We start from the raw sequence: 114513 nt of genomic DNA, 5'->3' as shown, positions 1-114513 counted from the left end.
AGGAGGCGGCGATCGCGACCGTGGTCGGTGATTTTCGCAAGGCGCTGCCTGCTGCGGAAATCTATGTCTACGACAACAATTCGCGCGACCGGACCGCGGCTGTCGCCCGTGAGTCCGGGGCGACCGTGCGCAGCGAACGGCGGCAAGGCAAAGGGCATGTGGTGCGGCGCATGTTCGCCGACGTCGACGCGGACGTCTACGTGCTGGTGGATGGGGACGCCACCTACGACGCGCCGAGCGCGCCGCGCATGATCGAGCGGCTGGTGCATGAGCATCTCGACATGGTGGTGGGGCTGCGAGTCGATCAGGTCCAAGCCGCCTATCGCCGGGGCCACCGCACCGGCAACTGGATGTTGACCAGCTTCCTGTCCTCGGTGTTCGGCCAGGCCTTCAAGGACATTCTGTCCGGCTATCGGGTGTTCTCGCGCCGTTTCGTCAAGTCCTTCCCGGTGCTGTCGGATGGTTTCGAGATCGAAACCGAATTGACGGTCCACGCCCTCGAACTGGCGCTGCCTGTTGCGGAGGTCGAGACGCCCTATTTCGCTCGCCCCGAGGGCTCGTTCAGCAAGCTGAATACTTGGCGCGACGGTTTTCGGATTCTCGGTACCATCCTCAAACTCTACCGCTCGGAAAAGCCGCTGCGATTCTTCACCGCCATCGGCATTTTCCTGGCATTGGTGTCGGTCGGGCTCGCGATCCCGATCTTCATCACCTATCTCGAACAAGGAGTCGTTCCCCGCCTGCCGACCGCGGTGTTGTCGACCGGCCTCATGATCGTGGCGATCCTTTCAGTCTCCTCGGGGCTCGTGCTCGACACCGTGACGCGGGGGCGACGCGAAATGAAGCTGCTTGCCTATCTCTCGCAGCCGCCCGTCAACAAGTCCTGATGCGTTTCGGTTCATTTGGGGCGTGTGGGGCAATGGACCGCACGCGCTGCGGATGCTAAGGCGCGTTCGCATGAATGATTTGTCCCTGACCATCGCGCCGGAAGACCCGAAGGACGCCCAGGCGATCGAACGCTTGCTCGAACGCACCTTTGGCCCCGGCCGTTTCGTGCTTAGCGCCTACCGTCTGCGCGAGCATGTCGACCATTTGCTCGATCTCTCCTTCACCGCCCGTATCGGCACGCTCCTGGTCGGGTCGGTGCGGCAATTACCGATCTGCGTCGGCGATACCAAGGCTCTGCTGCTTGGGCCGCTCACCGTCGAGCCGCCGTTTCGCGGCCGCGGTGTCGGGCGCGCGCTGCTCGAGCGCGCGCTCAAGGAGGCGAAGGCCAAAGGCCATGGCCTTGTGCTGCTGGTGGGCGACGAGCCCTACTACAGCCAGGTTGGCTTCAGGAAAGTGCCGAAGGGCAGGGCGACCATGCCGGGACCGGTCGACTACGATCGGCTCTTGGTCGCCGAACTCGCCGATAATGCCTTTGAGGGCGTCTCCGGGGCGATCCGCCCCGACTGGGATTTTGCGAAATAGTGCGAGGCCCGCTTGCCGTCTGACGGTTTCAACGCCCCTCGCGCAGCCAGGTCGCGGCGAACGCGCCGAGCAGCAACAAGAGCCCGATCAGCCCGGCAAAGATCGGCAGCACGCCGACGCCTTTGACGACGCTGGCATCGCGCATCCGTACACCCATCCAGCCTTCGCCATGGAAAACGCCGGACGAATGCACGCCCACGATGCGCGGCAACTCGACGCTTGACCCGTCCGCGACGCGCCTCGCATCGCCGCCCGTCGCTTGCGCGAGCGGCTTCAGCGTATCGGTCGTGGAGGTGACTTCCGAGAATTCCTTGGGATTGGTGGGGCCGACATTGATCAGCGCCTTCAGCGTGCCATCCGTCGCCTGCCACAGCCCAAGCTCGCTCGCCGGCAGCGTCGCGCGCCATTGGCCCGGTTCGCCCTCGCTGAGCGTCAACTCCTTGGTGGCGCCGGACGGGGAGGTCACGGTGACAGGCGAGACGCTGTCGGCCATGGTCTGGCGGATCACTTCAAGATCGTGACCTTGAACCTTCAGGCGCAGTGCTTCTTCGTCGAGATCCGGCTGCTTCATTAGCCAATGCGACATGCGCCGCAACAGATCGAGATGAGGGCCGCCCTCCTCGTAGCCGCGCGCCCATAGCCAGATATGGTCGGTCAGCAGCAGCGCGACACGTCCCTCGCCGTAATGCGACAGGAGGAGCAGCGGCTTTCCGTCGGCCCCGGTCATGACCGGCGCCGTGGTTGCATTGCGCGTATCGACCGTGCGGAAGAAGCGGCTCCAATGCGGCGGCTCGCTCGCCGACCCTTCAAGCCCGCGCGTCACCGGATGACGTTTGCCGGCATCGGAGAGGTGCGCGTAGAACGGCTTTTCGGTGACGCCAACGGGCTCCGCCGGCAACACCGAATCCAGCGGCGTGCGCCAGATGCTGGTGTTGGAGGCGTAGTCGGGACCCGCCGAGACCAGCACCGCGCCGCCCGAGCGCACATAGCGCGCGATATTGTCGAAATAGGCGACCGGCAGCACGCCTTGCCGCGCGTAGCGATCGAAGATGATCAACTGGAATTCGTTGATCTTCTGCTGGAACAATTCGCGGGTCGGGAAGGCGATCAGCGACAATTCATTGATCGGCGTGCCATCCTGCTTTTCGGGCGGGCGCAGAATGGTGAAATGCACGAGATCGACACTGGCGTCCGATTTCAAGAGGTTGCGCCAGGTGCGCTCGCCCGAATGCGGCTCGCCGGAGACGAGCAGCACCCGCAACTTGTCGCGCACGCCGTCGATCGCAACCACCGCGCGGTTGTTCACGGGCGTGAGCTCGTTCTCCAGCGGCGAGGCCTCGATCTCGACGATGTTCGGCCCCTCATGCTTGATGTCGACGTCGACGCTCGAGGTCTGGCCGCTCTGCAAGGTGCGCTCGCTGATAGTTTCGCCATCGCGGCGGATCGTGACCTTGGCGCGCTCGCCGGTCACGCCCTGGTCGTCGAGCCGGTACGTGATGGTCTGCGTTTGCCCGACGATGCCGAAGCGTGGCGCGGCGGTCACGGCGATGCGGCGGTCGCGTTCGTTCTTCGCTCCAGTGACCAGGGCGTGGACGGGGGCCTGAAAGCCCAGCGCGCTGGCATTGGCGGGAATGTCGTGCACGCGCCCGTCGGTGACCAGGAACGCGCCGGCGACGCGATCGACCGGAACGTCCGACAGCGCCGAGGACAGTGCGCCGAACAGATGGGTACCGTCCGTCTCGCCGTCTGCCTGTCCGGCTTCGACGACGCGGACCTCCAGCCCCTTGATCTTCTTCAAGGCGTCGACGAGTTCGGTGCGGGCCTGTTCGGTCTGCTTGTTACGGTCGCCGAAATTCTGGCTGGGACTCTTGTCGACCACGACCGCGACCACCGAGCTCAGCGGTTCGCGGTCCTGGCGGGTGAATGACGGGTTGGCGAGCGCCAGCACGATGAGCGCAAGCGCCGCAACGCGCACCGCCGCGCCCCGCGCACGTGCGACCAGAAGCACCGCCGCCACCACGACGATCGCGCCGATCGCGATCCAGAGCACGAGCGAGGGAACAAGCGGCGTAAACGCGATACCGTAGTTCATAATGCTAACCTATCCGTATCGTCATGCCCGGGCTCGTCCCGGGCATCCACGTCTTTCGCGCCGTGCGTCAAGGCGTGGACGGCCGGGCCAAGCCCGGCCATGACGGCGTCAACCCGGGGAACGATGAAATTCATCACGCGCATCTCACTGTCCGAGTCGCTCGATCAGCGCCGGCGCGTGCACCTGGTCGGCCTTGTAATTGCCGGTCAGGGTGTACATCACGATGTTGACGCCGGCGCGGAAGGCGAATTCGCGCTGCTTCGGCTCACCCGGTGTCAGCGGCAGCATCGGCTGCCCGTCCGGCCGGATCGCCCAGGCGCCGGCAAGATCGTTCGAGGTGATGATGATCGGCGAGACGCCGTCACCGCCGCGCGCCGGACGCGACGCGGCATCCTCGTCCTCGTCATGCGGCAAGGCCTCGACCCAGGTCTGCCCGTTGGTAAAGCGTCCCGGAAAGTCGCGCAGCAGGTAGAACGTCTTAGTGAGCACATGCTCGCGCGGCACCGGCTCGAGCTCGGGCACATCGAGCGAGGAGAGAATGTCGCGCAGCGCCTGCATGCCCGGCGTCTGCGAGGCGCCGTTCTCGCCCGGCGGCGCGTCGATCGCATCGCGGGTGTCAAACAACACCGTGCCGCCCTGCTTCATATAGGCGTCGATCTTGTTGAGCGCGTCCTGCGGCGGCTTGGGCGCGCCGGGCACGATCGGCCAATAGATCAACGGGAAGAAAGCCAATTCATCGTGCGCAGGATCGACGCCGATGGGATCTCCAGCCTCGAGCGCGGTGCGCTGCGCGAGAAAAAGCGTGAGCCCGGCCATGCCGGCCTTTACGATGGAGTCCACGTCGGCATTGCCGGTGACGACATAGGCAAGCCGCGTCTGCGACACCGCCTTCATTGCGAAATCGTCGGCGCTTTCGGCGCGGATTGCCGACGGCATCAGCGTTCCCGCAAGAATCAGGCCGACGGCCAGCACTGTAGCGGCTGCGCGCCGCCGCACCAGGGCGGCCAGGCCGCCGCCGAGCAGGGCAACGATGATCGCGTCGAGCAGGAACAGAGCGAGCGAGGCCGAGAGCAAAATGCCCCGAAGGTCGCGCGGCTCGGCATTGGTGTAGGTGGCGCGCTGGGCATGCAACGGCGAGGTATCGAGCGCCGCGATGCGGTCGGCCGCGGCGAGCGTGTTCACCGCCAGCGGCCCTTCCGCCGGGCCGTAGAAGCCGGGAGGATGGTCCGGCGTCGCGCGGTCACGGTAATCGGCCGCCAGCGGCTTGGCCGTCGATGGCGGCGGGCCGAGCACGCCAAAGCCGTCGAGCGTGTGCAGCGGTGCCACGGTCTCCTTGCTGCCCTGGCTGGCGACGCCGGCGCCCGGAGTAGACGTATAGCCGGACATATCGACGATCCGCCTCAGCATCTCGACAAAGGTCCCCGACATCGGCAGGTCCGACCAGCGCATGTCGGCACTGACATGGAAAAGGCTGATGATGCCCTTGCCGCGGTGCTCGCCGGTGACGAGCGGGGTGCCATCCTCCAGCGAAGCCCAACTCTTGGTCGCGAGCACCGCGTCGGGTTCGGCCAGCACCTGACGGCTGACGGTGACGTCCTTGGGCACCGGAAGGCCGGCGAAAGGACCGTCGCCGGCGAAAGCCGTGAGGTGCTGGGGCTTCTCCCAGGTGAGGCTGCCGCCAAGCGTGCGGCCGCCGCGGCGCAGTTTGACCGGCACCAGATCGTCATCGCCTTGCGCAAGGCGAGGACCGGCGAAGCGCACCAGCACGCCGCCCTGATCGATCCAGGCGTTGAGGCGATCGCGCAGCTCCGGCGAGAGCGAGCCGACATCGGCCATGATGATCATCGGCACCTTCTGGTCGAGAAACTGCCCGATCGCCTGCTGCGGCGCGACGCCGCGATCGCCCAGCCGCACGTCGGCGAAGGGCGACAGCGCCCGGGCGAGATAGAAGGTCGGCGCTAACAGCGGCTGCGCGGTCTCGCTGGTCGCGCCGCTGACGATGCCAATCGCGCGGCGACGCCAACGCTTGTCGAGCAATTGCACCGCGCCTGCGGAGCGTTCACCGGCGATTTCGAGCCGCGCGATGTCGTTGCGCAATTCGACCGGAAGATCGAATGCGGCTTCGGTCTCGGGGGATTGGGGCGCAAAGGAGAAGCGTGCGTCGCCAATTGGCGAACCCTTGGAATCGAGCGCGCGCACGACACCGCTTGCGATGCCGGTATCGGTGCGCAGCACCTTCACCGTCATCTTGGCGGCGGCGTTTTCAGCGTCGGCGAGCGCAAGCGGCGATGGCGTGCCGCCCTGATAGATGGTCAAGGTGCGATCGGCGATGACTTTGCCCAGGCCTTCGACGAACTCCGCTCCGCGGCCGGTGTCGACGCCATCAGTCAGCCAGGCGATCTCCACGTCACCGGTTCCCTTGAGGAAACGATCGATCGCGGCGAGGGTGTCCACCCGTTCGACCGCATAGGGTTTCGGCGCAAGCTGCCGCAGCGCCACGCGCGCGGCGCCCGCCGGCATCAAGGTGATGTCGCGTGCGGGATCCGAGAGCGGCGCGAGCGCAACGCCGCGCCGGTCGTTATCGGCCTTGGCGATCAATTCATCGGCGGCCCTGATCCTCGCGTCCCAGCTCGATGCTGCGCTCCAGCCGTCATCCAGCAGGATCAGAAGCGGCGCCTTGCTGCCGGCAAGCCCGGCCTGCGGATTCCACACGGGACCCGCGGCCGCAAAAATCACCAGCGCGGCGGCGGCGAGTCGCAGTGCGGTCAGCCACCACGGTGTACGCGACGGCGTCTCTTCGCGAGGTGCAATGTCGAACAGCAGCCGGGTCGGCGGAAATTCGATGCGCCGGGGCCGCGGCGGCGTCACCCGCAGCACCCACCACAACACAGGCAGACTCAACAGGCCCGCGAGCAGCAGTGGCTCGGTAAAGGAGAGGGGCAGGCCAAACATCATGCACTCAGCCCCGCTTTAACATTGCTGCGCAAGCTGCCCTTGCCCACGGTCATGCCGTTGTGCAGGAACAGCAAGAGCTCGGCCGCCGAGCGATCGGTGGTGTGGGTCGAGAACAGCCAATCGAGCCGGCTGGTCTCGGCGCGAATCTGATCGCGGTGCAGCGCTACCCGTTCGACATAGTCGTTCATCCAGCTTTCCGCGCGTCCGGCGGTAATGACGCCGTGGCCTTCCGGTTCGACGAACTCGATGCGTCCGGAATAAGGGAAGCTTTCCTCTGCGGGATCGACGATCTGGACCAGCGCGCCATGCGCGCCCGAGGCCGACAGGCCCGCCAGCGTGTTGCGGATATCGGCGATCGGCGACCAGAAATCCGACAGCACCACGATCTCGGCGAGTGCCGATGGTACGAAAGAGGGCGGCAGGCTCATTCTCTCCGCACTGTCGTGCAGCATCGCTTGCGCCATCTTGTCGATGACGCCGCGGCTCGCGGTCGGATTCAGCAGGCCGGGAATGCCGACCCGTTCGCCGCCGGCAACCAGGAGTTCGGCAAGCGCGAAGGTGACAATCAGGGCACGTTCAAGCTTGCTGTCGCGCGCCTGTTTCGAGGCGAACGCCATGGACGGTGAGCGATCCGGCCAGATCCACACGGTGTGTGCGGCCTCCCACTCCTGCTCGCGGACATAGAGATGATCGTCGCGCGCGGACCTTCGCCAGTCGACATTTTGCGACGGCTCGCCGGAGATGAAGCGGCGATACTGCCAGAAGTTTTCACCGGTCCCGGCGCGACGCCGGCCGTGCAATCCATGAATCACATTGGCCGCGATGCGGCGGGCCTCAAGCACAAGACGCGGCAGCGATGCGGCGAGCGTTCGGCTCTCGCCATCGGCACGTCTGATTGCAGTGATCTCCCCCTTTGTCTGCTTGGTCGCTTCAGCCATCAACCAATCCGGGTCTTCAATTGCCGGATCACGTCCGGAATGGTGCGCCCCTCCGCCCGCGCCGAGAAGGTGAGTGCCATGCGGTGCTTGAGAATGGGTTCGGCGAGGTCAAGCACGTCATCGACCGAAGGCGCAAGCCGCCCGTCGAGCAGGGCGCGCGCGCGCACCGCCAGCATCAAGGATTGGCTGGCGCGCGGACCGGGCCCCCAGGCAATCAGCTTGCCGGCATCGCCGCCTTCCGGGCCTGGACGCGCTGAACGCACCAGCGACAGGATCGCTTCCACGACAGAATCGCCGACGGGCAGGCGGCGCACCAGCCGCTGTGCCGCGATCAGCGCGTCCGCCGTCATGGCGCCCTTGGCCAGCGTCTCCTCGGCGCCGGTGGTCTCGAACAGAATGCGGCGTTCGGCGTCGCGGTCCGGATAATCGACGTCGATTTCCATCAGGAAGCGGTCGAGCTGGGCTTCCGGCAAGGGATAGGTGCCCTCCTGCTCCAGCGGATTTTGCGTGGCCAGCACATGGAACGGCTTGGGCAGATCGTGGCGGGCGCCCGCAACCGTAATATGCTGCTCCTGCATTGCTTGCAGCAGCGCGGATTGTGTGCGCGGACTGGCGCGGTTGATTTCATCGGCCATCAAGAGCTGCGCAAATACCGGTCCTGCGATGAAGCGGAACGACCGCTTGCCCGAATTGCTTTCGTCCAGCACCTCGGCGCCGAGAATATCCGAGGGCATCAGGTCCGGCGTGAACTGAATGCGCTTTGCATCCAGACCGAGCGTGATGCCCAAAGTTTCGACCAGCTTGGTCTTGGCGAGGCCGGGTACGCCGATCAGAAGCGCATGGCCGCCGGACAAGATCGTCACCAGCGTGTTCTCGATGACGCGTTCCTGGCCAAAAATGACGGTGGAGATCGCTTCCTTGGCGGCACGGATCTGCCCCGAAACCTGTTCGGCCGAGCGGACGATCACGTCCTCCAGCTTTTCGACACTCTCCGCCATCCGCTTCGCTCCTTCTTGACGCGGCTCGCTTGCGCGCCATGCCAACAGACCATGCTACGAACAACCTTGCGCAAAGGCCATGTGTTCGTCGAGTTAAACTATCCCCACATTAAGGGGGTTTCGAGGTATTAACGGCATCACGATGTGGCGACCTGAACCCGCACTTTCCCCGGGAACTCGCCAGCTACTTACAACGTCTGGCTTGCAGCAATCGTGCCAAATCGTGAAGTAAAAATTTCAGGGCGAACCATGGCGAAGCAAGGGCAGAGCTCAAATCGAGGCCTGGATGGCCTCACGGCTGCGGCAAACGACGCTGCCAAGGCGGTCGCCGGAAAGGGCCTGCCTCCGCTCCATCTGTGGAATCCGCCGTTCTGCGGAGATATCGACATGCGAATCGCTGCCGACGGTACGTGGTTCTACATGGCCACGCCAATCGGCAGGCCGGCGCTGGTACGGCTGTTTTCCACCATCCTCAAGCGCGAGGGGGACAAGTATTTTCTGGTGACGCCGGTCGAGAAGGTGGGCATCCGCGTCGATGACGCGCCCTTCCTTGCGGTCGAAATGGTTAAGGAAGATCACGCGGACGGGCGGCGCTTGCGCTTTCGCACCAATGTGGATGATTGGGTTGATTGCGATTCCGCGCACAGGCTGCGGTTCGAGATGTCCCGCGACGGCGGGCTCACGCCCTATCTTCACATTCGTGCCGATCTCTGGGCCAAGGTCACGCGCGCGCTCTATTACGATCTGGTTGACATGGGCGAGGAGCGCATGATCGATGGTCGGCCGATGTTCGGGGTGGAATCCGCAGGCGAATTTTTCCCGATGGCCGATGCGGAACAGGTGAGGGCGGCGCTTTGAACGAGCCGATGCTGAAGACAACTCCGGTCGAGCTCAGCTCGACGGAGTTTTTCAACCGGGTGCGCGCGCGGCTTAGCTTCGACGTTCCTCGAAGCCTCGTCGACCCGAATATCATTCCGCAAAGCGGTGATGCCGGTACCGACCACATGCTCAAGGTCATCGCGCGCGAGCAGCCGATCCGGCCGGCGGCGGTGTTGATCCCGATCGTCGATCGCCCCGAGCCGACTGTGCTGCTGACGCAGCGCTCGCCAAACCTGGCCGACCACGCCGGCCAGATCTCGTTTCCGGGCGGCAAGATCGACGCGATCGATGCATCCCCCCGCGATACCGCGCTGCGCGAGGCGGAAGAAGAGGTCGGGCTCGACCGCAGCTTCATCGATCCGCTCGGCTATCTCGAGGTCTACGGCACGAGCTTCGGATTTCGCATCCTGCCGACGGTGGCGCGCGTAAAACCCGGTTTTGCGCTCACCATCAACCATGCGGAGGTCGACGACGCCTTCGAGGTGCCGCTGTCCTTCCTGATGAATCCCAAGAATCATCAGCTTCACAGTAAGGAATTCCGCGGCGTGGAGCGCACTTACTACGCCATGCCGTTCGCCGAGCGGTATATATGGGGCGCCACCGCGGGCATCCTGCGGGTGCTCTACGAGCGGATCTATTTGCCATGATCCGGCAGGCAGCGACCGAGATAGGGATTTTCCTCATTCCCTTCGCGGTCTATGCGCTGTTTCTGATCGCCACCCGCTCCGGCCTGCTGGTTCCGGCCTTGTGGCCACTTCACCTTGTGGCGAGACTCGTGCTTGGATCATTGCTTCTGGTCATTCTAAGCTTCATCATGCTTGCTAATTTTTCCGGCGCGCCGCCAAATTCCACCTACATCCCCGCCCATATCGAGAACGGCAAATTGGTCCCCGGAGTGGAGAAATGAGTCCTGCTCGGGTGCTGGACGCGCCCTGGCTCAAATCCGGTCCCGCTGTCCGCGTGCTGGGCCTCTTGAACGGTGATGGCGAGGAAGCGCGCGTGGTCGGCGGCGCAGTGCGTAACGCGCTGCTCGGCATTCCGACCGGCGATATCGATATCGCGACCACGGCCCTGCCGAACGAGGTGATCCGCCGCGCCAAGGCGGCCGGCATCAAGAGCGTGCCGACGGGGATCGAGCACGGCACGGTGACGCTGGTGGTGGATGCGCATCCCTTCGAGATCACCACGCTGCGCGAGGACACCGAAACCTTCGGCCGCAAGGCCAAGGTCGCGTTCGGTCGTGACTGGGTGGGCGATGCGCACCGGCGCGATTTCACCATCAACGCGCTCTCCATCGATCTTGCGGGCGTGGTGTACGATTATGTCGGCGGATTGCCCGATATCGCCGAACGGCGGGTGCGCTTCATCGGCGATCCTGCGCAGCGGATCGAGGAGGATTACCTGCGTATCCTTCGCTTCTTCCGCATTCATGCCGCGTTCGGCGCGGGCGAGGTGGACCGCGCCGGCTATCTCGCCTGCATCGCCGCGCGCGCAGGGCTTGCCACGCTTTCGGCAGAGCGCGTGCGGATGGAGATCATGAAGCTGTTGGTCGCGGACGGTGCCGTCGGCGCGGTGACGGCGATGGCGGAGGGCGGTTTCCTGCAGGCGATATTTGGCGGCGTCGCCTATACCGGGCCGTTCGCGTCGATGATTGCCGCCGAACGTGAGCTTGGTCTGGCGGCGGATGCAATCCGTCGGCTCGCGGCGCTTGCGGTTGCCGTCACCGAGGACGCGCGGCGCCTGGCGACGCGCTTGCGCCTGAGTAGTGCCGAAGCCAAGCGGCTCGATTCCATGGGCCATCGCTGGTGGCGGCTGGCAGCGATGGACGAGGCGAGGGCGAAGCGTCGGCTCTACCGCCTGGGCGAAGAGGCGTATCGCGATCGTCTGCTGCTCGCGTGGGCGCGGGCCGGCGGCAACACCGATCCCACGCCGTGGCGGAATTTTGCAACGCTGCCGCGGCGATGGGAGGCGCCGAAATTTCCGTTGAAAGCCGCCGATTTCATCGCCCGCGGCATTGCCCAAGGTCCTGCGCTCGGACATGTGCTCACGCTGGCCGAAGATGCCTGGCTGGCCGCCGATTTTCCGCTCGATCCGGCTTCGCTTGCGTCCATCGTCGACCAGACGGTTGCCCGCCTCACCCGCGACAGGCCGTGAATTGATTTTCCCCGCGTCGTTCCGGGGCGCGAAGCGAACCCAAACCTCGAGATTCCGGGTTCGGCCGCTGCGCGCCCGCCCCGGAATGACCCTCAACCCTTACGGCCACTTCACCTCGGGAGGCATTGAGGAGAGGATGGAATCGATATTGCCGCCGGTCTTGAGCCCAAACAGCGTGCCGCGATCGTAGAGGAGATTGAACTCGACATAGCGGCCGCGCCGGATCAATTGCTCCTCACGCTCGGCGTCTGTCCACGGTGTGTTGAAGTTGGCGCGCACCAGCTGCGGATAGACTTGCAAAAAGGCGCGGCCGACGTCCTGGGTGAAGGCGAAATCGGCATCCCAGTCGCCGGAATCGTGATGATCGTAAAAGATGCCGCCGATGCCGCGTGGCTCCTTGCGATGCGGCAGGTAGAAATACTCATCACACCACTTCTTATACTTTTCGTAGGGCGCAATTCTCGCATGGGCATCGCAGGCCGATCGCATCGCGGCGTGGAACGCAATCGTGTCGGGATCCTCCTGGGTGCGCCGGCTGTTCAGTACCGGCGTGAGATCGGCGCCGCCGCCGAACCAGCTCTTGGTCGTGACGATGAAGCGCGTGTTCATGTGCACGGCGGGAATATGGGGACTGCGCATATGCGCGATCAGCGAAATGCCGGAAGCCCAGAAGCGCGGGTCCTCGGAAGCGCCGGGAATTTGGCTGCGGAATTCCGGGGCGAACTCGCCGAACACGGTCGAGCAGTGCACGCCGACCTTCTCAAACAGGCGGCCATGCATCATCGACATCACGCCGCCTCCGCCCGGAACGGCGCTGTGGTCGGTGCGCTGCCAGGGCGTGCGCACGAAACGTCCGGCGCCACCGGGAAACAGCGCGGCTGGCGCCTCGTCCTCGAGCTTTTCGAAGGCAGCGCAGATTTCGTCGCGCAGCATTTCGAACCAAGCCTTGGCGCGTGCTTTGCGCGCTTCGATATCTGATGAGTCCATCGTTCGCCTATGTCGTGAAGGATGATCTGCGCGCTCTCGATCCGATTCCAAAAGGCCTATCTGATCCCAAGGGCCTTGTGCGTTTGCAGGCTGAGCCGCCATTGCGGATGCTTAAGGCAATAGGCAATTGCGCGCGCGGTATTTTCCGCAACGTCCGGGCCGTCCATCGGCTGCAGCGAGAACCGTTCGAAGGCGAGATCGGCAAAAGCCTCCGGCTCGGCGCCGGCCTGCGGGTACACCAGCTTCAGTTCGTGGCCTTGTCGTTGCACGAGCCTCGTGCCCGCTTTCGGGCTGACGCAAATCCAGTCCAGCCCTGGCGGAGCCTCGACCGTGCCGTTGGTCTCGACGGCGATCGCGAAGGCGCGCTCATGGAGCGCCGCGATGAGGGGCGCATCCACCTGCAGCAGCGGTTCGCCTCCGGTCAACACGACGTAGCGATCCCGGTCATCTCCCTTCCATTGCGCGGCAATCATGTCGGCGAGTTCGGCCCCTGAGGCGTAGCGGCCGCCCAAAGTGCCATCCGTGCCGACGAAATCGGTGTCGCAAAATTGGCAGGTGGCGCTGGCGCGATCCTCTTCCCGGCCGCTCCAGAGATTGCAGCCGGCGAATCGGCAAAATACTGCCGCGCGTCCGGTGTGGGCGCCTTCGCCCTGCAGCGTCAGGAAGATTTCCTTGACGGCGTAACTCACTCGATCGCTCCTTACGGTTTGGAGCGGGTCTGCCGCAGCGCTTCGCCGATGGCCATTGCGGCCGCCATCGCGACATTGAGCGAGCGCAAGGTTGGCTTGATCGGGATCTTGAGCCGCGCATCCGCCTTCGCGGCGACGGTCTCCGGCACACCCGCGGTTTCGCGGCCGAACATCAGGATATCCCCCTCTCTGTAACGAAAATCGAGGTATGAGGTTGCCCCCTTGGTGGTGAACAGCAGCAGCCGGTGTCCCGCGTTACGGCGCCAGTCATCGAATTTGTCCCAGGAATCGTGGCGCATCAGCTTCACATGCTCCAGATAATCCATTCCCGCCCGGCGGAAAGTCCGATCGGATACGGCAAATCCGGCCGGCTCGATGATATGAGCGTTCACATCGAGGCACGCGCAGAGCCGAAGTATTGTTCCCGTGTTCGGGGGGATGTCGGGCTGAAAAAGCGCAATCTGCATCCGATGCTGCCTCGAGGGATTGCGCGAGCGCAATGAGCCGCGCGCGGAATTCGTGCATTGCACGCTTATGGGCCGATAGCGGGCTTGCGCTATTCCGGCAAGGGTGCCAATAGAACGATTCTGGACCGCCACTTTGGCCTGCTTGGCTGAAATCAAACGACGGTCCTCTGCCGCCGCGGGGGTCGCGGGCGCCGGCAGCCTTTCCGGCCATGTTTTGGCGTCCGGGGCGGTTCCACCGGCTGCAGGTAAGAAAGGGTGTGGAAACGTGACGACAGCGTCTTCGGCGGACCAACCGACACGCCGTGATTTCCTTTTTGTTGCAACCGGAGCGGCCGCAGCGGTCGGTACAGTGGCCACGCTCTGGCCGTTCATTGACCAGATGAATCCGGACGCATCCACGATTGCCGCCGGCGCGCCGATCGAGGTTGATCTCACCCCGATCGCCGAAGGGCAGGACATCAAGGTCTTCTGGCGCGGCAAGCCGATCTACATCATGAACCGCACCAAGAAGCAGATCGAGGAGGCGAGGAGCGTCCCGGTCGCCAGTCTCAAGGATCCGGCGACAGACGAATCCCGGATCAAGTCGGGCCATGACCAATGGCTGGTCGTGATCGGCATCTGCACCCATCTCGGCTGTATCCCGATCGCCCATGAGGGCAACTACGACGGGTTCTTCTGCCCCTGCCACGGATCGCAATACGACTCTTCGGGACGCATTCGCCAGGGGCCTGCGCCCGCCAATCTGGCGGTGCCGCCCTATCAGTTTGTCTCCGATACCAAAATCCAGATTGGCTAAGGCCTCGGACTGAGTCCGGGAGCCTGCGCCCGTCGTATTGCCCTATTCCTCAGGATCGCAACATGAGCGGACCCTCCGATTACCAGCCTAGCCATCCGGCGCTGAAGTGGATTGAACGGCGCCTGCCCATCATGGGCTTCATCCATTCCTCGTTTGTCGCCTACCCGACGCCGCGCAACCTGAACTATTGGTGGACGTTCGGCGCCATCCTCTCTTTCATGCTGGCGGCGCAGATCGTCACCGGCGTGATCCTCGCGATGCACTACACGCCAGAAGCGACGATGGCTTTCCGCTCGGTCGAACTGATCGTGCGCGACGTCAATTACGGCTGGCTGTTGCGCAACATGCATGCCGCCGGCGCATCGATGTTCTTCTTCGCGGTCTATGTCCACATGTTCCGCGGCCTCTATTACGGATCATACAAGGAGCCGCGCGAGGTGCTGTGGATCCTCGGCGTCATCATCTATCTCCTGATGATGGCCACCGGCTTCATGGGATACGTGCTGCCTTGGGGCCAGATGAGCTTCTGGGGCGCCACCGTGATCACCAACCTGTTCTCGGCCATTCCCTATGTCGGCGACAGCATCGTCACGCTGCTGTGGGGCGGCTATTCGGTCGGCAACCCGACTCTGAACCGCTTCTTCTCACTGCACTACCTGCTGCCGTTCCTGATCGCTGGCGTGGTCGTGCTGCACGTCTGGGCGCTGCATGTCGCGGGCCAGGGTAATCCGGCCGGCGTCGAGCCGAAGACCGAGAAGGACACAGTGCCGTTCACGCCTTACGCCACGATCAAGGACCTGTTCGGCGTATCCGTGTTCCTGCTGCTGTTCTCCTGGTTCATCTTTTACATGCCGAACTATCTCGGCGACGCCGACAACTACATCCCGGCCAATCCCGGCGTGACGCCCGCGCATATCGTACCCGAATGGTATTATCTGCCGTTCTACGCGATCCTGCGCTCGATCCCGAACAAGCTCGCGGGCGTCATTGCGATGTTCTCGGCGATCCTCGTGCTGGTCTTCCTGCCCTGGCTCGACACCGCCAAGACCCGCTCCTGCAAATACCGTCCGCTGGCCAAGCAGTTCTTCTGGATCTTCGTGATCGTTTGCATCCTGCTCGGCTACCTCGGCTCGCAGCCGCCGGAGGGCATCTACGTGATCGCCGGCCGCGTTCTCACTGTATGCTATTTCGCCTATTTCCTGATCTTGATGCCGCTATTGTCCCGGATCGAGAAGCCGCGGCCGCTGCCGAACTCGATTGCCGATGACGTGCTGGCCAAGACGGGCAGCAAGGTGACCCCGATGGTCTCCACCGTCATCGCCCTGATGGTTGCGGGCGGATTGTTCGCCGGCAGCGTGCAAAGCGCCCGGGCCGAGGACGAGACGCCGCCCTCGCAGAAATGGTCGTTCGCCGGCCCATTCGGCAAGTACGACCGCGCCGCGCTGCAGCGCGGCTTGAAGGTCTACAAGGAGGTCTGCTCCAACTGCCACGCGCTGTCCTATATCGCGTTCCGCAATCTCGGCGATCCCGGTGGCCCCGGCTATTCGGAGGCACAGGTCAAGGCGTTCGCGGCCGAATACAAGATCAAGGACGGCCCGAACGATCAGGGCGACATGTTCGAGCGGCCGGGCCGGCCGGCCGACTACTTTCCGTCGCCCTTCCCGAACGAGCAAGCGGCGCGTGCAGCCAACGGCGGCGCTGCGCCTCCCGACCTGTCGCTGATTGCCAAGGCGCGTTCTTATGAACGCGGATTCCCCTGGTTCATCTTCGACTTCTTCACCCAGTTCCAGGAACAGGGCCCGAACTATATCGTCGGGATCCTGACGGGATTTGAGGACACTCCGCCGGCAGGTGTCACCATTCCGGAAGGCTCGTATTACAACAAGTACTTTCCCGGGCACGCCATCAAGATGCCGAAGCCTCTCTCCGACGGCCAAGTCACCTTCGATGACGGTTCGCCCGCGACCGTCCAGCAATACGCGCACGACGTCGCAACCTTCCTGATGTGGGCGGCCGAGCCACATATGGAGGAGCGCAAGCAGCTTGGAATGCAGGTGTTCGTCTTCCTGGTCATCTTCTGCGGGTTGATGTATTTCACCAAGAAGAAGGTCTGGGCCGACGCTCACTGAACTGGCCTCCACCGAACAATGCAAAGCCCCCGATAAACCGGGGGCTTTCTCGTTTGGGGCACTGTCATCCCCGGGGCGATCCGGCAGCATCGAACCTGGAATCTCAAGATTTCCGGGTTCGCACTTCGTGCGCCCCGGAATGAAGGAGCGGGGACTGGCCAGCGCGCTTGCAGCGGCGGACAGCCGCGGTCAGAATAGTAGCAATCCCCTCAAAGAGTCCTCGGAGGAATCATGGGTACGATCATCACCTTCAAACGGCCGGATGGAAAAGAGGCATCCGGCTATCTCGCCAATGCGGCGCGCGGCAACGCACCCGGCGTGGTGGTGATACAGGAATGGTGGGGTCTCCAGGACCAAATCAAGGGCCTGTGCGATCGTTTCGCGCTGGCCGGTTTCGACGCGCTGGCGCCCGATCTCTACAAAGGCAAGGTGGTGCCGTATCACGACACGGATGCCGCGGGCAAAGAGATGAACTCGCTCGATTTCATGGACGCCACCACGCAGACGGTGCGCGGCGCCGCGCAATATCTGTCGCGCAACGGCGCCAAGGTGGGCCTGACCGGCTTCTGCCTCGGCGGCGCCGTCACCATCATTGGCGCGACCAAGATCCCGGAGCTCGCGGCGGGCGTGGTGTTCTATGGCATCCCCCCGGAGCAGGCGGCAAAGCCCGCGGACGTCAAAATTCCGTTGCAGGCGCATTTCGCCAACAGGGACGACTGGTGCACGCCGCAGGTGGTGGACGCATTCGAGAAGGCCATGAAGGCCGCCGGCAAGTCACTCGAACTGTACCGCTATGATGCCGAGCACGCCTTTGTGAACGAGCAGCGACAATCGGTGCACGACCGCGAAGCCGCCGAGCTTGCCTGGGGTCGCGCGATCGAATTTTTCAAAAAGCATCTGGGGTGAATTTCGCCGTCGTCCCGGCCAAGCGACTTGTCCGCCGTAGCTCGAAAAGCGAAGGCGGAAGCGCGAGCCGGGACCCATGCCGCGGAATCTATCGATAGGCACAATGGCCGATCGGCTTCTTCCTAGTTTCCGCCCGTGGTTATGGGCCCCCGCTTTCGCGGGGACGCCCGGAAGGGGCCGCCTGCCCTTGACGCCGCCCCGTCGCCGTGGTGTCTAGAGACCATGAGCACCGTCTTCCGCCCCTCCGGTCTTTGGTGGCCCACCCTGTAAAAGGTGGCCGGTGCGATTTCCGTAGATTTTGATCGTCGAAGGCCGCCATCGCAGTGCGGCGGCCCTTCCTCTGTCCTGTGTGGCGTTCCCTCGGCAAGTTTCGTAAGAGGATCACATGAACAGGACAGTTTTCTCGTTAGCCGAACGCAGCGAATACCGCACACGCGGCGGCCTTTTGGTCACACGCGTGGCGGAGCATTTTTCCGGCGGGGCGAGCCGGCTCGACGCGCTGATCGACTTGCTCGACCGCCGCCGCGGGGTAGTGCTGTCCTCGGGCACCACCGTGCCAGGCCGCTATGAGAGCTTTGACCTCGGCTTTTCCGATCCGCCGCTGGCGCTGGAAACCAGGGGCGTGGATTTCACACTCATCGCGCTGAACGGGCGCGGCGAAGTGCTGATCAGTTTTCTGAGCAACGCCTTGCGCGAGCGCTGTGTTGTCGTGACCGAAAAGACGCCTTCGCGCCTGGCCGGCCACATCGTCCGCGGCGCGGCGCCGGTCGAAGAAGACCAGCGCACGCGGCGCGCGAGCGTGATGTCGCTGGTTCGGGACCTCATTGCGAGCTTTGCCGCAAACGACGATCCGTTGCTCGGCCTGTTCGGCGCCTTCGCCTATGATCTCGTCTTCCAGATCGAGGATCTCGTGCAGAAGCGTCCGCGCGAGGCCGACCAGCGCGATATCGTGCTCTATGTGCCGGACCGGCTGTTGGCTTATGATCGCGCGACCGCGCATGGCGTGATCTTGAGTTACGATTTTGCCTTCGACGGCAAATCGACGGCGGGTCTGCCACGCGAGACTGCCGAAAGCGTCTACGCAAAGATCCCGCGTCAGGGATTTTCCGATCACGCGCCCGGCGAATACCAGGCCACGGTCGAGATCGCGCGCGCGGCCTTTGCGCGCGGCGATCTGTTCGAGGCCGTGCCCGGCCAGCTCTTTGGCGAGCCCTGCGAGCGTTCGCCCGCCGAAGTGTTTCAGCGGCTGTGCCGCATCAATCCATCGCCCTACGGCGCGCTGATGAATCTTGGTGAGGGTGAGTTCCTGGTTTCGGCTTCGCCGGAAATGTTCGTCCGCTCCGATGGACGGCGGGTCGAGACCTGCCCGATCTCCGGTACGATTGCGCGGGGCGTGGATGCAATCGGCGATGCCGAGCAGATCCGGCAGCTCTTGAACTCGGAGAAGGACGAGTTCGAGCTCAACATGTGCACCGATGTCGACCGCAACGACAAGGCGCGGGTCTGTGTGCCCGGTACCATCAAGGTTTTGGCGCGGCGGCAGATCGAGACCTACTCGAAACTGTTTCACACCGTCGACCACGTCGAAGGCATGCTGCGGCCTGGCTTTGATTCACTCGACGCCTTCCTCACTCACGCCTGGGCAGTGACGGTGACCGGTGCGCCCAAGCTATGGGCGATGCAGTTTGTCGAGGATCATGAGCGTTCGCCCCGGCGCTGGTACGCCGGCGCGATCGGCTGCGTCAATTTCGACGGCAGCATCAACACCGGGCTCACCATCCGCACCATCCGCATGAAGGACGGGCTGGCCGAGGTGCGGGTCGGTGCCACCTGTTTGTTTGACTCCGATCCGGCGGCCGAGGACCGCGAATGCCAGGTCAAGGCCGCGGCGCTGTTCCAGGCGCTGCGCGGCGATCCACCGAAGCCGCTGTCGAGCACGGCGCCGGATGCCACCGGAAGCGGCAAGCAGGTGCTTCTGATCGATCATGACGACAGTTTTGTGCATATGCTGGCCGACTATTTCCGTCAGGTCGGCGCCACCGTCACCGTGGTCCGGTATGTGCATGCGCGCGACATGCTGAAGCAGCGCAAATGGGATCTTTTGGTGCTGTCCCCCGGTCCGGGCCGGCCGGAGGATTTCAAGATTTCAGGCACGCTCGAGGTGGCGATCGAGAAAAAGCTGCCGGTGTTCGGCGTCTGCTTGGGCTTGCAGGCGATCGGCGAATATTTTGGCGGTCAGCTCGGCCAGCTTGCGCAGCCCGCGCATGGCCGCCCCTCTCGGGTCCAGGTGCGCGGCGGCCGGCTGATGCGGGGTCTTCCCAACGAGATCGTGATCGGCCGTTATCACTCGCTTTATGTCGAGCGCGATAGCATGCCCGAGGTGCTGACCGTTACCGCCACCACCGAGGACGGCGTTGCGATGGCGATCGAGCACAAGAGCCTACCGGTGGGCGGCGTGCAGTTTCACCCGGAGTCGCTGATGTCGCTTGGAGGCGAGATAGGCTTGCGGATCGTCGAAAACGCGTTTCGGCTGAACGAGGCGATGAATTGAGCGCGGATTGGTGTAAGAGTTCCACTCCGTCATTCCGGGGCGATGCGCAAGCATCGAACCGGAATATCGAGATTCCGGGTTCGCGCTTACACGCGCCCCGGAATGACGGCGCATGAGAAAGAGACGACAATGACCTTTGACCACGATCTGAAGGCGGCCGTTCGCACCATTCCGGACTATCCCAAGCCCGGCATCCTGTTTCGCGACATCACCACCTTGCTGGCCGATGCGCGCGCCTTCCGCCGCGCCGTCGACGAATTGGTGCATCCCTGGGCCGGATCGAAGATCGACAAGGTCGCCGGAATCGAGGCGCGCGGCTTCATCTTGGGCGGAGCGGTGGCGCATCAGCTCTCGGCAGGCTTCGTGCCGATCCGCAAGAAAGGCAAGCTGCCGCACACCACCGTGCGCATCGCCTATTCGCTGGAATACGGCATCGACGAAATGGAGATGCATGCGGACGCCGTCCATCCGGGCGAGCGCGTGATCCTGGTCGACGATCTGATCGCGACCGGCGGCACCGCGGAAGGCGCGGTCAAGCTCTTGCGCCAGATCGGGGCCAATGTCGTGGCCGCCTGCTTCATCATCGATCTGCCGGATCTCGGCGGCGCGGCAAAGCTGCGGGCGATGGACGTGCCGGTGCGTACGCTGATGGCCTTCGAGGGGCATTGAGATCGTCGACAGACGTAGGCTAAAGCATGACGAGGAAATGGAGGTTCGGTAATTGCCCCGGAGTTCACCTCTCGCTCCGGGAGGGGTGAACCGAGTCCGCGGCTCGGACCGATTCAAGAAAAATCATCATGCTTTAGCTCAGCCAACTTGCGGCTTTGCGAGTGGCGCTTTGCTGAAGACGAAATTGTTATAGTAGTCCTTCTCCTTCCAAAACCACTCGCTGTCAGCCCGCTGGTGTACGGCAGCGTCGAACGCCGACAGCGGGAGCAGGTGATGGCCGGCGACGAAGCTGCCGCTGTAGCCGAGTGACTCCAGGTAGGCGAAAACGTCCTGCACGCTTTTGCCTTCCAAGTGCCGGTTCTCGCACTCAAACAGGAGAAGCGGTGAGTGCTCGCGGAGGATGCGCTCGGCGCCCTTGAAGACATCGAGCTCCGCGCCCTCGACGTCGACCTTGAGCAGCGCGATGCGTTGGTCTGCACGAAAATAATCGTCGAGCCGGACGGTCGGGACCGAGACCGTCTCGACATTCCCGGCATCCCTGACCTTGCCGAGGAGGGATGCACTCTGCAAATGGGCTTTCGGGACGAACAGATCGGCCGTTCCGGAGCGGGAAAACACCGCCTTGGGCTCGACCTTGACTTGGTCGAGCGCAAGATTCCGGCAGAGTGCGGCAAGTGAGGCCGCAAACCAGGGCTGGGGCTCGAAGGCGACGACCAGGCCGCCTTTGCACCAGCGCGACAGCCAGAACACGAAACTCCCTTTATTCGCTCCGATATCGCAAACGATGTCGGTCGAACGAACGTGTTGTCGAATCAGATCGAACTCGAGCCTTTGGTCGAGAAAGCGCGCTTTTAATCCGCGGATCAGGAAGTGTCGGCTGTCCCGTCTCAGCCATGACAAGGGGTTTCGCACGCTGGACAATGCTTTCAACGATCCCAAAGCGACAGATACCTACGACTGCTGCAGGATCAGGCTCAATTCCAGCTCGCGGAAGCTGAAATAGTTGCGCCGGATCCATTGGTGCAGTTCGGTGGAGGAATCCTTTTCGTGCCGCAGATAGTCGGTGAACGAGAAGGTCAGCCGGTCGATATAGGTCTTCAGAAACACCGGCAAGGCGCTGATGCGCTGCACCCGCCCGGCGGTAAAGGTCTCCGGCAGTTCCCCGCGTACGATATATTCGTTGTCGACGACGATGAGGCGCGTGGCCGGAATCTGCCGAACCAGCATCTGGTGTCCGCGCGTCGAGGCGCGGTCGGTATCCGCCGCGAACAGGATGATCGGCCGCACATTGCGCCGTGCCGCCTCCTTCAGAAATCCGATCTCCTCCGACATCTTGAAGAACTCGTCGAAGGCGTGGAAACCGAGGTCGATGACCTTGGCAATGCCGTCGTCCAAAATGACGCGGTCCATTAGCTGCATCTTGCCGAAGGTATCATCGATTTCCGCCGTCTCGGTGATGCTCGGCAGGTAGTCCAGCAGCGACGGCTCTTTCAGGTTGACGTCGAAGGCAAGCACCGCCCCGTTCTTCAGCAGCAGGAACTCGCTCAAGAGGCGCGCAAGCAGGGTCTTGCCGACCTGCGGTCGGGGCGAGCAGATGATGTAGACCGGGGTTGCGGGCATTTCCCGCTATATCAGGCGAAATTCGTGCCTATTCCAGCCGATTCGGATCAGGATGCCGAAATTATTTTTCGCCCCCGCGCGCACCGACTTTGCTGCCGACAATGTCGGTTAGCTTGATGCGGTCGAACTCGCTCCAGACATTGGCGAGCCAATGGCGGACGTAGCCGCGCAGCACGAAAGAATAGTTCGCAGCCTCGTCGCGAGTGCCCTTGTTGGCGACGAATTTGAGGAACGGGACGGAGGCCACCTCGACCTGCTCGTAGGCCATTTCGTTCAGCTTCGGAATGGTCAGCTCGGTCGCGTCCTTGATGCGGTGGAAGTAGGAATTGTAGGTCGACTGGTCCCACTCGAAGAAGCTGGTGTTGTTGATGAAATTCTTCACCAGGAAGTACTTCGCGCCGCTCATGAAATTGGCGGTTTCCGCGATCTCTTCGAGCGAGGCGATCGAGGGTCCCAATATATGGAACACGGCAAAGGTGATTTGCCCGGCTTTGGCCGCGTCGAGAAAGCCGATATCGCGCAACGAGGCCAACGCGGGTGACAGGAGGCCGGCGCGCACGTCGATCACGGTGACCGAGGGGCTCACCGTATTGAGCGTATCGAAAATCTTCATCTGGTCCGCCGTCGACGTCATGTCGACGATTTCGGTGATATCGGGGTGAAACCGCTTCAGGGTGCCGCGCGGCGCCTCGGTATCGAAGGCACGCGTCGGCACGTTGTTGGCGCTGAAATAGTCAAGCACCGTCCGCGACACCGTGGTCTTGCCGACCCCGCCCTTGTCCGCACCCACCACGATCACTGCCGGCTTTGCCATGTGCCACCCTCAAAAAAGACGCCCCGATCGAGACGATCGATCCACTATTCCCGGTACCTGCTTTTGGGCGCGAACATGGCAGAAACAAGGGAGAATTCAATTCATCGCAGCGCCGTTTCTGCCATTCGCGCCGAATTTGTTGTTTAGAATATGATCCGGGCCGAAGAGCCAGGTCAGCGCGGGCGGGCAGCGGTTTATCTGAAAAGATCATGCCCCTCTAATGGGATAGAGCGGAGACAACCTGATGAAAAGTTGTCGTGTCTCAAAGGGAGCTTGCTCCGCGGCCTAATGCTGTCCCCAGGGGCCGGTTGGATTCTCGGCCGGGTCGCCCCATGGCCTGTGCGAGGGCGCAGGCCCATTCGCGGAATTGTCGGGACTTCCCCAGGGACCGGATGATGAGGCGGGCGATGGCAGGGGAGTGCCTTCGCGCTGATTCGCTTCGCCGCCTTCCGCCTCTGACGGCGTCGGCAAGGCGAGCGGGCCGATATAGTGCCCGCCGGCATATCGAACCAGCGCCTGCACCCGGGCCTCGACCGACGGGTGAGTGGCGAACAGGTCGGCAAAGCCCTCGCGCGGGTTGTCGACGCACAGTTCCATGACCGCCGAGGTCGCGCCGGGAAGCTCGCCGCGTCCCTCGATCTTGCGCAGCGCCGAGATCATCGCATCGGGATTTTTGGTCAGTTCGACCGATCCGGCATCCGCCAGATATTCCCGTGAGCGCGAGAGTGCGAGCCGGACCAGTTGCGACAACGCCCAGGCGAGCACGATCAGCACCACCGCAAGGATGATGATCAGGATGGCGCCGCCGCCCGAACTTCTTCGCTCGCTGCCGCTGCCGGAGTCCGAGGAGGAATCCGAAGACGAGCCGCGGCGGTAGCTCCAGCCATAATTGCCGAAATTGAAGAAGAGGCGGAAGAACAATTCGGCGAAAAAGCCGACCACGCCAGCGATGATCACGGCGACCACCATCATCTGCACGTCGCCGTTCCTGATGTGCGTGAGCTCGTGGCCGAGCACCGCCTCGATCTCGTCATTGTTCAGGGCATTGAGCAGGCCCGTGGTGACGGTGACGGCGTATTGCCTCTGGTTGAGCCCGGTCGCGTAGGCGTTCAGCACCTCGCTGTCGATGATCTTCAGCTTTGGCATCGGAATGCCGCGGGAGACGCAGAGATTTTCCAACAGATTGTAAAGTCGCGGCTGCTCCTTCCGCGTCACGTCCGTCCCGCCGGTGACCGCGTCGATGATGGATTGGTGGAAGAAATAGGCGATCACGATCCACAACGCCGCCGCGCCGGTGGAATAGGGCAGCGACCAGATCAGGTCGCGCAGCGCGGCACGCAGATAATAGTCGGCCGGCGCGCCGGCATAGTCGAGCACCTCGACGATCAGCGCGCCGGCATAGACGATCACATACACAAGCAGGAACAGGCCCGCGAGCAGCAGCATCGAACGGGTCTTGTTCGCGGCGATGTGCGTATAGAGGCCGTAGGCAGCCACTATCCGCCCCCGTCATTCCGGGGTGCGTCGAAGGCGCGAACCCGGAATCTCGAGATTCCGGGTTCGATGCTTCGCATCGCCCCGGAATGACACGAGTGATTTGGCATGCTCCTGCGCATCTGGGTGGATTCTTAGAACTTCACGCTCGGCGCAACCTCGACTTCCGCGCGGCTGGCGCCGAGGTCGAAAAAGTCTTTGCGCGTGAAGCCGAACATGCCGGCAAACAGCGCCGCCGGCATCTGCTGGATCCCGGTGTTGTATTCCTGGACCGCGTTGTTGAAAAAGCGCCTGCTCGCGGCGATCTTGTTTTCCAGATCCGACAACTCGCCCGCCAATTGCTGGAAGTTCGTGTTGGCCTTGAGGTCCGGATACGCTTCTGACAGCGCGATCAGCCGGCCGAGCGCGCCGGTGAGCTGGGTTTCCGCCGCAGAGACCTGGGCCGGCCCCTGCGCCGACATCGCCATGTTGCGCGCCTTGATGACCTCGTCGAGCGTGCCGCGCTCATGCGCCGCATAGCCTTTCACCGTCTCGACCAGGTTCGGGATCAGGTCGTGGCGTTGCTTCAACTGCACGTCGATATCGGCGAAGGCCTGGTCGACACGCTGCCTCAGCGCGACCAGGCGGTTATAGGCGCCGAAGGCGAACAGCACGAGAATGACGATGATGCCGAGGACGATCCAGCCGGACGACATGGAAATGGCTCCTGAAAGAACAACAAAGCGCAGCTTAACGAAATCGGGCGCGTGCAACAGCGGCGAGGTGGGTATCCCCTTGGTCGCGCGCAAGGCGGGCCGAGTTCAATGCTTAAACCACTGAATTGGTTAACTTTCGTCCATGACGGCCTCGCCCCAGCGCCAACGCCGGGCGCGCGCGTAGGCCACCTTGTCGCGGCGCGGCACCTTTGCGAGCACGAGGCCATTGGCGGCGCAAAGCTTGGCGGAGACCTCGACCTTGCTCAGCGACGGCTGCGCCAGCACGCGCGCGCGGGCGGAGATGATCGGCTTGCGCGTCACCGCGACGTAGGAAAATTTCTCGTCCTCGAAGGGCAGTTCGGCGCCTTTGACTTCCTTGTGTGCGCGCGACCGCGCCAGGCGCTGGGCAAAGTGACACCAGTCGGGAGGCGTTAGCGGGCAGGCCGAATCGTGCGGGCAGGGTGCGGCCACGTGGGCGCCGCGCGCGATCAGTTGCTGTCGCGCGCCAATGATGCGCGCGTAGCCGGCGGGGGTGCCAGGCTCGACGATGAGGAGCGTGTCGGTGGTCTTGCTCCACATCAGCCTCGTGAGTTCGTTGCGGTCCGCATCGCTGAGTTCGCCGATCACATAGCTTGCGATGACGAGGTCGGCCACGTCGGTCTGCGTAAGTCCGGTTCGCGCGTCACTTGAGGAGTAGGTCCATTCGTTCAGGCGAGGAAACTGGCGGGCCAATTCGAGCGCCAGCGCACGCAGGGTCTCGTTGCGATCGAGCAGCACGAAGCGCTCAAGCGAAGCAAACACTTCCGCCGCGGCAAAGCTCCCCGTTCCCGGTCCGGCGCCGATGTCGAGCAGTGTCCGCGGCGAAAAATCCGGCCTGATCTCCGACAATGCGTTCAGGCTCGCAACGACGGCTGCATAGGTCGCCGGCATGCGCGCCAATGCGTAGGCGAGCGCGTCGGCTTCGGTTCGGATCGTGCCCGAGCCGCCGCCGTCGCGATACGTCCTGGAGATCGCGCTGGCGCGCGCGGCCGCGTCGCTGCGCGAGAGTCCTTCGAGCTTGACGTCAAGCGCAGCCTTGAGTGCAGCGGGAAGGGTGGGAGGAAGCATGCTGTCGTCCTCGGTCATTCCGGGGCGCGCGTCAGCGCGAACCCGGAATCTCGAGATTCCGGGTTCGATGCTTCGCATCGCCCCGGGACGACCATCAAACTCCTACGCCACGTTCTGGTCGAGGATCTTCGTCGCCTGTTCGAGGTTGACCGACACGAGCTGCGAGACGCCGCGTTCTGCCATCGTCACACCATACAGGCGATTCATCCGCGCCATCGTGATCGGGTTGTGGGTGATGATGATGAAGCGCGTCTCGGTCGAGCCCGTCATCTCGTGCAAGAGGTTGCAGAAGCGCTCGACGTTGTGGTCATCGAGCGGCGCGTCGACCTCGTCCAGCACGCAGATCGGCGAGGGGTTGGTCAGGAACACTGCAAAGATCAGCGACAGGGCGGTGAGCGCCTGCTCGCCGCCGGAGAGCAGGGACAGCGACTGCGGCTTCTTGCCGGGCGGCTTGGCGATGATTTCAAGGCCCGCTTCCAGGGGATCATCGCTCTCGATCAGATGCAGCGCAGCTTCGCCGCCGCCGAACAGCTCGACGAACAGCCGCTTGAACTGGTTGTTGACGGACTCGAACGAAGCCAATAGCCGTTCGCGCGCCTCGCGATTGAGGCTCTGGATGCCCTGACGCAGCCGCTTGATGGCTTCGACCAGATCGTCACGCTCGGTGGTCAGTGCTGTATGCTGGGTTTCGACCTCGCCCAGCTCTTCTTCGGCGCGCAGGTTCACGGCGCCCAAACGCTCGCGGTCGCGGCGCAGCTTTTCGAGATTTTCCTCGATCTCGGCGAGCGGCGGCAGTTCGGCGTTGGGCTCGATCTCGGCAAGGCCGGCCACCGCCTGCGGCTCGATTTCCAGCATGTCGTGGATTTCGCGCTCGATATCGGCAAGCCGGCGCTTGGCGCCTTCCATCCGTTCTTCGGCGCGGGCGGTCGCTTCGCGCGCGGTCGACAGCGCCTCCAGCGAGACCTTCGCGGCACGGTCGGTCTCCGCCATGGCGGCTTCGGCCGCGGCGAGCGCGTCGGCGGCAACGCGGCGCTCATTCTCGGCGAATTCAATCTCGCTGATGAGTGCACTGCGCTTTTGGGCAAAGAACTCGGGCGCGTTCTCAAGCTCGGCGCGCTCGGCCGTCACCTCGGTGATGCGAGCCTCGATGGTCTCGATCTGCGAGGCGGCGCTCGCCTTGCGATTCTGCCATTCATTGCGCTCGGCGAGGATCGCCTGCACGCGGCGGTCGGCCAGCTCGGCCTCGCGTGCCAAGGCTTGTGCCTCGGCCCGCACCTGCGCGGCAAGCCGGCGATGGCCCTCGATTTCGGCGCGGACGGCGGCGAGCTTTTGCTCGGTCTCGACGCTCGGGGGCAATTCGTCGAGCGCTGCGGTGGCGTTTTGATGCGCGGCATAGGCCTCGGTGAGATCGGCTTCCAGGCGGCTGCGCGCCTCCGACAACGCCGATTTGCGCGCGGCGTGGCGGTTGATCTCGCGCTCGGCCGTCGCGTGGCGCTCGCGCGTTGCATCGGCTTCGCGCTGCGCGGCGCGCCAGGCTTCACGCGCGGCGCTCTCGGCGGCCGCGGCGGCCCGCAGTTCCGCTTCGGCCGTTTCCAGAGCCTGGCGCTTGGCAGCGGCATCGTTGCGCGCCTGCTCCAGCTCGTTCTCGATATCGACCAGCCGCGCCCGTTCCGCAAGACGCCGCGCCGCACCTGTCGGCGCATGCGCTGCTGCCACAAAGCCGTCCCAGCGCCAGACGTCACCTTCGACCGACACCAGCCGCTGGCCGACTTTGAGCTGCGATGCCAATTCCGCGCCGCGCTCCTTCGATACGACGCCGATCTGCGCCAGTCGGCGCGCCAATTCCGGCGGCGCCTGCACGCGTGCGGCGAGCGGCTCGACGCCCTCGGGTAGGACGGGGTCCTCGCCGCTCGCGCCCGCCAGCGTCCAGTGCATCGGCGCGGACGCATCGACCGGCGCGTCGAGATCGTCGCCGAGCACGGCGCCGAGCGCTTTCTCAAAACCCTTGTCGACGGTGACGCCGTCGATGATCGGCGGCCAAAGGTTTTTGGTCGCGCTGGTCACGAGCTTGGCGATGGTACGTGCCTCGGTCTCGAGGCGCTGCACCCGTTTCTCCGCCTCGGAGAGCGGGGCGCGTGAGGCCTCCAGCGTCTGCCGTGCGGCTGCATGCGCGGTTTCGCTGGCCTGTGCGGCCATTTCCGCCTGCAGACGGTTTTCCTGCGCGCTCTCCATCGCCGCGGCCAGCGTCTCCAGATCGCCGAAGCCGCCGGTCTCCACCGCGAGCTTTTCTTCCTCGCGCTGAACGTTAGCGATCTCCTGATCGAGCCGCGCCAGGCGGTCGCGATGGCTGCGCACGCTCGCCTCGAGCTGGTTGCGCTGAGCGGTGAGGTCGGCGAGCGCGGTGGTCAGCTCGGCGAACTGACGCTCCCATTCGGCGAGCGTCGCTTCGGCTTCGGCCACGCGTTCATCGACGCCGCTGCGCCGTTCGACGCGCGACTTGATCTCTTCTTTGAGTTCGGCGTCCTCGGTCTCCAGCCGCTGGAGGGCGACGTCGGCATCCGACGTCTGCTGCTGCTCGCGGGCGATGTCACCGGCAAACTGCGTGAGCCGGCGATCGAGTTCGGCGACCCGTTCCTTGGCACGCTCTTCCTCGCGGTCGAGCATGTCGCGGGCCGTCGTCAGGCGTTGCAAGCCCGCAGCCGCGCGAGCCTCGGCCTCGCGCAGGCCCGGCAGTTCGGAGGCGCGGATCGCCTGAATGCGCGCCGCCTCGGCCTGTTCGCGGGTGCGCTCGGCCATGTCGCGGACCGTAATGTCGTGATTCTGCGCGGCGTCATTGACATCGGCATGAGCCTGCAGCCAGCGCAGGTGATAGAGTGTTGCCTCCGCCTTGCGCACCTTGGCGGCGACCTCGCGGTAGCGAATCGCCTGGCGCGCCTGCTTTTTCAAGCCGTCCATCTGGCCGGCAAGCTGGCCGATCACGTCCTCGACGCGGGTGAGATTGGTTTCCGCCGCCTTCAGGCGCAGTTCCGCCTCATGCCGGCGGGCATGCAGGCCGGCGACGCCGGCGGCGTCTTCCAGCACGCGGCGGCGCTGTTCCGGTTTGGCCTGGATGATCTCGCCGATCTTGCCCTGGTGCACGAGGGCCGGCGATCGCGCGCCGGTTGCCGCATCCGCAAACAGGAGCTGCACGTCGCGGGCGCGGACATCGCGGCCGTTGATGCGATAGACGGAACCCGCCTCGCGCTCGATACGACGGGAGATTTCCAGGAGCTGGCTGTCGTTCACGGCGGCCGGCGCCGTGCGATCGGAATTGTCGATCGTCATCACCACTTCGGCGTGGTTGCGCGCCGGGCGATTGCCGGAACCGGAAAAGATCACCGCGTCCATGTCGGCGGCGCGCAGCGACTTGTGTGAGGTCTCGCCCATTGCCCAGCGCAACGCTTCGACCAGGTTCGACTTGCCGCAGCCGTTCGGACCGACCACTCCGGTGAGGCCGGGCTCGATCACAAAATCGGTGGGTTCAACGAACGACTTGAAACCGTGGAGGCGAAGACGCGTGAGTTTCATAAAGGCGGATTCTCCTTCGGCAGGAAACGAATCTCCCTGCCGGGACAATACCATAGATGGCAATCTCGGTGTGGGAGATGCGCCTGATGCGCCACTTTAAGGTGGCGACAATGGCTGCGCCGCGCCTCCAGGGCAACCGGCGGCCGAGGCTTTTCCCAAGGCTTTTGCGAGGCTTATGTGAGGCGCTAATTCCTGTGGAGGAATCACCTCACTATCAGCTCTTCAGAAGCGGATTGATCCTCTTCTCAAATTCCTCGATCGAGGCCTCGCCCTTGATCTTCTCGCCGTTGATAAAGAAGGTCGGCGTCGAGTCGACCTTCAACACCTCGCTCGCGTATTTCTGGTCCGCGGCGATCTTGTCGAGCAGTGACTGATCCTTCAGGCAATCCTCGACCTGCTGTTGGCTGAGCCCGGCCTGCTTCCCGATGCGCGTCAGGCTCTCGGTGGTGTTTTTCATCACCCAGTCGCTCTGCGACCTGAAAAGAAGGTCGGTCACGGCGAAATATTTATTGGAGTCGCCATTGGCGATGCAGCGCGACAGCATCGATCCGGCGGCGGCTTTGATGTCGAGCGGAAACTCGCGGAAGATATAGCGGATCTTGCCGGTATCGATGTATTCCGACTTGATCTTCGGAAACACCTGCTCGTTGAAGGCCGCGCAGTGCGGGCAGGTCATCGAAGCGTATTCGACGATGGTGACTTTAGCGTCCGCAGGACCCAGGGCCATGTCGGGCAGCGATTGCGGCTTGGCAACATCGGCGGCGCTTTGCGCCAGCGCATCCGAGATCAGCTCTAGCCGCGAGAAGCCGACCAGAGCGGCAAGTCCGGTCAGTGACAAGGCAGCGGTGAAAGCGCGGCGCGTGATGATCAACGGTCTGCTCCCGGATTGGCGCATCCGCGCCGAAAGGTTCCAATCAAGACGCCGTTCGCTAGCCAAAAACGGCCATTGTGGCAATGGCGCGGTTTGTGTGGAGGTCCTGACAAGAGCGTCAATTTCGCTTGATCGCGGCGCCAAGCCGGGCGAGTGCGTCCTTGAGCGCCTCGTCCTCGACCGCGGACAATGTGTCGGCGACTTTTTTTACGGCGGCCGGATCGGGCGGGCGAGGGCGCGCGGGCTGGGGTCGGCGTGACAGCGGCGCCTGTCGGAGCGCGATCCGCCCCACGGCATGCCAGCCGAAAAACCGGTTGACCCGCTCCAGGATGACGTCGGAGCGATGCTGGATCTCCAAGGCCATCGGGCCCTCCACCCGCAGCACCAGCGTCGCCGGTTCCTGTGGCTGGCCCTCGACCTGCCGCGGCCATTGCATTTTCAGTGGCTCGGCAAAGGCTGCAATGTCCGTGCCCGCGATCTCGCCCCAGCGCGTCACCAATTCGCGTGCGGCAAACCCCTGCTTGGCGTAGGCGTCGGAAAAGACGTCGCTGAGCAGGACGGAAAGCGGCTTGGCGCTGACGGGACCGGGTCTGGACATGACCTCGCTACTAGCATGCCACAAGTCCGGGGAGGAGCCGCAAACTCGGTCGTCATGGCCGGGCTTGTCTCGCCTGCCGGGCCGAAGCCCTCGGGCGAGGCGAAGGCCCGGCCATCAACGAGAGGCCGCGGCAAGCAAGAAAGGCGTGGATGCCGGGGAGAAGCCCGGGCATGACGAGGCGAGAGTTGCGCTAAAAGAGGGCTCATGAGTCCCGCTGCAGTCAGAAGAACCAAGCCTCGCGCAATCGCACCCACCGATCGCTCCGCGCTGCTGCTCGAATGGTACGATCGGCATCGGCGCAGGCTGCCCTGGCGGGCGCCGCCAGGCGCGCGGCCTGATCCGTACCGGGTCTGGCTGTCGGAAATCATGCTGCAGCAGACCACCGTCAAGGCCGTCGGGCCCTATTTTGAAAAATTCACGGCGCGCTGGCCCGATGTCGCAAGCCTGGCGCGGGCTTCTCTCGATGACGTGCTGCGGCTCTGGGCCGGACTCGGTTATTATTCCCGCGCACGCAATCTCTATGCCTGCGCGACCGCGGTGATGCGCGAGCATGACGGCGTGTTTCCGGACACGGAAGAGGGCCTGCGCTCGCTGCCGGGCATCGGGCCCTATACGGCGGCCGCGATCGCGGCGATCGCGTTCGATCGTCACACCATGCCGGTGGACGGCAATATTGAACGCGTGGTGTCCCGACTGTTCGGGGTCGAGGAAACGCTGCCCCAGGCCAAGCCGCTGATCCAGCAATTGGCGACGACGCTGCTTGGCGATGCAAGCGCCGGCGAGGCGAAGTCTCGCGCCGGCGACAGCGCGCAGGCGCTGATGGATCTTGGTGCCTCGATCTGCACGCCGAAGAAGCCGGCCTGCGCCTTATGCCCGTTGATCGAGGATTGCGCGGCACGCCTGCAAGGAGCGCAAGAGACGTTCCCGCGCAAGGCGGCCAAGAAGACCGGTGCGCTGCGTCGCGGAGCGGCCTTCGTGGTCAGGCGCGGCGAGGAGCTTCTGGTGCGCACGCGGCCCGCGAAAGGTCTGCTTGGCGGCATGACCGAAGTGCCCGGTTCCGATTGGGCGGCCGAGCAGGCGGAGAGGGCTGCGCTTGAGCAGGCGCCGGCGCTGGAGGGCGTTGCGCGTTGGCACCGTAAGGCCGGCGTCGTCACTCATGTCTTCACGCATTTTCCGCTCGAGCTCGTGGTCTATACGGCGGACGTGCCGTCGCGTACGAGCGCGCCCGACGGCATGCGCTGGGTGCCGATCGCGACCCTTGCGGATGAGGCGCTGCCGAACGTGATGCGCAAAGTAATCGCGCACGGGTTGGGCCTTTAGCTTCCAAGCTGCACGATCGGTGGCACGACGACCCGACCGGGATGGACGCCGCGGCGCGGCGCCGGTAACCTGCGCCTTTGCCAACGAGGTCGGACATGTACAAGCTCTACTACGCGCCCGGGACCTGCGCGCTCGCCTCGCACATTGCGCTCGAGGAAGTGGGCGCGGCCTACACGGCGGTGCGGATCGATTTCAAGACCAACCAGCAGAACAGCCCGGACTACCTGGCCATCAATCCCAAGGGTCGCGTGCCGGCACTTGTGACCGAGCGCGGCGTGCTCACGGAAACGCCGGCGATCCTCGCCTATATCGCGCAGAGCTTCCCGCAAGCGAAACTCGCGCCATCGGACGATCCCTTCGCGCTTGCGCAGGTGCAGGCCATCACGAGCTATTTCTGCTCCACGGTGCATGTGGCGCACGCCCACAGGATGCGCGGTTATCGTTGGGCGACGGAGGAGACGTCCTTCGCCGACATGAAGCGGATGGTGCCAAAAAGCGTCGGCGCTGCCTTTGCGCTGATCGAGCGCGAGATGCTCAGAGGTCCCTGGGTGATGGGCGAGACCTACACCATCTGCGATCCCTATCTGTTTACACTGGCCCAGTGGCTCGAGGGCGATGGCGTCGATCTCTCGACCCTGCCGAAAGTGATCGCGCACCGCCAGCGCATGACGGAGCGCGCCGCCGTGCGGAAGGCGGTGGAAGAGGAGAAGGTCTAACTCCCTTTCGTCGTCGCGGCCAAGCGAACGTAGCGAGCGCAGAGTCGGGAGGACGAGAAGGTGTGTGCTAGACCGCCTTCCGCCTCTCGCGATCCAATTCTCGTCCCGTCTCCAGCATCAACTTGCGCAGCCAGATGGATCCGGGGTCCATTTGTGCCCGGGCGGGATAGAACATGAACTGTTCGTCGAGGCCGGGATCGAGCGGCGGGGCGACGGTTACGAGCGACAATTGCCTGGCGAGTGCCGCGATCAGGCGGCGCGGCACGAAGGCAATGAGGTCGGTGCGCGCCGCGACATGCAGGGCTTCGATATAGCCGGGGACCACCAGCGCAATGTGGCGTTCGATGCCCTTTGAGCGCAGCCAGGTATCGATCAGGTCCTCGTTCTGGCCGCGAATGATCACGGCCACGTGCAGCGCGTTGAGGAAGGCGTCGCGCTGCTTGAGTTTGGTGCCGACAGGGTGGCCGCGCCGCACGGCCAGCGCGTCGGAGTCGGTATAGAGCAACTGTCGGTGAAAGCCCTTGAAGGCGTTGCCGATCGAGATCACGAGGTCGATGGTGCGGGCGAATTCGGCATGGAAGATCGCGGGTCCCCGCCACGGCACGACGTCGATCCGGACATGCGGCGCGAGCTTCGTGATCTTCCCCATGAAAGACGGCATCAGCAGTTCGACCGCGAGATCCGGCATCATCAGCCGGAACTGCCGCTCGCTGCGCGCGGCATCGAAATCCTCCGCGACGAACAGCGCGCGTACCTGCTCCAGCGTTTGCGCCAGCGGCGCGCGCAAGGCCAGCGCGCGCGGCGTCAACTCCATGCGCACGCCCGTCCGCACCAGCAGCGGATCGCCGATCAGATCGCGCAGCCGCTGCAGCGCGTGACTCGCCGCCGGTTGCGACAGGCCGATGCGCATCGCGGCGCGGCTGACATTGCCTTCCTTGAGCAGCGCATCCAGCGCCACGAGCAGATTGAGATCAAGCGCGGCTAAATTCATCGTGCGAATTTATACCATATGAATTATCGATTGGAAGAATACCGGGCGGGCGCGCACAAAGGCGGATGTCCTTTCAGACGAAGACGGAGAAACCGCCATGAGCGCGCTTGAAAACAAGAAACTGATGCAGGAGATTTTTGCCGCTGCGGGAAGTGCGGAATCAGCCGTGCGCGACCGCGCGTTGTTCATCGCAACGCTTGCCGATGACGCGACCTGGGTGGTGACGGGCCAGTATTCCTGGTCGTGTACGTTCAGCGGCAAGGGGTCGATCCTCAACGACTTGCACGGTCACGTCCGCTCGCGTCTGGTCGATCGCGCGCGGACGGTCGCGCATCGTTTCATCGCCGAGGGCGATTACGTCGTGGTCGAAGCGAAAGGCGACAACCTCACCAAGGAAGGCGTGCGTTACGATAACGACTATTGCCTGGTGTTCCGCCTCGATGGCGGCCGGATCAAGGAGGTGAGGGAATATTGCGACTCGGTCTTGACCGAGAAGGCGCTGGGGAGGTTTCCAGGGGCGCAATAGTGTGCACCGGGTTGCCCCATGTCCCGTTATTCCGGGGCGCTCGCAAAGCGAGCGAACCCGGAATCTGGAGATTGTGGCGCGAGATTCCGGGTTCTCGCTTCGGGAGCGTTCCGGAATGACGGCCTAAAACAAAATCACGCTACCTTCGTCTTCAGATGCCCGAACATGAAGTTGCGCGCCTCCTCATCCATCTCCGCCTTGAAGGTGAACTTGTCCTTCAGCGCCAGCGCGCGCGGCGCCGCAGGACGGGCCGAGATCTCGTCCACCAGCCGCTTCACGTTCGGATATTTGCTGTAAGCTTCATCGCCGAGCACGAACGGTGCCAGCCGCGCCCAGCCCCAGAACGCCATGTCGACGATGGTGTAGGTGTCGCCCACCATATAGCGGCTGGTCGCGAGATGCTCGTCGAGGAGCTTGTAATGGCGGTTCGCCTCGTACTGGTAGCGGTTGTTGGCGTAGTCCAGGTCCTTCGGCGCGAAGTGCTTGAAATGCACCGCCTGTCCCGAATAGGGGCCGAGCCCGGTGGCGATGAACATCAGCCAGGACAGCATCTGTGCGCGATTGGTCGACGAGGCGGGCGGCAGGAACTTGCCGGTCTTCTCGGCGAGGTAGAGCAGGATCGCGTTGCTGTCGAAGACGAAAATGCCGTCATCGTCGATCGCCGGCACCTTGCCGTTTGGATTGACCCTCAGGAATTCCGGCTTGAACTGCTCGCCCTTGCGGGTGTCGATGGCTACGGGCTCGTAAGGCAGCCCGGATTCTTCGAGGAACAGCGCGACCTTGTTCGGGTTCGGCGCGCCGCTGAAGTAGAATTTGAGCATCGGAAATCTCCCCTTCGCTTGTTGCCGAGAAAATCGGGCGCGCGGCTGCGTTACCGCACGCAGGCGTCTCCATGCGCAAATTCTAAGGACGGCGCAAGCGACGAGTTTGTGAACGCGCAGCGAGCCGCCAATTGCTTCAGCGCGTCATTCCGGGGCTCGCGAAGCGAGAACCCGGAATCTCGAGATTCCGCGTTCGATGCTTTCGTATCGCCCCGGAGTGACGGTGCAGATGGATGGATCTATCCGGCCGCCATCTCGGCGCGGATCTCGGCGCGTAATTCGTCGATCAGCTTCAGCCCGTTCTTGGTCTCGACATGCCAGAAGGTCCAGCCATTGCAGGCCTCCGAGCCCTGCGCGACCGCGCCGATGCGGTGGATCGAGCCGACCTTGTCGCCGAGCATGATGGCGCCGTCAGCGCGCACTAGAGCCCCATGGCGCTTCTTGGCGTCGACCAGCTTTGTGCCCGGCATGATCATGCCGCGCTCGATCAGCTCGGAGAACGCCACGCGCGGAGCCTCGCGCGCGGTCATGAAGGGGGCGAGTGTCGCTTCGGGTAGCGGCTGGACTGCGGCAATGCGCGCTTCGGCGGCCTTGGCGTAATCCGCGTCGCGCTCGAAGCCGATGTAGCGGCGCCCGAGGCGCTTTGCGACGGCACCGGTGGTGCCCGTGCCGTTGAACGGATCGAGCACGAGATCGCCGGGTCTTGAGGAGGCGAGCAGCACGCGCGCGAGCAGACCCTCGGGCTTCTGGGTCGGATGGACCTTCCTGCCGTCCTTGCCCTTCAGTCGTTCCTCACCGGTGCAGAGCGGGATCAGCCAGTCCGAACGCGCCTGTACGTCCTCATTGGCTGCCTTCAGCGCCTCATAATTGAAGGTGTAGCCCTTCGCATTCTCGTCGCGCGCCGCCCAGATCATAGTCTCGTGCGCATTGGTGAAACGGCGGCCGCGGAAATTCGGCATCGGGTTGGACTTGCGCCAGATGATGTCGTTGAGCATCCAGAAGCCCAGGTCCTGCAGGATCGTGCCGACGCGGAAGATGTTGTGATAGGAGCCGATCACCCAAAGCGTCGCCGACGGCTTCATGATGCGGCGGCAGGCGAGCAGCCAGGCGCGGGTGAAATCGTCATAGGCGGCGAAAGAGGAGAACTTGTCCCAGGCGTCATTGACGGCATCGACATGTGATTCGTCGGGGCGCTTCAGATCGCCCTTGAGCTGCAGATTGTACGGCGGGTCCGCGAATACGAGGTCGACGCTGGCCGACGGCAGTTTCGACATCTCGGCGACGCAATCGCCAACGATGACGCGGTGCTGCTCTGCGGCCCTGAAATCCTTGGCCTCAAAATTTGTGCGGGGCGCCTTTGCAGACGCCCCGCGACGCGACACAACCATGACTCAAGAACTCTGACTCAGGCGACGCTGTCGGCGACGCGGGACCAACAAACCGACTGGCGGCTACAATGGCGGGGCAAAGTAAAAATCGACTTAACCGGGAAAATTTTTCGTAAGCGCTTGTTCCTGCGCATCCTGCAGCGCAGCGCGCTTTGCGGCGAAATTCGGACGCGCTGTGGCGTCAACAACTCTGCCATTCCCTTGCTGCTTTTCGATTTTGCTCCTGAGCTGCGAGAGTGTCGCAATCGCGCAGCGTCGAATCGACGCCACTAGGCAATTTTTGCCGGGCGGGCTATTGATTGGCGTAAGGGACATTTTACGTTTGTTTCGCGCGCTGTCGAACAAGCGCCGCAAACGAGTTAAGGAAAGGCCGCCATGCGCTACGATGATTTCCGCCGCAGCGACGACATCGAGGATCGTCGCGGTGATGACGGCGGCATGATGGGTGGCGGCGGCGGCATGGGCCTGCCGATCGGCGGCGGCGGGCTCGGCATCGGCACCATCATCGTGCTCGGCCTGATCGGCTACGCCTTCGGTATCGATCCGCGGATCCTGATCGGAGGCGCCGAAATTCTCTCCGGCGGCGGTCACGCACCGACCTATCAGACCGATCGCCGCTCGGGGCCCGGCAAGACCGGTGCGCCCACCGACGAGATGGGCAGCATGATCGCCGGCATCCTGGGCGAGATCGACGATCGCTGGAGCGAAATCTTCCGGGCCAATGGGCAGAATTACGTCGGCCCCAAGATTGTGCTGTTCCGCAACGTCACCAATGGCGGCCGCTGCGGCATGGCGCAGTCTGCCATGGGGCCGTTCTATTGCCCGCCGGATCAGAAGATCTATCTCGACACGGGATTCTTCCGCGAGGTCGAGACGCGCTTTCACGGCTGCTCCGGCAACGCCTGCAAATTTACCGCAGCTTACATCATCGCGCATGAGGCCGGCCATCACGTGCAGAACCTGCTCGGCATCATCCCGCGCGTCACGCGCCTGCAGCAGCAGGTGGGCAGCAAGGCCGAAGCCAACGCGTTGCAGGTGAAGGTGGAACTGCAGGCGGACTGCCTGTCCGGCGTCTGGACGAACCGTGAGGAGAAGAAGCGTCCCGGCTTTCTTGAAGCCGGCGATATCGATGCGGCGCTGCAGACGGCATCCGCCATCGGCGACGATACGCTGCAGCGGCAGGCGACCGGGCGCGTCGTGCCTGACTCTTTCACCCACGGCAGCTCGGCCCAGCGCAAGCGCTGGTTCATGACCGGCTATCAGCAGGGCACCGTGCAGGCGTGCAACACGTTCGGCAACGCATCGCTGTAGCGTGGTGTCATTCCGGGCGGTGCAAGGCACGGAACCCGGAATCTCGAGCTTCCCCGATGCGCAATTGCGCATCGGAGGTTCGCGTTTCGCGCGCCCCCGGAACGACAGTTGAGGATTCGCAATGTCTTCCATCGATCAATCAAAGCAATTCGTCCCGCTCAACATTGCGGTGTTGACGGTCTCCGACACGCGCTCGCCGGCCGACGACAAATCCGGAACGACGCTGGCCGATCGTATTAGCGGAGCCGGCCACAAGCTCGCCGCGCGCGATATCGTCAGCGACGACGTCGATGCGATCCGCGCGGTCGTCAAGCGATGGATCGCCGACAAGGGAGTCGATGTGATCATCACGACCGGCGGCACCGGCTTCACCGGCCGTGACGTGACGCCAGACGCCATTGAGCCGCTGTTCGAAAAGAGGATGGACGGCTTCTCTATCGCCTTTCACATGCTGAGCCACGCCAAGATCGGCACCTCGACGATTCAGAGCCGCGCCACCGCGGGCGTGGCCGGCGCGACTTTCATCTTCTGCCTGCCCGGTTCGCCCGGCGCCTGCCGCGACGCCTGGGACGGCATCCTGGCGGCGCAGCTCGACTACCGCACGCGGCCCTGCAATTTCGTCGAGATCATGCCGCGCCTTGACGAGCATTTGCGCCGGCCGAAGGCGCAAGGCGCGTCGGCTTAGGCACTATCAGCGGCGCGCCGCGTAGCCTGTCAACGACAGCCACACCGCCCGCCACATGCTCCGGCACGCCTCGACTCGCAGCCTTCGCGCGCGCCGTTTGTAGAGCGCGATCAGTTCTGGGCTGACGCGCGGCATGGACTCGCGGTCGGGCGTTCTCATAGCGCGCGCTCCCAGATCTCGCCGATCAGGTTTTGCCCGAAACTGCGATGCGGCTCGCTCTTCACCAGCGCAAAGCCGGCGTCCTGATAGATCTTGCGTGCGGCGACCAAGATGCTTTGCGTCCACAGCGTGATGCTGCGATAGCCGCAGGCCCGCGCAAACGAGACGCATTCGGCGACGAGTCGCTGCCCGAGACCCAGGCCGCGCGCGCTCGGCTCGACCAGGAGCAAGCGCAGCTTCGCGACGTCATCATTGTGCCGGACCAGAAAGACCGAGCCGACAGGCCTGCCGTCGATATCCGCAATCCAGCAGCGTTCGCGCGAGGCATCGAAAGAGGTGATGAATGCGGCCGCGATCTCCGCAACCAGCGCCTCGAAGCTGGCATCGAAACCGTATTCGCTGGCGTAGAGCGCGCCGTGGCTTTGCACAACATAGCCCATGTCGCCCGGCCGCGGGTCGCGCAGGATCGCAGGCGGCAGGGCGGCGCGCTGCTCACCAAGCAGACGCTCGATCAGCCCCATCGCGCCGAGCAGCCGGTTGCGATCGTCGGCCGACAGCGTGCCCAGCATCTGGCCGACATGCTCCTGCGAGGTGCGCTCGAGTTTTGCGAAAGCTGCACGTCCCTTGCCGGTCAGGCTGAGCTGGTATTGCCGGCGGTCGGTGGCTAAGGGCTTGCGGGAGATCAGCCCGTCCTCCTCGAACTTTTGGACGATGCGGCTGAGGTAGCCGGGGTCGAGTCCGAGCTCGAGCCCGATCTGCTTGGCCGAGAGATCGCCGCGATGCGCGAGCTCGTACATCACCCGCGCCTCGCTCAGCGAGAATGGGCTCTTGAGCAGGTGCTGGTCGAGCACCTCGAGCTTGCGCGTGTAAAAGCGATTGAACGCGCGAACCGCGGCGACGTCCTGGTCGGCTTGGGCCAGAGAACTTTGGGCAGAGATCATGGTGCACCTCTCGATATTTGCCATTGTCAAATAACTGTTTGACTTTGGCAAGTATCTTTCTGGGTGCCTCACACCATGATGATGCGGCTGCGTAGCAGCGTCCGCGAAGAGCGGCCGAGTTGGCGCAACAGCCTCGCCTCGGAGCGGCCATCCGGCGCATGGCCGCCGAGCCGGTCGTAATGCTCGCGAGCGATCAGCAGTCCCTGGTCGGAGAGCGGTCCTGCGATCATACGGGCGAGAAATTTGATGCTGTCCTGCAGGCGCGGCTCGGCATAGGGCGAGCGGGCATAGCGGAACACGCCGGCGCGCGGGCGGTCGCTTGCCGAGACGCGCTGAATGAATTGCGTGGTCTCGTCGATCCAGCCCGCATCCAGCACCGCGCCCGCCCGCAGGAACATCAGCCAGGGCGAGCGGGCCTGCCGGGCGCCGGCGGCCATTGCCGCCGCGCGTGATCCCTGAAACCGCAGGAAGCGGCAGCCGGCGACGTCGGCCACCCGTTCGATTACGCCGTTGTCGGCGCGATCGACCAGCAGCACCTCGCGGACGACGCCGGCCGCGGCGCCCGGCACCAGCGCGGCAAGGGTCGCGACGGTCGGCTGTTCGACGCCCTCGGTCGGGATGATGACGCTCAGCATTGAGCTAAAGGAAACCCTCAGATACCAGAAATCCCTGCACTGTTATCACCTTGTCACATTCAAATCAGCCCCGGTGATCGCGGTTTTTGGAGTGATCCCGGTGAGGCGGAATTCGCCCGCAACGTACTCTCAAGTTGGCCCGTTACCCAGAGGCGCTCGCGAGGGTCGTGTTTTCGAGCCGCGCTTCGCGCGCAGGCGCATTGCCGCCCTGCGATCAAGGCCCTCAGGGAGAAGTCACCAAGCCATTCCGCTTAGTCGCCCGCCTCTCGCGGCGTCGATCCGCCGGCGCTGTTCGGCCACACCCAGTCGCGGATCTGCGGCATGTCTTCGCCGTGCTCGCGCACATAGCGTGAGTGCTCGATCAGCGCATCGCGGAATTGCTGCTTGACGTGAGCCGCAGCGATCGGAAGTCCCGGCACGCGCTCGATGGCTTCGATCGCGAGGTGGAAGCGGTCGAGCTGGTTTAGCACCACCATGTCGAACGGCGTGGTCGTCGTGCCTTCCTCGGCATAGCCGCGCACATGCATCCCTGCGTGATTGGTCCGGTTGTAGGTCAGGCGATGGATCAGATGGGGATAGCCGTGATAAGCGAAGATTACCGGCTTGTCGCGGGTGAAGAGACTGTCGAAATCGCGGTCGGAAAGGCCGTGGGGATGCTGGTCCTTCGGTTGCAGCGTCATCAGGTCGACGACATTGACTACGCGGATCTTCAACTCAGGGAGGGCCTTGCGCAGCAGGTCCACGGCGGCCAGCGTTTCCAATGTCGGAACGTCGCCGGCGCAGGCCATCACCACGTCGGGCTCGGCATTGGAGGCTTCCGTGCCCGCCCATTTCCAGATGCCGATGCCGGCCTCGCAATGGGTGAGCGCCTCGCGCATCGTGAGCCACTGCGGCGAGGGCTGCTTGCCGGCCACGATCACATTGATGCGGTTATAAGTGCGCAAGACATGATCGGCGACCCAGAGCAGGGTGTTGGCATCGGGCGGCAGATAGACACGGACGATGTCCGCCTTCTTGTTTGCGACGAGATCGACGAAGCCCGGATCCTGATGGCTGAAGCCATTGTGGTCCTGGCGCCAGACATGCGACGTCAGCAGATAGTTCAGTGAAGCGATCGGGCGCCGCCAGGGCAGCGCGCGCGATACCTTCAGCCATTTGGCGTGCTGGTTGAACATGGAATCCACGATGTGGATAAAGGCCTCATAGCAGGAGAAGAAGCCGTGGCGTCCGGTGAGCAGATAGCCCTCCAGCCAGCCCTGGCAGAGATGTTCGCTCAAGACTTCCATCACGCGCCCGTCATGGGCGAGATGGACGTCGTACGGCTCGATACTCTCCATCCAGACACGCTCGGTCGCCTCGAACACGGCATCAAGCCGGTTGGAAGAGGTTTCATCCGGCCCCATGATGCGGAAATTGCGCGCCTGCGCATTCAGCGTGACAACGTCGCGCAGGAATTTGCCGAGTTCGCGCGTCGCTTCCGCGATAGTGCCGCCGGGGCAGGGGACATCGACGGCAAACTCTCGGAAATCCGGCAGCTTGAGCTCGCGTTTCAGCAGGCCGCCATTGGCGTGCGGATTGGCGCCCATGCGGCGATCGCCCTCCGGCGCCAGCGCCTGCAATTCGGGAACGAGGCGGCCGCTTGCGTCGAACAGCTTTTCGGGCTCGTAGCTGCGCATCCACTGCTCGAGCAATTTGAGATGATCAGGATTGCCGCGCGGATTGGCGATCGGCACCTGGTGCGCGCGCCAGAACCCTTCCACTTTCAAGCCATCGACTTCCTTGGGGCCGGTCCAACCCTTCGGGCTCCGCAGCACGATGACCGGCCATTTCGGCCGGTGGAAGCCCGCGGCTTGCCCGCGGACACTTTGCTGGATCGAGCGAATGCTGGCGAGCGCGACGTCGAGCGCGTCGGCCATCTGCCGGTGCATCTGTGCCGGATCGTCGCCTTCGACGAACAACGGCTCATGGCCGTAGCCTATGAAGAGATCGCGAACCTCGTCATTGCTCATCCGCCCGAGCACGGTGGGGTTGGCGATCTTGTAGCCGTTGAGATGCAGGATCGGCAGCACCGCGCCGTCATGCACGGGATTTAAGAATTTGTTGGAATGCCATGACGCCGCCAGCGGCCCGGTCTCCGCTTCGCCGTCGCCGACCACGCAGGCGACGATCAGATCGGGATTGTCGAACGCGGCGCCATAGGCATGCACCAGCGCGTAGCCGAGTTCGCCCCCTTCATGGATCGAGCCGGGCGTCTCCGGCGCGGCATGGCTCGGAATGCCGCCTGGAAACGAAAACTGGCGAAACAGCTTGCGCAAACCGTCGGTATCGCGCGTGATCTCGGGATAGATCTCGCTGTAGGTGCCTTCGAGATAGGTGTTGGCGACCATGCCCGGCCCGCCATGGCCGGGGCCGCAGATATAGATGACATTGAGGTCAGAGGTGCGGATCGCGCGATTGAGGTGGGCATAGATGAAGTTCAGCCCTGGCGTAGTGCCCCAATGTCCCAACAGTCGCGGCTTGATGTGCTCGGGCCGCAACGCTTCGTTGAGCAGCGGATTGTCCAACAAATAAATTTGGCCGACGGAGAGATAATTGGCGGCGCGCCAATAGCGGTCGAGCAGCTCCAGCTCGTCAACGCCCGTCTGTTGCGGTTTCACGCGTTCCATGCCGACCTCCTGTGGAAACACCAGAACGACCCGCATTTGATCGATCCGTTCCCTCGCGCTACGATAGAATGCGAATTTGAAGGCAACTCCTTGAGCGCGGTCAAAAGCGCGTGCCCCACCGGCGGGCAGCCGCCTACACGCGTCCCCGTCATTTCGGGGTTCGATGCTGGCGCTCAATACATTGTTCTTGATTTGTTCTCGCGGCGTGCTATCTCTACGGCCATGAGTCGAGCATCTTCACATGCCCTCAAGCGCCCGCCGGTCCCGGTGCCCTCCGAGCCGGCGGGCGCCGCTGCGCCGGATTTCCCGGAGCTTGCGGTCGCCATTGATCGCGAGCGGCGGCGCGGTCGTGGCGCGCAGTCCAATGCCAGCGGCCGTTACGAGGCGGAGGCGCGCGTCGCCTTCGACGACGGTTGGCAGAGCCTTGATGATCTGCCGCCGTTCAAGACCACGGTTTCGCTCGATACGGCGCGGAAAGTTATTACCCGCAACGATTCACCCGATATTGGCTTCGACCGCTCGATCAATCCTTACCGGGGTTGCGAGCATGGCTGCATCTATTGCTTCGCCCGTCCGACCCACGCCTATCTCGGCCTGTCCCCAGGCCTGGATTTCGAGTCAAAACTCTACGCGAAGCCCGACGCACCGCAGCTCCTGGAGAAGGAACTGGCGGCACCCGACTACGAACCGCGCATGATCGCGATCGGGACCAATACCGATCCCTATCAGCCGATCGAGCGCGAGCGGAAAATCATGCGCGGCATTCTGGAAGTGCTGGAGCGCACCGGCCACCCGGTTGGCATCGTCACCAAATCGGCGCTGATCGTCCGCGATGCCGACATTCTGGCGCGGATGGCCAAGCGCAACCTGGCAAAGGTGGCTATCTCGGTCACCACACTGGATCCAAAACTCGCGCGCAGCATGGAGCCGCGCGCCTCTACTCCGCCCAAGCGCCTGGAGGCGCTGCGGCGGCTGTCGGCAGCGGGCATTCCCACCACGGTGATGGTGGCGCCCATCATACCGGCTCTGAACGATGCCGAGATGGAGCGCATTCTTGATGCAGCCGCCCATGCCGGCGTGAAGGAAGCCTCCTATGTGCTGCTGCGGCTGCCGCTGGAGGTGCGGGACCTATTCCGCGAATGGCTGATGGCCAATTATCCGGACCGCTACCGCCACGTGTTCACCCTGATCCGCGATATGCGCGGCGGCAAGGACTACGACTCGCAATGGGGGACGCGGATGAAGGGCACGGGCCCGATGGCCTGGATGATCGGGCGGCGCTTCGAGATCGCTTGCGAGAAGCACGGGCTCAATAAGCGACGCTCCAAACTGACCACCGACCATTTTGTCCGGCCAAAGCGAGCCGGCGAGCAGCTCAGCCTGTTTTGAGGGACGATCATGGAAGCCGCCGCTCCGGTTCCGCGACTCACTGTCATCGCGCTCGGTGTCGGCAATATGAGCAGGAGCATCGCGTTTTACGAGGCCTTGGGCTTTGTGCGCAGATTTCGCGCAACCGGCGAGGCCGTCGCCTTCTTCGAGACCGGCGGCCCGGTGCTGGCGCTGTTTCCATGGGATCAGCTTGCGCGGGACGCCACGATTCCGGAAAATCCGCGCCCGCAGGGCTTTCGTGGCATGACGCTCGCCTGGAATTGCGGGTCGCGCGAGGAAGTCGATGCGGTGCTTGATCTGGCGATCTCCAAGGGCGCCTCGTTAAGGGCGCCTCGTTGCTGAAGCCGGCGCATGATACCGACTATGGCGGCTATTCCGGCTATTTTGCCGATCCAGATGGCCATCCCTGGGAAGCCGTGGTCGCGCCCAACATCGAGGTCGGTGAGGACAGGCGTGTGCATCTGCCCGATTAACAAACGAGAATAACGGGAATTACCGGGAGTTCCCGGTTGCGCAGCGGCCCCTGCTTGCGCCACCATCCCGCCTATGAGTCGAGACAAGTCCGCAAAAGCTTCGCAAAAGGCCGAGGCGCAAGGAATTAGGGCCCAGGAAATCAAGGCCCAGGTAATCAACGCCCAAGTAATCAAGGCCAAGGACGTCGAGAAGGCGGCGAGAGGCGTCATTGCGGTGACACCGCCGAATTTCCGCCGCGAGCGCGCGCTTTTCAAAAGCGGCATCTGGCCGGTGGCCGGCTGCGACGAGGCGGGCCGCGGTCCGCTGGCGGGTCCGGTCGTGGCCGCGGCCGTCGTGCTCGACCCCAACCGCATCCCCCGCGGCATCGACGATTCCAAGCGGCTGACCCCGGAACAGCGCGAGAAACTGTTCGACAAGATCTGCGCGACCTCGTCCTTCGCCGTCGCGTTCGCATCTCCCGCGCGGATCGACCGTGACAATATCCTGCGCGCCTCGCTGTGGGCGCTGGCGCGCGCGGTGCGCGCGCTGCCCGAAGCGCCCAAGCAGGTCTTCGTCGACGGCCGCGACAAGATCGACGTGCCTTGTGAGTGCGAGGCGGTGATCGGCGGAGATGGCCTGGTGCTGTCGATCGCCGCGGCCTCCATCATCGCCAAGGTGACGCGTGACCGGCTGATGTGCCTGCTGGCCGAAGAATGTCCTGGCTACGGCTTCGAGTCGCACAAAGGCTATAGCGTGCCGGAACATCTGGAGGCGCTGGACCGTCTCGGTCCTTCCGTGCATCATCGCAGCTTCTTCGCGCCCGTCATCGCCGCGCGCGAAAAGCACCAGCCGTGGACCATCAAACGCGAGCTTGACCTGTTCTCGGTGGAAGCACAGGTCGATGTCGAGTCCTCGGCGACGCTTTGACGTGCACTCTTGCGCCCATTATCACACGTCCGAGATCGAATAGGGGCTAGCTTCCGCGCTGGCTCGCCAGCCGGACCTTTCATGCGTTTCACCTCCCTGGCCATCGAACTGATCCGCGCCCGGCCGCGGCTGGTGGTCTGGATCGTGGCGCTGGCGCAAGCCGCGCTGTGGCTGACGGTCGCGCTCCTCTTTTATCGCAGCCCGCCTCCGAACCTTGCGATCGCGCTGGCCTATGGGCGCGAATATCAGGTCGGTACGGAGTTCGGTCCGCCGCTGGCGTTCTGGCTCGGCGACATCGCCTATCGCGCGGCCGGCAATCACATCTTCGGCGTTTATCTGCTCGCCGTGCTTTGCTCGGTTGCGGCATTCTGGATTTTATTCCTGCTCGGCCGCGCGCTGGTCGGCGGCCAACACGCAGTGCTCGCGGTGCTCCTGACCATGACGGTCACCGCCTTTGGGGCGCAGACGCTGGAGTTCGGTCCGGCGGTATTGGCCCGACCGCTCTGGGCGCTGCTGCTGCTGCATAGTTGGGAGTTGATCGGGCAGCAGCGGCGCAACGTCTGGTTCGCCTGGTCGATCGATGCCGGCCTCTTGCTGCTCACGAGCCCAGCCGCGGCCATGCTGTTGCTGCTGGTCGCGGGCTTTGCGCTGGCGACCGACGAGGGCCGCCGCATGCTGCGCTCGCTCGATCCGTTGTTCGCATTGCTCGTGGTGGTCGCGCTGGCGCTGCCCTATCTGGTCTGGCTGATGCGCGCCGAGCCGATGAGCCTCTATTGGAGCCAGCATTGGCCGACGCTGTCGGATCTGGGCGCGCGCGCCCGGCACTGGGGCTGGTTGCTCGGCTGGCTGTTGTTCGCGCTTGTCGGCATCGTGATCCTGGTGGTGTTCAATTCACGCCTGTTTGCCCGCGAGGGCGAGGACCCACCAAGCCTGTTCCGGCCCCCGGCCGAGCCCTTGGCGTACAATTTCGTGTACTTCTTCGCGATCGTGCCGCCGCTGCTGGCAAGCCTGATCGCCGGCCTGTTCGGGCTCGATCGCGTGTTCGGCGGCGCGGGCGTTGCGCTGTTGATGTCGGGGCTCGCCGTGGTGGTGACATCGGGCGATCTCATCCGGTTGCAGCGTCAGCGCATGCTGCGCGCGATATGGGCGGCGATCGTCGCCGCGCCGACCTTGGTCGTTATCGCGGGTACGTTGTTCCTGCCCTGGACGTCCGCCGGCGAAGTCGCCACCACCTTGCCTGCGCGCGCAATGGCGCAGTTTTTTACCGACAGTTTCTCGCGGCGTACCAGTCATCAGCTCGAAGCGGTCGCGGGCGACACGGAGATCGCAAGCCTGATCGCGCTGGGCCCGGGACGCCCGCATCTGTTCGTCGACGCAAGCCCGCAGCGGACGCCCTGGATGACAGCGGCCAAGTTCAACGAGGTTGGCGGCGTGGTGGTCTGGCGCGCCTCCGACACGTCAGGCGCGCCGCCGCCCGATATCGCGCAGCGCTTCCCGAACCTCGTGCCGGAAGTGCCGCGCTCGTTCGACCGGCTCGTCAATGGCCGCCAGGGCGTGTTGCGCATCGGCTGGGCCATCGTGCGGCCGAAGGGGCAGTAGACGCACCGTCATTCCGGGGCGCTCGCAAGGCGCGCGAACCCGCGATCCAGAAGTTGCGGGCGAGATTCCGGGTTCGATGCTGGCGCATCGCCCCGGAATGACGGTGCGAAACGATCATGCCCCCCGCAACGCCTTCGCAATCGCCAGCAGGTCCTGCCAGGCCAGCCGCTTATAGGCCGGCGAGCGCAACAGATAGGCGGGATGGAAGGTGGGCAGCACGCGGATGGTGCGCGTTCCCGTATCGTAGTCGAACCAGCGCCCGCGGGTCCGCATGATGCCCTCGCGCGTGCCGAGCAGGGCCTGGGTGGAGGGATTGCCGAGCGTCACCAGCACGTCCGGATCGACCAGTTCGATCTGCCGTTGGATGAAGGGCAGGCAGATTTGCGTCTCCTGTGGCGTCGGCGTGCGGTTGCCGGGCGGCCGCCAGGGGATCACGTTGGCGATATAGGCCTTGCTGCGGTCGAGTCCGATCGCGCCGATCATGCGATCGAGGAGCTTCCCCGAACGGCCGACGAAAGGCAGGCCCTCGATGTCTTCCTCGCGGCCGGGCGCCTCGCCGACGAACATGATGCGGGCTTCTGCGTTACCATCGGCGAACACCAGCCGCGTTGCGGTCGCTTTCAGCGTGCAGCCGTCGAAGCGCTCCATCAGCTCGCGCAATGCTTCCAATGTCGGCGCGGTGCGCGCGGCCTCGCGCGCCGAAGCGATCGCCGCATCCGGCGCCGGTGGTTCGCTGCGGGCGAGCGGAAGAGGCGGCGCGACGGGCCGCCTCGGTTGCGCCGGCAGCACATCCCGTGGGCTCGGCGCGAACTCCGGCTCGGCCAGACGGTTGACCGGTTCCTCCGACAGCGCGCAGTCGACGCCGGCCTCCAGATAGAAGCCGAGCAGTTCGCGAACGGAAAGGGTGGGTTCGGGCGTCATGGCGAGGGCTGAACTGGCATTTAGGTCAATTTAGGCGGCGTTGCACGCCTTCGAAACGCATTTCCATGGTTGTCCTGGCAGTAAAAATCGGAAACAAGAGGGCCAACAACTAAGGAAATGTCTCAATTCGGGCTGAGATAGACTATGGCCACCCAAGAACTTCCCCCGCGCGAATCCATGGAATTTGACGTCGTGATCGTCGGCGCCGGCCCTTCGGGCTTGTCCGCCGCGATCCGGCTGAAGCAGCTCAATGCGGATTTGAACATCGTTGTGGTGGAGAAGGGAAGCGAAGTCGGCGCGCATATTCTCTCCGGCGCGGTGATCGATCCGCTCGCGCTCGACAAGCTGGTCCCGGAATGGCGCCAGGATCCCGACTGCCAGTTGAAGACGCAGGTCACGGACGATCGCTTCTACTGGATGACCGCAACCGGCGCGATCCGTCTGCCGAACTTCATGATGCCGCCCTTGATGAACAATCATCATTGCTTCACCGGCTCGCTCGGCAATCTCTGCCGGTATCTCGCGCGCAAGGCCGAAGCATTGGGGGTCGAGATTTATCCCGGCTTCGCCGCGGTCGAGGTGCTCTATGACGAGCAGGGCGCAGTGCGCGGCATTGCCACCGGCGACATGGGCATCGCCAAGGACGGTTCGCTGAAAGCGTCCTTCACCCGCGGCATGGAACTGCTCGGCAAATACACCTTGTTTGCGGAAGGCGCCCGCGGCAGCCTGACCAAGCAGCTCATCGCCAAGTTCTCGCTGGACATAGGCAGCCAGTCGCCGAAATTCGGCATCGGGCTGAAAGAGGTCTGGCAGGTGGATCCGGCCAAACACAAGAAGGGCCTGATCCAGCATTCCTTCGGTTGGCCCTTGAACAACAAGACCGGCGGCGGCTCCTTCCTGTACCATTACGACGATAACCTGGTCGCGGTGGGCTTCGTCGTGCATCTGAATTACGACGATCCGTACCTGTCGCCGTTCGACGAGTTCCAGCGTTTCAAGACTCATCCCGCCATCCGGGAGCTGTTCGAAGGCGGCAAGCGGCTCGCTTACGGCGCGCGCGCCATCACGGAAGGCGGCTATCAATCGGTGCCGCGGCTGACCTTCGCCGGCGGCGCGCTGATCGGCTGCGCGGCCGGCTTCGTCAACGTGCCGCGCATCAAGGGCGTACACAACGCGATGGGCAGCGGCATGCTCGCCGCCGAACATGTCGCCGCCGCGATCGCGGCCGGCCGCGGCAATGACGAGCTCTCCGAATATGAAACGACCTGGCGCGCTTCGCCCGTCGGCAAGGACCTCTACCCGGTGCGCAACGTCAAGCCGCTGTGGTCGAAGTTCGGCACCGTGCTGGGCGTGGTGCTCGGCGGCTTCGACATGTGGTGCAACACGCTTGGCTTCTCGCTGTTCGGCACGCAATCCCACCGCAAGCTGGATCGTGCCACGCTCGATCCCGCCAAGGCACACCAGCCGGTTTCCTATCCGAAGCCGGACGGCAAGCTCACCTTTGACCGCCTGTCATCGGTATTCCTGTCCAACACCAATCACGAGGAGGACCAGCCGGTCCATCTCAAGGTGGCCGACATGAACCTGCAGAAGATCTCCGAGCATGATGTCTATGCCGGGCCATCGGCCAGGTATTGCCCCGCCGCCGTCTATGAATGGGTTGAGGAGGCTTCAGGCCCGCGCTTCGTCATCAACGCCCAGAACTGCGTCCACTGCAAAACCTGCGACGTGAAGGACCCGAATGGCAACATTACCTGGGTTCCGCCGGAAGGCGGCGGCGGCCCGAATTACGAGGCAATGTAAGGCATGATCCGGACCCGGAGGACAGCGCTAGCACAGAGTGCACAGCGGTTTTCCGAAAAGATCATGCTCGAACAAGAGCTAAGCACGATTGCGTGAGGCGGCCGGGCGGCCTTGGCCGGCCCGGTCACGATAAGGCCACAGAACAGGCGTTTTGAGGCCGCGAGGGCGAGCAAAAGGGGCGCTTCAGCAAACGGAACAGCCAGCCCATATCCTTGCGGATGAGCTTCAAACGCGGCATTGTCCGACCGCTGCCTTGATGCACCGTGTGGTTCGCATTCGAGACGCTCCGTCAATTCCTAAAAACGCTAAGGCGAACTGATGATCTCTCATCGTTGCACCCGCTCAACTCTTGCCGCCTTCGCCCTTGCTGCGCTGGTCCTGCCCGGCTCGGTCCTGGCGCAGACGCCGGAGCACCCGACCGAAAACACGGCGCAGTTTCCCACCACTCACGATTTGAAAAGCTTGACGACGTCCGGCAGCTATCTGGCGGCACGTCACGCCAGCGTCGAGCGCGATGCGGCGTCCGCGGCAGCCTTCTATCGCTCCGCGCTTCGCACCGATCCGAAGAACAACGAGCTCCTGGATCGCGCCTTCATCTCCTCCGTCGCCGACGGCGACATCGACGAGGCCGTCAAGCTCGCCGAGCGCATCCTGGCGGTCGACAAGTCCAACCGCGTGGCGCGGCTCGTAATCGGCGTGCAGAACTTGAAGCAGAAGAAGTGGGCCGCCGCACAGCTCAACATCAATCAGTCGATTCGCGGACCGATCACCGATCTGGTGGCGACGCTGTTGTCGGGCTGGGCTGCTTATGGCGCCGGCGATGCCAAGGGCGCGATCGCCAGCATCGACAAGCTGACCGGTCCCGAGTGGTATCCGCTGTTCAAGGACCTTCATGCCGGCATGATCGACGAACTCGCCGGCAAGGAAAAGGACGCCGGCGTGCGTTTCGAACGCGCCTACAAACTCGACGATTCCATGCTGCGGGTCGCCGAGGCTTATGGGCATTGGCTGTCGCGCAACAAGGACGAGCGGGCGGCCGCCGCCATCTATGAAGCCTTCGACAAGAAGCTGCCGCGCCATCCGCTGGTGCAGGACGCGCTGCGCGAAATCCATGCCGGCAAGAAGCTGTCGCCGCTGGTCGATTCCGCACAGGCCGGTGCGGCCGAGGCGCTGTATGGCATCGGAGCCACGCTGACCCGCCGCGGCGGTGAGGACCTCGCGCTGGTCTATCTGCAACTCGCCCTTTACCTGAAGCCGGACCATCCGCTGGCGCTGCTGTCGCTCGCCGATCTCTATGAATCCGTGAAGAAGCCGCAGATGGCGATCAAGGTGTATGAGCGCGTGCCCGCGAGCTCGCCCTTGAAGCGGAACGCCCAGATCCAGCTCGCGACCGATCTCGATGCCGCCGACCGCAGCGACGAGGCGATCAAGATCCTCAAAGGCGTGATCGCGGACGATTCGAAGGATCTCGAAGCCATCATGGCGCTCGGCAATATCGAGCGCGGCCGCAAGAAGTTCGCTGATTGCGCCGAGACCTATTCCAAGGCCATCGACGCGCTGCCGGACGCGAACGACAAGAACAACATGTTCTATTACTATTACCGCGGCATCTGCGAGGAGCGCTCGCATCAGTGGCCAAAGGCCGAAGCCGACATGAAGAAGGCGCTGGAGCTGCAGCCCGACCAGCCGCACGTCCTGAATTATCTCGGCTATTCCTGGATCGACCAGGGCATCAATCTCGACGAAGGCATGAAGATGATCAAGCGCGCCGTCGAGCAGCGTCCCGACGACGGCTATATCGTGGATTCGCTGGGCTGGGCCTACTACAAGCTCGGCAACTACGATGAGGCGGTGAAGAATCTCGAGCGTGCGGTCGATCTGAAGCCCGAGGATCCCACTATCAACGACCATCTCGGCGACGCCTATTGGCGGGTCGGGCGCAAGCTGGAGGCAAAATTTCAGTGGGCCCATGCCCGCGACCTGAAGCCCGAGGCGGACGATCTGCCGAAGATCCTGGCCAAGATCGAGAACGGCATGCCGGACGATTCGTCCTCCCCGTCGGCCGCGGCATCCGCCGACAAGAAGAAAGAGGACGACAAGGGCGGCTAAGCGCCGCGCCGGCAAGATCACTGGTCGCAGGCGGCGGTGTACCTCTCCCCTTGTGGGAGAGGTCGGACCGCATCGAAGATGCGATGCGGGTGAGGGGTTTGCCTCCGCAGGTTAACCTCTGTCGATCCTCTATCCGCTGAGAGAGGACCTCATCCGTCGCGGACTGAAGTCCGCGCCACTTCCTCCCGCAAGGGAAGCAAAGGGGTGCTGGCATTCCTCGCGGGCCGCTTTTCTGCGAGTGCCGGAACCGCTAGAGACGCTTATCTCATTTTCGAATTGGATTTGACTTATCTGATGACAGGCGAGGCAGAAACCGGGGCGAAGGCTTTATCCGCGGCGCACGTGCTGACCGACTGCGGCCGTGCCAAGGTGAATTTGACGTTGCGGGTCGTGGGTCGGCGCGTCGACGGCTATCACGATCTCGAAAGCGTAGTGGCCTTTGCCGATTGCGCCGATCGCCTCAGCTTGACGCCCGGGCCAGAGCTCACGCTCGTAACCACGGGGCCGACGGCGCAGGCCTGCGGCGAACTCGCCGACAATCTCGTATTGAAAGCGGCGCGGCTGCTGGCCGAGCGCGTGCCGGAGCTGAAGCTCGGCGCCTTTGCACTCGACAAGATGTTGCCGGTCGCGGCCGGCATCGGCGGCGGCTCGGCGGATGCCGCCGCCGCGCTACGACTGCTGGCGCGGCTCAACAGGCTTGCGCCTGATGATCCGCGCCTTGCCGAGGTCGCGCTTCTGACCGGCGCCGACGTGCCGGTCTGTCTGCTCTCGAAAGCTTGCGACATGACCGGCGTGGGAGAGGGCCTGTTGCCGCTGAACCTGCCGAAACTGCCTTGCGTCTTGATCAATCCCAACGTCCCCGTCGCCACCAAAGACGTGTTCGCAGCACTCGGCTTGCGCAATGGCGAACTCCTGGTCGGGGCCGCCGACGTGATCAAGTCGCCGGCATGGCCGGCCGAGGGCGCGGCGCTCGCCGATTGGATCGCGGCGCTGTCGATCGTCGGCAACGATCTCGAGGCGCCCGCCAGGCGGATCGAACCCGTGATCGGCGACGTCCTGAAGGCGCTAGCTGAAGCAGAAGGCGCAAAGCTGGCGCGCATGAGCGGCTCCGGCGCGACCTGCTTTGCGTTGTTCGGTAATGCCGCGGAGGCACGAGCAGCGGCGAAGACGATTTGCGTCGATCACCCGACCTGGTGGGTGCACGCGGGCGAATTGAGCTAGGACTCGTCATTGCGGGGAGCCATAGGGCAGGCAAAGCGAAGGGTGCCCACCATCCTCGACAGCCACAGGCTGGTCGGCACGGCGCGAATGCGCCTTTGCCCAACCTACAAAGGCGTCGTCAATGCGACCGCGCCAGACAGAACGCCACCACCTGCTCCAGTGCAGTCTTCATCGGCGAGGACGGAAACAGCGCTAGGGCATCGACTGCCATCGCGCCATAATGCTGGGCGCGGTTCATGGTGTCTTCCAGCGCGCGGTGCTTGGCCATCAGGCCGATCGCATGTTCGAGATCGCCGTCACCGATTTGACCGCGCTCCAGCGCGCGCACCCAGAAGGCACGCTCGGAGTCGTTGCCGCGGCGGAACGCGAGTACGACGGGCAGCGTGATCTTGCCCTCGCGGAAATCGTCGCCGATGTTCTTGCCGAGCTTCGCCGACTTGCCGCCATAGTCCAGCACGTCGTCGACCAACTGGAAAGCGATGCCCAGATTCATGCCGACCGAGCGGCAGGCGGTCTGCTCCGCCTTCGGCCGGTTGGCGAGCACAGGGCCGACCTCGCAGGCCGCGGCGAACAATTCCGCGGTCTTGCCGCGGATCACCGCCAGATATTCGTCTTCGGTGGTCGCGGTGTTCTTCGCGGCGGCGAGCTGCATGACTTCGCCTTCGGCGATCGTCGCCGCGGCGGACGACAGGATATCAAGCGCGCGCAGCGAGCCGACCTCGACCATCATGCGAAAGGCCTGGCCGAGCAGGAAGTCGCCGACCAGAACGCTCGCCTCGTTGCCCCACAACATTCGCGCCGATAATTTACCGCGCCGGAGCTCGCTCTCGTCGACGACATCGTCATGCAACAGGGTCGCGGTATGCATGAACTCGACCGACGCTGCGAGCTTGATATGGCCGTCCCCGGAATAGCCGGAGAGTTGCGCCATCGCCAGCGTCAGCATCGGCCGTAGCCGCTTGCCCCCGGACGAAATCAGGTGATTGGCGACCTCGGGTATCAGGGTCACTTCTGAGCCGGTCCGCGCCAGGATGGTGGAATTGACGCGCTCCATGTCGGCGGCAACAAGCTCGATCAGGGCATCGATTGACGCGCCCGAAGGGCTCTCAAAAGGCACAATTACCGCCACGCCGGTCTCCAAGATTTGCTATGTTAGGAACTGACAATAGAAACTGCCACGTCACGCGGCAAGGGCGGTTTGTCATTGATTTGCGTGCGTCATTGCCGCTCATGACCAAGCATGGAGAGGCGATTTGCGGGAATTGGTTCGAACCAACGACCTCGTGCTGGTTTCGGCGGTCGGCGCGCTACTGGACGGCGCCGACATCCATCATGTGGTGCTTGATCAGAACATGAGCATTATCGAAGGCTCGCTTGGCATCCTGCCGCGACGGATTCTTGTGCATGACGAGGACAATCGCGCGGCGCGCCAGGTTCTGGCCGATGCGGGCCTGTCCCACGAATTGCGGCCGGATGAGTGAGACGATTCCAGAATATACCGAAGACGCCTTCCTCGGCGGACAATTGCATTTGCGTCAGCCGAGATCGGGGCATCGTGCCGGCCACGATGCCATGCTGCTTGCAGCCGCGAGCCGGGCGTATCAGGGCGAGCGGGTGGTGGAGTTCGGCGCCGGCGTCGGCGCCGCTGGTCTTGCAGTGGCCAAGCGCGTCGGCGGCATCGATCTCACGCTGGTCGAGATCGATTCCAACCTTGCCGTACTGGCCCGTCACAATGCGGTGGCGAACGGGATCGCCGCGCGGGTCGTGGTGCTCGATGTCACGGCGCCGGCGCAAGACTTTTCGGCCGCCGGGCTTGCCCCCGACAATGCCGATCTCGTGCTGATGAACCCGCCGTTCAACAACGCCGCGCGCCACCGCGCCTCGCCCGATCTTGCGCGCGCGTCGGCGCATGTGGCGGCACCGGGCGCCCTGGAGCAGTGGACCGCGGCCGCGCGGCGCATCCTCAGACCGGGCGGCATTCTCACCCTGATCTGGCGGGCCGACGGACTAGCCGATGCACTGGCCGCGCTCACTCGCGGCTTTGGCAGCCTCGTCATTGTGCCGGTGCATGGGGATGCGAGGAAGCCGGCGATCCGCGTTCTCGTTCGGGCGGTGAAGGGTGGCAAGGCGCCAACCCAGATCTTGTCGGCGCTGATGCTCAATGACGAAAAGGGCAGGCCCGACCCGCAGACATCAGCGATTTTGGCGGGACAGGGTCGCCTGCCCCTGGCAATCGCTTGATGGGACGTTCTATTGCTGTGCCGGTTCCGATTTCCGCTCCGGTGCGGAAGTGAAATGGATCGCCGTCAAAAGTGTACCGATCAGCAGCATCAGCAGATAGATTTTCATGTCTTTTCCCGCTGCGTCATTTGCGGCCTGGCAACCACAAGGATGCAAAACGCGTTCCTTCCGATCAAATGACAGTGGCGTGATAAGAAATGGTTAATTTGAGGTAATGAGATGGCCGACGATTTGAGTGTTCGCAGCGGCGTCAGCGGCTGGATCGATCGCGCGATGGAATGGCTGCCGGCTCGGCTGCGACGGGGAACTGCGGTTGTGCCCGTGGTCCGTCTTGCCGGGGTGATCGGCGCGGTCACGCCGTTGCGGCCGGGAATGACGCTCGCGGGACTGGCCAAGACGCTTGAGCGTGCCTTCGCATTCAAGAATGCTAAGGCGGTGGCTCTGCTGATCAATTCACCCGGCGGCTCGCCGGTGCAGTCACGCCAGATTTATCTGCGCATCCGCCAGCTGGCCGAGGAGAAGAACTTGCCGGTGCTGGTGTTCGTCGAGGACGTCGCAGCCTCCGGCGGCTACATGATCGCCTGTGCGGGTGACGAGATTTTTTGCGATCCCTCTTCGATCCTGGGCTCGATCGGCGTGGTCGGCGGCTCGTTCGGGCTGCAGGAGCTGATCAAGAAGGTCGGCATCGAGCGCAGGCTCTATACGGCCGGCGAGCACAAAGCGATGCTCGATCCGTTCCTGCCCGAAAATCCCGATGACGTGGCGCGGCTCAAGGCCATTCAGCGCGACATCCATGAGATCTTCATTGCGCTGGTGAAAGCCAGCCGCGGCGCGCGGCTGAAGGGTGCGGATGGTGAGCTGTTCACCGGAGAATATTGGGCGGGCGAGAAGTCCGTTGCGCTGGGGTTGGCGGACGGGATCGGCGATCTGCGCTCGACGCTGCGCGCCCGTTATGGCGAGAAGGTGCTAACGCCGGTGGTGACGCCGTCGGGCGGGCTGCTATCCGGCCTGCTCGGGCGCAGACAGCCGGGCGCGGGCGCGCTTGGCGTGGACGGTCTGGCCGGGCTTCCCGATGATGTGATCTCCGCGCTCGAGACGCGCGCGATTTGGGCCAAGTTTGGCTTTTAAACCCGGAGGGGCGCGCCATTTTGTCCCCAAGTGAGACGTTGCGAAGCGCTGTTCCATGCGCAACAATGCGAGGTGGGGGCGGAGTTTACGAACAAGGATCGACCATGCCGCCGTTCATCGCATTCGCGGGCGTCTTGGGTGGTCTGGCGGTGGTCCGCTGGGCCTACAGAGCAGCTCAGCGGGTCAACCAGGAGCTTGAAGAGCTGCGCTTGGCGCGGGTCGCCGAGGCGGCAAGGTCCGGTGAGATCCAGACACTGCGTCGCGACCCCGTCACCGGCACCTACCGGCCGGGCTGAATTGGTGATTTGACGCTATTTGGCGGCCGATTCCGGGCGCCATTGCCTTGATTCCCGGCGGCTCCGCCGATACGGTCCCGCGCATTTTAAGGCCCCGCGAGACCCTTTTGACCATGCAATCAGTGCCACCGCATATGCGCCCGGACCGTTCGTTCCAGGGACTGATCCTGGCGTTGCAGCGCTATTGGGCGGACTATGGCTGCGTGATCCTGCAGCCCTACGACATGGAAGTCGGCGCGGGCACTTTTCACCCAGCGACCACGCTGCGAGCGCTCGGTCCGAAACGGTGGAATGCGGCCTATGTGCAGCCCTCGCGGCGTCCGAAGGACGGCCGCTATGGCGAAAATCCCAACCGGCTGCAGCACTATTATCAGTTCCAGGTGATCCTGAAACCGTCGCCGCCCGACATTCAGGACCTCTACCTGAAGTCGCTCGCGGCGATCGGCATCGATGCCTCGCTGCATGACATCCGCTTCGTCGAGGATGATTGGGAGAGTCCGACGCTGGGCGCCTGGGGATTGGGTTGGGAATGCTGGTGCGACGGCATGGAAGTGTCGCAGTTCACCTATTTCCAGCAGGTCGCGGGCGTCGAATGCGCGCCGGTCGCCGGCGAATTGACCTACGGTCTCGAACGGCTCGCGATGTATGTCCAGGGCGTGGACCGCGTCTACGACCTCAACTTCAACGGCCGCGATGGCGCCGAGCGCGTCACCTATGGCGACGTCTTCCTGCAGGCGGAGCAGGAATATTCGCGCCACAATTTCGAATATGCCGACACCGCGATGCTGTTCGAGCAGTTTCGGATGGCGGAAGAGGCCTGCAAGAAATACCTCGCGGCGGGCTGGCGCGAGGGCAACCGCAAAGAACATTTGATGGCGTTGCCCGCCTACGACCAGTGCATCAAGGCAAGCCACGTGTTCAACCTGCTCGATGCGCGCGGCGTGATCTCGGTGACGGAGCGGCAGAGCTACATTCTGCGCGTGCGCGAACTTGCAAAGGCTTGCGGCGAAGCCTGGATCCACACCGAGGCTGGTGGCGTGGGCGCTTGAGCCGTTCGCTCGTCCTTTCGTTGCTCCCGTCGCCGCTGCCGACTTCGAACATCGTAAAATCAAATGCCCGACCTTCTGCTTGAACTTTTTTCCGAAGAAATCCCCGCGCGCATGCAGTCAAAGGCGGCCGACGACCTGCGACGCATGGTGACTGACCGGCTGGTTGCGGAGGGCCTGGTCTATGAAGGCGCCAAAGCCTTCGCCACCCCGCGCCGGCTGGCGCTGACCGTGCACGGCATTCCGGTACGCCAACCGGACTTGAAGGACGAGCGGAGAGGGCCGCGGCTCGAGGCGCCGGCGGCCGCGATCGCGGGCTTTCTGAAAGCTGCGGGTCTTGGCTCGATCGAAGAGGCCAAGATTCAGCGCGATCCCAAGAAGGGGGACTTCTATGTCGCGCTCATCGAAAAACCGGGGCGCGCCAGCATCGACGTGCTGGCCGATATCCTGCCGGTGATCATCCGCACTTTTCCGTGGCCGAAATCAATGCGCTGGGGCGCGCGCTCGGCAAAACCCGGCTCGCTGTCCTGGGTGCGGCCGCTGCATGCGATCACCGCGACCTTTGGGCTCGAGACCGAGGAGCCGGACGTGGTGAATTTTTCGGTGGATGGCATCGAAGCCGGCCAGACCACGTTCGGCCACCGCTTCATGGCGCCCGCCGCCATCAATGTTCGTCGTTTCGAGGATTACGAAGCAAAGCTCTTGAACGCGAAAGTCGTTCTCGATCCGCAGCGGCGCAAGGACGCCATTGTCACCGATGCGCGGCAGCTCGCATTCGCCCAAGGCTTTGAGCTGGTCGAAGATCCGGCGCTGCTCGACGAGGTCGCCGGCCTCGTCGAATGGCCCGTGGTGCTGATGGGATCGTTCGATAACGACTTCCTGTCCATTCCCGGCGAAGTGATCCGCGCCACCATCCGCAACAATCAAAAGTGTTTTGTCGTCCGCGATCCCAAAAGCGGCAAGCTCGCCAACAAATTCGTCCTCGCCGCCAACGTCGAGACGGCGGACGGCGGCAAGACCATCGTCGGCGGCAATGAGCGGGTGATCCGCGCGCGGCTGTCGGACGCGAAGTTTTTCTATGAGACCGACCTGAAGACGCGGCTAGAGGATCGCCTGCCGAAGTTCGATTCCATCGTCTTCCACGAGAAGCTGGGTACGCAGGGCGAGCGCATTGCGCGCATCGAGCGGCTCGCGGCGGAGATTGCGCCGCTGGTCGGCGCCGATGTCGAAAAAGCAAAACGCGCGGCGCGGCTTGCGAAGGCCGATCTGCTCACGGAGGTGGTCGGCGAATTCCCCGAGCTTCAGGGCCTGATGGGCAAATACTACGCGCTGGCACAAGGACAGGATCCCGCCATCGCGGCCGCCTGCGAGGAGCATTACAGGCCACAAGGCCCGAACGACGACGTGCCCACCAATCCGGTTTCGGTCGCGGTCGCGCTCTCCGACAAGATCGACACGCTGGTCGGCTTCTGGGCAATCGACGAGAAGCCGACCGGCAGCAAGGATCCTTATGCACTGCGCCGTGCGGCGCTGGGCGTGATCAGGCTTATTCTCGAGAACGTGCTTCGCCTGCCGCTTGTGAAGATCACGAAATTCGCGATCGGCGGCTTGCCCGAGAAGCACGCCGCCCATGCGACGACCCTTCCGCTCGACCTGCTCTCCTTCTTCGCTGACCGCCTGAAGGTACAGCTTCGCGAGCAGGGCGCGCGCCACGACCTCGTCGACGCCGTTTTTTCGCTCGAAGGCCAGGACGATCTTCTCATGATCGTCCGCCGCGTCGAGGCGCTGGCTGCCTTTCTCGACACCGATGACGGCAAGAACCTGCTCGCCGGCACAAAACGCGCAAGCAACATTCTCGCGATCGAAGAGAGGCGGGACAAGCGCACGTTTGACGGCGCGCCGGATGTCGCGCTCTATAGCCTCGCTGAGGAAAAGGCGCTCGCAAAGGCGATCGATCAGGTGAAGGCGCAAGCAGGCGCGGCCGTCGCACGCGAGGATTTTGCCGGCGCGATGAGCGTGATGGCAACGCTTCGCCCGCCGGTCGATGCGTTCTTCGACAAGGTGAGAGTCAACGACGACGATCCCAAGGTGCGCGAAAACCGCCTGAAGCTGTTGAACCAGATTCGCACCGCCACGCGGGCGGTCGCCGATTTCTCCAAGATCGAGGGTTGATCATGGACCCTGCGACCCTCGCAGCTTACGATCACGACGCCGCCGCCTTCGCGAAGGATTGGCACGAGCAGTCAGCTCCAACCGATCTGCACGAGATCGTCGCGCGCTTCTTCATCAGGGGCGGCAAGACCTGCGATATTGGTTGCGGCAGCGGCCGCGAGGTCGCCTGGCTCACCGTCAACGGTTTTGCTGCCGAAGGTTTTGATGCGTCCGACGGCCTGCTGCGACAGGCGCGGGATCGCTATCCGCAGCTCAAATTCGCGCATGCCGAGCTGCCGGAGCTTGAAGGCATTGCGGCCAACGCTTACGAGAATGTGCTCTGCGAGACCGTTATCATGCATCTGGAGCCTGCACGGATTGCGCCGTCCGTGTGCCGCTTGCTCGATATCGTCAAGCCGAACGGTATTCTTTATCTGAGCTGGCGCGTGACCGAAGGCGCCGATTTGCGCGACGCTCACGGCCGGCTCTATGCCGCTTTCGACACGGAGCTGGTACGCAGCGCGTTGACCAAGGCAACGCTGCTGCTCGACGAAGAGGTGGTCAGTGCCTCGTCGGGAAAGACGATTCACCGCCTCGTCGCGAGGAAAGCGGGCTGATCTGCGCAAAAAAGAACCCCACCCGGCGGGGGGAACCGGGCAGGGCCTTCTTGTCCGGCGCCGCAGCGGCTATCCGGACAATTTCGTGACGTTCTGTTCGACCGCGGTCATTCGATGACATCACTCAATGACTTGGACGATACGCCGCGTGCGCGGCTCAACCAGGACGGTCTCGCCGTTCACGACCGTGTAACGATAAGGTGTCGCTACAAATGACGGCGGGACATCGTAAAAGGTAACGCCGTCGTCGGGCAGCACGGTGCCGACAGCGATGGTGCCGGGAATTGTGTGATTCGGAATTCGCTCGCCGATGACGTATTCACGAAAGGCCGGATAGGATTCCGCCGCGATACGAGGGGCGTCCTCCACGATCACGCTTGTGCCCGGCGCCACGCCCACGGTTTGCGCGTGCGCCAGGATCGGCACATTGGCCGCGGCCGCGACAGCGACAATGGCAAGGATGTTGTTCCGCATGGGAGCGACTCCAAGTTCGAAAATGCCAGCCGGCTTGCGCCGGCATGCCACTCGCGCCCAATGCGTCGCGCGCCGTATCGTTCCGCGGAACACTGCGTCTTACGCGCAACAATTTTCAGCAATATAGAAGAGCCACGGAACCCGATGAGCGGCGTCGGCGTCTCCTATTTCGGAACCCGCACCGCTAAGATGCTCTCCCCGATTCGTTTTCCCGCATCACCCGGAGACAATTCAAATGGTCATCACCGCTGCGCATGTGCCTGCTATCGTGGCTTTGATCGCAGGCATTTTGATCCTGATCATGCCGCGGCTCCTCAACTTCATTGTAGCCATCTACCTTATTGTTGTCGGCCTGATCGGACTCGGCCTGTTGCGGTGGCTGCACCTGTAGCGGGCAAAAACCGGAACCCTCCGGCTTGCGCCGGCCGGCCCAAAATGTTGTAACGCGCGCAACCTCTCGTCCATCCCCGTCCATCATCCCGGATCGTAGCAAGCCATGGCCAAAGCCCTCGCGAGATCGAAGAAAATCGCTGCGAAATCAAAGCCATCCACGCCAGCCCGGGCCAAATCCGCGGCGCCGGCGCGCAAGGCTCTGAAAAAGGCTGCGGCCAAGTCCGCGCGAGCGCCAAAAAAGCCCGCGCCAGCGCTGAAGAAACCAGTGCCGGCATCCAAAAAGGCCGCCACGCCCGCGCCGAAGAAGGCAGCGCCTGCGGTCTCTGCCGCGAAGGCCGGCAAGTGGGTCTATACCTTTGGTGATGGCAAAGCGGAGGGGCGCGCGGAGATGCGCGACCTCCTGGGCGGCAAGGGCGCCAACCTCGCCGAAATGGCCAATCTCGGCTTGCCGGTCCCGCCCGGCTTCACCGTTCCGACCTCGGTCTGCACCTATTTCTACGAGCACGACAAGACCTATCCGAAGGAGTTGAAGGCGCAGGTCGAAAAGGCGCTGGACTATATCGGCAAGCTCACCGGCAAGAAATTCGGCGATCCCAACAATCCGCTGCTCGTTTCGGTGCGCTCGGGCGCCCGCGCCTCGATGCCGGGCATGATGGATACGGTGCTCAATCTCGGTCTCAACGATCAGACCGTTGAGGCGCTAGCCGCGATGTCGGGCGATCGCCGCTTCGCCTATGACAGCTATCGCCGCTTCATCACCATGTATTCCGACGTGGTGCTCGGCTTCGAGCACCATCATTTCGAGGACATCCTCGACACCTTCAAGGATAGCCAGGGCTATTCTCTCGATACCGACCTCTCGGCGGAAGACTGGGTCGAACTGGTCGGCCGCTACAAGGAGGCCGTGGCGCGCGAGACGGGTAAGGAATTCCCGCAGGATCCGCACGACCAGCTCTGGGGCGCGATCGGCGCGGTGTTTTCATCCTGGATGAATGCACGCGCGGTGACGTACCGCAAGCTGCACAACATTCCGGAGTCCTGGGGCACCGCCGTCAACGTGCAGGCGATGGTGTTCGGCAATATGGGCGAGACGTCGGCGACCGGCGTTGCCTTCACGCGCAACCCCTCGACCGGCGAGAGCAAGCTCTATGGCGAGTTCCTGATCAACGCGCAAGGCGAAGACGTGGTCGCGGGCATCCGCACGCCGCAGGAAATCACCGAGGATGCGCGAAAAGAGTCGGGCTCGGACAAGCCCTCGATGGAAGTCGCGATGCCTGACGCCTTCAAGGAGCTGACGCGCATCTATATGCTGCTGGAGAAGCACTACCGTGACATGCAGGACATGGAGTTCACGGTCGAGCGCGGCAAGCTGTGGATGCTGCAGACCCGCAACGGCAAGCGCACGGCCAAGGCGGCGCTGAAGATCGCAGTCGAACTCGCCAATGAAGGCCTGATCACGAAAAAGGATGCCGTGTCGCGGATCGACCCCGCATCGCTCGATCAGCTCCTGCATCCGACCATTGATCCCGCCGCCAAGCGCGACGTGATCTGCACGGGTCTGCCGGCCTCGCCCGGGGCAGCATCCGGCGAAATCGTATTCTCCTCCGATGAAGCCGCCAAGCTGCAAGCCGATGGCCACAAGGTCATCCTGGTTCGTATCGAGACCAGCCCCGAAGATATTCACGGCATGCACGCCGCTGAAGGTATCCTGACGACGCGCGGTGGCATGACCTCGCACGCCGCGGTGGTCGCGCGCGGCATGGGCAAGCCGTGCGTTTCCGGCTGCGGCAACATCCGCGTCGACTACGGCCGCGGCACCATGAGCATCGGCTCGCGCACCTTCAAGACCGGCGATGTCATCACCATCGACGGCTCGCTCGGCCAGGTGCTGGCCGGCCGTATGCCGATGATCGAGCCGGAGCTGTCGGGCGAGTTCGGCACGCTGATGGGCTGGGCGGACGAGGTGCGCAAGATCGGCGTGCGCGTCAACGCTGACACGCCCGATGACGCGCGTACCGCGATCAAGTTCGGAGCGCAGGGCATCGGGCTTTGCCGCACCGAGCACATGTTCTTCGAGGAGACGCGCATCCGCACGGTGCGCGAGATGATTCTCGCCGAAGAGGAGCAGGCGCGGCGCGCGGCGCTCTCGAAGCTGTTGCCGATGCAGCGGGCCGACTTCGTCGAGCTGTTCGAGATCATGAAGGGCCTTCCGGTCACCATCCGCCTGCTCGATCCGCCATTGCACGAGTTCCTGCCGCACACCCACGCCGAGATCGAGGAAGTTGCGCGCGCGATGAACACCGATCCGCGTCGGCTGGCCGATCGGGTGCGCGAGCTGTCGGAGTTCAACCCGATGCTCGGCTTCCGCGGCTGCCGTCTGGCGATCGCCTATCCGGAAATCGCCGAGATGCAGGCGCGCGCCATCTTCGAGGCGGCGGTCGAGGCCGGAAAGCGCACCGGCAAGGCGGTCGGGCTCGAGGTGATGGTGCCGCTGATCGCCACCAAGGCGGAACTCGACCTGGTCAAAGCGCGCATCGATTCGACCGCACAAGCCGTCATACGTGAGACCGGGGCAACGCTCGTCTACCAGGTCGGCACCATGATCGAGCTGCCGCGCGCGGCGCTGATGGCCGCTGATATCGCTAACTCGGCGGAGTTCTTCTCCTTCGGCACCAATGACCTGACGCAGACGACGTATGGCATCAGCCGCGACGACGCGGCGAGCTTCCTCGGCACCTACATCGCTAAGGGCATTCTCGAGGTCGATCCCTTCATCTCGCTCGACCGCGACGGCGTCGGGGAACTCGTCAAGATCGGCGTGGCGCGGGGCCGCAAGACGCGGCCCAACCTGAAGGTCGGCATCTGCGGCGAGCATGGCGGCGATCCGGCGTCGGTGGCGTTCTGCCACGAGTCCGGTCTCGACTACGTCTCCTGCTCGCCCTATCGCGTGCCGATCGCGCGGCTCGCCGCCGCCCAAGCCGCGATCGGCAACGCCGTCGCCAGCACGGCGTGAGCCGATTTGACCCGAAGCATAAGCACTGCATAGCCGTTCACACTGTCATTCCGGGGCGATGCGAAGCATCGAACCCGGAATCTTTAGATTCCGGGTTCGCCGCTGACGCGACGCCCCGGAATGACGTGCTCAACAACAAGCGTTGTTGAATCCACCCGTAATCACACGGGTCATAGTTCGCTAACCATCTTTGTTGACGCGATCTTTACCACTCCCGTCGAAGCGCCGTTTACCAACGCCGTCGAGATCAACGCGCAGGCGCGCGCGTTTGCTTGCGTGTGTCGCGGACGCCACGCCGATTAACGCCCCAGCAACCTAAATTAGATACTACCGCAAAAGGCCGAATTGCACGGATGTACTGCGTTCGGTTCCTGACGTGTGTAAGCGTTGCGTGGGCGTATCAATGTCAGTCGTGCGTAACCGGCCGAAGGGCGTGCGTTTCGCGTCCTTCGGTCTCGGCCTTTGCATCTTCGCAATTGTGCCGAACGAAATCGGCTATCAGGACATCGCTTCGCTTTTGGCGCGCCAGCCTGGCGTCGCCGAGCGCTGGCAGAAGCGAGTGTTTTCTGCGGCCGCGTCGATCCAGCTTGCCACTTACAGTTTTGCGCGGCCGGTCGGCACCTCCGCGCCGCGGAGCGCTGCCTTGCTGCTGGCGAGCTTCGATCGCGACGACCTCGCGGGCGCGGTGACGCGCAATCCGGTCTTGCAGACACCGCCGCGCTATCAGCCTTCCGATTTTCCCAAGGTCGATCGCAGCTTGAAGGGCGACCGTCTCGTGGTGACGCCGCCGCCTGCTCCGGCCGAGCATGCGGCTCCCGCCGAAAACCCGCCCGCGCCTGAAAATCCCGCGAGCCCCAGTTTTTCGATCGTGGGCGCCAAGACCGCCGCGCTCCCGTCAGCCGCGTCCGGCGGGCTCGACCCGGAACTGCAGGAGGCGCTGAACGCGCCGCCCTTGTCGCAATACGACATCTCGCTGTCCCTGGAAGCGCACCCCCTGGAGGATCTGAAGAAAGCCCCGGAAATCCTTCCGGCCGAACCTGCGCCTTCGCCGGACGATGGTTTCAACGTCAACACTGCAAGCCTTTATTTCGGCACGGCCTCGCTCGGCGGCTCCTATGAGAATATCGAGCGCTGGCAGCCCGGCGAAGAGCCGCTGATCGTCAGCCCCAGCGCGCAGCCCGATCCCGACATGAAGATAACGGCTTCACTGCCGCTTTCGGGTGATGCCGCCAAGGAAACCGAGAGCGGCGAGAGCATCGCGCCGAAGGGCGAGGTGAACGCCGATAATCAGCGCGCCAAGACGCCGGCCGAGCGCCTCGGCCTGTTTGACGCGAAGTCGCGCGCGAAGGCGGAAAAGTGCTTGGCGGAAGCCGTCTATTTCGAGGCCCGGGCCGAAGCCGTGCGCGGCCAGATCGCGGTGGCGCAAGTGGTGATGAACCGCGCCTTTTCCGGCTACTATCCGACCACGGTCTGCGGCGTGGTGTATCAGAACAAGTACCGGCACTACGCCTGTCAGTTCACCTTCGCCTGCGACAAATATCCCGACGTCATCCGTGAGCCCGACATGTGGGAGCGCGCGAAGAAGATCGCCAAGGCGATGCTGGACGGCCTGATCTGGTTGCCCGAGGTCGGCAAGTCGACCCATTACCACGCCTATTATGTGCATCCGTCCTGGGTGGCCGAGATGAAGCGGATGTACAAATTCGGTGTGCACACGTTCTACCGGCCGAAAGCCTGGGGCGACGGCAGCGATGCGCCGAGCTGGGGCACGCCGCAGCAAACTGCCGCGATCTCGGCGGAACTCGCCGAAGAGGCGAAGAGCGAAGCCGAGATGTATCCGAATTCGGTGCGGAGGTAGATTCGGCCAATCCCGTCATCCCCGCGCAAACGGCTCCGCCGTTTGTCGCCTGCGGTGCTCGCGAAAGCGAGCCTCGAAGGATGAATGGCCCAGCTACGAGAGCCGGGCCGTCGCCCTTCGAGGCCTCCGCTGCGCGGAGGCGCCTCAGGGTGACGGATCAGGGATGGCGCCGTGAGAAGTCAAGCCTCGATATCCAGGGCGATGTCGAAATTCGTCGCGGAATGCGTCAGTGCTCCGGAAGACACATAATCCACACCTGTTGCGGCGATCTGTGCAATGGAATCGAGCGTGACGCCGCCGGAGGCTTCGAGAACCACGCGACCTTCCGCCATCCGCACCGCTTCGGTGAGCGTTGCGATATCCATGTTGTCCAGCAGCACCGCGTCGGCGAGCCCGGTCTCCAAGACTTCGCGCAATTGCTTGAGCGTATCGACCTCGATCTCGATCTTGACGAGATGGCCCGCATGGGCGCGGGCACGCTCCAACACTGGCCTGATGCCGCCGGCAACCGCGATGTGGTTGTCCTTGATCAGGATCGCGTCATCAAGGCCGAAGCGGTGGTTGAAGCCGCCGCCGCAACGTACGGCGTATTTTTCCAGCGCGCGCAGGCCAGGGGTCGTTTTGCGCGTGCAGCAGATGCGCAACTTCGTGCCGGCAGTGCGGCGCACGTAGTCGGCCGTCAGCGTGGCGATGCCGGAGAGGCGACCGACAAAATTGAGCGCGGTGCGCTCGCTCGTGAGAACCGCGCGCGCAGGTCCCGAAATGGTCAGCACATGCGTACCGGCGGCAACGGACGCGCCATCGCGGACATGGGCCTGCACGCGAACCTCGCTCGAAAGCTTTTGGAATACTGCGACCGCGAGCGGCAGGCCGGCGATGACACCCGGCTGCCGCGCCACCATAATGGCCTGGGCTTTGGTGGCTTCGGGTATGGTGGCGATCGACGTGACATCGCCGGCGCGGCCAAGATCTTCGTCGAGCGCACGCACGACGGCTTCGTCGATCGCGAGCTGTGAGAGAAATGCGTCAGAATGCAGAAGCGAAGCGGGTGTCGTCACGTAGTCCTCCTCAGGCCATCATCGGCTGCACGGCGTCTTGCGCGCTTTCGTCGAGCGCTCGCGCGATCTCCCGTGCTTGCGTCAACGTTGTCATCGTACGGCGGGCCAATGCTTTGCTCGCCGCCGGATAGTCGTCCCGGCAATGCGCGCCGCGGCTTTCGCGGCGGTTGAAGGCGGAGGCCGCAACCATGAGCGCCGTTGTCGCCATGTTGCGTAAGGCGACATTGCCCGTGTCGCGTTCGAGCGCGGCGAAGGCGCGCACGGCTTCCGCAAGACGCTCGCGATCGCGGATCACGCCGACATGCGACGCCATCATGGCGCGTAGGTCGTGCACGGCTTTCGTCGACAGAGCGCAGTTGCGCGGGTTCGGTTGTTCGGTCGTCGGCCGCCTCGGCGACGTGGCGTTGCAGCCTGCAATGTCCTCGGCGATGCGCGCGGCGAACACGATCGCCTCGAGCAGGGAATTTGAGGCCAGCCGGTTGGCGCCATGCGCGCCGGTCGACGACACTTCGCCGGCGGCCCAGAGTCCTTCAATCGAGCTGCGGCCGCGTGCATCAACGGCAATCCCACCCATGTGGTAATGCGCGGCGGGCGCGACCGGTATCGGCTGCCTCGCCGGATCGATGCCGGCCGCCATGCAGCTTGTGTAAACGGTGGGGAATTTGTCCGCGAAGCGATCGCCCAACGCCGCGCGGGCATCGAGAAATGCACCGCGGCCGGCGGCGATCTCCGCGAACATGCCGCGAGCGACGATGTCGCGCGGCGCGAGCTCGGCGAGCGGGTGAGCCGCTCGCATGAAGCGCTCGCCTTTGTCGTTGATCAAGGTCGCGCCTTCGCCGCGCAGGGCTTCGGTCGCAAGCGGCGCCGGATCGCGGCCGACCATCATTGCTGTGGGATGAAACTGGACGAATTCAGGATCGGCGATCACGGCGCCGGCACGCGCAGCGATCGCAAGGCCAAGGCCGCTTGCCTCCTGCGGATTGGTGGTGACAGCGTAGAGGTGGCCGATGCCGCCGGTCGCGATCACCAGCGCGCGGGCTGCGATCGTTTCCGGGTTCGCCGTGTCGTCGCCGCGCTTGCGTAATTGCAGTCCCGTCACCGCGTTGTCCTCGGCTAGCAGCGCCTCGGCCACAAAGCCTTCCACCACGCGGATCGACGGCGTGTTGCGCACCGCGTCCGTCAGTGCGGCGATGATGGCTTGTCCCGCCATGTCGCCCCGCACATGCACGATGCGTCGAGCCGAATGCGCCGCCTCGCGGCCAAGCGCCAGCCGGCCTTCGAGGTCGCGATCGAACGGCACGCCGTAGCGGAGCAGGTCCTCGATTCGGTCGGCCGCTTCGCGCGTGAGGCCGAGAGCGATCCTCTCATCGACAAGCCCAGCGCCGGCCGCAATCGTATCGGCGGCATGTGCTTCGGCGCTATCGTTCTCGGCAAGCGCGGCAGCGATGCCGCCTTGCGCCCAGGCCGTCGAGGCGCCTGACCCGAGTGGTGCCGCCGAAATCAACGTGACCGGCCGCGGCGCCAGTTTTAGCGCACAAAACAGCCCGGCGAGTCCGCCACCAACGATGACGACGTCGGCTGCGTTCTTCAAATTCTGAATTGAGTTGCTCATGCCTGTCACCTTGCGTCGTCCTGACGAAAGCCAGGGACCCATGACCACAGCCGGTCGTTGTTTCACACCGCTCGTGGTTCTCTTTCCTCGCCAAACATCCGCCTGTGGTTATGGGCCGGCTCGCGCGGAGCCTGTCATCGGGGCGCGCCTTTGCGCGGACCCGTTGGCTTGGCCGGGACGATCGGGGTTAGTTCTTCAGATTGATCATTCGCTCGACAGAACGCCGCGCGCGCTCCGCGATCACAGGCTCGACGGTGACTTCCTCGCGCAAGTAGAGCAGGCTCTCCAAAATGTTGGCGAGCGTGATCCGCTTCATGTGCGGACACAGGTTGCACGGCTGCACCATTTCGATGCCGGGTAGCTCCGCGCGCACATTGTCGGCCATCGAGCATTCGGTGATCATCACCAGACGCTTGGGATGCTTGTTGCGCACCCAGTTGATCATATGCGCGGTCGACCCGGTGAAATCGGCTTCTGCGAGCACATCCGGCGGGCATTCCGGATGGGCGATGATCTGAACGGCCGGATCGGCTTGGCGATAGGCGCGCAGCTCATCTCCGGTAAAGCGTTCGTGCACTTCGCAGGCGCCCTTCCAGGCGATGATCTTCACGTCGGTTTTCGAGGCGACGTATTTCGCCAGATATTGGTCGGGCAGGAAGATCACGGTCGGAGCGTTCAGGCTCTCCACCACCTGCACCGCGTTCGACGACGTGCAGCAGATGTCGACCTCCGCCTTCACCTCGGCCGAGGTGTTGACATAGGCGACCACAGGCACGCCCGGGAAACGTTCACGCAGCAGCCGCACGTCGGCCGCAGTCAGGCTCGCGGCCAGCGAGCAGCCGGCGCGCGAATCCGGGATCAGCACCGTCTTGTCCGGATTCAGGATCTTCGACGTCTCCGCCATGAAGTGGACGCCGCATTGTATGATGGTCGAGGCCTTTACCTTTGTGGCCTCGATGGCAAGCTGCAGAGAATCGCCGACGATGTCGGCGACGCAGTGGAAGATCTCCGGCGTCTGGTAATTATGCGCGAGGATCACCGCGTCGCGTTCGCCCTTCAGCTCGTTGATCGCCTTGACGTAGGGGGCCATGAACGGCCACTCGATCGGCGGAATCACGTGCTTAACCCGCTCGTACAGAGGCGCCGTGGCACGCTCGACTTCGCTGTTCCATTCCAATGCCGGTGCGGGCAGCGCGCAAGGGGGCGAACTGGTCCCGGTCCGCGGCGGCGCCGTCACCACCTGCGTCCGCTCAGTGGCGAAATCTTCGGGTCCGTAAATTCCGGCAATCGGCATGTCAGCCTCCCTTCACGTTGCCTTTCCAGATATATACTCAATTTGAGTACATCTGGGGCCTGAGAAACCCGGCCTTAGCTGGGCCGGTCATCGTTTTCCTGGTCTCGGTTTCGCTGGGGCGCCGCAGCGTCGCGGGCCTCAGCACCCGGAGGATATCGTATTATCCTCAAGATGAGCAAAACAAATATAGCACGCGCCTCCGCATCGCGCCAGATCCTCGCATGATCAATTCAGCGTAACAGACCGGTGCCATTTGCAAGGCAGCATTGCGCAATGAAATTCCTTTTAGATGACGGTTGGCTTTTCATGCAGATGCATTAATCCTTGTGGCCTCCGGGCCGCCGATTCCGGAGAGCCGCCAAGAACGGAGTAGGGGAAACTGCATGTCGACGACTGACCTTTCGCCGGCTCCCGGTCGCGCCAGTTGGCGCACGCCGCTCGTCATCATCATCTGCGGCTGCGCCATCGCCTTGTTGAGCTTCGGCCCGCGCTCCAGCGCCGGCTTCTTCATCAAGCCGATGGGGCAGGAATATGCCTGGGGTCGCGACGTGTTCGGCCTCGCACTCGCCGTACAGAACCTGCTGTGGGGCCTTGGTCAGCCATTGGCCGGTGCGATTGCCGACCGCTTTGGCGTGCTGAGGGTGATGATCGTCGGCGCGCTGCTTTATGCCGGTGGCCTGGTGCTGATGCGTTATGCCGCTACGCCCCTCTCGCTCGATATCGGCGCCGGCGTGCTCATCGGCTTCGGCTTGGCCGGCTGCTCTTTCAACCTCGTGCTGTCGGCGTTCAGCAAATTGCTGCCGCCGGAGCGACGCGGGCTCGCGCTCGGCGCAGGCACCGCGGCCGGATCGTTCGGACAATTCCTGTTCGCGCCTTTCGGCGTGGCACTGATCGACAATTTCGGCTGGCAGGCGGCGCTGATGGTGTTCGCGGGCCTGATGCTGTTGATCATTCCGCTGTCGCTTGCGATTGCAACGCCGCCGGCGCTCCCCGCGAAAACCGGCGTTGCAGACCAGCAATCGTTCCAGACGGCGCTCGCGGAAGCCTTCGGCCACCGCTCTTACGTGCTGCTGGTGCTCGGCTTCTTCACCTGCGGCTTTCAGCTTGCTTTCATCACGGTGCATCTGCCGGCTTACCTTGCCGATCGCGGCATCACCGCGCAGACCGGCGGCTGGGTCATCGCGGCGATCGGACTGTTCAATATCATCGGCTCTCTCAGCGTCGGCTGGCTGCAGAATCGCCTGCCCAAGCGTTACATCCTGTCCGCCATCTACTTCGTGCGCGCGCTGGCGACGGTTGCCTTCATCTCGTTTCCGGTCACGCCCATATCCGCCATCCTGTTCGGCGCGATCAGCGGCCTCATGTGGCTGTCCACCGTGCCGCCGACCTCGGCGCTGGTGGCGCTGATGTTCGGCACGCGCTGGTTCTCGACGCTGTACGGCTTTGCTTTCGTCAGTCACCAGGTTGGCGGGTTTCTCGGCGTCTGGCTGGGCGGCGTGGTCTTTGAAGGTTTCGGTTCCTACACACCCGTTTGGTGTCTGTCGGTGCTGTTCGGCGTGCTCTCCGCGCTGATCAACCTGCCGATCGTCGAAAAGCCAGTGCCGCGAGCCATTGCGCAACCGGCCTGATGGGCTAAAACCCCCGGCAAGCAGACGTTTTAGGGAGTTTTGCCGTGGCAACGTTCAAGGCGATCAGGATCGATAAGGCCGACAAAGGCACCACCGCCGCGCTCACGCAATTCGACGAAGCCGAATTGATGGATGGCGACGTCACCGTCAACGTCGAATGGTCGACCTTGAACTACAAGGACGGCCTTGCCGTCACCGGCAAGGCGCCGGTGGTGCGCCGCTTCCCAATGATCGCGGGCATCGATTTCGCCGGCACTGTTGCGCAGTCCTCCCACGCCAACTGGAAGCCGGGCGACAAGGTCGTTTGCACCGGCTGGGGGATGGGTGAGACCCACCTCGGGTCTTACGCGGAAAAGGCACGGGTCAAGGGCGACTGGCTGGTGCGTTTGCCGGATGGGCTGTCGGCACGGGACGCTATGGCGATCGGCACCGCCGGGTTCACTGCGATGCTGGCGGTGCTGGCGCTGGAAAAGCACGGGCTGTCGCCGCAAGCCGGTCCGGTGGTGGTCACGGGCGCGGCGGGCGGCGTCGGTTCGGTCGCGACCGCGGTGCTGGCCAAGCTCGGCTATCATGTCATCGCTTCGACCGGGCGGATGTCCGAAGGCGACTATCTCAAGGCCCTCGGTGCGGCCGAGGTGATCGAGCGCAACGAGTTGTCAGGTCCTGCCAAGCCGCTGGGCAAGGAGCGTTGGGCGGGTGGGGTGGATAGCGTCGGTTCGACCACGCTCGCCAATCTTCTGTCCATGACCAAATATGGCGGGGCCATTGCGGCGTGCGGCCTTGCCGGGGGCATGGACCTGCCGTCATCGGTTGCGCCGTTCATTTTGCGGGGAGTGTGCCTTCTCGGCATCGATTCCGTGATGTGCCCGCTTGCTTTGCGAAAAATTGCCTGGGAGCGCCTCGCGCGCGATTTGGATCGGACAAAAATCTCTGAAATCACTCATGAAATCGGCTTGGATCAGGTCATTGGGATGGGACCGAAAATCCTTGCGGGCCAGGTTCGCGGGCGCATTGTGGTAAAAATTGTCTGAGGACGTTCAGACTTTACCAACCAAGCTGCTCCAATGTTGCCACGGTTAGTATGGTAAGCAGCGGGTAAAGAAGGCAGACTTTGCTCGCGCTTGGTTTAGTTGGAGTTGCAGCATGCTTGCGCGTATCCTGTTGGGCACCGTTACCGCCGGCGCCATGTTTGCACCTGCGCTCGCTGGGATGATGACCGCCGACGAGGCCCGCAAATTCGTCGCCGGCAAGGTCTTCGCCTTCACCTGCGTTGACGGCACCCGCGGTGCCGGACGCATTCTCGATGACATGGGCGCGGCCGGCGCCGTACAGTTCTCCGGCTCCGGTCCGATCCGGCACATCCGGCTGCCTGGGAATACCCTGCAGATTCGTGGCCAATCGGTATGCGCTTCATTGCGCGGTCTGCCGTTCGAGCCCTGCTTCAATCTCGACAAGAAGGACGAGGTCAGCTTCCGCGGGTCGGTTGCTGGCATGAGCTTCGCGTATTGCGATTTCCATCACGAGGGCGGGCACCAGATGCTGATGGCACGGGCGGTGGCGCGGCCTCGCTCGCGTCGTGCGGAGCAGATAGGCTCTGCCAGTGCTCCGCGGGCCGAAGTCGCGGCGCGGGTGGAGACGCCGCAGGTCGAGAGCGCCAAGCTCGAGCCGGTCAAATCCGAGAAGGCCGAACCCGCAAAGCCTGATGTCGCGCCCGAACTGCGCCGCTCGACTGAGTGACGCGAAGCCAGTGAGTTTCTGGATTGCAGCGCGCGCGGCGTAAGCCGCCACGCATCCACAGGTGACTGATCGTCTTTCCGGCGTACCGATCATCCGCTTGTCTTCTGTCAACGCCGGCCGCGCACCCGGAGGCCCGGAGCGGGGCGCTCCTGCAGCACCTCGCGGCGGAAACGAAACAGCGCGGCGGGCCGCCCCCCTGTCTGGGTCGACATCACGCCGGTCGGTTCGACCAGGGCGCCGCTCTCCACCAGCCTGCGGAAATTCTGCTTGTGCAGATGCCGCCCCGAGATGGCCTCGACGGTCCGCTGCAAGTCAGTCAGCGTGAATTCGCCTGGCATGAGTTCAAACACCACCGGGCGATATTTCAGCTTCGCGCGCAGCCGCGCGATCGCGGTCGCCAGGATCCGCCGGTGGTCGAAACGCATGGCGACGCCGAGCGGCGGCAGCGAGTGGCGCGCCAGCGCCGCCGGCCGTCCATCGCGGCGCGCTTCCTCGACGAGGCCCGCTTCGTAAAGCAGCTCATAGCGGTCGAGCACGCGCTCCTCGTCCCAATTCGCGCCTTCGGTGCCGAAATAGAGTTTGACGCGGTCCTTGCGCGCCAGCGCGCGCGCGGTTTCCGGCTGCTCGCTTTGACTGGCCCACGCCGTCAGTTCGGGAAGAATGTGGCGCTCGATGATGTCGGGGCGGGCCTGGCGCCAATCCTCCCAGGGGAAGAAGCGATACCACGGCTCGAAGCTTGCGCCCGGCGCGGGCATCGCGCTCTCCGCGGCCTTGCGGGTCAGCGCCAGATAGCCGATCGAGACGACATGGGCGTCGGTGTCGGCGGCCTGGGCGTGGCGGCCGCGGTCGCCGAAGGTGTAGAGCTGCTCGACATAGCCGAGACGCAATCCGGTCTGCTCTTCGACCCACGCCCGCAAGCCGATCTCGAAGGTGCGGTGGGCGACCGCATCGAAGGGACCGAAGGGCAGGCCGGTCAGCTTGCCATCATCCTGACCGGATGCCGTCAGGATCAGCGGCTCATTGTCCTCCATGGCGACGATCGCCGCGGTCAGGCCGATCTCGATCGGCTTGAGAGCCTGTTCGCTCATGCCTGCTGCCCCGAATCCGAATGCCTCAGCCTCGGGGCGAGAGTCTATCACGCGGCCTCAATCGAGCTCGACCCGGAACGGCCTGCCCTCCACCATCATCGATGCGGGACCGATCGCATCGAGCGCGCGCAGCATGCGGCCCTCGCGCCCCAAGGCCTTATCGGCGAGGCTCACGATCAGCCGGTTGGGCGAGGCGATCGGCGAGGCGGCACGGATCTGTCGGGCGATCGCGATCTCATCGCGGTGCGGATTGAGCGCGCAGGCGGCGGCGAAGGCGCTCGCGGTCGAGCGGCTGACGCCGGCATAGCAATGGATCACCAGCGGTGCAGTGCGGTCCCAACTCCGGACGAAATTCAGAACCTGCTCGACGTGCTCCGCCGATGGCGCAACGAAGCCTTCCATCGGCTCAATAATGTCGTCCACTGCGACCTTCAAATGGTTCGCCTCGAGAATCGACGCCGGCCGCGGAACCTGATCGACTTTGCCCATCACGGTCAGCACGTGGCTGGCGCCCGTCAAGCGTACGATTTCGGGCAGGGCGGCGAGCGAACAGACGTGTATCATTGGCCTCCTTATATCGAACTTGCGGGCTGGGCTAAGCTGGGGCGTCGGGAACTCACCAAGCCAGTGGGTCCGGCGCGCGAGTGCCCTTGCCCACCTTAAAATGCCGCGGGTAGAGCTGTTTGAAAGCACCTTCGCCCCTCCTATTCAACCCTCCAGCGCCTTGAAGCGGGCCAGGAACCGCTTCTCCGCCTTGACCGCGCTCCAGGGGGTCAGATAGTCGCGCATGGCGGTTTCCGGCAGGCCCGGATCTCGGCCGAACAGCCGTTTCGCCTCGTCCTTGGAAAAGCCCGCCAGTTCCGTCGCCTCCAGATAGGCCGCGCCGCGATCGGCGGCCTTGATCTGCCGCTCGATGTCGCCCGCCAACTGCGCCGGCAGGCCGAAGCGAACATGAATAGCCGCAAGCAAGCGTTTTTCGACTGCCTTGTAGTCGCCCCCCAACACCGCCTTGAAGGGTGAGATCATGTCACCGATAACATATTCCGGCGCGTCGTGCAGCAGCGCGGCCAGCCGTACCCGTGTATCGATGTTCGGATTTTCTGCGCGCATCACGGCTTCGACCAAAAGCGTGTGCTGCGCGACCGAGAAGATATGAGCGCCGGTCGTCTGGCCATTCCAGCGCGCGACGCGCGCGAGCCCATGGGCGATGTCGGCGATCTCGACGTCGAGCGGTGAGGGGTCGAGCAGGTCGAGCCTGCGCCCGGACAGCATCCGCTGCCAGGCGCGTGGCTGCTGGACCGGCTTGCTTGCGCTCGCTTGATTTGCGCTCATTTGACGGCAAGGCGCGGCGCGCGGTGTTGCTTGCCGCAAGTCTCGTGACAGAAGCAGTTGACGAGGTGGTCGTTGACCATGCCGGTCGCCTGCATAAAGGCGTAGACGATAGTGGGGCCGACGAATTTGAAGCCGCGTGAGGCAAGCTCCTTTGAAATCTTCACCGATAGCGGCGTCGAGGCCGGGACGCTCGCCGTGGTCTTGAACTGGTTGACCTTGGGACGTCCGTCGACGAAATCCCACAGAAACTTGGCGAAGCCGGGACCCTCTTCCATGATCTTCAGATAGGATTTCGCGCTCTCGATCGCGCCTTCGATCTTTGCGCGGTTGCGCACGATGCCGACGTCGTTCATCAGCGCATGGACCTTCTTCGCGTTGTAGCGCGCGATCTTTGCGGGTTCGAAATCGTCGAAGGCGCGGCGGAAATTCTCGCGCTTGCGTAAGATCGTGATCCAGGAGAGGCCTGCCTGGAAGCCGTCGAGGATCAGCTTTTCGTAGAGCGCGCGGTCGTCATATTCCGGAACGCCCCATTCATTGTCGTGATAGGCGACATAAAACGCATCATCCCCCGGCCAGGGGCAGCGCATCTTGCCGTCGGGATGCAGTCGCGCGGACCGGCTCATGCCACGCTCTGCTTGTTGGCCTTGAGCACCGCGTCCGGATCGGCGAGGCGGAGCGAGAGCCCGCCGGCCGTCAGCGGCAGACCGGCGAGAAGTGCATCGGCGACCCGATCGGTCCGCACCAAGGCCAATCCCTTTCCGCCTGCCGTCGAACCGACGGTGCCGACTTGCTTGTCGCCGGCGAGGATGGTCGCGCCTGTTTCCGGCGAAGGGCCCTCGAGCAGGATTTTGACAGTGCGGGTGCGCGCGGTGCCGCGATGCTGCATCCGTGACACCACCTCCTGGCCGACATAGCAGCCCTTGTCGAAATCAACGCCGTGCAGCCGGTCCATATTGGTCTCATGCGGGAAGGCATCGCCGTAAATAAAATCCATCCCGCCGCGCGGCGCGCCGCAGGCGATGCGGTGGGTCTCGTAGGCGCTCGCATCGACGAGGTCGGCTCCGATCAGATCGGCGACCTTCTGGGCGAGATCTTCGGGCGCGAGAATGCGAAAGCCGAGTTCGCCCGCGCGCGGATCGGCGAAGGCGAGGTCGGGTTGCATTGCGGGTGTTCCGTCCCAGGCGGCGATCACGCCGAGGCTCTCGGACAGGTTTTCCACGGCGACCTTGGCCCGCAGCTTGTAGAAACCGAGCTTGGTGGCCAGCGTCTGCGCGAGTGCGCGCGGGCAGTCCATAAGAAAGCCGCCGCCATGGCCGGAAGGCGCCTCCGTGATCAGGAAATCGACAATGATCTTGCCCTGGGGTGTCAATAGCGCCCCGAACCGGCCCTCTCCGGGCTTGAGCTTGGCCACATCAGTGGTAACGAGGCCATTGAGGAAATTGCGCGCGTCCTCGCCGGAGACCTTGACCACGCCGCGGTCGGGAAGAAACGCTGCTTTCATCGGGTTCTCTTGAAGTTCTTGTTAGATACGGCACCTAGCCGATATTACGTTGCAAGGTAAGCCGCTAAGGTGCGCCCAACAAGGCCTGCGCGACCACCCGTTTCGCCAAAACGGGCACTGAGGATCCATGAATCAACGATTTGATACCATTCTAAAGTCCGGCACCGTGGTCAATCAGGATGGCGAGGGTGTCCGCGACATCGGGATTGTCAGCGGCCGTATTGCCGAAATCGGCTCGCTCGCGAACGCCTCCGCCGCCGCGGTGATCGACTGCAAGGGCCTGCATATCCTGCCCGGCGTGATCGACACCCAGGTGCATTTCCGCGAACCGGGGCTGACGCATAAAGAGGATCTCGAGACGGGCTCCCGCAGCGCCGTGATGGGCGGGGTGACGGGCGTGTTCGAGATGCCGAACACCGCGCCGCTGACCGTCACCGAGGCGGCCTTCACCGACAAGGTCCGGAGCGGCACCCATCGCATGCATTGCGATTTCGCGTTCTTCGTCGGCGGGACCCGCGAGAATGTGCAGGAGCTGCCCGAATTGGAACGCGCGGCGGGCTGCGCCGGGGTGAAGGTCTTTATCGGCTCCTCGACCGGGGCGCTGCTGGTGGAGGATGACGCGAGCTTGCGCAGGATCTTCCAGGTGATCCGCCGTCGCGCTGCGTTTCATGCCGAGGACGAGTACCGCCTCAACGACCGCAAATCTCTGCGCATCGAGGGCGATCCGCGCTCGCATCCCGTCTGGCGCGACGAGACGGCGGCGCTGATGGCCACCCAGCGCCTGGTCGCGCTGGCGCACGAGACCGGCAAGCGCATCCATGTTCTGCACATCTCGACCAAGGAAGAGATCGAGTTTTTGCGCGGCCATAAGGATGTCGCCTCCTGCGAGGCGACGCCGCATCACCTGACCATGGCGGCGCCGGAATGCTACGAACGGCTCGGCACGCTGGCCCAGATGAACCCGCCGGTGCGCTCGGCCGATCACCGCGAGGGCATCTGGTACGGCGTCACACAAGGGATCGTCGACGTGCTCGGCTCTGATCATGCGCCGCATACGCTGGAGGAAAAGAGCAAGAGCTACCCGGCCTCGCCCTCGGGCATGACCGGGGTACAGACGCTGGTGCCCGTCATGCTCGACCACGTCAATGCCGGGCGGCTGTCGTTGGCGCGTTTTGTTGATCTCACCAGCGCGGGACCCGCGCGGCTCTACAACATCGCCTGCAAGGGCCGCATCGCGGCCGGCTACGATGCGGACTTCACCATCGTCGATCTCAAGCGCAGCGAGACCATCACCAATAACTGGATCGCCTCGCGGGCAGGGTGGACGCCCTACGACGGCATGCGCGTCACCGGCTGGCCGGTCGGCACCTTCGTCCGCGGCAAGCGCGTGATGTGGCAAGGAGAACTGGTGACGCCATCGCAGGGCGAGCCGGTGCGCTTCCTGGAGACGCTGAAGCCGTAAGTGCGCGGCGTTATGCATCCGGGCCTCATGGTTCGAGACGGCGCTTTCGCGCCTCCTCACCACGAGGGGCTGATATCGCGCCGCATATGACAATCTCACCCTGAGGAGCCGCAAAGCGGCGCCTCGAAGATGGGCCCCGCGAGTGATGCTGCGGCCACGACTCCACATTCCCGCGGCGCGTAGCGCCCGAGTCTTGCATCGAGACCACCCTCTTCGAAAATCAGAGGGCGCAGGGAATGCCGGGTGCTGGCTGCACCCATGGCCCCCGCGCGAAAGAAGTGCGCGGGGCGTTGACCACAGGTTCAGCCGAGACAGCCCGGCATTCCCCTGCGCAGTGGTTTACGGCTTACTCCGTGCTCTCCCCGGTGAGCCAGACTTTGTTGTCACCGTCGCCCGCGCGATGCGCTTGCGCATCGTCGCGACCTTAGCGCCAGCCTTGGGGCGCCAGGACCACACGACTTCGCCGTCCGCGAAAGCTGCCGTTCGTCTTTCGGCACTCGCGCGTCCACCGCATCCCGCACTCAACGTCCGTGACGACGCGTACGCCCCTCATCGAGGCGAGACGCGAAGGAGAATGCGACTGATTTGGGGTCATCGCAAAGCGGTTTATTTTCGCGCGACATCTTGAACACCCCGATCAGACTGAAGGGCTTCATAAAATTCGATTTTGCGCGCATGCGACTTCGCCGCTCTTCGTGCAGTTAGCGGCTGGGATTTCCGCCGTCCGCCTCGCCTGGGCGCTGCAGCTCGCTCGGTCGTCCCCTCAAGGCCTCCAAAATGACACGCATCGCTTCGATCTCCTTGCCGAAGCCGGCCCAATCTCCTGATTTCAGGCGCTCCATTGCCTGATTGTAGTGATCGAGTGCCTGCTGCGCGGAGCCTTCGTGCGATGCTTGCGTGGTTGGCGCTGGGCCAGGTTCTGTGAACAGCGCCGACAAGGCCTCGGATAGCGTCTCCTTCATCACCACGTGTTCGTCATAGGCTCCGATCACCCGCTTCAACTCCGGCAGGTGTCCTTGTTGTGCCCGCAAATAGAGCGGCGACACATAGAGGATCGAGTTCTCGATCGGGATCACGAGGAGGTTGCCGCGGATTACCCGCGATCCCATCTGGTTCCACAGCGTGAGCTGCTGCGAAATCTCGGTATTCTGATTGATGCGCGCTTCGATCTGGAAGGGACCATAGACGAGCTTGTCCTTGGGAAATTCGTAGACGATCAGCTTGCCGTAATCGGGCGAGTCACAGCGTGCGGCAAGCCAGGCGATCATGTTATCGCGACGGCTCGGGACCATCGGCAGCATTAGAAAGAACTCGGCCTGTGGCTCGCCCGGCAGGCGCATGATGATGTAGTAGGGCGCCATCATCGTGGTGCCATCGCCGCCCGGCTGGCGCGGGAATTGCCAGAGATCCTCGCGATTATAAAAAACCGCGGGGTCTTCCATATGGTAGGCCTGATAGATCTGCGCCTGGATCAGGAACAGGTCCTCCGGATAGCGGATGTGTTTCTGCAAGTCCGCGGGCATTGCCGCGAACGGCTTGAACAAAGTTGGAAAGATGCGCTGGTAGGTCGCAGCAATCGGATCGCCCGGGTCCATCAGATAGAACGCAACGGTTCCGTTGTAGGCGTCGATCACGACTTTCACGGAATTGCGGATGTAGTTGAGATCGAGATCCTGCGCAGGCTCAGCGGAAGGAAAATACGAGCTCGTCGTGTAAGCGTCCTGTATCCAGAACATCCGCCCCTCGCTGATGACGAGGTACGGATCATGATCCAGCCTCAGAAAGGGAGCGATTGTGCGCACCCGTTCCTGAATGTTGCGCCGGAGCATGATGCGGCTGTCGCCCGCGATGTAATCCGTGAGAAGAAGATTCACGTCGCTGAAGTATTGGGCAAACAGGGTTCTCCTCAGCAGTCCCGCTATCGGAACTCCGCCGCTTCCATCGTAAGCCGCGTAGACGTTATCCTTTCCTTTCGGGTAATCGAACTCCGCAACGGTGCTCTTGACGATGACGTAACCGTCGCTCTCTTCACCGTAATAGATGCGCGGTTCGCGGATCTCGGGGCCGCCGTCCGCAACGGGGGGAATATCGCGCAAATAGAAATATGGCAGCCCCTCGGCGCTCTTGCGGGTCACCGGGCTCATCACGGCGCCGTTGCCGTGCGTAAACAGAATATGGCGGTTGACCCAGGTCTGGGCATTGGGCGGCAGCAGCGAGGGTCGCAGTTCGCGCGCCGAGAGCATCACGCTTTGATAGGAGCCGCCCAGCCAGTAACGATCGACGTCAAGGTCGTGAAATTTGTAGTAGGTCCGGATCTCCTGGAGCTGCGCGTAGGTATCCGATAGGGGCCGCCAGTCCCATAATCTGATATTGTCGATGGTCGCTTTGTTGGCCTCCAGCGTCTTGAAGCTCAGAGTCTGTTCGGCCGCAAACGGCTTGGCGGCGATCCGATCGAGATCGTATGCCTGTCGGGTCAGTGCGATGTTACGCGCAATGTAAGGCTTCTCCAGCTCGAGCTCGCTCGGCTTGACGAAAAAGTGTCGGAACAGCGAGGGGACGACGCCGGACAGCACAAAGGAGCCGAGGGCGACGACCAGGATCGCGGCTACCGGAAGCCAATAGGTTCGCACACGCAGGTTTGCGAACGCCATCAATGCGGCGATCAGCGAAAGCGCAATCAATAACCACAGCACGGGAAGCTGCACGTGAACGTCCGTGTAGCTGGCGCCGACGACCACGCCATTGTCGCCATAGAGCAGCAGATAGCGGTCGAGCGCGTAGGACCACGCCTTCACGAGAAGGAGGAGAGCGAGCAGAACAGAGCCGTGAGCGATCGCTGCCGGTGGTGCAGATCGGCGATGGGTCACCTGTGAGACATCGCTGTAGGTCCAGTAGATCGCTCCAGCGAACAGTGCGCTCAGCACCAGCGTGAGCACCATCCAGTTCTTGAGCCTGATATAGATGGGCAGCGAGAAAAGATAAAAGCCGATGTCCTTGCCGTAGAGCGGATCGTTTGAACCATACGGGACCTGATAGAGATAGCGCAGCAAAGTGGCCCAGTCGTCGGCTTCTCCCGCGGCGACCAGGACGGCGATGAGGCCGGCACAGGCGACGATGATGTGAGGCCACGGCAAGCGGTCGCGCGCGAGCGCAAGCGGGTCGGGCGGCGGTTGCCGTCCAAAGGTGGTGAGAGGGGGAACAGATGTCGCTCGGGCGAGGCGCAGCGCGACCCACCCGTTCAGCCAAAGAATGATCCACGTTGCGATGAAGACGCCGCCAAAGAGCGCGGCTTGGGCGCCGAGACTAGTCCAGAAAACCTGCAAATAACCAACCGAGGAAAACCAGAGCCAGTCGACAAGGACGTCGCCTGCGATCTTGAGCAGCAGCCAGCCAATTCCGATGACGATCGCGGCAATGATCCACCCTGCCAGGACGCTTCGCCCCGGGACCTTCGGCGGCGGTCCGGTAATCCCGATCGTCATGACGCAATCATAGCAGAAGCCGACGCGGCCTAGCGGATTATCGCAAACAGTGATGACCCTTAGCTGTGGCCTTCGTTGGCCACGCCAAAGGAAAACCCTCCACAAGCTTCGCCCCGACCCGTATCCTCGCGATGTTGCTGTCGCCAGCATCCGCCGATCGCGTTGCAGCGCCGGACGGGCACCAAGCCCGACGTTGCGAAGAACGAAAACGACGATGCAAATCCAGACTTCATCCGTGGAGAAAGTCTGGAAATCGTCGCTTGCGCTCGCAATGACGCCGCAGACCGGGCGCTTCTTCGCCCGGTTCGCTCAGCTTGGCGACTGCGCTAGCGCGCCCGTCGGCGGCCGATGGCCACGCCCAAGAGGAACGCGATCAACAGTGAACCCAGAGGCGCTTCGCGCGCCACATTGGTGAGGATGCTGAGCGGCATGCCGGGCTTGCGGCCCGCCTCGATGGTATCGCTTACCCAACGCACGCTCCCCCTCACCAGGTCGGCGACCTCGGCTGTGGTGGATTTCGGCTCCGGCGCCGGGTCCAAGCCGTCATAAAGGAACGGCGCGAGCGGGATCTCTTCACTCACGGTTCATCTCCAGGGGCGACGCGCGGCCGAAGGTAGCGTTGTTCGATCGCGCGAGCTAGCCGTAATAGCGTCGCGGGCGGCGCGCCGGGCGCGTCATCAGCAGCGCGAGCGCAAAGCCGATTGCACCCGCGATCAACATCGAGCCCAGCGGATTCTCTTGCACCCTTTTCGCAAGCGCCTGCGAGCCCTCGCGGAAGCTATCGCCGCTGTTCTCGTAAGCCTGCCTCGCGTAGCCGGCCGCGGTATCGGCCGCATCGCGCGCCGCGTCCTTGGCCTGGCCGTAGAGGTTCTGCGCCGTGCCCGCAGCCTCGCGGACTCGGCCTGACGCCTGGGTTGTTGCATCACCGGCGATATCGCCGACCGTGCTTTCGACCTTGCCGGCAAAGTCCTGCGCAGTGCCGGCAACGCGATCCTTATCCATGGCATACTCTCTCGTAAAAGAAATTTGTCGGAGCTAACCGGCAAGAACAGTTTCGGTTCCCGTAACGCGCAACGGGGGCTCGCGCCCCGTAATCCTGCTGCGTCATGAGCGGCTCTATCCCCTCATCCTTAAGGAGCCTGCGCCAGCCAAGCGTCTCGAAGGATGAGGCCGGCATCGGGGCCTCATGGTTCTCCCGGCGATGCGCAGTATCGTCCGGAGATGGCGCATTCGCGCCTTCTCACCGCGAGGGTTTAATGCCGCAGTCAGACTAAGCAGGCCCGCCAATCGCGCGTTGCAGCAGCTTGGCAGGCTCGGCGTCGTCGCCGGCCCAGGCAACGAACTGGTCCGGTCGCACCAGGATCAGGCGGGATTGGTATTTCTCCCGTCCATCGCTTGCGGAGTCCCTGATGACCTTCAGGGGAATGCGGCGCTCGGCAGCCGCCCGTTCGAATGCCGCGGCCGCGTTCGTTCCGAGATCGATCAGCGTGAAGCCGTTGCCCAGTTCCTCGAACACGTTCCTGCCCGACGATAGAGGCTGCGGCGTCAGGTGATGACCGGGCCGCGCCGCATGGGCATGGGAGCCGATCGCGCTGCTTGTGGCGCCGGCCGGGCCCCATACGATCGGTGAGCCCTCATAATTCGGTTCAAAAGCGTTCACCTCGGCGCGCGCACCGGTCTGTCGCTCGCGCCAAGCTTTTTCGAAGTCGCCGCGATCGCGCGCTGGATCGTGCTTTCGCAGAAAGTCGCGGTCGTCGAGGATCGACTTCTCGATGAAGTCGCGCGCGGTGGAGGCGAACACGGGACGCCGTTCCGCGTCGTAGCTGTCGAGCAGGCCCGCGCCGCCCCAGCCTTGCAGCGTGGCGGCGAGCTTCCAGGAGAGATTGACGGCATCTTCCAGGCCGCTGTTGACGCCATAGCCGCCATAGGGCGGGTGGCTGTGCGCGGCGTCGCCGGCAATGAAGACGCGGCCGGCGCGATAAGTGTCGGCAAGCGCGAAGCGCAGGTCCCAGAAGCCGATATGGTCGAACTCGACGTCGAACTCGGCACCCGCCGCTTCATGCAGCAGGCGGCGAAAATCGAAGTTGTCGCGCGTCGTGGTCGCGGGAACGGGGGCGTGGAAGAACCAGGTGGTGCCGAGATCGACCCGTCCGAAGAACTTCCAGTAGCCGTCCAGTTCCGGATGCAGCACGTTGTAGAAGGATTTGCCGGGATAACGCTCGAGCAGGCGATGCAGGCCGGTGGAGCGGAATACCAGGAGCACCATCAGGCGGTCATGATCGGACCGGGTCTGGGTGATGCCCGCCTGCTCGCGCACGGTGGAGCGGCTGCCGTCGCAGCCGACGACATAGGATCCACGTAAGGTGCGCCTTTCGCCGTCGCGATTGATGATCTCGACGCCGACGCGATCGTCGTCGGCGCGGATGGTTTCGCAGGTCCAACCATACAACGTCTCGATGGCCGGGATTTGCGCCGCCCTTCGGCGCAGCACGGCTTCGGTCGCGTATTGCGGCAGCCGTTCGTTATCAGTGAAATAGAACGGCCGTACCAGCTCGCGCTGCAGCCAGTCGTAGCTGTAGCCGCCGAGCAGCGTGCTGTAGCATGTCATGCCGCCGATGCCGTAATCCCGCGGGATGGTGCGCGCGGCGCGCAACTGGTCTTCCGCACCCCAGAAATAGAAATGCTCGAGCGTGCGCTGGGTCAGATTTTGCCCCTTCGGGATCGGCTGCAGATCGGTATAGCGCTCGACCAGGATGGAGCGGACGCCGCGCAGGCCAAGATCGATGGCAAGCCCGATGCCGACCGGCCCTCCACCGACGATGACGACAGGGGCATGGACTTGAGCTGAATTCGACATCTTGGCGTGCCCTCGCGGTTACAAGCCGCTCGATCTGCGTCGGCGCGGTTTCTCCGGCCGCTCCATGCCGGCAGCGGGGTCTTTCGTCAACATAAAATCTCACATTTTGAGATTTATTGATCAAAGATCTCCGCTGAAATGGTGCGGGCGGCGATGCGGACCTCCTCGGTGATGCGGTCGATCAACTCGCCCTTCGCCTGCTGGCCGCCGATGGTGAGGCAGAGGCTGGCCACGGGATAGCCGGCATCGAGGATGGGGGCGGCGATGCCAATGGCGCCGGGGGTGACTTCGCCAAAGGCTACCGCAACGCCGGCCCGCTTGATCTGCTTCAGGACCCTCACGACGTCCTCCGGCCGCTGGCCGAGCCCGACGCCGCGAAGGTCGTCGGCGTAGCGGAGGATCAGCGGCATGAGCCGCTGCTTGGGCAGGAACGCCATGATGGAGCGGGCGATCGCGCCGCGTCCCATCGGCATGGGACGACCGCGCGGATAGCTGCTCACAGGATTGGGGGCCGACGATTCCGAGGCGACGCAAAGCATTTTGTCGCCGTACCAGCGCACGATCAGTGCCGTGCAGGGATGTGCGGCCGTGAGCCTCGCCAAATGCGGCGCCGCGGCGGCCACCAGCGGATCGGCGCGGCGGCTCAGATAATCCATTTCCACAACGCGCGGGCCGAGGGTGAAGCGGCCGCCGCGCGTCGACATCAAGAGCCCACTTTCTTTCAGGCTCTTGAGATAGCGATAGAGCGTCGGCCTGGTGTAGCCGAGTTCGCGCATGAGTTCGTCCGGCGTCCAGAGCGGCCGGCTCTCGCTGAAGAGGTCCAATACCGCAAGCACCCGATCCTGGCTGTTTGTCTTCCGCACTGTCCGCTTGATCCAACCGGCGTCAGAGATCCCGATAGCCCGCCTCGGTGCGCCAACAAACGGAGCGCCGGCGAGCGGGATTGATTTATATAAAATCTCATTATAAGAGATTTTTCTTAAGAACTATAGTTCAGCCCGACGGGCCTTGCGGAGGAAAATCGCACGTGACCATTGCCGTCAAGGAGAGGTCCGCATCCAACGTCATCGACGTTCCCGACTATATCGATCGGCAGCCGGTCGGTGCTTTCCAGATTAGGCTGCTGCTGATCTGCGCGGCGGTTCTCTTCATCGACGGCTTCGACACGCAGGCGATCGGCTATGTCGCGCCCGCCGTGGCGCACGAATGGAAGCTGCCGCGCGGCGCTCTCGGACCGGTCTTCAGCGCGGGATTGTTCGGGCTCATGATCGGCGCCTTGGTCTTCGGCACCATCGCCGACCGTATCGGCCGCAAGCGCATCATCCTTTTCAGTACCGCCGCCTTCGGCATCGGGACTTTGCTCACCGTTCTTGTTCAGGATGCCACCTGGCTGATGGCGCTGCGCTTCCTGACCGGCCTCGGGCTCGGCGGCGCGATGCCGAACGCGGTCGCGCTGACCTCCGAATTCAGCCCGCACCGGCGCCGCGCGACCATGGTGATGGCCATGTTTGCGGGATTTTCGGTCGGTGCGGCGCTCGGCGGGCTGCTCGCGGCGGCTTTGATTCCCGCTTACGGCTGGCGTTCGGTGTTCCTTGTCGGCGGTCTCGGGCCGTTATTGCTGCTGCCGGTCCTGCTCTATGCGTTGCCCGAATCGATCCGCTATCTCGCCTTGCTCGGCGGGCGTGATCGCGAGGTCGCGGCGTTGTTGCGCCATATCGCGCCGGCCATGGCGATAAGCGAGGATGTCCGCTTTGTCGTGCAGGAGCCGAAGCTGACCGGTCTGCCTGTCGCGCATCTGTTCGCGGAGCATCGGGCGGTCACGACCTTGTTGCTGTGGGTCGTGTTCTTCATGAGCCTGCTCGATCTCTATCTGCTGGCGAACTGGTTGCCGACGGTGCTGAACGATCTCGGGGTCTCGGTCTCCGTAGCGGCCGCGATCGGTGCCATGCTGCAGGTCGGCGGCGTGGCCGGCACCTTCACGCTGGGCCGCTTCATCGATCGCTTCTCCTTCCGCGCGCTGGCGCTGACTTACCTTGGCGCTGCGGTCGCGATCGCCGCGATCGGTCTCACCAGCCATTCGATCCTCTTGGTCACGGTCGCGATCTTCGTCGCCGGGTTCTGCATCGTCGGAGGCCAGATCGCGTCGAATGCGCTGACGGCGACGTATTACCCGACCGCCATTCGCTCGACCGGGGTGGGCTGGGCACTCGGGATCGGCCGGGTCGGTTCGATCGTGGGGCCGTTGATCGGCGGGCTGATGCTCGCGCACCAGATCGGCGCGCAGTCGCTGTTCGCAATTGCCGCCGTTCCCGCGCTGATCGCGATGGCGGCGGCGTTTCTGCTGGTGCGCGCGGCGTGAGCGGCTGCTATTGCCTGGCGAGCGCCAGCGAAAATTCGCCGTTGCGGACGCGTGCGGGCAGGCCTTCCACGAATTTCGCCACCGCATCCTCACCATAGGTACCGACCAGCTCGGCGAGCGCGGCGAACAGGCTGGCCTGCGCAAGGCAGTCGCCGTCAACACCGTCGTGGCGCGCCTCGGCCCAGGCCTCGTTCAGATAGCTGAGCGCCGCCTGCTTCTGCTCGTGGTCGGGCAACGGATCGCGGGCAAGATGAAACGGCATGGGACGGCGCAAACCAAAAGAGGAACAAGACTGACGCGTTTTGGAACGGCAAAGCGCGTCCAACGCGGAACAGGTGTAGCACGCGCAGCGGGGCCGCCTAGACCAGTTCTTTAGGAAAGGTTAACGCCGCTCAACAATTCCAGGGGGCCAATGACGGATCTTGCCCATTACGCTGCGCAACGGCCCCTCATGGTGACGGTCAAAGTTGGGAGCGGCCTCAACTCGCCTAATTCGCATAGCGCGCGGTGAGGTCGCGGGAGATCTTGGAGCCCTCATCGATATAGCGGCGGATCGCAACCAGCGCGGCAGGCGTGCAGGTGCGATAGGTCTGCTGGAAGCCGTTAAAACCGCGGTTGAACGCCGCGATCATGCGGGTGCGGCGCTCGCCGGAGGGCGTTTCGGCGTCGATCAGCGCCTGCATTTCGCTGCGCCATTTGGCGCCTTCATTGCTGCCGCAGATGCCCCGGAGATAATGCAGCGCGCCGAGGATCTCGGCGAGCCGCTGCAGGTCGCCGTCAAAGGGCGCAGCCGCTTCCTCGGCCCGTAAAGGCGCGGCAAGGCTCAGGCAGATCAGCAGGAGGGCGGCGAGGCGGCGTTTGGGCATGAAAAGGTCCGGCGAAGTCCGCCTGATAGCTCCTTAAATGCGCCGGAAGCAAGCCGCCTCGGCCCGGCAATTCAGGTCCGGATCAGCCGCGCCGCCATCTCCAGCACCTCGGTCAGGCCGCCGGTGAGCTTGAGGTCGCCAAGCGCGTCGGGCGCGAGCCACCTGAAATCGTCGAGTTCCGCGTTGAGCCGCGGCTCGCCCGCGCGCCAACGTGCCGCGAACGACATGATCAGATAATGCCCGCCGCCGGCCGCGGGCAGCACCTCGCGCCATCCGGCAAGGCCGACAATGTCGATCGCAAGGCCGGTTTCCTCATCGACCTCGCGCCTCAGCGCCGTGTGCAGGGTTTCGCCGAACTCGACCCGGCCGCCCGGCAGCGAATAAAAGCCTTTGCCCGGCGAACGGGCGCGCCGCACCAGCAGCACCTTGTCATCGCGGAAGATGGCCGCGCTCACCGCAAGCTGCGGATGCTGGGGACGCGCGGGCGGGGGAGGAGGTGCATCAGCCATCAATGGGTCATGATGTAGTCGACATTGGCCTCGGTGCCGCCATTGATAATACCACCGGCGGCCGCGACCAACTCCTTCAGCCAGCTCGTCGCCTGGATGGCGAGCTTGGCGCGGGTCTTGTCCTGCTGCACCTGCCCCATGGCCTCGCTGACCGCGGTCAGGATATTGGTCATGGTTCCCGTGATGTGGTCGAACTCGGCGCGGAGCTCCGGGTCGGCCGATTCGTAAGCCCAGATCGCAAGATCGCGCGCCTTGAAATTGGAGGCGATGAAGTGCTCGGCGTAGGAAAGGGGCCGCCATTGCAGGAAGTCATCGGCGCATTCCGGAATGTCCGGAATCATCTCGAGCAACATGATGGCTTCGTTGAAGTGGTTGAGATAGTCGGTGGCAAGCCCGGTGCGGGGATTGATGTTGGCGGCCTTCAGCGCCGCCGCGCGGGCTGCCTCGTCGGCACCCGTCATTTGCGGCGGTAAGGCGGATGTCTCGGATGGTGCGGCCGATGGGGTCATCATGCGCAGTGTTTCGCAGGCCGGGTTAAAAGCGGCTGAACGGATGCCTATTTAGGCGATCACAATGTGCGGACGGTTTGTCATTACTTCGCCTCCAGAGGCCTTGCGGCGGATTTTCGGCTACGCGGAGCAGCCAAATTTCCCGCCAAGGCATAACATTGCACCGACACAACCTATACCTGTGGTCATTATCGAAAATGGCGGAAGGCATTTCCGGCTGATGCGCTGGGGGCTCATTCCGTCCTGGGTCAAGGACCCGCGGCAATTCTCGCTTCTGATCAATGCGCGATCGGAGACGGTGCTCGAGAAGCCCGCGTTCAAGAATGCGATCCGGCGACGACGCTGCCTCGTTCCCGCCGACGGCTATTACGAATGGCAGGCAGCGGGCGGACGCAGGCGGCCCTTCTTCATCTATCGCCGCGACAAGCAGCCGTTCGGGCTTGCAGGACTGGCGGAGACCTGGATGGGACCCAATGGCGAGGAAGTCGACACAGTTGCCATCGTCACCGCGCCTGCCAGCTGCGATCTAGCGGTGCTGCATCCCCGTGTGCCGGTCACGATAGGGCTCGACGATGTCGCGCGCTGGCTCGATTGCAGCGAGGATCGCGCCGAGCCTGTCATGGCGCTGTTGGTCGGCCCGCAGGAAGGCAGCTTTGCCTGGCACGAGGTATCGACGCGGGTCAATCATGCCGACAATGACGATCCGCAACTGCTGGTGCCGATCACGGACGAACAACGTGCCGCGGAAGAAGCACCGAAGGCTTCAAAGCGGCCGGTGCAAAAAGCACCGCCGCTCGTGACCGATGACGGGCAGGGGTCGTTGTTCTGAGGTTGGAATAGACCATGGTCGGGATCAGGTCGAAACGAAGTTTCATCTAGCACCGTCACCTTTCTATCATCGTCATCCTGAGGCGCTCGCGCAAGCGAGCCTCGAAGGATGAACGGCCCGTGTGCGAACAGCCGGGCCGTCGCCCTTCGAGGCCTCCGCTGCGCGAAGGCACCTCAGGCGCCGGGAACCTTTCAGATAGTTGGTGATGGCTGACAGCGGCTGGTTAAGCTTATGGGCGATCGCGGAGGCCATTTCGCCCATCTCCGTCAACCGCGAGACATGGACGAGCTCCGACTGCAGCTCCTGCAGCCGCGCCTCGGTTTCCTGGCGCTCTGTGAGATCCCGGACAAAGCCGGTGAAGTACCGGCGGCCGCCGGACCACATCTCGCCGACCGTCAGTTCGATCGGAACGGTCGAGCCGTCCCGGTGTTGCCCGACAACCACCCGCCCGGGTGGGTTCGATGCTTCGCGTCGCCAAGGGATGACGGGCGTAACGCCGGACCGTGCGCCGGGACGGCACATCACCTAAACAGATTCAGCGCCGCATGTTGCAGCAGCATGATCGTCTTCGCATCGGCAATGCTGCCGTCGGCGATCATCGCCAGCGCCTGGTCGATCCCAATATCCAGCACCTCAATGTCCTCGCCCTCGTCGGCGAGGCCGCCGCCGTTGCCGATGCGCATGTGCGGCTCATATTCGGCGACGAAGAAATGGATCTTTTCCGTCAATGCGCCCGGGCTCATGAAAGCCTCGAATACCTTATGGACGTCGTGCAGCCGGTAGCCGGTCTCTTCCTCGGCCTCGGCGCGGATGCGCTCCTCGGGCGAGGCCTCATCGAGCAGGCCCGCGGCCGCCTCGATCAGGAGATCGTCGTGACCGTTAACGTACGGAGGAAGGCGGAACTGGCGTACCAGTACCACCGTCCGCCGCGCCAGATTATAGGGCAGGATCGCCGCGGCATTGCCGCGGTCGAACACGTCGCGCGTGAGCGTCTGCCAAGTTCCGTCGGCGCGCCGCCACGCGAAGCTGATGCTCTTGAGCGTGCCATAGTTCTTGGAGAGCACGCGCTCGCCTGTGATGCGGATGCGGTCGGAAACGCTCATGGCACCCCTGGTGGTGTAACGGCGATCACGGCGTCAGCGGGCGGCCGTCGAGCCACTTGGCGAAGATGATCCGCGGCTGCTCGCCATAGCCGATCGATTCATAGAACGCGCGCACTGCCGTGTTTTCGGGACGCACCAACAACATTATTTTTTCGACGCCGGTCTTTCGCAGCCAGTCCTCGGCCGCCTCCATGATGATGCGGCCAAACCCCTTCTTTTGATGCGCGGGATCCACCGCGACGTAATAGACCCAGCCGCGATGGCCGTCATGGCCGACCAGCGCGGTTGCGACAATCGCTTCGCCCTCGCGGCCGACCAGAATGGTCGCGTTCGTGTCCCGCCGCGCCAGCGCGATGTCGGCTGCGGGCTCGTTCCACGGGCGCGTCAGGCCGCAGCGCTCCCACAGGGTGACGATGTCGGCGACATCGGCGTCCTCGATCGGCGCGATCGACAGCGTCGCGCCAGCCTCCCTCGCAGACATGCTCACAGTACCTTTCCGGGATTCATGATGCCGAGCGGATCGAGCATCGCCTTGACTTGCCGCATCAGCTCGATCGCGACCTTGTCCTTCACTTGCGGCAGCTCGTCGCGCTTGAGCACGCCGATGCCGTGTTCGGCGGAAATCGAGCCGCCCAGCTTCAGCACGATGTCGAAGACGACGGCATTGACCTCATGCCAGCGCGCCAGGAAGGCGGCGGTGTCGGCGCCGATCGGCTGGCTGACATTGTAATGGATGTTGCCGTCGCCGAGATGGCCGAACGGCACCGGCCGCGCCCCGGGGATCAATTTGACGACCGCCGCATTGGCCTCGGCAATGAAGTCCGGCACCACCGCAACCGGCACGGAGATGTCGTGCTTGATCGAGCCGCCTTCCGGCTTCTGCGCCGCCGACATTTCGTCACGCAGTTTCCAGAACGCGAGGCGCTGGCTCAAATTTGCGGCTATCACGGTGTCATCAATAATCTCGTCTTCCAGAGCCTTGGCGAGGATCGATTCCAGCGTCGCGCGCGCATCGTCGCGCGGCGAGGACAGCTCCATCAGCACATACCATGGATGTTTGCTGGACAAGGGATCGCGGACATCGATGCCGTGCCGGATCGAAAAATCGACCGCGATGTCGGCGAGCAGCTCGAAGCTGGTCAGCGTACCCGCGGCCTCGTTCTGCGACAGCGACAACAGTTTGAGCGCCTGCGCCGGCGATTTCAGGCCGACAAAGGCGGTTTCGATCGCGCGCGGCTTCGGAAACAGTCTTAGCGTCGCTGCCGTGATGATGCCGAGCGTGCCTTCCGCGCCGATGAAGAGGTTGCGCAGGTCGTAGCCGGTATTGTCCTTCTTCAGCTTGGACAGGAGGTTCAACACGCGGCCGTCGGCCAGGACCACCTCCAGGCCGAGCGCCATCTCGCGCGCCACCCCGTAAGCGAGCGCCGTGGTGCCGCCGGCATTGGTGGAGAGATTGCCGCCGATGGTGCAACTGCCTTCCGCGCCGAGCGAGAGCGGGAACAGCCGGTCCACATCAGTGGCGCGCTGCTGGGCGACCTGCAGCACCACGCCAGCCTCGCATGTCATGGTGTTGGAGGCGACGTCGACCTCGCGGATCTTGTCCAGCCGCCGCAGTGAAATGACGACCTCGCCATTGTGCGGCGTCTGGCCGCCGACGAGCCCCGTGTTGCCGCCCTGTGGCACGAGCGCGATCTTGTATTCGGTTGCGAGCCTGCAGATCGCGGCGACTTCGGCTGTGGACCCCGGCCGCAGCACCAAAGGCGAACGGCCATGGAACAGATCGCGTTCCTCGGTGACGTAAGGCTCGATGTCGGTCTGATCGGTGACCGCGTATTTGTCGCCGACGATCTTCTTGAACTTGGCGATCAGCTCAGGCGGGAGCGGCGGCACGGATGAGGATTGGACGATATTCATTGTTCGACTTTCTTGAGATCATTCCCGCCCTGCGGCTGCGCGGCGCAGCCGGTCGTTGATGGCTTCGCCCAGACCGTGTGGCGGAATGGGCATCACCGCAATCGTATGTGCGTTTGTCGCATCAAGCATGCGAAGATAACCAAAAAGATGGCTGGCTGCTTCAGCCAGGTCGCCGCTTTCCGACAAATTCATCGTCGCGGCCGCATGCTCTCGTCCTGCGACATCGGGCTTGCCAAAGGCAAGCAAGGCCTCGCCGGGCTTGAGGCTCCGTGCATTGAGCCGGACCTTCGCCCGCGGTGCGTAATGGGACGTCAGCATGCCCGGTGCCAGGGGCTGCGCGCCGTCGCTGTCCGCGTCAGCCGGCGCCTGCTTCAGGGGGCGATCGAGCACGCGCTCGATCTCTTCGCGCGGCACGCCGCCCGGGCGGAGCAGCATTGGGCTTCCGAAACAGCCGACGATGGTGGATTCCACACCGACCGCGACGGGCCCGCCATCCATGATCAGGTCGATGCGCCCCTCGAGGTCGCTTTTGACGTGGGCGGCCGAGGTCGGGGAAACATGGCCGGACAGGTTGGCCGACGGCGCCACCACCGGCTTGCCGAGGGCGGCAAGGATCGCGTGCGCCGTAGGGTGAGCGGGAACACGGACGGCGATGGTATCCAGTCCCGCGGTGGCAAGCTCCGCGACCCCGCAATCCGGCCGTTTGGGCAGCACCAGGGTCAGGGGCCCCGGCCAGAAGGCCTGGGCGAGGGCACAGGCGACTGCGTCGAACCGGCCAAGCCGCCGCGCCGCCTCGAAGCCCGCGACATGGGAAATCAGCGGATTGAACAGCGGCCGGCCCTTGGCCTCATAAAGGTGCGCGATGGCGGCCGCATTGGTGGCATCCGCGCCTAGGCCATAAACGGTCTCGGTCGGGAACGCGACCAGGCGGCCTGCGGCGAGGCACCGCGCGGCTTCCTTCACGCCGGCCTCGTCGGCCGGCAGGATCTTGGTGGTCAGGCCCGTTTTCACGTGAGAGCAAATTCCTTACATCCGGCTTCTTGCGGTGGGCGAAACCCGACGCTATAAGCCGCGATCTCAGTCGGAGTGTGGCTCAGCCCGGTAGAGCACTGCGTTCGGGACGCAGGGGTCGTAGGTTCGAATCCTACCACTCCGACCAGAAATCATTGGGCTTTTTCTTCTGATCGCTGGTTGGTCCCGAGTCAACCATCGATCCAGCCACCCCAAGACACCGGCCCCTTTGGCCGAGGTTGGCCGCCCGCGCCCTGCACGAAGGCGGGCCAATGACCTCAAGCGTCCCGCGGGAACTGCCGCGGACATTTCCAAGAACCGGATCCAAGAACCCGGAAGCCTCCGAAAGCGCTACCTCGCGCCGTGTCGGCTCGCGGCCATATTCGCACGATCCGCGTTGTTCGGCCGTAACGCGGTCCGCAAGACCGGCTCGCGTGCCAGGTTGAGAACTTCTCTTCTGAGTTGAACTCTTTCGTGGCGCGCGAGGCACAATCGACGAGAGCCTGTCAGGTTACGGGAGGAGGTCCGGATGAAGGTGGCGCTGTTATCGCTGGCACTGCTTGGGGCCGAATTGGCAATACCGGTTGCCGATCGATTTCCGAAATTGAACGTCGACGCGCTGTGCAAGGGCAGGTCGGCCGAAGACAAAGCCATGCGGCTTTCCGAGGTGCAAAGCGTCGCCGACTGTATTCGCGACGAAACAGCGGCCAGGGAGAAGCTCAACACGATCTGGCGAGGAGCCTCCGGTGCGGTTCGCAATCGCTGCCACAGTGAAGCGGTCGCGTTGGGCAGCCTCAGCTACCTTGATCTTCTCACCTGCCTACAAATGGCCGATGATCTCAAAAAACCAGCACCTGCCATCGGATCGAAAGCACCAAGCAAGGATCGAACGAAGTAACTGGGCCGGGTCCTACAGCGAGGATCTTTGCGCTCTTAAAGAGAGGTGTCCAATGGTTGGGAGTATCCATCCCTCTGACTGGTCGCATCTGGCTAGGATTGAGCCCGATAACCGCCTCGTGGTGCTTGCCCGGACGATACAAGCGCGGGGTCCCGGATCGGAAACGGCGCTTAAGGACAGCGCCGTCAAGTGGGCGCGCTTCGGGGAAACGTGCCTCGGGCAGGCGCTCTATCGACACCGCTCTATCTTTCGGAACGCTGTGGAAGTGCCCGTGTGGAGCCACCTCGAACTGAGCTACTTTCGTAACATCGTTCCTGCCGACGCCATCCGCGACCTCGTGGTCAAGGAGCAGCCAGCGGAAATGCGATTGCTCCGCGCGGAGATTCTTCTGACTACGCCCTCGGCTTTCATACTACCGCAAGACTGGCAAGGCTCGGCCGGTCGGCCCGAGTGGCATGCGTCGCTGGAATATATCGACGTGCAATCGGCGTATCTCGGTGAGTATAGAGACATCATGCGGAAGTATATCGGTCCAGCTGCTGCGAAGCTCGTTCGGGCGAACAAGATCGGGACGTTCAGGGCGATGGAGACGGCGGCGGTGCTCTACCGTGACCCTGCGCTGAATATCGACTGGAATCAGATTCATCTGTGCGAGGTCGAGGCTGACGGCTTTACCGGGTTCGGCCCGGAGTTCGATGCCGCGCTCCATGAGGTTTCGCCAGACGGCGGATTTACGAGCGTCTTCGCCGGCCTCGAACGAATGCGTACGATTCCCCGTTGGACCTTCAACGACCCTGTGGTGGAGGCTGACGCTGCGGTCGGGCGGGAAGGCACAGCGGAATCATGATAGGGATCCTGCCCTGAATCGGCCAGCTCAGGCGAGTTTCGAGACGGGTTCTTACGCGATCCGCGAGCTCCTCGAATTCCGTTCGAGATCAAGTTAGACCGAGTATTGGCCGTATAATCAAAAGAGTAGGTACCTGTTTTTCCATAAGACCAATGGAAAGACCAATATATAAATCTGAACTAAACTCTAGCGAATACTTGGCGGACGAAGGCTGTCCGCTGGATCGGTGCGAGCACGCCGTTGTTGCGTTACCCGACCATGGGGGCCGCCAGCCGCGTTGATCATCGTCCCGCATCGGCGGATCGGTCCGCGGGGGGCGCCGCGCCCGGCCGAGCACGTTTCGTTGAAGGCGGGGTGTGACTGCATCTTTCCGCGCACGCTCGCGTCTTTTGCGAAGGGTTCTCCTCGCATGATCCGCGCCGCTGGTAACGCGATGTGGCTCCTCACGCTGAAATCACGCTAGTTTGCGCATGATCCGCGCATTGAGGGTATTCTTTGTCGTTTGCTGCAGGGGGAAAGAAGAAAAAAATGAGTGCTGAGTCGGTCATTTACTATTTGAACCGTCAGCCGGAAGACGATCCGGTCGAGGAGACGGAGTGGCTTTTTTCGGCTTTGGGGCAATACACCGGTGCAGAACTGCGTGAGCTGCTTTATGTCGCGCAGGAGCCGGGTTTCTTTGAATTGATGCGCGGACTGTTTGGGCTTTCGGATGGCAGTCGGGCAGCTCTGCATTCTTTCCTGACGGCCACCGATCCCGGCTCGACCAAAGTGACGATCGACGCTGACGGCAGATGCATCCTTCATCGCGATACGCTCGAGCCAAAGGCGAAACCGCCGCTCAAGATCGTCTCCTAAAGAAAACGCGATAAGATCAGGTTGAATCCTCATCGCGCTTGTGAAGTTTTTGTTTGGGCATGATCTCTTCGGAAAAACCGCCGCGTTGACGCGCCGCTTCGAGCCTTGGATCATGCTCGACCCGCAATACCACTTTGGCTCTATCTATGCGCCCCGCAGCGTGATGCCTTCGCGTTTCTCGGATCTTTGTTTCGTCTTGCGCTGACGCCGCCCTCACGGGCGGCATCGTGCTGCGGGTCAGAAGCGCCTTGGCCGCTGGCAGGTCCGACGGCTCCTTTTCCTGGCTTGGTTTCCTTTTTGGCGAGAGGGGCCGTCACGCGTGCTCAGGCGGTGGCGCGCAGGGGCGTCCTTTGCTTTGATTCGCTGGCGGGGAAGAACTCGCCGATCCAATTGGCGCGCATGGCTTCGATGTGCCAGGCCATCGCTTCGGCCGAGGCCGGCGCGGGGTCAGGAATGTCCTTGCGGATCTCCCTGCCGTCCAGCCAGCCGCAGCTATGCGAATAGCGCGTCTTGCAGATGAGACGGATATCGTCCCGTTGCTGTAACACCGCGTAGCCGTCGGCAGGAAAGAAGGTGCCGGCGAGTTCGATCGGCGTAGGTAGCTGGCGCACCAGCAGGAAGGTGGAGGTGCCTTCCTTTTCGGATTCCGACGCCAGCACCCCGACCATGGTGTGAACCGGCCTGATTACCTCCGGCGCGTGGTGGCCGCCGAGATCCAGGCTGGTTCCGGTGGTGGCGATCGACAGATATTCGCCTTCCGGTCCCCAGCGGCAGGCAATCAGCCACTCGCGGCTGCGGCTTCGGATCAGGGTTGGCTTTGCGTAGTCCGACCGGGCAATATCGGCAGCCAAGGCGATGGCGAAGGCTTTTGCGGGCATACGTTCCTCCGAAGCACGAACAAAGACGAGCGCCATCGCAAGAGTCTTCGCCTGGCGTGAGACTACCGTGAGCGAGCGCCAATGACCGATATGTTTACAAACGCCGCCTTGTTGCTGGAGGGAAAACAACCAGAGGGCGAGCCTGACGGTCCGGCACAGGATCTGTTGGAAGCGCTCGGCTACGCGCCGGCCGGTGTGGCCGGTGCGGCGGATATTGACGGCGAGACGCGCCATCGCGCCCGTCTGCTCCGAACGGCCTCGCGCGCTGTCCGGATTTTCGAGCTGAGCGCGCCCGACGCGCCCGGTCTCGTCAGCCTGGGCGCGGAATTCGATCCTGCCTTGGCCGATCCTTTGCACCAGGGTAGCCCTGTGATCGGCGTCTCCGGTGTGGGCTTGTCGCTGCAGCAGGCGTTCGAAAGGTGCATCGGCGAAGCGATCGAATATCTCTCTCAGCTCCAGACCAGCAATGACGCGCTGCTCCAATCCGGTCTCGGCGAGCACATCGCCTCGCTCGATCCGCAGAGCCGGAGCCTGGTCGCGACGCTGGTCGCAACGCGCACTGACGCGGATGCGGAGCTTTCCTGGCATCCGGCAAAGCGGCTCGCCGACGGCAGCGAGATCTGGCTGCCTGCAGATTTGTGCTTGCGCCGACCGCCGGCACGGCAGGACTTCGTGCCGCCATTTCCGTTGAGCATCGGATCGGCCGCCGGCACCTCCTGGGAGGGGGCGGCACTGCATTGCTTGCTGGAATTGATCGAGCGTGACGCGGCGAGCCTCTGGTGGCGTGGCGGAAGCCGCGGCCGCGCTGTCCCGCCGGAGCACGCAGCCGGCACTGAAGCGCTGCTAGTGCAACTCCGACCGACCGGCGCAACGTCGCGACGCACCTGGCTTTTGGACATCACGACGGACATCGGCATTCCCGTGGTCGCCGCCGTTTCATGCCGGCGGGATGGATTTGGCTTTGCCTTCGGGCTCGCCGCGCGGCCGACGCTAGCTGCTGCGATCCGCTCCGCGATCTTGGAAATGTGCCAGGTCGAACTCGCCTCGGTCGTAGTTGACGCCAAGCGAAGAGAGCGCGGGGACACCGGGCTCAATGCTAAGGATCTCATCCATCTGCAGCGCGCCACGGCAATCAATGCGGACCAATGCATATTGCTGCAGCCAATTGGCGCGCATGCGGAACATATCCGAATTGACAGCACCGTTCCGCATGCCACCCTGACGGCGATTGCTCGGCACCTCCAAGCGCGTGCGATCGAACCATATTGTCTTGATTTGACGCGTTCGCTGTTCTCGGTGCCGGTGGCCCGTATCATTGTGCCTTCGCTCCAGCTCGAACCATCGGAAATCGTCACGCCGCGGCTTGCGGAAACGATCGCACGGACCGGCGGCGGCGCTGCTTATACTGGCGGCATTCCTTTGCTATAGTTTAGCCGGCATGCGCAGCATGACGAGAAATGCGTGATGGAAGGTACGGCTAGTGTCCCGAATGCGAGGGAATTGGCTGGCGCGGCGGACGTCGCACCACGCCTCTCCGTTTCGCTGGTCGGACGCTTTGCCATTCGCTTGAACGGCCGGCCGATCGAGCTGCGGACTCGCAAGGCGGCCGCTGTGCTCGGTTATCTTGCCTTATGCGAGACGAAGCAGGAGAGCCGGGAACGCCTGGTCGGGCTGTTGTGGAGCCGGTCGGATGAAGAAAAGGCCCGCGCCTCGCTGCGCCAGGTGGTCCGCGAATTGCGATCCGTCCTCGAGGACGCGGGATTTGCCGGCTTTGCGGCAGGCCGCCTCTCCGTCGGCATCGAACCGGAACAACTCGACATCGACATCGAGAGTGTGCTGCGGCTTGCCGAAGAGGGGCGAGTGCATCCGCTGCTTCTCGATATCTCGCGGCTCGATGAGCGGCTGCTCGAGGGAATGGACGACCTCGATCCGTCGTTTCGGGTCTGGGTGCTCGCCAAGCGTCAGACCGTCCATGAGCGGCTGATGCGCAGCCTCGGTGCTGCGTTCGCGACGGAAAATCTCACAGCGGAGGCGAAGAGAGATGTCGCTTCCGCCATCGTCAATCTCGACCCGACCCACGAGCAGGCCTGCTGCCATCTGATGCAGGCGCATGCCGAAGATGGAGACGTCGCGGGCGCGCTTCGCATCTACAAAGCTCTGTGGGATCTGCTCGATCGCGACTACGGCATGGAGCCGTCGAGGCCGACGCAGGAGCTTGTCGCGAGCATCAAGCTCGGTGCGTTCGAGCGGGTGGGCGTCGATCAGGCCAAGCACCGCGAAGGCGAGCAGCTTGTCCGCTCGATTGAGGGACCGGCAAGCCGGCCTGCCGTTTCGTCATTTCCAACGGTCAATGCGCTTCCGAAGGCTCGCCTCGTGCTGCGTCCGTTCGGCATGCACGGCGTCGATGCTGATCACGCGCATCTCGTGCAGGGGTTCAGCCTGCATCTTGCCGCGTCGCTGGTGCGTTTCCGCGAATGGAGCGTCGTCGACCGCCCGCCGGCCGCCGTTATCGTCCCCAAATCCGACTCGGCGCCGCAATACAGCATCGAGACGACCGCCTATCAGGCCGGCAATGAAGTCAACATCGTGATGGTGCTCAAGGACGACGCCAGCGGCCTCTTTGTCTGGAGCGAGAGCTTTCGCTTAAGTCTCGGCAACTGGTTCGAGGCGCAGCAGCGCATTATTCGCCGCATCGCGGCCGCGTTGAACGTGCAGTTATCAGCCGAACGGCTGAAACGGCTGGCGGGCGAGCCCGACGTGTCGCTCGACATCTACGACCGCTGGCTCCGCGGGCAAAATCTCATCGCGAAGTTCGACTCCGAAAGCTGGCATCGCGCCGTCGCCATCTTTCGCGACGGCATCCGCGAGAGCCCGTCCTTTTCGCCCTGCTACTCCAGCCTCGTGCAGATGAACAACATCGAGCATTTCGTCCATCCCGGCGTTTTTCGGGATATCGAGAAGGCGAAGACAACTCTCGAGCTCGCGAAAATCGCTGTCCAGCTCGACCCAGTCGACTCCAGGGCGCATCTCTGCTGCGGCTGGTCTTATGCCATGGCGCTGCGCGAGGCCGAGGCGGCGCCGCATATGGAACTCGCCTGCGAGCTGAACGACAACGATCCTTGGACTTTGCTGTCGGCCGCGCATTATTGGGCTTTTTGCGGCTCGATCGAGGAGGCCCGGCTGCGCGCCGACCAGGCGCTTTCGCTTTCTCCAGTGCCGTCCTATCTCGAATGGGCGTACCACAGCATCATCGGTTTCCTCTGCGGCGATTATGCCGCCGCGGTGAAGGCCAGCGATCGCGCCAATGATGTCGTCAAGATTCTGCTTGCGTGGCGGGCGGCGGCGCTCTTTCATCTCGGGCGGCCGGACCTGGCCCGGGAAGCGGCAACGCGCTTTCTGAACGGCATACGTTCGTTCTGGGTTGGACCTGTTGCACCAACGGACGAAGCCATTGCACGGTGGGTTCTGCAGGCCCATCCGATCAGCATATCTGGGCGATGGGAAGCCCTGCGCGACGGGTTGGGTGGCGCCGGGCTTCCTGTCAAAGGCATCGACCAACTGACCGCGTGAGTGGGCTTTCAAGCGCACAGGCTCATCGTGTAATCGCCGATGCGCTCGGCGTGCACCTTGAACTTTTCGCTTTCGGGGATCACCGGATCAACGCCGTTGAACAGGCGCTTGTAGAACGGCGGAATCGGGTAGGTCGATCCCGGCTCGCTGAGCATCGCCTCGGAGTCCTCGATCATGACCTTGGGCGGCAACTTCAAGAGCAGGGTCTCCTGGTCCGAGGTCACGAACTGGATGTGCTTGAAGCGCTCCGGCACCGTCGCAAACACCTGAGCCTTGGCGAGTTGCTCCTTGAATTCCTCGACCGTGGTGGGCACGGGGTATTCATTGTCGTCCTCGAGATAATTCTTGCCCGTCGACCAGGTCTTCACCAGTTTCCCCCACCGCTCGTGATTTGTGATCTGCAGCCTTTCGATACGCATGTTTGCTCCTCCTGCTTTTAAGTGAATCGGAACAATTCCGTTCACAGAAATGCGGGCACGGCGTGCTCGAGGCCGGCAATGCCGGCAGTAAACTCCACGAGCCGCGCCATGCTTTGAATGTCGGGGATTTCCGAAAAGACGTTCCTGGCGTAGTAGCGTTTGGAAAAATGGGCGAGCTGATCGGTCAGTGCGTCGTGTTCGCATCCGAGCGAGCCCCGTGCGCTTGCGAGCGCGGCGAAGACGACTTCCGAGACCACGATCGAGCCGAGCCGGCCGAGACAAAAACCCTCCTGCGGCTCCTGCATCGCTTCGAACAGGACGAAAAACGGCAGCGGCGGATCGCTGGAGAGCGTGTCGATGTCCTCTGGCGTCAGCGCTCCATAAGCGGGTGCGGCCGCTAACCAATCCCGGAGCTGGCTTTTTCGGTAAGTTTGATCGGAAAGCAGCCGCGATGGTCTGACGAAATGCGGCCTCCTGGCCGCGATCTCCGCAATCAATGCGTCGACCGACCACAGGCCTGCAAGCGATGCGCCCAAAAGGTCGCGATAGAGCAGGCCAACGCGATCGGTTTCGTCGAAGGATGAAAATATCTGATCATGGCCCAGCGCATCGCTGAGATAGGGTCCGATGCGCCGGCTGAAATTCGGTCTCGACCCGCTGATCTCGAAGAAGCGCGACCATTGCACCATCCAGGTTTCGTCGAGCGGCATATTGACCGGATCGTTCGTGGAGGTCTTCTCCAGCGTGTTGTTGAGATCGTGGGTCGAGAGATCGTTGATGCGATATTCCGGTCGCACCATGGCATGGCCGAAGCGAAATGCGCCATGCGAGAACTCCAGCGGAATCTGCCAGTCGCCGTCGCCGGCGGCCTGATCCATCAAGGGCGGGACCTGGCTCGAATAGGCCGCGTAGATCTCCGGATGGATGACGCGCCGCATCAGGTCGTTGCGGACGATGTTGTGGTAGATCGCGGTCAGTGCATCGCGCGCGCACAGGAAGCGCTTGAAGGCCGCGGCGAAACGGCCGTTCGCGTCGCTTACGGGCTCGCCGCGGCGGGCAAGATCAACCAGGCTGTTGTGCAGCGTCGCCAACAGCGCCGTTAACTGTGAGATGATGGCATGGTCGTCGTTGCGTGCATCGGCGAGCACCGCGTCGGTCAGCGCCGCGCGTCCGGGAATGTTGCGTTCAATGCCCGTCAGATTCTCGGCGTGCGTGCGTGCGATGTCGCGAAACGGACAGCCGGTTTGGCCGTTTGCCTCCTTCCAGCGCATGCGCCCGAGCCGGAGCTTGGTTCGCCGGTCGTCGCTCGGCGCATCGAGCGCGTAGAGATGCGGCGATCCAACCGGGCCGTGCCCGTAAAGGCTTTCGAGCAGGAGTGGGGCGCGCCGCGCATTCGCAACGGCGCTGCCGAGTTCGCCCACGATGGACAGCGGCATCGCGGAGTGAACCAGATCGTGCGCCACGAATTGCAGCAGGTAGGTGTAGCCGGAAGGGATCGAGGGATTTTCCCAACGCGCGATCGAGCAGTCGGCGTGCGCAGGCCAGCGTATTTCCGCATCCATGCGCCGCGACAGGCGGTTCATCAGCGCCCGCACGCGCGGCAGATGTTCCGGCGAATTAAGAGGATCGATACCGAAGACGCGGAAACGCTGTGACGGCTGCGGATTGCCGAGGAAGTGGCGGAAACCCGGGGCTGCATCGCTTGGCGTGATGTCGCCGGCTGACGCGATCTTGGAAGCCCGGAGAGATGCATCAGCGCTGCGTGCGGCCATCTGAGATTTCTCATCTTGCGTCCTGGTCACAAGACTGCTGAGCTTGCCGTGAAATTATCGTGATCTGGCGATGACATTGGATGTCGTCGCCATCGCGCCATCGATGGTGCATCCCGTCGCGATCTCCGCTCGCGGCGCGCTTGATGTCGACTGTCAAAAAGGAGCGCGACGGTTAGTTCGCTGTGATGCGCGCCATTCGCTTTCGAGAATCCAAGCAGCTATTTCTGAAATTTCAATTGAACGCCATGCCTCCGCTCATGGCGACGGTCTGGCCCGTCATGTAGGGATTGTTGATGAGCATCATCACCGCGGTGGCAACCTCTTCGACCCTGCCAAATCGCCCGAGAGGTATGCGAGCGACGAGGCTCTCCTGGCCCTTCATCATGTCGGTTTCGATCAGCGAAGGCGCCACTGCGTTGACGGTGATGCCTTCCTTGACGAGGCGCGCTGCGTAGCCGCGCGTTAATCCTTCCATTCCGGCCTTGGACGCATTGTAGTGGGGGCCGATCGACCCGGCCCCGCGTGCCGCGCCCGAGGAGATATTGACGATGCGGCCCCATGTCGTCGCGCGCATCATCGGCAACACCGCCTGCGTGCACAGGAAGACGGACTTCAAATTGACTGCGATGGTCTCGTCGAAGTCGGCTTCGGAGAGATCGTCGACGCCGCGGACGATCGCGACGCCCGCATTGTTGACGAGGATGTCGATCGGCCCGAGTTCGGATTTCACGCGTTCGATCATTTTGGCGACGGCTTCCGCCTGCGAGACGTCCGCCTGGACCGCGATGGCATTTCCGCCCGCGCTGCGGATTCGTTCGACCAATGCGTCGGCCTGCTCTGCATGCGATCGGTAGTTGATGGCGACGGCGGCGTCCGCCGCAGCCAATGCCTTCACGATGGCCGCACCAATCCCGCGCGAGCCGCCGGTCACCAATGCCACTCGTCCACGCAAATTCTCTGTCACCATCGCCGACCTCCGATCGAGTTTCTGTCGTCAAAAGCGCTGATGAATCTAGGTCGACCGCACCTGTCGGCAAGGGGCCGAGATGTCGGCGCGCCGCCGCGCTCGGCAAAGGCTTCGGCAATTGGTTCGCGGCTATCGCCACCTGTCGCGCATGCGGGCGGCAATGTCGATGCGCGGACCCTGGCTCGCGGGTCTTGCCGCGGCGTCGGCGGCCTTCGGCCAGCTCGTGCGCTCAAATAGCGTTAGCAGCGCTTCCGGAATGAAGCGCGTCCGCGACGCATAGAGGTGGCGATCGCCTTGCGCGCTCTGGCCATGGGTGAAGAAGCGCTGCGGCACCATCAGATGCAGATCGTCCTTGGCGCGGGTCATCGCGACATAGAGCAGACGGCGTTCCTCTTCCAGTTCGGCCGAGGTGCCGACGCCGAGGTCGGAGGGAATACAGCCGTCGACGACGTTGAGCACGAATACCGACTTCCACTCCTGGCCTTTGGCGGAATGGATCGTCGAGAGGATCAGATAGTCCTCGTCGAGCAGGGGCACGCCCGCCTGGTCGCTGGTGGCATCGGGCGGATCGAGTGTGAGTTCGGTCAGGAAACGCTCGCGCGAGGCATAGCCGCCGGCGATCTGCTCGAGCTGGATCAGATCGGCGCGGCGAACTTCCGCATCTTCATGAACGCGTTCGAGATGCGGTTGATACCAGGCGCGGGCGAGTTCGAGATCGGCGGGCCATCGGCATGCGCGCAAGTCGCTGATCGTCTCGACGAAGGCGGTCCAATCACGGCCGGACCGGGGAGGTGCGGGCAGGCTGGAGAGCGCGGCCACCGGCTCGGCGGTGTCCGCGATCGCATCAAGCACGCGCTGGGCGGTGGCGGGGCCAACGCCTGGCAACAGATGCAGGATGCGAAAGCCGGCGACGCGATCGCGCGGGTTTTCGACAAAACGCAGCAGCGCCAGGATATCCTTGACATGAGCCGCATCCAGGAATTTCAGCCCGCCGAACTTGACGAAGGGGATGTTGCGGCGGGTCAGCTCTATTTCGAGCGGTCCGCTATGCGAGGAGGTGCGGAACAGCACCGCCTGCTGCTTCAACAGCGCGCCTTGCTCGCGGTTCGCCAGCACCTGCTCGACCACATAGCGGGCCTGGTCCGCCTCGTCGCGCAGCGCCACCAGAAGCGGCTTCTGCGAGGATGATCGTTCGGTCCAGAGATTTTTGGTGAAGCGCTCCTTGGCGAGACTGATCACGCCATTGGCGGCCGCGAGGATCGGCTGCGTCGAGCGGTAATTGCGATCGAGCGTGACGATTTCCGCATGCGGCGAGAACTGGCTCGGGAAATCGAGAATGTTGCGCACGGTGGCCGCGCGAAAGGAATAGATCGATTGCGCGTCGTCGCCGACGACGGTGAGGCCAGCGCCTTGCGGTTTTAGCGCGAGCAGAATCGAAGACTGCAGGCGATTGGTGTCCTGATATTCGTCGACCAGCACATGGTCGAAGCGCGTGCCGATCTCGACGGCCAAGGCGGCATCCGACACCATCTGCGCCCAGTACAGCAAGAGATCATCGTAATCGAGCACGTTCTGTGCCTGCTTGGCTTCGACATAGGCTGCGAACAGCGCCTTCAGCTCGCCGGCCCAGCCGGCGCACCAGGGATAGGCGAGGCCCAATACCTGCTCCAGCGAGGCATCCGCATTGACGCAGCGGGAATAGATGGAGAGGCAGGTGCCCTTGGCCGGAAAGCGGCGCTCCGTCTTGGAAAATCCGAGCTCGTGACGGACCAGGTTCATCAGGTCGGCCGAGTCCTCGCGATCATGGATGGTGAAGGCGGCATCGAGCCCGATGCGTTCGGCATATTCCCGCAACAGTCGTGCGCCGATGCCGTGGAAAGTTCCGGCCCAGGTTAGCGCGCCGGTCATCAGTGCGGAATTCTCGCCGATCACCTTGCGCGCGATGCGCTCGACGCGCGCCTTCATTTCGCCGGCTGCGCGGCGCGAGAAGGTCATCAACAGGATTCGGCGCGGATCGGCGCCATTGACGATTAGATGCGCAACCCGATGCGCGAGCGTGTTGGTTTTTCCCGATCCGGCGCCGGCTATGACCAGAAGCGGCGGCCCAACCGTGCCCTGCGGCTTCACGCCATGCTCGACGGCACGGCGCTGCTCCGGATTGAGTTGATCGAGATATGTCGCAGCCGCTGTCAGCACGAATCGCCCCTCGAGATAGAATCAGCGATTTCGCCTGATAGCGCAACGCGCCGCCGCGCGGTCTCACGGGGCCGACGCCACTTCCCGATAGGGACGCGAACGATGGATCCGGTCTGCAGGTAGCGCTCACCTGCCAGGTCGGCAATGGCGCAATGCCGAGCCCCTCGCGAACCGCCTCCCGCAGCCGCTTCGGCGTCATTGGTGCGCAGGCGGCCACTCACCGCGAGCCCCGCGAGGAGAGTGGTTGGCCCGCGTGCTGCACTGGCGCGAGCTGGAGGGCTTATCTCGCGGGTGCGCAGTTCATCAGCTTGCTGTTCGGTCCTGCAACAACGATCGCACTCGCGATTCCGCATAGGCGAAATGCACCTCCGGTGCCGCGCGCTTGCGCTTGCCATGGGCCCGGTCACCTTGATCATCCGCCGGGTCGTTGTGCTCTGAAAAGTTCCAAGCACTCGCTCTGCGGTATCAAGATAATTCGAGCGGTGCCATTTCCCCTTGTGCGGCGATGGAACTTTCGTCGCGCGTTCGTTCAGAGCCGGAACCGAAAACATCCTGAAGGCAAACATTCACCTACGCTGAGTTCCAACATGCGCGCCACCAACATGTATGCGCATGTTCCTTCACCGTGTCTTCACGGGGAGAACCTTTGTTCTCACTCTTGCGCCACAATTTGCCTGCTTCGTGTTGCGGCAGCGCGACAGTTGTGAATTGGCGTCGTGCTACTTTGACTTCAGCTCAACCGGACGGATCGTGGGATCTCGCGGTTCGTGCCGGTCCTTCGCAGGGGGGATCACGGAATGCATCACTTGTTCCGGCCTTTGCCGTGTCTCTTCGTCCTGGCCGTTCTCTCGGGGACGTCGAGCGACGCGCTCGCCAGCGCTCGTCACAAGCAAGTTCAGCATGAAAAGAAGACCGAGGCGGCAAGCGCGCCGCGTGATGACGGCAAAACTGCGCTGAAGAAGGATGCCAAGAGCAAACGCAGTGAGCGCATCGCCGAGAAACGGCGCAAGAAGGCACCTGCGAGCGAGAAGCCGGCCGAGCCCGCCCTCACGGGCGACCTTGCCATCTTGAAGAATGTGATCGATCTGGCGCGGCAGGGTAAGACCAGCGACGCCACCACGGCCGAAAAGACGATCGGCGATCCGGCGGGGCAGAAGCTTGCCGAATGGTTCATCCTGCGTCATCCGGAGTCGCAAGCCAATTTCAGCCGCTATGCCTCTTTCGTCTCCGACAATCCGGACTGGCCGGGCGTCACTCTGATGCGCCGCCGTGCGGAGGCGCGGCTGTGGCAGGAGAAAGGCGATGCCGCCACGGTGCGCAACTTCATCGGCGAGCATCCCTTGACCGCGAAGGGCCGCTTCGCGCTCGCGCGCGTGCAGCTCAACGAGGGCGACCGTGACGGCGCGCAGCGGCTGGTTCGCGAGGCCTGGCGCTCGGAGGATCTGTCGGAGCGCACTGAATCGGACGTGCTCGACGCCTTTGGCAATCTTCTCACAATCGACGACCATCGGGTGCGCATGGACAAGCGCATCGGTGCCAAGGATATTGCAGGCGCGATGCGCGCTGCGCATCGCATCGGCGACGATGCGATTTCGATCGTGAAGGCGTGCAGCGCCGTCAAAGGCAATGACGACAAGGCATCGGATAAACTCGATTCCGTAGCGGCCGACGCCCGCCAGGATCTCGGCTACGTGCTGTGCCGCGTCCAGTGGCTGATGCGCAAGGACCAGATTGCGGATGCAACGCGGCTCGTGCTCGCCGCGCCGCCGGCAACCATGCCGCTGCAGGATACGGACGAATGGTGGCGGGTGCGGCGCGTTCTGGCGCGCAAGCTGCTCGACGAGGGCAGTTACCAGAGCGCCTACGACATTGTGCACGGCGCCGCGCAGCCGGACAGCGAGAACTACCGCGCCGAATTCCACTTCCTGCAGGGCTGGATCGCGCTGCGCTATCTCGACGATGCCAAGACGGCGATGGCGCACTTCGTCCATATCGACGAGGGCTGTTCCAACCCGATTACGCTGGCGCGCGCGGCTTATTGGCGCGGCCGCGCCGCCGAAACGCTCGGCGACAAGCGGATCATGCGGATCAACTATGAAGCGGCCGCGCGTTATCCCACCGCCTATTACGGGCAATTGGCGCGCGCCAAGCTCGGCATGAGACAGATTGAACTGCGCACCGTGCAGCAAACCGCTCCGGCCGGCGCATCCAAATCTGCGGACGAGGTCGTGCGCGCCGCCGAGATGCTTTACACGCTCGGGGAGCGCGAGACCGTGGTCAGCTTCGTCTCCGATCTCGCCGATGACAGCAGGGATGTTGCCACCCTCGCGGCGGTCGCCGAGGTGACCGGCCGTCATAACGACGCACGCGCCATGTTGGACCTTGGCAAGACGGCGTTGGGACGCGGCCTCGCGCTGGACGCCTACGCTTTTCCGACCATTGGCATTCCGCCGCACAGCCCGATCGGGCCCCCCATCGACCGCAGCGTCATTTACTCGGTGGCGCGCACGGAAAGCGAGTTCAATCAGCGCGACAAGTCGGCGGCCAACGCGGTCGGCCTGATGCAGGTCACCCCCGAGGCCGGGCGCGACACCGCCAAGAGATTCGGCGTCGAATATGACTGGGACAGGATGGTCTCCGATCCCGTCTACAACACGCAGATGGGGGCGGCAGAGCTCAGCGCGCTTCTGCAGGAATACAAGGGTTCGCACATCATGACCTTTGCCGGCTACAACGCCGGGCGCGGCCGCGTGCGCGATTGGGTGAAGGCCTATGGCGACCCGCGCGACCCCAATGTCGATCCGGTCGATTGGGTGGAGCGCATCCCGTTCGCCGAGACGCGCAACTATGTCCAGCGCGTGATGGAGAACTTGCTGGTCTATCGCGCGCGTTTCGGCAGCGAGGAGCCGTTGATCGCGTCCGATCATCCGTCCGCGATCGGGCAGGAAACGACAAGCGCGGTACCGGTTCCGTGAGGGCCTGAGCGCCGAAGTGTGGAAATCTCGGCGAGATCATCGGCGCGCGTGATGTGCCTGATGATCTCCGCCGTGACTGTGCTGCGATGGGTCTGCGGCAGCATGTGACCAGCCTTCGGCAAGTGCGTCACTTGCGAGCCAGCAATCAGAGCGGCAAGCCGCGTGACGATGCGCTGGGTCAGGTAAGGCGACAAGCCGCCGGACATCAGCAGCGTCGGGACGCGGATGGCGGCCGCTGCGGTCGCGACATTGTCTTCCGCCAGAACCGCATGGAAGTTGAACGCCAGTTCCTCGGCATGCTCGATCATGCGCAGGCGCGCTTCGGCCGACGGCTGCTCCGCCGGTCCGGAGCCATTCCAGAACGTAATGAATTTGTCGATGGCCTCCATGAATTGGCCGTTCCAGAGATCGACGTAAAGGCTCACGGCGAATGCCTCGAAGCGGTCGTGGAGCCGCCGGTCGGCTTCGTTGTCGCGCAGCAGTGTCGGCAACACGGGTTCGATCAAGGTTAGGCTGCGTATCCTGCTCGCAAGCAGCGAAGCAGTCGCAACCTTGAATGCAATTGCACCCCCATAGGAGTGGCCGACGAGATGGATGGGGCCGCTCGTCGCTTCGAAAGCCTCGCTCAGAAGGTCGACTTCCTCCGCGAGCGTCGCCGCGGGACTGAACACATCTCGGTGCTTGTCGTGCCTGACAAGGTCAGGCGCGCACAGCCGATATTTGCCGTCGAGTGCCTCGGCCAGCCGTGTCCATTGGCGGCCTGATCCCAGCGAGCAATGTAGCGCGAGGACGCAGCTTTTCGGCGCTTGCGCGGGAGAGAACTGAATGGAATTGATCATCGAAGCGTTTCCTAGCTGAAGGTGAAGCCGAGACCCGCGGCCGCCAACGACATCAAGTGAGCGATACCAAAGAGTGCGAGGGAGCCAGCCGGCATCGAGGCGCCGTGCGAGGCATGGGATAGTGCCGCGCCGATCCTGATGAGGCCGAACAGCGCGATCGCCATAACGGTGGACAGCGCGGCTGTACGAAAATTTGTCGAGTCGGAATGGGTGAACATCAAAGATCTCTGTCATGGTTAAGCGATCCGGGCTGCGAACCCGGAGCAGAACGAATTTTGCGAAAAAGGGGTTTGTCGGGCGGGACTAGCCCTTGAGGAATTTGGGATGTCCAAGGAGCCTCGTCGCAGCAACGCGAGTTGCTGCGCGGCGGGCGGAACTTTCGATCTGTCTTGCAGAGCTTGCAGCGACCATCTGCATCCTTCTTCGGTTCCAGAGCAGCCTCATCGGCAGGCTGCGATGAACCAAACATGCCAGTCGTTTGACCTAAAGACTCCGAGGGCGACTTGATTTTGCCTTTAGATCAGCTTGATTGTTTCATGAGGCCCAGAATTGACGTGCAATTTGTGTTTCCCAATCATGTGCTTGATACGGACCGTCACGAACTGAGCTGCGATGGCCGCACGATCGCGGTCGAGCCTCAGGTGTTTGATCTTCTGGTCTACCTGCTTGAGAATCGAGACCGGGTGGTCAGCAAGGATGACCTGATCGACAAGGTCTGGGGCGGACGGATCGTGTCGGATTCGACGCTGACGAGCCGCATCAACGCCGCGCGGAAAGCGATCGGCGACAGCGGCGCCGAGCAGAACCTGATCCGAACGGTGCCGCGCAAGGGGCTGCGCTTTGTCGGCGCCGTGCGAACGCAGCTCAGCGGCGCGAGCGCGGACCAGGCGGCCGCGGTGGCCCCCGAGCAGGTCAGGCCGCCGCAATCGAGCTTGCCGCTTCCCGACCGCCCGGCGATCGCGGTGTTGCCTTTCACCAATATGAGCGGCGACCGCGAGCAGGACTATTTCTCCGACGGGATCAGCGAGGACATCATCACCGCGCTGTCCAAGCTGCGCTGGTTTTTCGTGATCGCGCGCAACTCGTCCTTCATCTACAAGGGCAGGGCGGTCCGCATCAGTCAAATCGCCCAGGAACTCGGCGTCCGCTACGTCCTCGAAGGCAGTGTGCGCAAGAGCGGCGATCGGGTGCGGATCTCGGCACAGCTCAACGACGCCTCGACGGGCAGCCAGCTTTGGGCCGAGCGCTACGATCGGTGCCTGGCCGACGTGTTCGCCGTGCAGGACGAGATCACGGAATCGATCGTTGCGGCGATCGAGCCGCAGCTCTACGCAGCGGAAAACTTCCGCGCGCAGCGCAAGCCGCCCGGGAGTCTGGATGCCTGGGATCTGGTCATGCGCGCGCTGTCGCACTTCTGGCGGATCACGCGAGAGGACAACGTGGCGACCCAGGCGCTGCTGGAAAAAGCCATTGCCATCGATCCGCATTATGGCCAGGCGCTCGGCGTGCTCGCCACAAGCCACATCTTCGGCGCTCACATGGGATGGGCGGACATGCGTGCCGTGGTGCCGATCGCCGAACGCGCTGCGTTGGCAGCGGTGGAGGCCGACACCGAAGATGCGTGGGCCCATCATGGGCTGGCCTATACCTATCTGTTCGCGAGACGCTTCGACGATGCGATCGCGGAGTTCGAACTGGCCTTGCGGCTCAACCCGAATTTTTCCTTTGCCCAAGCCTTCTACGGCGTGACGCTATGCTATTCCGGGCGGTGGGAGGAGGGCGACCTTGCGGTGCGCCGGGCGCTGCGGCTCAGCCCGCGCGATCCCTCTTCGACGCTGTACTACGGCATTGCCGCCTATGCCCAGTTCATCGGCTGCAACTACGACGAGGCGATCCGGCTTGCACGAGAGTCGCTGCGCCAGCGCAGCGACTTCGTCGGTGGTCATCGTGTGCTGACCGCGGCAGCCGGTATGGCGGGATATAATGAAATGGCGCAGGCGGCGTTGCAGGAGCTTCGCCGCGCTCAGCCAAATATCTCGCTCGCCTGGGTCGCGAGCGAGATGCCGATGAAGCGCTGCGCAGACCGCGAGCATTATCTCGAGGGCTTTCGCCGCGCGGGGCTGACGTAACTTCGCGAGCTCAGCGCGCCCGTCTCATTCCTCAACCGCTATGCCGGAGCCGCCGAATTCGGCCGGAAAATCTCTGAATTTCGGCAACCCGTCCCGCATCGGCAGCACCGTCTCACCATAAATGACGTGAACACCCGGCGCGAAGGCGAGCGTCGGAATGGTCGCAGTGAATACGTCGATTAGGGTTGTAGCAGGTCGTGCGCGGACCAAGGTGCTCGGGCAGGTCGCGCCATGGTGCGCCCGAACGCAGCACCCAGAAGATGCCGTTCAGCACCCGCCGGTCGTCCACTCGCGGCACACCTCTTGGCTTGTTGGGCAGGAGCGGCTCGATCACGCGCCACTCGAAGTCGGTTAGATCATATCGGCGCATGCTGCGCGTGAATCAGAATTCAGTGCGAGCTGGAAGCCAAACCTCCAATTGGTAGACGCCCCTAAGGAACTTTTCGCAACTACTCAATCAGGCGCTTGGCCTCTCCGATGAAGCGAGCACTACAATCCCGGTGATCTCGCCGCCCAAGCCTTGGTGGCCTGGCAGCTTTCCATCGCTCGGGCGTAGGCAGGGCGTGCCGTNGTGCGGGCGAGATAGTCCCGCTCGGTAGAACCGGGGACGTAGTTGCCAGTTCGCAGGCCGAGCAGGAGGGCGTAGCTCACCGAGATATCGGCAGCAGTGAAGCGGTCGCCGGCGAGATAGGGGCAATCCGCGAGGCGGCGGATAACCAACCCCAGCCGGCTCTCGAAGGTCTCGAGCGCCCAGCAGGTAACCCGGGCATCTC

General features: G+C 63.6%; 101 protein-coding genes, 1 tRNA gene and 3 pseudogenes (1 of these 105 only partly in view). 48 read left to right on the top strand and 57 right to left on the bottom strand.

Features of this window, described 5'->3' with window-relative positions:
• Positions 1 to 887: the 3' portion of a glycosyltransferase family 2 protein gene (locus F758_RS0113060; RefSeq protein WP_024508286.1), read on the top strand. 49 nt of this gene lie to the left of the window's left edge; the window shows 887 of its 936 coding nt (coding positions 50–936); its start codon lies off the left edge, out of view; the stop codon is at positions 885 to 887.
• Between the two features lie 70 nt (positions 888 to 957).
• Positions 958 to 1470: a GNAT family N-acetyltransferase gene (locus tag F758_RS0113055; RefSeq protein WP_024508285.1), complete on the top strand. Its 513-nt coding sequence runs from the start codon at positions 958 to 960 to the stop codon at positions 1468 to 1470.
• Between the two features lie 28 nt (positions 1471 to 1498).
• On the opposite strand, the gene F758_RS0113050 is transcribed toward F758_RS0113055, so the two are convergent.
• The 4 genes from F758_RS0113050 to F758_RS0113030 form a co-directional block, all read right to left on the bottom strand.
• Positions 1499 to 3562: a membrane protein gene (locus F758_RS0113050; protein ID WP_024508284.1), complete on the bottom strand. Its 2064-nt coding sequence runs from the start codon at positions 3560 to 3562 to the stop codon at positions 1499 to 1501.
• Positions 3563 to 3706: 144 nt separating this feature from the next.
• A complete protein-coding gene (locus F758_RS0113040; RefSeq protein ID WP_024508283.1) occupies positions 3707 to 6514 on the bottom strand; it encodes a DUF4159 domain-containing protein in 2808 nt (935 codons plus the stop codon).
• Positions 6514 to 7455 carry a DUF58 domain-containing protein gene (locus F758_RS0113035; protein WP_024508282.1) on the bottom strand — a complete coding sequence of 314 codons (942 nt, stop codon included), beginning with the start codon at positions 7453 to 7455 and terminating at the stop codon, positions 6514 to 6516. The genes F758_RS0113040 and F758_RS0113035 overlap by 1 nt, the downstream gene beginning before the upstream one ends.
• The gene (locus F758_RS0113030; RefSeq protein WP_024508281.1) at positions 7455 to 8453 is read right to left on the bottom strand and encodes an AAA family ATPase; all 999 of its coding nucleotides are present in this window, start codon (positions 8451 to 8453) and stop codon (positions 7455 to 7457) included. The genes F758_RS0113035 and F758_RS0113030 overlap by 1 nt, the downstream gene beginning before the upstream one ends.
• Positions 8454 to 8702: 249 nt before the next feature.
• Here F758_RS0113030 and F758_RS0113025 point away from each other — a divergent pair, with 249 nt between their 5' ends.
• Genes F758_RS0113025 through F758_RS0113010 form a run of 4 tightly spaced genes read left to right on the top strand, consistent with a single transcriptional unit; the run spans position 8703 to position 11486 of the window.
• The gene (locus tag F758_RS0113025; protein ID WP_024508280.1) at positions 8703 to 9311 is read left to right on the top strand and encodes a DUF1285 domain-containing protein; all 609 of its coding nucleotides are present in this window, start codon (positions 8703 to 8705) and stop codon (positions 9309 to 9311) included.
• 8 nt (positions 9312 to 9319) lie between these two features.
• The gene (locus tag F758_RS0113020; RefSeq protein WP_502689141.1) at positions 9320 to 9979 is read left to right on the top strand and encodes a CoA pyrophosphatase; all 660 of its coding nucleotides are present in this window, start codon (positions 9320 to 9322) and stop codon (positions 9977 to 9979) included.
• A complete protein-coding gene (locus F758_RS0113015; RefSeq protein WP_024508278.1) occupies positions 9976 to 10239 on the top strand; it encodes a DUF6111 family protein in 264 nt (87 codons plus the stop codon). Before F758_RS0113020 ends, F758_RS0113015 begins: the two co-directional genes overlap by 4 nt.
• Positions 10236 to 11486 carry a CCA tRNA nucleotidyltransferase gene (locus F758_RS0113010; RefSeq protein WP_024508277.1) on the top strand — a complete coding sequence of 417 codons (1251 nt, stop codon included), beginning with the start codon at positions 10236 to 10238 and terminating at the stop codon, positions 11484 to 11486. Before F758_RS0113015 ends, F758_RS0113010 begins: the two co-directional genes overlap by 4 nt.
• A 99-nt stretch (positions 11487 to 11585) precedes the next feature.
• Here F758_RS0113010 and hemF read toward each other — a convergent pair whose 3' ends face one another.
• From hemF to F758_RS0112995, 3 genes are read right to left on the bottom strand one after another with little or no spacing between them, the layout of a single operon-like run.
• Positions 11586 to 12473 (bottom strand): oxygen-dependent coproporphyrinogen oxidase, encoded by an 888-nt coding sequence (gene hemF, locus F758_RS0113005; protein ID WP_024508276.1) that lies wholly within the window; start codon positions 12471 to 12473, stop codon positions 11586 to 11588.
• A gap of 56 nt (positions 12474 to 12529) precedes the next feature.
• The gene (queE, locus tag F758_RS0113000; RefSeq protein WP_024508275.1) at positions 12530 to 13162 is read right to left on the bottom strand and encodes a 7-carboxy-7-deazaguanine synthase; all 633 of its coding nucleotides are present in this window, start codon (positions 13160 to 13162) and stop codon (positions 12530 to 12532) included.
• Positions 13163 to 13173: 11 nt separating this feature from the next.
• A complete protein-coding gene (locus F758_RS0112995; RefSeq protein ID WP_024508274.1) occupies positions 13174 to 13629 on the bottom strand; it encodes a tRNA (cytidine(34)-2'-O)-methyltransferase in 456 nt (151 codons plus the stop codon).
• A gap of 265 nt (positions 13630 to 13894) precedes the next feature.
• On the opposite strand from F758_RS0112995, the gene petA reads away from it, so the two are divergent.
• The 5 genes from petA (at position 13895) to F758_RS0112970 (ending at position 20680) form a co-directional block, all read left to right on the top strand.
• Positions 13895 to 14425 (top strand): ubiquinol-cytochrome c reductase iron-sulfur subunit, encoded by a 531-nt coding sequence (petA, locus tag F758_RS0112990; protein ID WP_084305312.1) that lies wholly within the window; start codon positions 13895 to 13897, stop codon positions 14423 to 14425.
• A 62-nt stretch (positions 14426 to 14487) separates the two neighbouring features.
• Complete coding sequence (locus tag F758_RS0112985) at positions 14488 to 16554, top strand: cytochrome c1 (RefSeq protein ID WP_024508272.1); 2067 nt, start codon at positions 14488 to 14490, stop codon at positions 16552 to 16554.
• A gap of 231 nt (positions 16555 to 16785) precedes the next feature.
• Positions 16786 to 17460, top strand: a complete 675-nt coding sequence (locus F758_RS0112980; protein WP_024508271.1) for a dienelactone hydrolase family protein — start codon at positions 16786 to 16788, stop codon at positions 17458 to 17460.
• Between the two features lie 385 nt (positions 17461 to 17845).
• Entirely contained in the window at positions 17846 to 20011 is a 2166-nt protein-coding gene (locus F758_RS0112975; protein ID WP_024508270.1) for an anthranilate synthase component I, read from the top strand.
• Between the two features lie 129 nt (positions 20012 to 20140).
• Complete coding sequence (locus F758_RS0112970; protein WP_024508269.1) at positions 20141 to 20680, top strand: adenine phosphoribosyltransferase; 540 nt, start codon at positions 20141 to 20143, stop codon at positions 20678 to 20680.
• A gap of 138 nt (positions 20681 to 20818) precedes the next feature.
• Here the strand turns inward: F758_RS0112970 and F758_RS0112965 are convergent, their stop codons facing one another.
• The 9 genes from F758_RS0112965 to F758_RS0112925 all read right to left on the bottom strand — a co-directional run bounded on the left by F758_RS0112965 (position 20819) and on the right by F758_RS0112925 (position 31446).
• On the bottom strand, positions 20819 to 21592 hold the full coding sequence (locus F758_RS0112965; protein ID WP_349542686.1) for an FkbM family methyltransferase: 774 nt from the start codon (positions 21590 to 21592) through the stop codon (positions 20819 to 20821).
• 39 nt (positions 21593 to 21631) lie between these two features.
• Complete coding sequence (locus tag F758_RS0112960) at positions 21632 to 22300, bottom strand: hypothetical protein (RefSeq protein ID WP_024508267.1); 669 nt, start codon at positions 22298 to 22300, stop codon at positions 21632 to 21634.
• Between the two features lie 61 nt (positions 22301 to 22361).
• Positions 22362 to 23114 (bottom strand): P-loop NTPase family protein, encoded by a 753-nt coding sequence (locus F758_RS0112955; protein ID WP_024508266.1) that lies wholly within the window; start codon positions 23112 to 23114, stop codon positions 22362 to 22364.
• A 285-nt stretch (positions 23115 to 23399) separates the two neighbouring features.
• Entirely contained in the window at positions 23400 to 24611 is a 1212-nt protein-coding gene (locus F758_RS0112950; protein ID WP_024508265.1) for a M48 family metallopeptidase, read from the bottom strand.
• 131 nt (positions 24612 to 24742) lie between these two features.
• Complete coding sequence (locus F758_RS0112945) at positions 24743 to 25303, bottom strand: LemA family protein (protein WP_024508264.1); 561 nt, start codon at positions 25301 to 25303, stop codon at positions 24743 to 24745.
• Positions 25304 to 25432: 129 nt separating this feature from the next.
• Positions 25433 to 26410, bottom strand: coding sequence for a small ribosomal subunit Rsm22 family protein (locus tag F758_RS0112940; protein WP_024508263.1), 978 nt, complete (start codon positions 26408 to 26410; stop codon positions 25433 to 25435).
• A gap of 102 nt (positions 26411 to 26512) precedes the next feature.
• Positions 26513 to 29977: a chromosome segregation protein SMC gene (gene smc, locus F758_RS0112935; protein WP_024508262.1), complete on the bottom strand. Its 3465-nt coding sequence runs from the start codon at positions 29975 to 29977 to the stop codon at positions 26513 to 26515.
• A 214-nt stretch (positions 29978 to 30191) separates the two neighbouring features.
• Positions 30192 to 30848: a DsbA family protein gene (locus F758_RS0112930; RefSeq protein WP_024508261.1), complete on the bottom strand. Its 657-nt coding sequence runs from the start codon at positions 30846 to 30848 to the stop codon at positions 30192 to 30194.
• A 118-nt stretch (positions 30849 to 30966) separates the two neighbouring features.
• On the bottom strand, positions 30967 to 31446 hold the full coding sequence (locus F758_RS0112925) for a DUF721 domain-containing protein (protein WP_024508260.1): 480 nt from the start codon (positions 31444 to 31446) through the stop codon (positions 30967 to 30969).
• 204 nt (positions 31447 to 31650) lie between these two features.
• Here F758_RS0112925 and F758_RS0112920 point away from each other — a divergent pair, with 204 nt between their 5' ends.
• Together F758_RS0112920 and F758_RS0112915 are read left to right on the top strand one after the other, a co-directional pair.
• Positions 31651 to 32766, top strand: coding sequence for an A/G-specific adenine glycosylase (locus tag F758_RS0112920; protein ID WP_024508259.1), 1116 nt, complete (start codon positions 31651 to 31653; stop codon positions 32764 to 32766).
• Between the two features lie 95 nt (positions 32767 to 32861).
• Positions 32862 to 33482, top strand: a complete 621-nt coding sequence (locus F758_RS0112915) for a glutathione S-transferase family protein (RefSeq protein ID WP_024508258.1) — start codon at positions 32862 to 32864, stop codon at positions 33480 to 33482.
• Between the two features lie 67 nt (positions 33483 to 33549).
• Here the strand turns inward: F758_RS0112915 and F758_RS0112910 are convergent, their stop codons facing one another.
• On the bottom strand, positions 33550 to 34473 hold the full coding sequence (locus F758_RS0112910; RefSeq protein WP_024508257.1) for a LysR family transcriptional regulator: 924 nt from the start codon (positions 34471 to 34473) through the stop codon (positions 33550 to 33552).
• Positions 34474 to 34570: 97 nt separating this feature from the next.
• Between F758_RS0112910 and F758_RS0112905 the strand changes: the two genes are divergently transcribed.
• On the top strand, positions 34571 to 34999 hold the full coding sequence (locus tag F758_RS0112905; protein WP_024508256.1) for a nuclear transport factor 2 family protein: 429 nt from the start codon (positions 34571 to 34573) through the stop codon (positions 34997 to 34999).
• Positions 35000 to 35133: 134 nt separating this feature from the next.
• Here F758_RS0112905 and F758_RS0112900 read toward each other — a convergent pair whose 3' ends face one another.
• A complete protein-coding gene (locus tag F758_RS0112900; protein ID WP_024508255.1) occupies positions 35134 to 35820 on the bottom strand; it encodes a glutathione S-transferase family protein in 687 nt (228 codons plus the stop codon).
• 239 nt (positions 35821 to 36059) lie between these two features.
• Positions 36060 to 37208 (bottom strand): site-specific DNA-methyltransferase, encoded by a 1149-nt coding sequence (locus F758_RS0112895; protein ID WP_024508254.1) that lies wholly within the window; start codon positions 37206 to 37208, stop codon positions 36060 to 36062.
• 375 nt (positions 37209 to 37583) lie between these two features.
• On the opposite strand from F758_RS0112895, the gene ypfJ reads away from it, so the two are divergent.
• A complete protein-coding gene (ypfJ, locus tag F758_RS0112885; protein WP_024508253.1) occupies positions 37584 to 38519 on the top strand; it encodes a KPN_02809 family neutral zinc metallopeptidase in 936 nt (311 codons plus the stop codon).
• 121 nt (positions 38520 to 38640) lie between these two features.
• Positions 38641 to 39204 (top strand): molybdenum cofactor biosynthesis protein B, encoded by a 564-nt coding sequence (moaB, locus tag F758_RS0112880; RefSeq protein WP_024508252.1) that lies wholly within the window; start codon positions 38641 to 38643, stop codon positions 39202 to 39204.
• A 155-nt stretch (positions 39205 to 39359) separates the two neighbouring features.
• On the opposite strand, the gene F758_RS0112870 is transcribed toward moaB, so the two are convergent.
• The 3 genes from F758_RS0112870 to F758_RS0112860 all read right to left on the bottom strand — a co-directional run bounded on the left by F758_RS0112870 (position 39360) and on the right by F758_RS0112860 (position 43605).
• Entirely contained in the window at positions 39360 to 40304 is a 945-nt protein-coding gene (locus tag F758_RS0112870) for a bifunctional helix-turn-helix transcriptional regulator/GNAT family N-acetyltransferase (RefSeq protein WP_035721869.1), read from the bottom strand.
• A 68-nt stretch (positions 40305 to 40372) separates the two neighbouring features.
• Positions 40373 to 40939: a glycosyltransferase family protein gene (locus tag F758_RS0112865; protein ID WP_024508250.1), complete on the bottom strand. Its 567-nt coding sequence runs from the start codon at positions 40937 to 40939 to the stop codon at positions 40373 to 40375.
• 251 nt (positions 40940 to 41190) lie between these two features.
• The gene (locus F758_RS0112860) at positions 41191 to 43605 is read right to left on the bottom strand and encodes a phosphoketolase family protein (protein WP_024508249.1); all 2415 of its coding nucleotides are present in this window, start codon (positions 43603 to 43605) and stop codon (positions 41191 to 41193) included.
• Positions 43606 to 43827: 222 nt separating this feature from the next.
• Between F758_RS0112860 and F758_RS0112855 the strand changes: the two genes are divergently transcribed.
• The 5 genes from F758_RS0112855 (at position 43828) to F758_RS0112840 (ending at position 47973) form a co-directional block, all read left to right on the top strand.
• The gene (locus F758_RS0112855; RefSeq protein ID WP_024508248.1) at positions 43828 to 44994 is read left to right on the top strand and encodes a PA0069 family radical SAM protein; all 1167 of its coding nucleotides are present in this window, start codon (positions 43828 to 43830) and stop codon (positions 44992 to 44994) included.
• A 9-nt stretch (positions 44995 to 45003) separates the two neighbouring features.
• Complete coding sequence (locus F758_RS43775; RefSeq protein WP_502689140.1) at positions 45004 to 45336, top strand: VOC family protein; 333 nt, start codon at positions 45004 to 45006, stop codon at positions 45334 to 45336.
• A complete protein-coding gene (locus F758_RS53235) occupies positions 45330 to 45467 on the top strand; it encodes a hypothetical protein (protein ID WP_502689139.1) in 138 nt (45 codons plus the stop codon). Before F758_RS43775 ends, F758_RS53235 begins: the two co-directional genes overlap by 7 nt.
• 73 nt (positions 45468 to 45540) lie before the next feature.
• Positions 45541 to 46374 (top strand): ribonuclease HII, encoded by an 834-nt coding sequence (gene rnhB / locus F758_RS0112845; protein ID WP_024508247.1) that lies wholly within the window; start codon positions 45541 to 45543, stop codon positions 46372 to 46374.
• An 81-nt stretch (positions 46375 to 46455) separates the two neighbouring features.
• Complete coding sequence (locus F758_RS0112840) at positions 46456 to 47973, top strand: glycosyltransferase family 39 protein (RefSeq protein ID WP_024508246.1); 1518 nt, start codon at positions 46456 to 46458, stop codon at positions 47971 to 47973.
• Positions 47974 to 48087: 114 nt separating this feature from the next.
• On the opposite strand, the gene F758_RS0112835 is transcribed toward F758_RS0112840, so the two are convergent.
• Positions 48088 to 48894, bottom strand: a complete 807-nt coding sequence (locus tag F758_RS0112835) for a uracil-DNA glycosylase (RefSeq protein ID WP_024508245.1) — start codon at positions 48892 to 48894, stop codon at positions 48088 to 48090.
• A gap of 144 nt (positions 48895 to 49038) precedes the next feature.
• Between F758_RS0112835 and F758_RS0112830 the strand changes: the two genes are divergently transcribed.
• From F758_RS0112830 to F758_RS0112820, 3 genes are all read left to right on the top strand, one after another.
• Positions 49039 to 50697 (top strand): electron transfer flavoprotein-ubiquinone oxidoreductase, encoded by a 1659-nt coding sequence (locus tag F758_RS0112830; protein WP_024508244.1) that lies wholly within the window; start codon positions 49039 to 49041, stop codon positions 50695 to 50697.
• Between the two features lie 318 nt (positions 50698 to 51015).
• Positions 51016 to 52806: a tetratricopeptide repeat protein gene (locus F758_RS0112825; protein WP_024508243.1), complete on the top strand. Its 1791-nt coding sequence runs from the start codon at positions 51016 to 51018 to the stop codon at positions 52804 to 52806.
• 294 nt (positions 52807 to 53100) lie between these two features.
• Positions 53101 to 54027 (top strand): 4-(cytidine 5'-diphospho)-2-C-methyl-D-erythritol kinase, encoded by a 927-nt coding sequence (locus tag F758_RS0112820; RefSeq protein WP_051386856.1) that lies wholly within the window; start codon positions 53101 to 53103, stop codon positions 54025 to 54027.
• A gap of 118 nt (positions 54028 to 54145) precedes the next feature.
• On the opposite strand, the gene F758_RS0112815 is transcribed toward F758_RS0112820, so the two are convergent.
• On the bottom strand, positions 54146 to 55156 hold the full coding sequence (locus F758_RS0112815) for a polyprenyl synthetase family protein (protein ID WP_024508241.1): 1011 nt from the start codon (positions 55154 to 55156) through the stop codon (positions 54146 to 54148).
• A gap of 124 nt (positions 55157 to 55280) precedes the next feature.
• Here F758_RS0112815 and F758_RS0112810 point away from each other — a divergent pair, with 124 nt between their 5' ends.
• The 7 genes from F758_RS0112810 (at position 55281) to F758_RS0112775 (ending at position 61506) form a co-directional block, all read left to right on the top strand.
• Positions 55281 to 55508, top strand: coding sequence for a putative signal transducing protein (locus tag F758_RS0112810; protein ID WP_024508240.1), 228 nt, complete (start codon positions 55281 to 55283; stop codon positions 55506 to 55508).
• Positions 55501 to 56268, top strand: a complete 768-nt coding sequence (locus F758_RS0112805; protein ID WP_024508239.1) for a tRNA1(Val) (adenine(37)-N6)-methyltransferase — start codon at positions 55501 to 55503, stop codon at positions 56266 to 56268. Before F758_RS0112810 ends, F758_RS0112805 begins: the two co-directional genes overlap by 8 nt.
• A gap of 273 nt (positions 56269 to 56541) precedes the next feature.
• Positions 56542 to 57396, top strand: coding sequence for a S49 family peptidase (locus F758_RS0112795; RefSeq protein WP_502689144.1), 855 nt, complete (start codon positions 56542 to 56544; stop codon positions 57394 to 57396).
• Positions 57397 to 57500: 104 nt separating this feature from the next.
• Positions 57501 to 57692: a hypothetical protein gene (locus F758_RS0112790; RefSeq protein ID WP_024508237.1), complete on the top strand. Its 192-nt coding sequence runs from the start codon at positions 57501 to 57503 to the stop codon at positions 57690 to 57692.
• Positions 57693 to 57805: 113 nt separating this feature from the next.
• A complete protein-coding gene (locus F758_RS0112785) occupies positions 57806 to 58741 on the top strand; it encodes a glycine--tRNA ligase subunit alpha (RefSeq protein ID WP_024508236.1) in 936 nt (311 codons plus the stop codon).
• 63 nt (positions 58742 to 58804) lie between these two features.
• Positions 58805 to 60910: a glycine--tRNA ligase subunit beta gene (gene glyS, locus F758_RS0112780; protein ID WP_024508235.1), complete on the top strand. Its 2106-nt coding sequence runs from the start codon at positions 58805 to 58807 to the stop codon at positions 60908 to 60910.
• A gap of 2 nt (positions 60911 to 60912) precedes the next feature.
• Positions 60913 to 61506, top strand: a complete 594-nt coding sequence (locus F758_RS0112775) for a class I SAM-dependent methyltransferase (RefSeq protein WP_024508234.1) — start codon at positions 60913 to 60915, stop codon at positions 61504 to 61506.
• 120 nt (positions 61507 to 61626) lie between these two features.
• Here F758_RS0112775 and F758_RS0112770 read toward each other — a convergent pair whose 3' ends face one another.
• On the bottom strand, positions 61627 to 61980 hold the full coding sequence (locus F758_RS0112770; protein WP_024508233.1) for a DUF1236 domain-containing protein: 354 nt from the start codon (positions 61978 to 61980) through the stop codon (positions 61627 to 61629).
• A 235-nt stretch (positions 61981 to 62215) separates the two neighbouring features.
• Here F758_RS0112770 and F758_RS47605 point away from each other — a divergent pair, with 235 nt between their 5' ends.
• The 3 genes from F758_RS47605 (at position 62216) to F758_RS0112755 (ending at position 67244) form a co-directional block, all read left to right on the top strand.
• Positions 62216 to 62371: a DUF3096 domain-containing protein gene (locus F758_RS47605; RefSeq protein WP_084305310.1), complete on the top strand. Its 156-nt coding sequence runs from the start codon at positions 62216 to 62218 to the stop codon at positions 62369 to 62371.
• Between the two features lie 105 nt (positions 62372 to 62476).
• Complete coding sequence (gene ppdK, locus F758_RS0112760) at positions 62477 to 65386, top strand: pyruvate, phosphate dikinase (RefSeq protein ID WP_024508232.1); 2910 nt, start codon at positions 62477 to 62479, stop codon at positions 65384 to 65386.
• Between the two features lie 403 nt (positions 65387 to 65789).
• Positions 65790 to 67244 (top strand): cell wall hydrolase, encoded by a 1455-nt coding sequence (locus tag F758_RS0112755; protein WP_024508231.1) that lies wholly within the window; start codon positions 65790 to 65792, stop codon positions 67242 to 67244.
• A 179-nt stretch (positions 67245 to 67423) separates the two neighbouring features.
• Here the strand turns inward: F758_RS0112755 and nadC are convergent, their stop codons facing one another.
• From nadC to nadA, 3 genes are all read right to left on the bottom strand, one after another.
• Positions 67424 to 68302: a carboxylating nicotinate-nucleotide diphosphorylase gene (gene nadC, locus F758_RS0112750; protein WP_024508230.1), complete on the bottom strand. Its 879-nt coding sequence runs from the start codon at positions 68300 to 68302 to the stop codon at positions 67424 to 67426.
• A gap of 10 nt (positions 68303 to 68312) precedes the next feature.
• Positions 68313 to 69914 (bottom strand): L-aspartate oxidase, encoded by a 1602-nt coding sequence (locus tag F758_RS0112745; RefSeq protein WP_024508229.1) that lies wholly within the window; start codon positions 69912 to 69914, stop codon positions 68313 to 68315.
• A gap of 187 nt (positions 69915 to 70101) precedes the next feature.
• Entirely contained in the window at positions 70102 to 71208 is a 1107-nt protein-coding gene (gene nadA / locus F758_RS0112740; RefSeq protein ID WP_024508228.1) for a quinolinate synthase NadA, read from the bottom strand.
• Between the two features lie 383 nt (positions 71209 to 71591).
• Here nadA and F758_RS0112735 point away from each other — a divergent pair, with 383 nt between their 5' ends.
• The 3 genes from F758_RS0112735 (at position 71592) to F758_RS0112725 (ending at position 74573) form a co-directional block, all read left to right on the top strand.
• Complete coding sequence (locus F758_RS0112735) at positions 71592 to 72836, top strand: MFS transporter (protein ID WP_024508227.1); 1245 nt, start codon at positions 71592 to 71594, stop codon at positions 72834 to 72836.
• A 44-nt stretch (positions 72837 to 72880) separates the two neighbouring features.
• Positions 72881 to 73867: an acrylyl-CoA reductase (NADPH) gene (acuI, locus tag F758_RS0112730; RefSeq protein ID WP_024508226.1), complete on the top strand. Its 987-nt coding sequence runs from the start codon at positions 72881 to 72883 to the stop codon at positions 73865 to 73867.
• A 112-nt stretch (positions 73868 to 73979) separates the two neighbouring features.
• Positions 73980 to 74573, top strand: a complete 594-nt coding sequence (locus F758_RS0112725) for a hypothetical protein (RefSeq protein ID WP_024508225.1) — start codon at positions 73980 to 73982, stop codon at positions 74571 to 74573.
• 107 nt (positions 74574 to 74680) lie between these two features.
• Here F758_RS0112725 and F758_RS0112720 read toward each other — a convergent pair whose 3' ends face one another.
• The 5 genes from F758_RS0112720 to ygfZ form a co-directional block, all read right to left on the bottom strand.
• Positions 74681 to 75661 (bottom strand): NUDIX hydrolase, encoded by a 981-nt coding sequence (locus F758_RS0112720; RefSeq protein WP_024508224.1) that lies wholly within the window; start codon positions 75659 to 75661, stop codon positions 74681 to 74683.
• A 57-nt stretch (positions 75662 to 75718) separates the two neighbouring features.
• The gene (locus F758_RS0112715) at positions 75719 to 76225 is read right to left on the bottom strand and encodes a tyrosine phosphatase family protein (RefSeq protein ID WP_024508223.1); all 507 of its coding nucleotides are present in this window, start codon (positions 76223 to 76225) and stop codon (positions 75719 to 75721) included.
• Between the two features lie 144 nt (positions 76226 to 76369).
• Complete coding sequence (locus F758_RS0112710; RefSeq protein ID WP_024508222.1) at positions 76370 to 76993, bottom strand: YfbR-like 5'-deoxynucleotidase; 624 nt, start codon at positions 76991 to 76993, stop codon at positions 76370 to 76372.
• Positions 76990 to 77616 carry a DNA-3-methyladenine glycosylase I gene (locus F758_RS0112705; protein ID WP_024508221.1) on the bottom strand — a complete coding sequence of 209 codons (627 nt, stop codon included), beginning with the start codon at positions 77614 to 77616 and terminating at the stop codon, positions 76990 to 76992. The genes F758_RS0112710 and F758_RS0112705 overlap by 4 nt, the downstream gene beginning before the upstream one ends.
• Complete coding sequence (ygfZ, locus tag F758_RS0112700) at positions 77613 to 78494, bottom strand: CAF17-like 4Fe-4S cluster assembly/insertion protein YgfZ (protein WP_024508220.1); 882 nt, start codon at positions 78492 to 78494, stop codon at positions 77613 to 77615. Before ygfZ ends, F758_RS0112705 begins: the two co-directional genes overlap by 4 nt.
• Before the next feature lie 127 nt (positions 78495 to 78621).
• On the opposite strand from ygfZ, the gene F758_RS0112695 reads away from it, so the two are divergent.
• On the top strand, positions 78622 to 79956 hold the full coding sequence (locus F758_RS0112695; protein WP_024508219.1) for a dihydroorotase: 1335 nt from the start codon (positions 78622 to 78624) through the stop codon (positions 79954 to 79956).
• 701 nt (positions 79957 to 80657) lie between these two features.
• On the opposite strand, the gene F758_RS0112690 is transcribed toward F758_RS0112695, so the two are convergent.
• The 5 genes from F758_RS0112690 to F758_RS0112670 form a co-directional block, all read right to left on the bottom strand.
• Positions 80658 to 83438 (bottom strand): UPF0182 family membrane protein, encoded by a 2781-nt coding sequence (locus tag F758_RS0112690; RefSeq protein ID WP_024508218.1) that lies wholly within the window; start codon positions 83436 to 83438, stop codon positions 80658 to 80660.
• A gap of 326 nt (positions 83439 to 83764) precedes the next feature.
• Positions 83765 to 84019, bottom strand: coding sequence for a hypothetical protein (locus F758_RS0112685; protein ID WP_024508217.1), 255 nt, complete (start codon positions 84017 to 84019; stop codon positions 83765 to 83767).
• A 55-nt stretch (positions 84020 to 84074) separates the two neighbouring features.
• Positions 84075 to 84440 carry a CsbD family protein gene (locus tag F758_RS0112680; RefSeq protein WP_024508216.1) on the bottom strand — a complete coding sequence of 122 codons (366 nt, stop codon included), beginning with the start codon at positions 84438 to 84440 and terminating at the stop codon, positions 84075 to 84077.
• A gap of 268 nt (positions 84441 to 84708) precedes the next feature.
• Positions 84709 to 86295 (bottom strand): FAD-dependent monooxygenase, encoded by a 1587-nt coding sequence (locus tag F758_RS0112675; protein ID WP_024508215.1) that lies wholly within the window; start codon positions 86293 to 86295, stop codon positions 84709 to 84711.
• A gap of 113 nt (positions 86296 to 86408) precedes the next feature.
• Positions 86409 to 87158 carry an IclR family transcriptional regulator gene (locus tag F758_RS0112670; protein ID WP_024508214.1) on the bottom strand — a complete coding sequence of 250 codons (750 nt, stop codon included), beginning with the start codon at positions 87156 to 87158 and terminating at the stop codon, positions 86409 to 86411.
• Positions 87159 to 87322: 164 nt separating this feature from the next.
• On the opposite strand from F758_RS0112670, the gene F758_RS0112665 reads away from it, so the two are divergent.
• Positions 87323 to 88654 carry an MFS transporter gene (locus F758_RS0112665; protein WP_024508213.1) on the top strand — a complete coding sequence of 444 codons (1332 nt, stop codon included), beginning with the start codon at positions 87323 to 87325 and terminating at the stop codon, positions 88652 to 88654.
• A 7-nt stretch (positions 88655 to 88661) separates the two neighbouring features.
• Here F758_RS0112665 and F758_RS0112660 read toward each other — a convergent pair whose 3' ends face one another.
• The 4 genes from F758_RS0112660 to F758_RS0112645 all read right to left on the bottom strand — a co-directional run bounded on the left by F758_RS0112660 (position 88662) and on the right by F758_RS0112645 (position 90538).
• Complete coding sequence (locus F758_RS0112660; RefSeq protein WP_198026477.1) at positions 88662 to 88916, bottom strand: hypothetical protein; 255 nt, start codon at positions 88914 to 88916, stop codon at positions 88662 to 88664.
• A 226-nt stretch (positions 88917 to 89142) separates the two neighbouring features.
• On the bottom strand, positions 89143 to 89520 hold the full coding sequence (locus F758_RS0112655; RefSeq protein WP_024508211.1) for a TIGR02301 family protein: 378 nt from the start codon (positions 89518 to 89520) through the stop codon (positions 89143 to 89145).
• Between the two features lie 71 nt (positions 89521 to 89591).
• Entirely contained in the window at positions 89592 to 90029 is a 438-nt protein-coding gene (locus F758_RS0112650) for an NUDIX hydrolase (RefSeq protein WP_024508210.1), read from the bottom strand.
• Positions 90029 to 90538 (bottom strand): hypothetical protein, encoded by a 510-nt coding sequence (locus tag F758_RS0112645; RefSeq protein ID WP_157449990.1) that lies wholly within the window; start codon positions 90536 to 90538, stop codon positions 90029 to 90031. The genes F758_RS0112650 and F758_RS0112645 overlap by 1 nt, the downstream gene beginning before the upstream one ends.
• Before the next feature lie 64 nt (positions 90539 to 90602).
• Between F758_RS0112645 and F758_RS43770 the strand changes: the two genes are divergently transcribed.
• Positions 90603 to 91367, top strand: a complete 765-nt coding sequence (locus tag F758_RS43770; protein ID WP_024508208.1) for an SOS response-associated peptidase — start codon at positions 90603 to 90605, stop codon at positions 91365 to 91367.
• 174 nt (positions 91368 to 91541) lie between these two features.
• Here F758_RS43770 and F758_RS0112635 read toward each other — a convergent pair.
• The 5 genes and pseudogenes from F758_RS0112635 to F758_RS0112615 all read right to left on the bottom strand — a co-directional run.
• Positions 91542 to 91817: pseudogene (locus F758_RS0112635) on the bottom strand (PAS domain S-box protein); the annotation flags it as partial.
• A gap of 71 nt (positions 91818 to 91888) precedes the next feature.
• The gene (locus F758_RS0112630) at positions 91889 to 92470 is read right to left on the bottom strand and encodes an NUDIX hydrolase (RefSeq protein ID WP_024508206.1); all 582 of its coding nucleotides are present in this window, start codon (positions 92468 to 92470) and stop codon (positions 91889 to 91891) included.
• Between the two features lie 25 nt (positions 92471 to 92495).
• Positions 92496 to 92951, bottom strand: coding sequence for a GNAT family acetyltransferase (locus tag F758_RS0112625; RefSeq protein WP_024508205.1), 456 nt, complete (start codon positions 92949 to 92951; stop codon positions 92496 to 92498).
• 2 nt (positions 92952 to 92953) lie between these two features.
• The gene (locus tag F758_RS0112620; RefSeq protein WP_024508204.1) at positions 92954 to 94384 is read right to left on the bottom strand and encodes an FAD-binding oxidoreductase; all 1431 of its coding nucleotides are present in this window, start codon (positions 94382 to 94384) and stop codon (positions 92954 to 92956) included.
• Between the two features lie 18 nt (positions 94385 to 94402).
• Positions 94403 to 95395, bottom strand: a complete 993-nt coding sequence (locus F758_RS0112615; protein WP_024508203.1) for an L-threonylcarbamoyladenylate synthase — start codon at positions 95393 to 95395, stop codon at positions 94403 to 94405.
• A 71-nt stretch (positions 95396 to 95466) separates the two neighbouring features.
• Here F758_RS0112615 and F758_RS0112610 point away from each other — a divergent pair.
• The 4 genes from F758_RS0112610 (at position 95467) to F758_RS0112595 (ending at position 97995) form a co-directional block, all read left to right on the top strand.
• Positions 95467 to 95543 (top strand) — tRNA-Pro (locus tag F758_RS0112610).
• 381 nt (positions 95544 to 95924) lie between these two features.
• The gene (locus F758_RS0112605; RefSeq protein WP_024508202.1) at positions 95925 to 96293 is read left to right on the top strand and encodes a hypothetical protein; all 369 of its coding nucleotides are present in this window, start codon (positions 95925 to 95927) and stop codon (positions 96291 to 96293) included.
• A gap of 271 nt (positions 96294 to 96564) precedes the next feature.
• Positions 96565 to 97140, top strand: a complete 576-nt coding sequence (locus F758_RS0112600) for a hypothetical protein (protein WP_157449987.1) — start codon at positions 96565 to 96567, stop codon at positions 97138 to 97140.
• Positions 97141 to 97635: 495 nt separating this feature from the next.
• Entirely contained in the window at positions 97636 to 97995 is a 360-nt protein-coding gene (locus tag F758_RS0112595; protein WP_157449986.1) for a hypothetical protein, read from the top strand.
• A gap of 323 nt (positions 97996 to 98318) precedes the next feature.
• Here F758_RS0112595 and F758_RS0112585 read toward each other — a convergent pair whose 3' ends face one another.
• Positions 98319 to 98873, bottom strand: coding sequence for a hypothetical protein (locus tag F758_RS0112585; protein ID WP_157449985.1), 555 nt, complete (start codon positions 98871 to 98873; stop codon positions 98319 to 98321).
• Between the two features lie 81 nt (positions 98874 to 98954).
• Between F758_RS0112585 and F758_RS0112580 the strand changes: the two genes are divergently transcribed.
• Together F758_RS0112580 and F758_RS0112575 are read left to right on the top strand one after the other, a co-directional pair.
• Positions 98955 to 100301: a YcaO-like family protein gene (locus F758_RS0112580; protein WP_024508198.1), complete on the top strand. Its 1347-nt coding sequence runs from the start codon at positions 98955 to 98957 to the stop codon at positions 100299 to 100301.
• 36 nt (positions 100302 to 100337) lie between these two features.
• Entirely contained in the window at positions 100338 to 102443 is a 2106-nt protein-coding gene (locus F758_RS0112575) for a BTAD domain-containing putative transcriptional regulator (protein ID WP_084305308.1), read from the top strand.
• Between the two features lie 8 nt (positions 102444 to 102451).
• Here the strand turns inward: F758_RS0112575 and F758_RS0112570 are convergent, their stop codons facing one another.
• The 4 genes from F758_RS0112570 to F758_RS0112555 all read right to left on the bottom strand — a co-directional run bounded on the left by F758_RS0112570 (position 102452) and on the right by F758_RS0112555 (position 107797).
• Positions 102452 to 102862, bottom strand: coding sequence for a hypothetical protein (locus tag F758_RS0112570; RefSeq protein ID WP_024508196.1), 411 nt, complete (start codon positions 102860 to 102862; stop codon positions 102452 to 102454).
• Positions 102863 to 102903: 41 nt separating this feature from the next.
• Positions 102904 to 104634 (bottom strand): peroxidase family protein, encoded by a 1731-nt coding sequence (locus F758_RS0112565; RefSeq protein ID WP_024508195.1) that lies wholly within the window; start codon positions 104632 to 104634, stop codon positions 102904 to 102906.
• A 232-nt stretch (positions 104635 to 104866) separates the two neighbouring features.
• Positions 104867 to 105601, bottom strand: coding sequence for an SDR family NAD(P)-dependent oxidoreductase (locus tag F758_RS0112560; protein WP_035721862.1), 735 nt, complete (start codon positions 105599 to 105601; stop codon positions 104867 to 104869).
• Positions 105602 to 105730: 129 nt separating this feature from the next.
• Positions 105731 to 107797 carry an ATP-dependent helicase gene (locus tag F758_RS0112555; RefSeq protein ID WP_157449984.1) on the bottom strand — a complete coding sequence of 689 codons (2067 nt, stop codon included), beginning with the start codon at positions 107795 to 107797 and terminating at the stop codon, positions 105731 to 105733.
• A 797-nt stretch (positions 107798 to 108594) separates the two neighbouring features.
• Here F758_RS0112555 and F758_RS0112550 point away from each other — a divergent pair.
• On the top strand, positions 108595 to 110772 hold the full coding sequence (locus F758_RS0112550) for a lytic transglycosylase domain-containing protein (protein ID WP_024508192.1): 2178 nt from the start codon (positions 108595 to 108597) through the stop codon (positions 110770 to 110772).
• On the opposite strand, the gene F758_RS0112545 is transcribed toward F758_RS0112550, so the two are convergent.
• Together F758_RS0112545 and F758_RS50810 are read right to left on the bottom strand one after the other, a co-directional pair.
• On the bottom strand, positions 110721 to 111611 hold the full coding sequence (locus F758_RS0112545; RefSeq protein WP_024508191.1) for an alpha/beta fold hydrolase: 891 nt from the start codon (positions 111609 to 111611) through the stop codon (positions 110721 to 110723). The two genes, F758_RS0112550 and F758_RS0112545, sit on opposite strands and share 52 nt — an antisense overlap.
• 11 nt (positions 111612 to 111622) lie before the next feature.
• Positions 111623 to 111829, bottom strand: coding sequence for a hypothetical protein (locus tag F758_RS50810; protein ID WP_024508190.1), 207 nt, complete (start codon positions 111827 to 111829; stop codon positions 111623 to 111625).
• A gap of 336 nt (positions 111830 to 112165) precedes the next feature.
• Between F758_RS50810 and F758_RS0112535 the strand changes: the two genes are divergently transcribed.
• Positions 112166 to 113740 carry a winged helix-turn-helix domain-containing protein gene (locus F758_RS0112535; RefSeq protein ID WP_024508189.1) on the top strand — a complete coding sequence of 525 codons (1575 nt, stop codon included), beginning with the start codon at positions 112166 to 112168 and terminating at the stop codon, positions 113738 to 113740.
• Positions 113741 to 113764: 24 nt separating this feature from the next.
• Here F758_RS0112535 and F758_RS52990 read toward each other — a convergent pair.
• The 3 genes and pseudogenes from F758_RS52990 to F758_RS0112525 all read right to left on the bottom strand — a co-directional run.
• Positions 113765 to 113926 (bottom strand): annotated as a pseudogene (locus F758_RS52990) (GFA family protein); the annotation flags it as partial.
• Positions 113925 to 114110: pseudogene (locus tag F758_RS47600) on the bottom strand (transposase); the annotation flags it as partial. The pseudogenes F758_RS47600 and F758_RS52990, both read right to left, overlap by 2 nt.
• A gap of 119 nt (positions 114111 to 114229) precedes the next feature.
• The gene (locus F758_RS0112525) at positions 114230 to 114460 is read right to left on the bottom strand and encodes a hypothetical protein (RefSeq protein WP_502689143.1); all 231 of its coding nucleotides are present in this window, start codon (positions 114458 to 114460) and stop codon (positions 114230 to 114232) included.
• Positions 114461 to 114513 lie beyond the last annotated feature (53 nt).

Source organism: Bradyrhizobium sp. ARR65, assembly GCF_000472385.1.
In the GTDB taxonomy this organism is placed as follows: domain Bacteria; phylum Pseudomonadota; class Alphaproteobacteria; order Rhizobiales; family Xanthobacteraceae; genus Bradyrhizobium.
Note: the sequence above shows the minus strand (reverse complement) of the source record. Positions and strands in the feature narration are given on the sequence as shown.

Bases quoted from the DNA above. Each gene is read 5' to 3' on its own strand.
- F758_RS0112655 (WP_024508211.1), bottom strand. From the start codon at position 89,520: ATGCCCAAACGCCGCCTCGCCGCCCTCCTGCTGATCTGCCTGAGCCTT.
- F758_RS43770 (WP_024508208.1), top strand. From the start codon at position 90,603: ATGTGCGGACGGTTTGTCATTACTTCGCCTCCAGAGGCCTTGCGGCGG.
- F758_RS0112575 (WP_084305308.1), top strand. From the start codon at position 100,338: ATGGAAGGTACGGCTAGTGTCCCGAATGCGAGGGAATTGGCTGGCGCG.
- F758_RS0112720 (WP_024508224.1), bottom strand. From the start codon at position 75,661: ATGAGCGAACAGGCTCTCAAGCCGATCGAGATCGGCCTGACCGCGGCG.
- F758_RS0112975 (WP_024508270.1), top strand. From the start codon at position 17,846: ATGAACAGGACAGTTTTCTCGTTAGCCGAACGCAGCGAATACCGCACA.
- F758_RS0112825 (WP_024508243.1), top strand. From the start codon at position 51,016: ATGATCTCTCATCGTTGCACCCGCTCAACTCTTGCCGCCTTCGCCCTT.
- F758_RS0112855 (WP_024508248.1), top strand. From the start codon at position 43,828: ATGAGTCGAGCATCTTCACATGCCCTCAAGCGCCCGCCGGTCCCGGTG.
- F758_RS0112585 (WP_157449985.1), bottom strand. From the start codon at position 98,873: ATGCCCGCAAAAGCCTTCGCCATCGCCTTGGCTGCCGATATTGCCCGG.
- F758_RS0112785 (WP_024508236.1), top strand. From the start codon at position 57,806: ATGCAATCAGTGCCACCGCATATGCGCCCGGACCGTTCGTTCCAGGGA.
- F758_RS0112925 (WP_024508260.1), bottom strand. From the start codon at position 31,446: ATGTCCAGACCCGGTCCCGTCAGCGCCAAGCCGCTTTCCGTCCTGCTC.
- F758_RS0113010 (WP_024508277.1), top strand. From the start codon at position 10,236: ATGAGTCCTGCTCGGGTGCTGGACGCGCCCTGGCTCAAATCCGGTCCC.
- F758_RS0112995 (WP_024508274.1), bottom strand. From the start codon at position 13,629: ATGCAGATTGCGCTTTTTCAGCCCGACATCCCCCCGAACACGGGAACA.
- F758_RS0112940 (WP_024508263.1), bottom strand. From the start codon at position 26,410: ATGCTTCCTCCCACCCTTCCCGCTGCACTCAAGGCTGCGCTTGACGTC.
- F758_RS0112955 (WP_024508266.1), bottom strand. From the start codon at position 23,114: ATGGCAAAGCCGGCAGTGATCGTGGTGGGTGCGGACAAGGGCGGGGTC.
- F758_RS0112790 (WP_024508237.1), top strand. From the start codon at position 57,501: ATGCCGCCGTTCATCGCATTCGCGGGCGTCTTGGGTGGTCTGGCGGTG.
- ppdK (WP_024508232.1), top strand. From the start codon at position 62,477: ATGGCCAAAGCCCTCGCGAGATCGAAGAAAATCGCTGCGAAATCAAAG.
- F758_RS0113030 (WP_024508281.1), bottom strand. From the start codon at position 8,453: ATGGCGGAGAGTGTCGAAAAGCTGGAGGACGTGATCGTCCGCTCGGCC.
- F758_RS0112960 (WP_024508267.1), bottom strand. From the start codon at position 22,300: ATGCCCGCAACCCCGGTCTACATCATCTGCTCGCCCCGACCGCAGGTC.
- F758_RS0112725 (WP_024508225.1), top strand. From the start codon at position 73,980: ATGCTTGCGCGTATCCTGTTGGGCACCGTTACCGCCGGCGCCATGTTT.
- F758_RS0112985 (WP_024508272.1), top strand. From the start codon at position 14,488: ATGAGCGGACCCTCCGATTACCAGCCTAGCCATCCGGCGCTGAAGTGG.
- F758_RS0112715 (WP_024508223.1), bottom strand. From the start codon at position 76,225: ATGATACACGTCTGTTCGCTCGCCGCCCTGCCCGAAATCGTACGCTTG.
- F758_RS50810 (WP_024508190.1), bottom strand. From the start codon at position 111,829: ATGTTCACCCATTCCGACTCGACAAATTTTCGTACAGCCGCGCTGTCC.
- F758_RS0112865 (WP_024508250.1), bottom strand. From the start codon at position 40,939: ATGCTGAGCGTCATCATCCCGACCGAGGGCGTCGAACAGCCGACCGTC.
- F758_RS0112625 (WP_024508205.1), bottom strand. From the start codon at position 92,951: ATGTCTGCGAGGGAGGCTGGCGCGACGCTGTCGATCGCGCCGATCGAG.
- F758_RS0113035 (WP_024508282.1), bottom strand. From the start codon at position 7,455: ATGGCTGAAGCGACCAAGCAGACAAAGGGGGAGATCACTGCAATCAGA.
- F758_RS0112905 (WP_024508256.1), top strand. From the start codon at position 34,571: ATGAGCGCGCTTGAAAACAAGAAACTGATGCAGGAGATTTTTGCCGCT.
- F758_RS0112805 (WP_024508239.1), top strand. From the start codon at position 55,501: ATGAGTGAGACGATTCCAGAATATACCGAAGACGCCTTCCTCGGCGGA.
- F758_RS0112580 (WP_024508198.1), top strand. From the start codon at position 98,955: ATGACCGATATGTTTACAAACGCCGCCTTGTTGCTGGAGGGAAAACAA.
- F758_RS0112565 (WP_024508195.1), bottom strand. From the start codon at position 104,634: ATGGCCGCACGCAGCGCTGATGCATCTCTCCGGGCTTCCAAGATCGCG.
- F758_RS0112755 (WP_024508231.1), top strand. From the start codon at position 65,790: ATGTCAGTCGTGCGTAACCGGCCGAAGGGCGTGCGTTTCGCGTCCTTC.
- F758_RS43775 (WP_502689140.1), top strand. From the start codon at position 45,004: ATGGAAGCCGCCGCTCCGGTTCCGCGACTCACTGTCATCGCGCTCGGT.
- F758_RS0112945 (WP_024508264.1), bottom strand. From the start codon at position 25,303: ATGTCGTCCGGCTGGATCGTCCTCGGCATCATCGTCATTCTCGTGCTG.
- F758_RS47605 (WP_084305310.1), top strand. From the start codon at position 62,216: ATGGTCATCACCGCTGCGCATGTGCCTGCTATCGTGGCTTTGATCGCA.
- F758_RS0112705 (WP_024508221.1), bottom strand. From the start codon at position 77,616: ATGAGCCGGTCCGCGCGACTGCATCCCGACGGCAAGATGCGCTGCCCC.
- F758_RS0112695 (WP_024508219.1), top strand. From the start codon at position 78,622: ATGAATCAACGATTTGATACCATTCTAAAGTCCGGCACCGTGGTCAAT.
- F758_RS0112770 (WP_024508233.1), bottom strand. From the start codon at position 61,980: ATGCGGAACAACATCCTTGCCATTGTCGCTGTCGCGGCCGCGGCCAAT.
- F758_RS0113055 (WP_024508285.1), top strand. From the start codon at position 958: ATGAATGATTTGTCCCTGACCATCGCGCCGGAAGACCCGAAGGACGCC.
- F758_RS0112675 (WP_024508215.1), bottom strand. From the start codon at position 86,295: ATGTCGAATTCAGCTCAAGTCCATGCCCCTGTCGTCATCGTCGGTGGA.
- F758_RS0112660 (WP_198026477.1), bottom strand. From the start codon at position 88,916: ATGCCGTTTCATCTTGCCCGCGATCCGTTGCCCGACCACGAGCAGAAG.
- F758_RS0112920 (WP_024508259.1), top strand. From the start codon at position 31,651: ATGAGTCCCGCTGCAGTCAGAAGAACCAAGCCTCGCGCAATCGCACCC.
- glyS (WP_024508235.1), top strand. From the start codon at position 58,805: ATGCCCGACCTTCTGCTTGAACTTTTTTCCGAAGAAATCCCCGCGCGC.
- F758_RS0113020 (WP_502689141.1), top strand. From the start codon at position 9,320: ATGCTGAAGACAACTCCGGTCGAGCTCAGCTCGACGGAGTTTTTCAAC.
- F758_RS0112560 (WP_035721862.1), bottom strand. From the start codon at position 105,601: ATGGTGACAGAGAATTTGCGTGGACGAGTGGCATTGGTGACCGGCGGC.
- rnhB (WP_024508247.1), top strand. From the start codon at position 45,541: ATGAGTCGAGACAAGTCCGCAAAAGCTTCGCAAAAGGCCGAGGCGCAA.
- F758_RS0112895 (WP_024508254.1), bottom strand. From the start codon at position 37,208: ATGGTTGTGTCGCGTCGCGGGGCGTCTGCAAAGGCGCCCCGCACAAAT.
- F758_RS0112870 (WP_035721869.1), bottom strand. From the start codon at position 40,304: ATGATCTCTGCCCAAAGTTCTCTGGCCCAAGCCGACCAGGACGTCGCC.
- F758_RS0112645 (WP_157449990.1), bottom strand. From the start codon at position 90,538: ATGACCCCATCGGCCGCACCATCCGAGACATCCGCCTTACCGCCGCAA.
- F758_RS0112835 (WP_024508245.1), bottom strand. From the start codon at position 48,894: ATGACGCCCGAACCCACCCTTTCCGTTCGCGAACTGCTCGGCTTCTAT.
- smc (WP_024508262.1), bottom strand. From the start codon at position 29,977: ATGAAACTCACGCGTCTTCGCCTCCACGGTTTCAAGTCGTTCGTTGAA.
- F758_RS0112830 (WP_024508244.1), top strand. From the start codon at position 49,039: ATGGCCACCCAAGAACTTCCCCCGCGCGAATCCATGGAATTTGACGTC.
- hemF (WP_024508276.1), bottom strand. From the start codon at position 12,473: ATGGACTCATCAGATATCGAAGCGCGCAAAGCACGCGCCAAGGCTTGG.
- F758_RS0112745 (WP_024508229.1), bottom strand. From the start codon at position 69,914: ATGAGCAACTCAATTCAGAATTTGAAGAACGCAGCCGACGTCGTCATC.
- F758_RS0112980 (WP_024508271.1), top strand. From the start codon at position 16,786: ATGGGTACGATCATCACCTTCAAACGGCCGGATGGAAAAGAGGCATCC.
- F758_RS0113025 (WP_024508280.1), top strand. From the start codon at position 8,703: ATGGCGAAGCAAGGGCAGAGCTCAAATCGAGGCCTGGATGGCCTCACG.
- F758_RS0112840 (WP_024508246.1), top strand. From the start codon at position 46,456: ATGCGTTTCACCTCCCTGGCCATCGAACTGATCCGCGCCCGGCCGCGG.
- F758_RS0113015 (WP_024508278.1), top strand. From the start codon at position 9,976: ATGATCCGGCAGGCAGCGACCGAGATAGGGATTTTCCTCATTCCCTTC.
- F758_RS0112605 (WP_024508202.1), top strand. From the start codon at position 95,925: ATGAAGGTGGCGCTGTTATCGCTGGCACTGCTTGGGGCCGAATTGGCA.
- moaB (WP_024508252.1), top strand. From the start codon at position 38,641: ATGTCTTCCATCGATCAATCAAAGCAATTCGTCCCGCTCAACATTGCG.
- F758_RS0112970 (WP_024508269.1), top strand. From the start codon at position 20,141: ATGACCTTTGACCACGATCTGAAGGCGGCCGTTCGCACCATTCCGGAC.
- F758_RS0112620 (WP_024508204.1), bottom strand. From the start codon at position 94,384: ATGAATATCGTCCAATCCTCATCCGTGCCGCCGCTCCCGCCTGAGCTG.
- nadA (WP_024508228.1), bottom strand. From the start codon at position 71,208: ATGCCGATTGCCGGAATTTACGGACCCGAAGATTTCGCCACTGAGCGG.
- F758_RS0112570 (WP_024508196.1), bottom strand. From the start codon at position 102,862: ATGCGTATCGAAAGGCTGCAGATCACAAATCACGAGCGGTGGGGGAAA.
- F758_RS0112545 (WP_024508191.1), bottom strand. From the start codon at position 111,611: ATGATCAATTCCATTCAGTTCTCTCCCGCGCAAGCGCCGAAAAGCTGC.
- F758_RS0112710 (WP_024508222.1), bottom strand. From the start codon at position 76,993: ATGAGCGCAAATCAAGCGAGCGCAAGCAAGCCGGTCCAGCAGCCACGC.
- F758_RS0112820 (WP_051386856.1), top strand. From the start codon at position 53,101: ATGACAGGCGAGGCAGAAACCGGGGCGAAGGCTTTATCCGCGGCGCAC.
- F758_RS0112690 (WP_024508218.1), bottom strand. From the start codon at position 83,438: ATGACGATCGGGATTACCGGACCGCCGCCGAAGGTCCCGGGGCGAAGC.
- F758_RS0112900 (WP_024508255.1), bottom strand. From the start codon at position 35,820: ATGCTCAAATTCTACTTCAGCGGCGCGCCGAACCCGAACAAGGTCGCG.
- F758_RS0112775 (WP_024508234.1), top strand. From the start codon at position 60,913: ATGGACCCTGCGACCCTCGCAGCTTACGATCACGACGCCGCCGCCTTC.
- F758_RS0112860 (WP_024508249.1), bottom strand. From the start codon at position 43,605: ATGGAACGCGTGAAACCGCAACAGACGGGCGTTGACGAGCTGGAGCTG.
- F758_RS0112915 (WP_024508258.1), top strand. From the start codon at position 32,862: ATGTACAAGCTCTACTACGCGCCCGGGACCTGCGCGCTCGCCTCGCAC.
- ypfJ (WP_024508253.1), top strand. From the start codon at position 37,584: ATGCGCTACGATGATTTCCGCCGCAGCGACGACATCGAGGATCGTCGC.
- F758_RS0112630 (WP_024508206.1), bottom strand. From the start codon at position 92,470: ATGAGCGTTTCCGACCGCATCCGCATCACAGGCGAGCGCGTGCTCTCC.
- F758_RS0112680 (WP_024508216.1), bottom strand. From the start codon at position 84,440: ATGGATAAGGATCGCGTTGCCGGCACTGCGCAGGACTTTGCCGGCAAG.
- F758_RS0113040 (WP_024508283.1), bottom strand. From the start codon at position 6,514: ATGTTTGGCCTGCCCCTCTCCTTTACCGAGCCACTGCTGCTCGCGGGC.
- F758_RS0112735 (WP_024508227.1), top strand. From the start codon at position 71,592: ATGTCGACGACTGACCTTTCGCCGGCTCCCGGTCGCGCCAGTTGGCGC.
- F758_RS0112650 (WP_024508210.1), bottom strand. From the start codon at position 90,029: ATGGCTGATGCACCTCCTCCCCCGCCCGCGCGTCCCCAGCATCCGCAG.
- F758_RS0112795 (WP_502689144.1), top strand. From the start codon at position 56,542: ATGGAATGGCTGCCGGCTCGGCTGCGACGGGGAACTGCGGTTGTGCCC.
- ygfZ (WP_024508220.1), bottom strand. From the start codon at position 78,494: ATGAAAGCAGCGTTTCTTCCCGACCGCGGCGTGGTCAAGGTCTCCGGC.
- F758_RS0113050 (WP_024508284.1), bottom strand. From the start codon at position 3,562: ATGAACTACGGTATCGCGTTTACGCCGCTTGTTCCCTCGCTCGTGCTC.
- F758_RS0112550 (WP_024508192.1), top strand. From the start codon at position 108,595: ATGCATCACTTGTTCCGGCCTTTGCCGTGTCTCTTCGTCCTGGCCGTT.
- F758_RS0112910 (WP_024508257.1), bottom strand. From the start codon at position 34,473: ATGAATTTAGCCGCGCTTGATCTCAATCTGCTCGTGGCGCTGGATGCG.